Source organism: Pedobacter frigoris, from assembly GCF_032678645.1.
In the GTDB taxonomy this organism is placed as follows: Bacteria; Bacteroidota; Bacteroidia; order Sphingobacteriales; family Sphingobacteriaceae; genus Pedobacter; species Pedobacter frigoris_A.
The window spans coordinates 461,370-576,712 of record NZ_JAVTSP010000003.1; the positions used below are offsets into that span (position 1 = coordinate 461,370).

Annotated in this window: 106 protein-coding genes (2 of these 106 cut by a window edge); 58 read left to right on the forward strand and 48 right to left on the reverse strand. The window is 40.6% G+C overall.

Features of this window, described 5'->3' with window-relative positions; translation table 11 throughout:
* From R2Q78_RS12405 to R2Q78_RS12415, 3 genes are all read right to left on the reverse strand, one after another.
* A protein-coding gene (locus tag R2Q78_RS12405; RefSeq protein WP_316792322.1) for a CHAT domain-containing tetratricopeptide repeat protein crosses the window boundary here: on the reverse strand, positions 1-238 show its beginning. 2,468 nt of this gene lie to the left of the window's left edge; the window shows 238 of its 2,706 coding nt (coding positions 1-238); it begins with the start codon at positions 236-238; its stop codon lies off the left edge, out of view.
* Positions 226-2,259 carry a hypothetical protein gene (locus R2Q78_RS12410; protein WP_316792324.1) on the reverse strand — a complete coding sequence of 678 codons (2,034 nt, stop codon included), beginning with the start codon at positions 2,257-2,259 and terminating at the stop codon, positions 226-228. The genes R2Q78_RS12405 and R2Q78_RS12410 overlap by 13 nt, the downstream gene beginning before the upstream one ends.
* Before the next feature lie 97 nt (positions 2,260-2,356).
* The gene (locus R2Q78_RS12415; protein ID WP_316792326.1) at positions 2,357-3,340 is read right to left on the reverse strand and encodes a hypothetical protein; all 984 of its coding nucleotides are present in this window, start codon (positions 3,338-3,340) and stop codon (positions 2,357-2,359) included.
* A 178-nt stretch (positions 3,341-3,518) separates the two neighbouring features.
* Between R2Q78_RS12415 and R2Q78_RS12420 the strand changes: the two genes are divergently transcribed.
* The 4 genes from R2Q78_RS12420 (at position 3,519) to R2Q78_RS12435 (ending at position 8,413) form a co-directional block, all read left to right on the forward strand.
* Entirely contained in the window at positions 3,519-4,088 is a 570-nt protein-coding gene (locus R2Q78_RS12420; RefSeq protein ID WP_316792328.1) for a sigma-70 family RNA polymerase sigma factor, read from the forward strand.
* On the forward strand, positions 4,085-4,861 hold the full coding sequence (locus R2Q78_RS12425) for a tetratricopeptide repeat protein (protein ID WP_316792330.1): 777 nt from the start codon (positions 4,085-4,087) through the stop codon (positions 4,859-4,861). The genes R2Q78_RS12420 and R2Q78_RS12425 overlap by 4 nt, the downstream gene beginning before the upstream one ends.
* Positions 4,862-4,955: 94 nt before the next feature.
* Positions 4,956-7,652: a histidine kinase gene (locus R2Q78_RS12430; protein ID WP_316792332.1), complete on the forward strand. Its 2,697-nt coding sequence runs from the start codon at positions 4,956-4,958 to the stop codon at positions 7,650-7,652.
* Positions 7,652-8,413, forward strand: coding sequence for a LytTR family DNA-binding domain-containing protein (locus R2Q78_RS12435; RefSeq protein ID WP_316792334.1), 762 nt, complete (start codon positions 7,652-7,654; stop codon positions 8,411-8,413). The genes R2Q78_RS12430 and R2Q78_RS12435 overlap by 1 nt, the downstream gene beginning before the upstream one ends.
* Here R2Q78_RS12435 and R2Q78_RS12440 read toward each other — a convergent pair.
* From R2Q78_RS12440 to R2Q78_RS12475, 8 genes are all read right to left on the reverse strand, one after another.
* Positions 8,394-9,692 (reverse strand): sensor histidine kinase, encoded by a 1,299-nt coding sequence (locus R2Q78_RS12440; protein ID WP_316792336.1) that lies wholly within the window; start codon positions 9,690-9,692, stop codon positions 8,394-8,396. The two genes, R2Q78_RS12435 and R2Q78_RS12440, sit on opposite strands and share 20 nt — an antisense overlap.
* Complete coding sequence (locus R2Q78_RS12445; protein ID WP_316792339.1) at positions 9,676-11,058, reverse strand: sigma-54 dependent transcriptional regulator; 1,383 nt, start codon at positions 11,056-11,058, stop codon at positions 9,676-9,678. Before R2Q78_RS12445 ends, R2Q78_RS12440 begins: the two co-directional genes overlap by 17 nt.
* Positions 11,059-11,093: 35 nt before the next feature.
* Positions 11,094-12,230 carry an ABC transporter permease gene (locus R2Q78_RS12450; protein ID WP_316792341.1) on the reverse strand — a complete coding sequence of 379 codons (1,137 nt, stop codon included), beginning with the start codon at positions 12,228-12,230 and terminating at the stop codon, positions 11,094-11,096.
* On the reverse strand, positions 12,227-13,429 hold the full coding sequence (locus R2Q78_RS12455; RefSeq protein WP_316792343.1) for an ABC transporter permease: 1,203 nt from the start codon (positions 13,427-13,429) through the stop codon (positions 12,227-12,229). Before R2Q78_RS12455 ends, R2Q78_RS12450 begins: the two co-directional genes overlap by 4 nt.
* A 6-nt stretch (positions 13,430-13,435) precedes the next feature.
* A complete protein-coding gene (locus R2Q78_RS12460; RefSeq protein WP_316792345.1) occupies positions 13,436-14,101 on the reverse strand; it encodes an ABC transporter ATP-binding protein in 666 nt (221 codons plus the stop codon).
* 11 nt (positions 14,102-14,112) lie between these two features.
* Positions 14,113-15,573 (reverse strand): TolC family protein, encoded by a 1,461-nt coding sequence (locus tag R2Q78_RS12465; protein WP_316792348.1) that lies wholly within the window; start codon positions 15,571-15,573, stop codon positions 14,113-14,115.
* An 8-nt stretch (positions 15,574-15,581) separates the two neighbouring features.
* Positions 15,582-16,829, reverse strand: a complete 1,248-nt coding sequence (locus R2Q78_RS12470) for an efflux RND transporter periplasmic adaptor subunit (protein WP_316792350.1) — start codon at positions 16,827-16,829, stop codon at positions 15,582-15,584.
* 471 nt (positions 16,830-17,300) lie between these two features.
* A complete protein-coding gene (locus tag R2Q78_RS12475; protein WP_316792353.1) occupies positions 17,301-17,822 on the reverse strand; it encodes a hypothetical protein in 522 nt (173 codons plus the stop codon).
* 301 nt (positions 17,823-18,123) lie between these two features.
* Here R2Q78_RS12475 and R2Q78_RS12480 point away from each other — a divergent pair, with 301 nt between their 5' ends.
* Positions 18,124-18,978 carry a DapH/DapD/GlmU-related protein gene (locus tag R2Q78_RS12480; protein WP_316792355.1) on the forward strand — a complete coding sequence of 285 codons (855 nt, stop codon included), beginning with the start codon at positions 18,124-18,126 and terminating at the stop codon, positions 18,976-18,978.
* 94 nt (positions 18,979-19,072) lie between these two features.
* Here the strand turns inward: R2Q78_RS12480 and R2Q78_RS12485 are convergent, their stop codons facing one another.
* Positions 19,073-19,546: an FKBP-type peptidyl-prolyl cis-trans isomerase gene (locus tag R2Q78_RS12485; RefSeq protein ID WP_316792356.1), complete on the reverse strand. Its 474-nt coding sequence runs from the start codon at positions 19,544-19,546 to the stop codon at positions 19,073-19,075.
* A 128-nt stretch (positions 19,547-19,674) separates the two neighbouring features.
* Here R2Q78_RS12485 and R2Q78_RS12490 point away from each other — a divergent pair, with 128 nt between their 5' ends.
* The 7 genes from R2Q78_RS12490 to R2Q78_RS12520 all read left to right on the forward strand — a co-directional run bounded on the left by R2Q78_RS12490 (position 19,675) and on the right by R2Q78_RS12520 (position 30,350).
* Positions 19,675-20,496 (forward strand): DUF393 domain-containing protein, encoded by an 822-nt coding sequence (locus R2Q78_RS12490; protein WP_316792358.1) that lies wholly within the window; start codon positions 19,675-19,677, stop codon positions 20,494-20,496.
* Between the two features lie 9 nt (positions 20,497-20,505).
* On the forward strand, positions 20,506-21,429 hold the full coding sequence (locus R2Q78_RS12495; protein WP_316792360.1) for a TIGR01777 family oxidoreductase: 924 nt from the start codon (positions 20,506-20,508) through the stop codon (positions 21,427-21,429).
* A 21-nt stretch (positions 21,430-21,450) separates the two neighbouring features.
* Positions 21,451-22,077, forward strand: coding sequence for a class I SAM-dependent methyltransferase (locus R2Q78_RS12500; RefSeq protein ID WP_316792362.1), 627 nt, complete (start codon positions 21,451-21,453; stop codon positions 22,075-22,077).
* An 85-nt stretch (positions 22,078-22,162) separates the two neighbouring features.
* Positions 22,163-22,480, forward strand: a complete 318-nt coding sequence (locus R2Q78_RS12505; RefSeq protein ID WP_316792363.1) for a DUF6660 family protein — start codon at positions 22,163-22,165, stop codon at positions 22,478-22,480.
* Between the two features lie 229 nt (positions 22,481-22,709).
* Entirely contained in the window at positions 22,710-27,080 is a 4,371-nt protein-coding gene (locus R2Q78_RS12510; protein WP_316792364.1) for a CusA/CzcA family heavy metal efflux RND transporter, read from the forward strand.
* A gap of 13 nt (positions 27,081-27,093) precedes the next feature.
* The gene (locus R2Q78_RS12515) at positions 27,094-28,356 is read left to right on the forward strand and encodes an efflux RND transporter periplasmic adaptor subunit (protein ID WP_316792365.1); all 1,263 of its coding nucleotides are present in this window, start codon (positions 27,094-27,096) and stop codon (positions 28,354-28,356) included.
* Positions 28,357-28,364: 8 nt separating this feature from the next.
* Positions 28,365-30,350, forward strand: a complete 1,986-nt coding sequence (locus tag R2Q78_RS12520; RefSeq protein ID WP_410478488.1) for a heavy metal translocating P-type ATPase — start codon at positions 28,365-28,367, stop codon at positions 30,348-30,350.
* Between the two features lie 128 nt (positions 30,351-30,478).
* Here the strand turns inward: R2Q78_RS12520 and dcp are convergent, their stop codons facing one another.
* The 5 genes from dcp to pfkA all read right to left on the reverse strand — a co-directional run bounded on the left by dcp (position 30,479) and on the right by pfkA (position 36,439).
* Positions 30,479-32,620, reverse strand: a complete 2,142-nt coding sequence (gene dcp / locus R2Q78_RS12525; RefSeq protein WP_316792367.1) for a peptidyl-dipeptidase Dcp — start codon at positions 32,618-32,620, stop codon at positions 30,479-30,481.
* Positions 32,621-32,673: 53 nt separating this feature from the next.
* Positions 32,674-33,480 carry a hypothetical protein gene (locus R2Q78_RS12530; protein WP_316792369.1) on the reverse strand — a complete coding sequence of 269 codons (807 nt, stop codon included), beginning with the start codon at positions 33,478-33,480 and terminating at the stop codon, positions 32,674-32,676.
* Between the two features lie 123 nt (positions 33,481-33,603).
* Positions 33,604-34,602, reverse strand: a complete 999-nt coding sequence (gap, locus tag R2Q78_RS12535; RefSeq protein WP_316792371.1) for a type I glyceraldehyde-3-phosphate dehydrogenase — start codon at positions 34,600-34,602, stop codon at positions 33,604-33,606.
* Positions 34,603-34,606: 4 nt separating this feature from the next.
* Positions 34,607-35,449, reverse strand: coding sequence for a hypothetical protein (locus R2Q78_RS12540; RefSeq protein WP_316792373.1), 843 nt, complete (start codon positions 35,447-35,449; stop codon positions 34,607-34,609).
* 3 nt (positions 35,450-35,452) lie between these two features.
* Positions 35,453-36,439, reverse strand: coding sequence for a 6-phosphofructokinase (gene pfkA, locus R2Q78_RS12545; protein WP_316792376.1), 987 nt, complete (start codon positions 36,437-36,439; stop codon positions 35,453-35,455).
* A gap of 359 nt (positions 36,440-36,798) precedes the next feature.
* Here pfkA and R2Q78_RS12550 point away from each other — a divergent pair, with 359 nt between their 5' ends.
* Positions 36,799-37,488, forward strand: coding sequence for an NUDIX hydrolase (locus R2Q78_RS12550; protein WP_136834132.1), 690 nt, complete (start codon positions 36,799-36,801; stop codon positions 37,486-37,488).
* Between the two features lie 76 nt (positions 37,489-37,564).
* Here the strand turns inward: R2Q78_RS12550 and R2Q78_RS12555 are convergent, their stop codons facing one another.
* Entirely contained in the window at positions 37,565-38,422 is an 858-nt protein-coding gene (locus tag R2Q78_RS12555; protein WP_316792380.1) for an N-acetylglucosamine kinase, read from the reverse strand.
* A gap of 399 nt (positions 38,423-38,821) precedes the next feature.
* On the opposite strand from R2Q78_RS12555, the gene R2Q78_RS12560 reads away from it, so the two are divergent.
* From R2Q78_RS12560 to R2Q78_RS12570, 3 genes are read left to right on the forward strand one after another with little or no spacing between them, the layout of a single operon-like run.
* The gene (locus R2Q78_RS12560) at positions 38,822-39,862 is read left to right on the forward strand and encodes a GntG family PLP-dependent aldolase (RefSeq protein ID WP_316792381.1); all 1,041 of its coding nucleotides are present in this window, start codon (positions 38,822-38,824) and stop codon (positions 39,860-39,862) included.
* A gap of 14 nt (positions 39,863-39,876) precedes the next feature.
* On the forward strand, positions 39,877-41,367 hold the full coding sequence (gene accC, locus R2Q78_RS12565) for an acetyl-CoA carboxylase biotin carboxylase subunit (RefSeq protein WP_316792382.1): 1,491 nt from the start codon (positions 39,877-39,879) through the stop codon (positions 41,365-41,367).
* A gap of 2 nt (positions 41,368-41,369) precedes the next feature.
* Positions 41,370-41,954, forward strand: coding sequence for a riboflavin synthase (locus R2Q78_RS12570; RefSeq protein ID WP_316792383.1), 585 nt, complete (start codon positions 41,370-41,372; stop codon positions 41,952-41,954).
* Here the strand turns inward: R2Q78_RS12570 and R2Q78_RS12575 are convergent, their stop codons facing one another.
* Positions 41,955-43,103, reverse strand: coding sequence for a tetratricopeptide repeat protein (locus R2Q78_RS12575; protein ID WP_316792385.1), 1,149 nt, complete (start codon positions 43,101-43,103; stop codon positions 41,955-41,957).
* Between the two features lie 184 nt (positions 43,104-43,287).
* Between R2Q78_RS12575 and R2Q78_RS12580 the strand changes: the two genes are divergently transcribed.
* On the forward strand, positions 43,288-43,587 hold the full coding sequence (locus tag R2Q78_RS12580; protein ID WP_316792387.1) for a hypothetical protein: 300 nt from the start codon (positions 43,288-43,290) through the stop codon (positions 43,585-43,587).
* A gap of 24 nt (positions 43,588-43,611) precedes the next feature.
* Here R2Q78_RS12580 and R2Q78_RS12585 read toward each other — a convergent pair whose 3' ends face one another.
* Positions 43,612-45,387, reverse strand: a complete 1,776-nt coding sequence (locus R2Q78_RS12585) for a histidine kinase N-terminal 7TM domain-containing protein (RefSeq protein ID WP_316792389.1) — start codon at positions 45,385-45,387, stop codon at positions 43,612-43,614.
* Between the two features lie 147 nt (positions 45,388-45,534).
* Between R2Q78_RS12585 and R2Q78_RS12590 the strand changes: the two genes are divergently transcribed.
* On the forward strand, positions 45,535-46,125 hold the full coding sequence (locus R2Q78_RS12590) for a porin family protein (protein ID WP_316792391.1): 591 nt from the start codon (positions 45,535-45,537) through the stop codon (positions 46,123-46,125).
* Between the two features lie 112 nt (positions 46,126-46,237).
* Positions 46,238-46,519, forward strand: a complete 282-nt coding sequence (locus R2Q78_RS12595; RefSeq protein ID WP_136834141.1) for a hypothetical protein — start codon at positions 46,238-46,240, stop codon at positions 46,517-46,519.
* On the opposite strand, the gene R2Q78_RS12600 is transcribed toward R2Q78_RS12595, so the two are convergent.
* The 3 genes from R2Q78_RS12600 to R2Q78_RS12610 form a co-directional block, all read right to left on the reverse strand.
* Entirely contained in the window at positions 46,516-47,436 is a 921-nt protein-coding gene (locus R2Q78_RS12600; protein ID WP_316792394.1) for a YihY/virulence factor BrkB family protein, read from the reverse strand. The genes R2Q78_RS12595 and R2Q78_RS12600 overlap by 4 nt on opposite strands.
* A gap of 161 nt (positions 47,437-47,597) precedes the next feature.
* A complete protein-coding gene (gene hppD / locus R2Q78_RS12605) occupies positions 47,598-48,728 on the reverse strand; it encodes a 4-hydroxyphenylpyruvate dioxygenase (RefSeq protein ID WP_316792396.1) in 1,131 nt (376 codons plus the stop codon).
* Between the two features lie 48 nt (positions 48,729-48,776).
* The gene (locus R2Q78_RS12610; protein ID WP_316792398.1) at positions 48,777-49,943 is read right to left on the reverse strand and encodes a homogentisate 1,2-dioxygenase; all 1,167 of its coding nucleotides are present in this window, start codon (positions 49,941-49,943) and stop codon (positions 48,777-48,779) included.
* 414 nt (positions 49,944-50,357) lie between these two features.
* On the opposite strand from R2Q78_RS12610, the gene R2Q78_RS12615 reads away from it, so the two are divergent.
* Positions 50,358-51,353 (forward strand): fumarylacetoacetate hydrolase family protein, encoded by a 996-nt coding sequence (locus R2Q78_RS12615; protein WP_316792400.1) that lies wholly within the window; start codon positions 50,358-50,360, stop codon positions 51,351-51,353.
* A gap of 81 nt (positions 51,354-51,434) precedes the next feature.
* Positions 51,435-52,322, forward strand: coding sequence for a flavin reductase family protein (locus tag R2Q78_RS12620; protein ID WP_316792402.1), 888 nt, complete (start codon positions 51,435-51,437; stop codon positions 52,320-52,322).
* Between the two features lie 17 nt (positions 52,323-52,339).
* On the opposite strand, the gene R2Q78_RS12625 is transcribed toward R2Q78_RS12620, so the two are convergent.
* The 8 genes from R2Q78_RS12625 to R2Q78_RS12660 all read right to left on the reverse strand — a co-directional run bounded on the left by R2Q78_RS12625 (position 52,340) and on the right by R2Q78_RS12660 (position 60,136).
* The gene (locus R2Q78_RS12625) at positions 52,340-52,882 is read right to left on the reverse strand and encodes a C40 family peptidase (protein ID WP_316792404.1); all 543 of its coding nucleotides are present in this window, start codon (positions 52,880-52,882) and stop codon (positions 52,340-52,342) included.
* A gap of 62 nt (positions 52,883-52,944) precedes the next feature.
* Positions 52,945-53,646, reverse strand: coding sequence for an SDR family oxidoreductase (locus R2Q78_RS12630; RefSeq protein WP_316792405.1), 702 nt, complete (start codon positions 53,644-53,646; stop codon positions 52,945-52,947).
* Between the two features lie 124 nt (positions 53,647-53,770).
* A complete protein-coding gene (locus R2Q78_RS12635) occupies positions 53,771-55,555 on the reverse strand; it encodes an aromatic amino acid hydroxylase (RefSeq protein WP_316792407.1) in 1,785 nt (594 codons plus the stop codon).
* Between the two features lie 90 nt (positions 55,556-55,645).
* Entirely contained in the window at positions 55,646-56,137 is a 492-nt protein-coding gene (locus R2Q78_RS12640) for a GtrA family protein (RefSeq protein ID WP_316792408.1), read from the reverse strand.
* 5 nt (positions 56,138-56,142) lie between these two features.
* Positions 56,143-58,071, reverse strand: coding sequence for an LTA synthase family protein (locus tag R2Q78_RS12645; protein ID WP_316792409.1), 1,929 nt, complete (start codon positions 58,069-58,071; stop codon positions 56,143-56,145).
* A gap of 72 nt (positions 58,072-58,143) precedes the next feature.
* Complete coding sequence (locus R2Q78_RS12650) at positions 58,144-58,833, reverse strand: CAP domain-containing protein (RefSeq protein ID WP_316792411.1); 690 nt, start codon at positions 58,831-58,833, stop codon at positions 58,144-58,146.
* A gap of 32 nt (positions 58,834-58,865) precedes the next feature.
* Positions 58,866-59,756, reverse strand: coding sequence for an aldo/keto reductase family oxidoreductase (locus R2Q78_RS12655; protein ID WP_316792413.1), 891 nt, complete (start codon positions 59,754-59,756; stop codon positions 58,866-58,868).
* Between the two features lie 11 nt (positions 59,757-59,767).
* Positions 59,768-60,136 carry a hypothetical protein gene (locus tag R2Q78_RS12660; protein ID WP_316792415.1) on the reverse strand — a complete coding sequence of 123 codons (369 nt, stop codon included), beginning with the start codon at positions 60,134-60,136 and terminating at the stop codon, positions 59,768-59,770.
* 469 nt (positions 60,137-60,605) lie between these two features.
* Here R2Q78_RS12660 and R2Q78_RS12665 point away from each other — a divergent pair, with 469 nt between their 5' ends.
* From R2Q78_RS12665 to R2Q78_RS12720, 12 genes are all read left to right on the forward strand, one after another.
* Complete coding sequence (locus R2Q78_RS12665; RefSeq protein WP_316792418.1) at positions 60,606-61,916, forward strand: M12 family metallopeptidase; 1,311 nt, start codon at positions 60,606-60,608, stop codon at positions 61,914-61,916.
* Positions 61,917-61,981: 65 nt separating this feature from the next.
* Positions 61,982-62,866 carry a hypothetical protein gene (locus R2Q78_RS12670; RefSeq protein WP_316792420.1) on the forward strand — a complete coding sequence of 295 codons (885 nt, stop codon included), beginning with the start codon at positions 61,982-61,984 and terminating at the stop codon, positions 62,864-62,866.
* A gap of 59 nt (positions 62,867-62,925) precedes the next feature.
* Positions 62,926-63,618, forward strand: a complete 693-nt coding sequence (locus R2Q78_RS12675; RefSeq protein ID WP_316792422.1) for an RNA polymerase sigma factor — start codon at positions 62,926-62,928, stop codon at positions 63,616-63,618.
* Positions 63,619-63,673: 55 nt separating this feature from the next.
* On the forward strand, positions 63,674-64,582 hold the full coding sequence (locus R2Q78_RS12680) for a FecR family protein (RefSeq protein ID WP_316792424.1): 909 nt from the start codon (positions 63,674-63,676) through the stop codon (positions 64,580-64,582).
* Between the two features lie 128 nt (positions 64,583-64,710).
* Positions 64,711-68,148: a SusC/RagA family TonB-linked outer membrane protein gene (locus tag R2Q78_RS12685; RefSeq protein ID WP_316792425.1), complete on the forward strand. Its 3,438-nt coding sequence runs from the start codon at positions 64,711-64,713 to the stop codon at positions 68,146-68,148.
* 18 nt (positions 68,149-68,166) lie between these two features.
* Positions 68,167-69,960 carry a RagB/SusD family nutrient uptake outer membrane protein gene (locus tag R2Q78_RS12690; protein WP_316792427.1) on the forward strand — a complete coding sequence of 598 codons (1,794 nt, stop codon included), beginning with the start codon at positions 68,167-68,169 and terminating at the stop codon, positions 69,958-69,960.
* Between the two features lie 84 nt (positions 69,961-70,044).
* Complete coding sequence (locus R2Q78_RS12695) at positions 70,045-72,423, forward strand: PQQ-binding-like beta-propeller repeat protein (protein ID WP_316792429.1); 2,379 nt, start codon at positions 70,045-70,047, stop codon at positions 72,421-72,423.
* 187 nt (positions 72,424-72,610) lie between these two features.
* The gene (locus tag R2Q78_RS12700) at positions 72,611-73,729 is read left to right on the forward strand and encodes a porin (protein ID WP_316792430.1); all 1,119 of its coding nucleotides are present in this window, start codon (positions 72,611-72,613) and stop codon (positions 73,727-73,729) included.
* Between the two features lie 58 nt (positions 73,730-73,787).
* Complete coding sequence (locus tag R2Q78_RS12705) at positions 73,788-75,218, forward strand: anion permease (RefSeq protein WP_316792432.1); 1,431 nt, start codon at positions 73,788-73,790, stop codon at positions 75,216-75,218.
* A gap of 9 nt (positions 75,219-75,227) precedes the next feature.
* Positions 75,228-75,908 (forward strand): succinate dehydrogenase cytochrome b subunit, encoded by a 681-nt coding sequence (locus tag R2Q78_RS12710; RefSeq protein ID WP_316792434.1) that lies wholly within the window; start codon positions 75,228-75,230, stop codon positions 75,906-75,908.
* Entirely contained in the window at positions 75,899-77,815 is a 1,917-nt protein-coding gene (locus tag R2Q78_RS12715; RefSeq protein WP_316792436.1) for a fumarate reductase/succinate dehydrogenase flavoprotein subunit, read from the forward strand. Before R2Q78_RS12710 ends, R2Q78_RS12715 begins: the two co-directional genes overlap by 10 nt.
* A gap of 12 nt (positions 77,816-77,827) precedes the next feature.
* Positions 77,828-78,574: a succinate dehydrogenase/fumarate reductase iron-sulfur subunit gene (locus tag R2Q78_RS12720; protein WP_316792438.1), complete on the forward strand. Its 747-nt coding sequence runs from the start codon at positions 77,828-77,830 to the stop codon at positions 78,572-78,574.
* A 135-nt stretch (positions 78,575-78,709) separates the two neighbouring features.
* Here R2Q78_RS12720 and R2Q78_RS12725 read toward each other — a convergent pair whose 3' ends face one another.
* Complete coding sequence (locus R2Q78_RS12725) at positions 78,710-80,197, reverse strand: glycine--tRNA ligase (protein ID WP_316792440.1); 1,488 nt, start codon at positions 80,195-80,197, stop codon at positions 78,710-78,712.
* A gap of 105 nt (positions 80,198-80,302) precedes the next feature.
* On the opposite strand from R2Q78_RS12725, the gene R2Q78_RS12730 reads away from it, so the two are divergent.
* Positions 80,303-81,010 (forward strand): ATP-binding cassette domain-containing protein, encoded by a 708-nt coding sequence (locus R2Q78_RS12730; RefSeq protein WP_316792443.1) that lies wholly within the window; start codon positions 80,303-80,305, stop codon positions 81,008-81,010.
* 334 nt (positions 81,011-81,344) lie between these two features.
* Positions 81,345-81,860 (forward strand): hypothetical protein, encoded by a 516-nt coding sequence (locus R2Q78_RS12735; protein ID WP_316792445.1) that lies wholly within the window; start codon positions 81,345-81,347, stop codon positions 81,858-81,860.
* A gap of 69 nt (positions 81,861-81,929) precedes the next feature.
* Here the strand turns inward: R2Q78_RS12735 and R2Q78_RS12740 are convergent, their stop codons facing one another.
* Complete coding sequence (locus R2Q78_RS12740; protein WP_316792447.1) at positions 81,930-82,526, reverse strand: NAD(P)H-dependent oxidoreductase; 597 nt, start codon at positions 82,524-82,526, stop codon at positions 81,930-81,932.
* 218 nt (positions 82,527-82,744) lie between these two features.
* On the opposite strand from R2Q78_RS12740, the gene gldF reads away from it, so the two are divergent.
* The 5 genes from gldF (at position 82,745) to R2Q78_RS12765 (ending at position 87,855) form a co-directional block, all read left to right on the forward strand.
* Positions 82,745-83,473 carry a gliding motility-associated ABC transporter permease subunit GldF gene (gene gldF / locus R2Q78_RS12745; RefSeq protein ID WP_316792449.1) on the forward strand — a complete coding sequence of 243 codons (729 nt, stop codon included), beginning with the start codon at positions 82,745-82,747 and terminating at the stop codon, positions 83,471-83,473.
* Positions 83,467-85,143: a gliding motility-associated ABC transporter substrate-binding protein GldG gene (gldG, locus tag R2Q78_RS12750; RefSeq protein WP_316792452.1), complete on the forward strand. Its 1,677-nt coding sequence runs from the start codon at positions 83,467-83,469 to the stop codon at positions 85,141-85,143. Before gldF ends, gldG begins: the two co-directional genes overlap by 7 nt.
* A gap of 34 nt (positions 85,144-85,177) precedes the next feature.
* On the forward strand, positions 85,178-86,302 hold the full coding sequence (dnaN, locus tag R2Q78_RS12755; protein ID WP_316792455.1) for a DNA polymerase III subunit beta: 1,125 nt from the start codon (positions 85,178-85,180) through the stop codon (positions 86,300-86,302).
* Between the two features lie 90 nt (positions 86,303-86,392).
* Positions 86,393-87,094 carry a DUF4397 domain-containing protein gene (locus R2Q78_RS12760; protein WP_316792456.1) on the forward strand — a complete coding sequence of 234 codons (702 nt, stop codon included), beginning with the start codon at positions 86,393-86,395 and terminating at the stop codon, positions 87,092-87,094.
* Between the two features lie 74 nt (positions 87,095-87,168).
* Positions 87,169-87,855 (forward strand): DedA family protein, encoded by a 687-nt coding sequence (locus R2Q78_RS12765; protein ID WP_316792458.1) that lies wholly within the window; start codon positions 87,169-87,171, stop codon positions 87,853-87,855.
* Here the strand turns inward: R2Q78_RS12765 and R2Q78_RS12770 are convergent.
* Genes R2Q78_RS12770 through R2Q78_RS12785 form a run of 4 tightly spaced genes read right to left on the reverse strand, consistent with a single transcriptional unit; the run spans position 87,852 to position 93,160 of the window.
* On the reverse strand, positions 87,852-88,796 hold the full coding sequence (locus R2Q78_RS12770; RefSeq protein ID WP_316792460.1) for a zinc dependent phospholipase C family protein: 945 nt from the start codon (positions 88,794-88,796) through the stop codon (positions 87,852-87,854). The two genes, R2Q78_RS12765 and R2Q78_RS12770, sit on opposite strands and share 4 nt — an antisense overlap.
* Positions 88,797-88,829: 33 nt before the next feature.
* Positions 88,830-90,719: a molecular chaperone DnaK gene (dnaK, locus tag R2Q78_RS12775; RefSeq protein ID WP_316792462.1), complete on the reverse strand. Its 1,890-nt coding sequence runs from the start codon at positions 90,717-90,719 to the stop codon at positions 88,830-88,832.
* A gap of 33 nt (positions 90,720-90,752) precedes the next feature.
* Positions 90,753-91,826 (reverse strand): DUF3810 domain-containing protein, encoded by a 1,074-nt coding sequence (locus tag R2Q78_RS12780; RefSeq protein WP_316792464.1) that lies wholly within the window; start codon positions 91,824-91,826, stop codon positions 90,753-90,755.
* On the reverse strand, positions 91,826-93,160 hold the full coding sequence (locus tag R2Q78_RS12785) for a dihydroorotase (protein ID WP_316792466.1): 1,335 nt from the start codon (positions 93,158-93,160) through the stop codon (positions 91,826-91,828). The genes R2Q78_RS12780 and R2Q78_RS12785 overlap by 1 nt, the downstream gene beginning before the upstream one ends.
* Positions 93,161-93,407: 247 nt before the next feature.
* Here R2Q78_RS12785 and R2Q78_RS12790 point away from each other — a divergent pair, with 247 nt between their 5' ends.
* Genes R2Q78_RS12790 through R2Q78_RS12805 form a run of 4 tightly spaced genes read left to right on the forward strand, consistent with a single transcriptional unit; the run spans position 93,408 to position 95,743 of the window.
* Positions 93,408-94,736, forward strand: coding sequence for a DEAD/DEAH box helicase (locus R2Q78_RS12790; protein WP_316792468.1), 1,329 nt, complete (start codon positions 93,408-93,410; stop codon positions 94,734-94,736).
* A complete protein-coding gene (locus tag R2Q78_RS12795) occupies positions 94,737-95,003 on the forward strand; it encodes a hypothetical protein (protein WP_316792470.1) in 267 nt (88 codons plus the stop codon).
* Between the two features lie 4 nt (positions 95,004-95,007).
* A complete protein-coding gene (gene gldC, locus R2Q78_RS12800) occupies positions 95,008-95,343 on the forward strand; it encodes a gliding motility protein GldC (RefSeq protein ID WP_136834172.1) in 336 nt (111 codons plus the stop codon).
* 4 nt (positions 95,344-95,347) lie between these two features.
* Positions 95,348-95,743, forward strand: coding sequence for a hypothetical protein (locus R2Q78_RS12805; protein WP_316792474.1), 396 nt, complete (start codon positions 95,348-95,350; stop codon positions 95,741-95,743).
* Between the two features lie 17 nt (positions 95,744-95,760).
* Here the strand turns inward: R2Q78_RS12805 and R2Q78_RS12810 are convergent, their stop codons facing one another.
* Both R2Q78_RS12810 and R2Q78_RS12815 read right to left on the reverse strand, forming a co-directional pair.
* Positions 95,761-96,276 carry a DUF421 domain-containing protein gene (locus R2Q78_RS12810; protein ID WP_316792476.1) on the reverse strand — a complete coding sequence of 172 codons (516 nt, stop codon included), beginning with the start codon at positions 96,274-96,276 and terminating at the stop codon, positions 95,761-95,763.
* 3 nt (positions 96,277-96,279) lie between these two features.
* Positions 96,280-96,771, reverse strand: a complete 492-nt coding sequence (locus tag R2Q78_RS12815) for a methylated-DNA--[protein]-cysteine S-methyltransferase (RefSeq protein WP_316792478.1) — start codon at positions 96,769-96,771, stop codon at positions 96,280-96,282.
* Between the two features lie 84 nt (positions 96,772-96,855).
* On the opposite strand from R2Q78_RS12815, the gene R2Q78_RS12820 reads away from it, so the two are divergent.
* The 12 genes from R2Q78_RS12820 to R2Q78_RS12875 all read left to right on the forward strand — a co-directional run bounded on the left by R2Q78_RS12820 (position 96,856) and on the right by R2Q78_RS12875 (position 106,172).
* On the forward strand, positions 96,856-97,518 hold the full coding sequence (locus R2Q78_RS12820; RefSeq protein ID WP_316792480.1) for a heme exporter protein CcmB: 663 nt from the start codon (positions 96,856-96,858) through the stop codon (positions 97,516-97,518).
* Positions 97,519-97,530: 12 nt separating this feature from the next.
* The gene (locus tag R2Q78_RS12825; RefSeq protein ID WP_316792481.1) at positions 97,531-98,190 is read left to right on the forward strand and encodes a cytochrome c biogenesis protein; all 660 of its coding nucleotides are present in this window, start codon (positions 97,531-97,533) and stop codon (positions 98,188-98,190) included.
* Positions 98,191-98,192: 2 nt separating this feature from the next.
* The gene (locus R2Q78_RS12830) at positions 98,193-98,411 is read left to right on the forward strand and encodes a CcmD family protein (RefSeq protein ID WP_316792482.1); all 219 of its coding nucleotides are present in this window, start codon (positions 98,193-98,195) and stop codon (positions 98,409-98,411) included.
* Positions 98,412-98,563: 152 nt separating this feature from the next.
* Positions 98,564-99,985 carry a Glu/Leu/Phe/Val dehydrogenase gene (locus R2Q78_RS12835; RefSeq protein ID WP_316792484.1) on the forward strand — a complete coding sequence of 474 codons (1,422 nt, stop codon included), beginning with the start codon at positions 98,564-98,566 and terminating at the stop codon, positions 99,983-99,985.
* A gap of 203 nt (positions 99,986-100,188) precedes the next feature.
* Positions 100,189-100,599, forward strand: coding sequence for a cytochrome c maturation protein CcmE (locus R2Q78_RS12840; RefSeq protein ID WP_316792486.1), 411 nt, complete (start codon positions 100,189-100,191; stop codon positions 100,597-100,599).
* A 5-nt stretch (positions 100,600-100,604) separates the two neighbouring features.
* Positions 100,605-103,076 (forward strand): cytochrome c biogenesis protein CcsA, encoded by a 2,472-nt coding sequence (ccsA, locus tag R2Q78_RS12845; protein ID WP_316792488.1) that lies wholly within the window; start codon positions 100,605-100,607, stop codon positions 103,074-103,076.
* On the forward strand, positions 103,076-103,837 hold the full coding sequence (locus R2Q78_RS12850) for a Rossmann-like and DUF2520 domain-containing protein (RefSeq protein WP_316792491.1): 762 nt from the start codon (positions 103,076-103,078) through the stop codon (positions 103,835-103,837). Before ccsA ends, R2Q78_RS12850 begins: the two co-directional genes overlap by 1 nt.
* A 39-nt stretch (positions 103,838-103,876) precedes the next feature.
* The gene (locus tag R2Q78_RS12855; protein WP_136834182.1) at positions 103,877-104,209 is read left to right on the forward strand and encodes a 2Fe-2S iron-sulfur cluster-binding protein; all 333 of its coding nucleotides are present in this window, start codon (positions 103,877-103,879) and stop codon (positions 104,207-104,209) included.
* Between the two features lie 19 nt (positions 104,210-104,228).
* On the forward strand, positions 104,229-104,474 hold the full coding sequence (gene iscX, locus R2Q78_RS12860; RefSeq protein WP_136834183.1) for a Fe-S cluster assembly protein IscX: 246 nt from the start codon (positions 104,229-104,231) through the stop codon (positions 104,472-104,474).
* A gap of 5 nt (positions 104,475-104,479) precedes the next feature.
* Positions 104,480-105,007, forward strand: a complete 528-nt coding sequence (locus R2Q78_RS12865) for an HAD-IIIA family hydrolase (protein WP_316792494.1) — start codon at positions 104,480-104,482, stop codon at positions 105,005-105,007.
* 96 nt (positions 105,008-105,103) lie between these two features.
* On the forward strand, positions 105,104-105,529 hold the full coding sequence (locus tag R2Q78_RS12870) for a Spy/CpxP family protein refolding chaperone (RefSeq protein ID WP_316792496.1): 426 nt from the start codon (positions 105,104-105,106) through the stop codon (positions 105,527-105,529).
* A 73-nt stretch (positions 105,530-105,602) separates the two neighbouring features.
* Positions 105,603-106,172 carry a Maf family nucleotide pyrophosphatase gene (locus R2Q78_RS12875; RefSeq protein ID WP_316792498.1) on the forward strand — a complete coding sequence of 190 codons (570 nt, stop codon included), beginning with the start codon at positions 105,603-105,605 and terminating at the stop codon, positions 106,170-106,172.
* On the opposite strand, the gene R2Q78_RS12880 is transcribed toward R2Q78_RS12875, so the two are convergent.
* From R2Q78_RS12880 to R2Q78_RS12915, 8 genes are all read right to left on the reverse strand, one after another.
* Complete coding sequence (locus tag R2Q78_RS12880; protein ID WP_316792500.1) at positions 106,146-107,069, reverse strand: exopolyphosphatase; 924 nt, start codon at positions 107,067-107,069, stop codon at positions 106,146-106,148. The genes R2Q78_RS12875 and R2Q78_RS12880 overlap by 27 nt on opposite strands.
* 39 nt (positions 107,070-107,108) lie before the next feature.
* The gene (locus R2Q78_RS12885) at positions 107,109-107,834 is read right to left on the reverse strand and encodes a DUF72 domain-containing protein (protein WP_316792501.1); all 726 of its coding nucleotides are present in this window, start codon (positions 107,832-107,834) and stop codon (positions 107,109-107,111) included.
* A 100-nt stretch (positions 107,835-107,934) separates the two neighbouring features.
* The gene (gene dnaJ / locus R2Q78_RS12890) at positions 107,935-109,098 is read right to left on the reverse strand and encodes a molecular chaperone DnaJ (protein ID WP_316792503.1); all 1,164 of its coding nucleotides are present in this window, start codon (positions 109,096-109,098) and stop codon (positions 107,935-107,937) included.
* 5 nt (positions 109,099-109,103) lie between these two features.
* On the reverse strand, positions 109,104-109,676 hold the full coding sequence (locus R2Q78_RS12895) for a nucleotide exchange factor GrpE (RefSeq protein ID WP_316792505.1): 573 nt from the start codon (positions 109,674-109,676) through the stop codon (positions 109,104-109,106).
* Positions 109,677-109,804: 128 nt separating this feature from the next.
* Positions 109,805-110,488 (reverse strand): cell division ATP-binding protein FtsE, encoded by a 684-nt coding sequence (locus R2Q78_RS12900; protein WP_316792507.1) that lies wholly within the window; start codon positions 110,486-110,488, stop codon positions 109,805-109,807.
* Between the two features lie 2 nt (positions 110,489-110,490).
* Positions 110,491-110,694 carry a fructose-6-phosphate aldolase gene (locus tag R2Q78_RS12905; RefSeq protein WP_136834192.1) on the reverse strand — a complete coding sequence of 68 codons (204 nt, stop codon included), beginning with the start codon at positions 110,692-110,694 and terminating at the stop codon, positions 110,491-110,493.
* Between the two features lie 43 nt (positions 110,695-110,737).
* The gene (locus R2Q78_RS12910) at positions 110,738-112,636 is read right to left on the reverse strand and encodes a gliding motility-associated C-terminal domain-containing protein (protein WP_316792511.1); all 1,899 of its coding nucleotides are present in this window, start codon (positions 112,634-112,636) and stop codon (positions 110,738-110,740) included.
* Between the two features lie 86 nt (positions 112,637-112,722).
* Positions 112,723-113,742, reverse strand: coding sequence for an acyl-CoA reductase (locus tag R2Q78_RS12915; RefSeq protein ID WP_316792512.1), 1,020 nt, complete (start codon positions 113,740-113,742; stop codon positions 112,723-112,725).
* A gap of 77 nt (positions 113,743-113,819) precedes the next feature.
* Between R2Q78_RS12915 and R2Q78_RS12920 the strand changes: the two genes are divergently transcribed.
* Positions 113,820-114,170: a 4Fe-4S dicluster domain-containing protein gene (locus R2Q78_RS12920; protein ID WP_316792515.1), complete on the forward strand. Its 351-nt coding sequence runs from the start codon at positions 113,820-113,822 to the stop codon at positions 114,168-114,170.
* An 80-nt stretch (positions 114,171-114,250) separates the two neighbouring features.
* On the opposite strand, the gene R2Q78_RS12925 is transcribed toward R2Q78_RS12920, so the two are convergent.
* Positions 114,251-114,706 (reverse strand): universal stress protein, encoded by a 456-nt coding sequence (locus R2Q78_RS12925; protein WP_316792516.1) that lies wholly within the window; start codon positions 114,704-114,706, stop codon positions 114,251-114,253.
* A 79-nt stretch (positions 114,707-114,785) separates the two neighbouring features.
* On the opposite strand from R2Q78_RS12925, the gene R2Q78_RS12930 reads away from it, so the two are divergent.
* Positions 114,786-115,343: the 5' portion of a C40 family peptidase gene (locus R2Q78_RS12930; protein WP_316792518.1), read on the forward strand. It continues 222 nt past the right edge of the window; only the first 558 of its 780 coding nucleotides appear in the window; it begins with the start codon at positions 114,786-114,788; the stop codon falls past the right edge of the window.

Here is a 115,343-nt window from a genome sequence, read left to right on the forward strand (position 1 = left end):
GTTCATCTGGCGTTTTAGCTTTTCTCCAGGCATCCTGCTCAGTTTTCATTAAAAATGACAAGCTTTTGCGGCGGTTGATGTTGCTGTAATCTATTCTTGTGTACAGCCAGTCCGTTAAGTTATTGGCCTTTTTTAACAAATCTAAGGAGGTCTTAATATCTGGTTCAGGGTCCTGAGGAGTCTGGACCACAGTAAAGGTGAGTAGTGAAATTAATAAAAACCGGGTTAAAACTTCCACGTTAAATAAGTGATCAATCTGTTATTTGTATTTTGCAAGGTAAACAAATATCTGAAGCCTATAGATGGGCCCACATGTACTTTTCCAATTTGGACATCGGCAAATAAAGTATTCTGAAAATCACTGAAACTGCTGCTGATCTTATCAAAAGATTCTTTGACGGTCAACGGTGTTCCCACTCCATTCGCACTCAATACCTCGTATAGACTTTCTTTGCCGGGCTTAGACTGCTTGTCGATATTTAAAGAGACCAGCGTGCCTGCTCCCGCACCGAAATACTTATTGAAATTATACCTGAGCTGTAATGGAACTATATTGATGGTCATTACTTTTACTTTCGCGGTGCTGTCTGAGTATTTTAGTTTTCCCTCTACTCGTTTGCCATCGACAAGCACTGGTACGATCCGGTCATTCCCTTCTGTTCTTTGTATGAGGTATTCTTTTTCAGCAAAAGAACTGGCATACAGTTCTACCTGCCAGTAATACCTGTGCGGTGCATAAGGGGCTAATGTAGCGCCAAAGGTGATGTTCTTTTGTCCGGCAAAAGGCGTATTGCCGCTTTCAAACGGAAATCCGTAGCCGGCTATAATTCCGGGCGATAAACCCATTTTATACCTTCCCGCAGCTTTATTGGTATAAATAGGCTCATTTTTATCAAATACAATGGCTGCCCCACTTTTAAAAGGAAGTTTCTTTGGCTTTTCCTTAAAACCAATACTGTACTCAATATAACCCATGGTAGAGTCGGCATCCTTTACACCTTTCTGCTGCATGCCTGGCAGATAAATGTTTTTGAATACAAAATGCACACTGTCGGCAGTGTGAACGGTATCCATCGCACTTTGGTTGGCATAGGCCGAGTCGGCCATGATCAGTTTAGGTTTGGAGTCCAGAATTTTAATGCTGTTCATGTCCAGTACTTCAGCAATGGCAATGCCCACATCTACTTTTTTTGCAGGACCCTTTCCGGTATTTTGAAACCTTACTTTATAAGTGAGCTGTTTTTTCTTACCCGTGAATCTATAGTTCATGCGGCTGTTTTTCAGCATCATCTTATTTGGATCATGTGAAGCTACAATCTGCAATTCCATTGTAAAGAACTCGGTAGTGGCCAGCGGATTATCCGGAACAAACATCCCCGTCAGCTTTACTACAGCATTGGTATCCTTGATCATCTCAGGTGTAGTCTTGAATTGCATGAACAGGAATCTTTCTTCGCCCGTCTTAAGGTCATCAAATTTCCAGCTTTCGGTGGTTCTAAAGGCAGCCATCTTTTCGCGGATCAAGGCCGTGCCATCCGGATCCAGTACCGCTGCATCAAAATCAGAAATGCTAGGTCCTCCGGATGCATAAAAAGGTGCTGAAGTTGCCGGTTTCAAAGCCGCAAATGTGCCCTGCTTTTCAATGGTTGTCTTTTTCTCATTGTGGTAAGCCCTGGTCTCTACTAATGCGAAGTTGTCTTTGGTAAATTCCTTATCGTTGTACAGAACAGATAAAGTACCGTTTAAACTGGCAAGTCCACTTTCGGGTTTATTCTTGTAGCCCAGGATCAGCATCATGTCTTCTCCGGGTTTAGGCATGCAATTGGTCTTGATTTCTATTGATCCTCCGGATTTAAAAAATGAAGGTTCGGTGTGTTTTGAAGCCAACACTGGTCTGCTACTTCCGGGTTTTAAAGGTTTTGGTCTTGAGGGAGGTGGTTTTCCATCATCATAGCTGTTGGTGGCAAACAGGCGTACATTATAGAGCAACGAGTCAGGATATTGGTGTTCAGGTTCTTTTTCAAAAGAAAACTTGCCGTCTCCAAACTCCCAAAAATAGGTATAGAAGGGTTCGGGAGCACCGGCTATTGGTCTCAATGGCCTTAAAACAGAACTAAATTTAACTATGCCATTTTCGGTTTTGTGGTTGATGATGGCAGGCACAGTATCGGTAGCAACTATCTTAGGAGGGATAGACTGGGTTTGTGCTGCGGCGGTTCCGAAACACAAGAGAGAGATTGCGCAAAGTAAATTTTTCATCCTGAGTAATAAAATTAACAATATTATCTAGAATAACTAAAAAAAGATAAAGCCCTAATCAAAGGACTTTATCTTATGGTGTATTTATAAGCAAATGTTAGTAATTATCCAGACTATTTATGGCAGCTTGTACAGCAGCTTCTGTAGTCTCAGTTAAAGTAAGGGTGATGTTTTGATTCGCTGTAATTGTAGTCTCAACCGCAGCATAGTAGAATTTTCCATCTTTGATAGAGAAAGAGAACATGCGACCTTCAGAACCGATAGGCATCATGTTGTCATAACTTTTCACCTTATTAGCGCCATCAGGAGTATACAGTTGAGCTACTACATTGCTGCCTTTAGCGCAGAAGTATACATATGTTTCTCCGCTATAAGAATGGAAACTGGCCATTGATCCTGGGTTGTTTAAGACTTCAACCCTTACAGTAGTTTTAGGATTCGTGTAGTTATAAAATACGTCACAGTTGATCCATCCGAGGTTTCCGAAGCTAAAAGTAAAATTACTTGCAACTGCATTTACTTCTACATTCACGCCGTTAGCTTTGCGTGGTGCCTGCCATGCCATTTGAGCAGCATCACCGGCTACCAGAGGTTTGTCATTCTGGTCTACACCTTGCCAAAGCTGCGTAACACCATCACGTTTAGCAGGAATCGCAATCTGAATCGGCACAGCCAGGTTTTGGTCTACACTAGTACCGTTAGATTTTACATCGATAAAAACAAAGCCATCAGAAGCAAGAGGAGCGCCTGAAAAATGATTGGTATTTGCACCGGTTAATATGACTGCGCTTCTTTTCAATACTTCGTAAGCCTCTACAGTTACACTACCTGTTACAGGTATGCCTCCTTTAGTTAAGGAACCTGCAGGGAAAGTTACTTTAGTTCCGTCAAGGAAAGTTACTGTCTGCGGAAGTGCTGAAGCGTTAATTTCTTTAGTTTGTTTCTGAGCGCCAAATTTAGCGGTAAATTCCTTAGCTGAATTTACGGTGTTGCTTCTTACGCTGCCGTTTTCTTTTTTACAAGCCAGACCTAAAGAGATCAATGCGATAAATAATGCTGATGTTAAGTTGAACTTTTTCATGATTTCATATTTTAAAAATTGCTTACTCTTTTCAGGCTTTTCAGCGTCCGCCATTTATGTGATTCGAATAGATATCAATGGCATTTGAATTTTGTTACCCCCTGTTTCCATATTTTTTTACCGCACTATCAAAAGAAGTTATAAATTAGTGCCGGTATCCTTTATATAACCACCGCCAATGGCCAAAAACATACATTCAGATCAGCGTTATATTATCGGATTGGTAAACAATGATGCTGTGATCATCAATGAGATTTACAAACGTTGTGCTGCCAAAGTCAAATCCTGGATTACTTTTAATAATGGGAGTGAAGACGATGCTGCTGATATATTTCAGGAAGCACTGATGGATGTTTATCGGCAGGCGAAATACAAGTCATTGGAGCTAACCTGTCCGATCGAACCTTATATCTTACTGATATGCAAGCGCAAATGGCTGAATGAAATCAAAAAAAGATCAATTCTACCGGTAACAAATAGTGAGGAGGATTTATTACATATCGGAGAAGATACTTTTGCTAATGCAGATGAACTTGAAAACCAGGAGGCACAGTCCAAAATGTTTTTCAGGGCATTTGAGAAATTAGGAGATCGTTGCAGGGAGATCATAGAATGGAGCATGAAAGGAGAGGCACAGGAAAAAGTTGCCGAATCTTTGGGTGTGACCTATGGTTACCTGAGAAAAAAGAAATCTGAATGCATGGCTTCTCTGATAAAATTGGTTCAATCTTATAAAACGGAAGAATGATGAATGAGGAGAAATTATTAACTGTTGCCCGTTACCTTGAGGGTGATATGGAGCTTCAGGAAAAAGAAGGGTTTGAAGTACAACTGGAGTCTGATGCAGAACTGCAGCAGCTCGTAGCTGAATACAACCACATCCACCAGACCTTGAAAATGAAGATTGCACCTTCAGTAGAAGATAAAAATGTACAGGCAACACTGGAAACATTGAATAAGCAATATTTCAATTCGGCTGATTTAATTAAAGATTTGCCTGCTGAACAGCCAGCAGATGTGCCGGTAGTAAAGCTATCTGTAGCACCATATCTGAAATGGATGAGTATAGCCGCTGTTTTGGTGATCGGTCTACTGATCTGGGCACCATGGTCGGCCAGCCTTTACGAAAAATATGGCATCAGCAGAGAAATGTCCGTAGTAGAACGCGGTGCAGATCAGCCGAACACACTTGAAAAAGCTGCCGCTTTATACAACGCAAAAGACTATGCCGGAGCACGTAAAATATTGCAGCCAATGTATATGGAGACTCCCCAAAATACACTGTTGGCATATTACTTTGCCATCACTTTAGTGGAAACTGGCAAAGAAGCGGAGGCACGTACCGTGTTTTTAAAGCTTTACAATGGAGAATCGGTATTTAAATACGATGCTGCTTACTATACTGCCTTGAGCTTCTTAAAACAGGAAAATGAAAAGGATGCACGGATCTGGCTCGAGAAAATCCCTGAGGGAACAGCAAATTATACACAGGCACAGGAGCTGATGAGTAAGTTGAAATAGAATTTTGCTGAATAATAAGTCATACCCGTCATCTGCTCAATGAGGATAAAAGCAACGAATAGCTTTACGTTTTTTTGTTTCAAATCTTAAAAATATGAAACATAAAAAACTTTTGAGCATTATGATGCTTTTACTGATCTGGCTTCCTCAGCTGGTATTTTCACAGGAGAAAAATCTTTTATCAAGATTAAAAGCGGCAGAATGGTTTGAAGTTAGCGTTAAAATCCAGGAAAATGTTGCCAAGGTCGCTAGTGGTGATCCGGATCTAAAACGTTATGACCTTAAGTACAAACTAAAGAATCAGCACCCCGATGGTAGTAGAACTTATGATTTGATTGTAGAGCGGACTAGAATTAAGTGTTTTTATCCCGGCTCTATAATGGGATACGACTCTTATTACCCTGCATATTTACAAAGTAATAATGAGACGTCTGTTAAGCCGGCTTTTGAATTAAAGATTGGAAAAAGTGGCGAAATCGTATCGGTTAAGGCAGGTAACAAATTTACAAGGCCGATGATGAGTCCGGTACAAGTGCAAAAAGCGGTGAATGGCATTATTTTAAGTGCCGTTAAACCCATTGATGCCGAGTTGATTAAGCAGATTTCGGAATTGATTATTAGAAATACGCCTCACAACACTGAGTTTTTCTGGCAGTTGACCGCTGCGTCCTTTCCGATTCAGAAAAACACGCTGATTAAAGGGAAAATCAATAATATGAATGACAGCGTAAGGGAAAGGCTAATATTATATGCCACTGGTAAAGGGGAAGTCGTATTTGAAAAAGACGGAACTTTTAACATGCCTATGCTATTAGACGAGGGCTGCGATGTGAATTTACTCTATCAAATTGAGCCGAAGAGCTTAAATGTTTCTTTTTTTATCGAACCTGGAGATACATTGGTAATGAATGCAGATGGACAGGATTTAGAAAAAAGTATTCGGTTTTCTGGTAATTCTGCTAGAATGGCTGAACTTGCGATGGAATTAAATAAGGTTAAAAGTAAGTTTACTACTCCTGAACTGGAAGATGATGTTAAGGAATTTTCTGCCAGCAGCTTCATGTCGCAGCAGGTAAAGGACAAAGCATTATTTGATCAGGTAATGAGTAAATATAAGGGGCAGATTTCTAAAAATGGATGGGATTATTACTATTTCCAATTTGTCTATAGGCAAGCTGACGCTAAAACGGATTTTCTGCTAAAGACAAAGTATAGGAGCAGCCCTCAAGCTAAAGAGGTCTTTGAAGATTTTCCCAAAGATTTCTTCAAGAGTATTGACACGTTGCCGATACAAATGAATGAGTACAGAACCAATGAATGGTATACTACTTTTATCCATGATTTTGGTCTTTACCTGGGAGATAAAGTGGGCCGTGTTAGTGGCGGACAATATGGTTTCCTGTCAAGTTATGCGATGTCACTGACTTATTTGAAGCATTTCCCATTATACTTTTCATTATCTGAAGCTTTTGAACAGGAACTAGAGGAAAGCAACTGGAAAAAGGCCCAATTGCTAAAGCCATATTATGAAGACTTTATCAGGAATTGCGGAGATACTTCGCTAACCAATCACCTCAAGCTGAAGTGGAAGCGAATCAATGCCTGGGCTCCGGGGAAGGAGAGTCCATTAAAGTCAATAAAATTGGCCGATGGATCGGTTTTAGACCTCAGCAAGTTTAAAGGTAAAACATTAAGCCTCACTTTCAATTTTCACTACCCTGAAGAAGTTAAACATCTTTTAGAACGAATTAAAAAGCAGGATCCCAGTAAAGTCCAATTTGTGATCGTACAACTGGAAGAAGAAAACTATCCAAAAAGCAGAATAGATACTGCATTTAGAAAATTCCCCAATGTGACTTACGTGAAAATTTCCTTTAATGATCAGGAACTGGAAGAAAAGCTGATGATGAGTCATTTCGATATCAAAACATTTTTATTTGATCGGGACTTTAAAGTCGTAGAGGATAACATCGATGAGCAGCAGGGGGGAATGTCAGAGAAAAACTTTGAAGAGGCAGTAAAGAAAGCGCTGACTCCGAAGCAGATGGATAAGGAACAAAAGGCCGCATTGATAAAAACGATAGGATGGAGCGCAGGCTCTATCCTATTTACATTTCTTTTCATCTTTTTCATCAATAAAGGTAGAATCGCAGGTATAAGAAAAAAAGAGGCTTTAAAAAGACAGATTAAAGAACTGGAACTTAAAGCCATCCGTTCTCAGATGAACCCGCATTTCTTGTTCAACTCCATGAATTCCATTCAGTCTTTGATTAACGGGAAACAGTACCTGCAGGCAAATATATACCTTGAAAAGTTTTCGCTGCTGATGAGAAGGGTTTTGAACAATTCTGAGGCAAGTTTTGTAACCCTTTCAGATGAACTGGAAGCAATCAAGCTTTACTGCGAGTTAGAGCAACTGCGATTTGATTTTAAATTTGAAATAAATATTTCTCCGGACGTGAATACCCAGTTGACAGAGATTCCGGGAATGATCATTCAGCCGCTTGTTGAGAATTCAGTATTACACGGACTGGCTCAAAAAGGAGCAGAAGGAGAGTTGGTCATCAGCATTAATTATCAACAGCCTTACCTTAAAATTATAGTAACCGATAATGGCTCTGGTTTGAAGGAAAAAGCCTCCACGCATCATCAGAGTTTTGGACTCAAGCTGGTACGGGAAAGATTGAATTTGCTAAATACGGGTGGAATTGCCGGGGATTTAGAGTTAAGCAGTAATTTAGGTACCAATCAAAGTGGCGTTACCGCTATATTAACCATTCCAATAGATTAATGATGATCTTAAAAGCAATATTAATTGACGATGAATCGAAAAGCAGAGCAAATTTGCGTCAGCTGCTGCTGGAGTATTGCACGAATGTAGCGGTTATCGCAGAGGCCGGTTCTGCAACTGAGGCTCTAAAATTAATCAGGGAACTAAAGCCTGACTTGCTTTTTCTGGATATAGAAATGGGTGAGGTTTCAGGCTTTGATCTCCTAAAGCTATTAGACGGGCAACAAACATTTGAAGTGATATTCGTTACTGCGTTCGATAAGTATGGTATACAAGCTGTAAAAAGTTGCGCTATTGACTACCTTTTAAAGCCCATTAACATCCTGGAGTTGAGTAATGCTGTCGATAAAGCCATCAGGCAGATTAACCCAAAAAAGGAAAATGAAAGGCTAAAACAGCTCGTAGCCAATATAGACAGGGGAGATGATGAGCAACGGATCGCAATTCCTTTGTCAGATAAAATAGAATTTCTGACAGTCAACAAAATCATCAGACTTGAGGCGGAGGGTAACTACACGCATATTTATTTAGACAATCAGAAACAATACCTCGTATGTAAAACACTGAAGGAATATCAGGAGCTACTGGAAAATCATCAGTTTATCAGGACTCACCAGTCACACCTGATCAACTTCCGTAAGATATCAGCCTATGTAAAATCAGATGGCGGTTATATTGCCATGGAAGATGGAAGTCAGGTGCCGATTTCCAGACAAAAGAAAGAAGAGGTTTTATCAAGGTTTATGAAAGGAAAACCTTAAAAGTAGTCCAGCCTCCGTCAGTTTCCAAAGAAAAGCGGAAGTGATGGTTTAGCAGGATCTCTCTGGTTAGCGTAAGCCCTATACCTTGTCCGTTCTTTTTACTGCTGAAAAATGGCGTGAACAGATGTTGGCCAATCTCCTTTGAAATGCCGCTGCCATTATCCGCGACTGAAATACTCAATGGTGATAGCGAACTTTTCAATACAATAGTCCCATTTACTTCTACGGCCTCAAGTGCATTTTTCACGATGTTGATCAGTACCTGCTCCATTTGCTCTACATCCATGTCAACCGGAATTTCCTCCTCACAAAGATCCAGTTTCCAGTCTACCTGCTTTTGTCTGCCTTCAGCATCCATCAGAGATTGTACAGATCTGATCAATTTGTTGATGTCGTAGCGCTCGAAAATAGGCTCGGGTATTTTTACCACATCCGCAAAATTAGAGATCACACTGCTTAGCGCCTTATTCCTGTTGATGGCCACATTCAAAGCATTCTCATAATCTTCACGGTTTTCTACCAGTAACTGATCTTTGAAGTTGATGACAGTCGACAATATCGAATTGATTGCACCTATAGAATTGTTCGTCTCATGCGACATGATGCGAATCACCTTATCATAAGCATTTTTCTCTTTCTTATAGATCTCGTCGTTCAACTCTTCAATCATAATGAAATAATGAGAATAACCCAGGTCAACGAAATGAGCTTTCTGACATTTATATACTGCAGAGCCATTTAAGTTGATTACCTCCGCTTTTCCATTCTCCAGTTTGCCAATCTCATTTGCAAGCTGTCCGGGAATATCGCTTAGCAACATACCTATTAATGTTTCGGTATTGGTTCCCAGCATACGTACCGCTGCGGTGTTGACGGAGCTGATGCGGTTATCCTCCTCCAGCAATATGATCCCCGATGGAGATGCCTGGATCAACTTGTCGAGCGTGTAATGTTTTTCACTCTGTCGGATGCGCTCTTCTCTCAACTGGTCAATCATCTGGTTGTACACGCCAATTAATCGGTCCATTTCCTTATGTCCCGTTTTAGCCAGTCGGGTATTGAAATCCTGATCTTTTATCGCTTCAATGCCTGCAGAAATAAATTTGGCAGGCTGACTGATCCCTCTGTACAACCAAACTGACAGTATGATAGAAAGTAAGATCAGCACTTCCCCGATGATGATCACATAAGTTTTGCTGGTCGGCAAATTCATCAGCAGGAAGACGAAGGCCAGGTGTATGATTATGCTGAAGAAGATGAACTTATTTTTGAGTTTCATAAGGAATGTTGTATTTCTCCAGTTTTCTGTATAAAGTGCCACGGCTCAGTCCGAGAGAACGCGCTACTTTGCTGATGTTTTGCTGGTGGTACTCCATTGCTTTTCTGATCATAGAAAGTTCCATTTCATCAATGGTCATGCTTCCTACAGCAGGTATTTCAGCGCTGTCTTTTACAAACCCTGAAGCATCCAGTTGCTGTTCAAAATCCTTTATTTCCAATGTGTCCTTATCTGAAACAAGGACGGTGCGCTCTACGATGTTTTTCAGTTCCCTGATGTTGCCGGAAAGAAATAACTCCTTTAACCAGGACAAGGCCTTCTGACTGATCTTTAGTTTATCCCTGCGATATAAGGCTTTCAGGTTATTGATGAAATAATTGGCCAATAAAGGAATGTCGTCTTTGCGCTGACGGAGAGGGGGGAGTTGGATCAGGATTAGGTTGATGCGGTAATACAAATCTTCCCTAAACTTTTTATCAGCCACCATTTCCTTAAGGTTTCTGTTGGTGGCACAGATCACCCTGACATCTACTGTGCGGGTTTTACTGTCGCCCAATACCTCATAAGTCCTGTCCTGCAATACCCTCAATAACTTTACCTGGCTGTTCAAATCCAGATCACCGATCTCATCCAGAAAGATAGTGCCCTTGTTGGCCATCTCAAACCTGCCCATGCGGTCATTTCTTGCGTCAGTAAAAGAGCCGCGTTTGTGACCAAACATTTCACTTTCAAATAAGGAAGATGAAATTCCGCCAAGGTTTACCTTAACGAAGGGTTTATGTCTTCTTGAGCTGTTCTGGTGAATGGCCTCAGCGATTAATTCCTTACCCGTCCCACTTTCGCCGGTGATTAAAACGGCAGCTTCAGTGGCACTGATCCGGCCTATGGTTTTTAATACCGACTGCAGCTGCGGATCATCTCCAATGATGTTTTCAAATCCAAACTTGTCATTGAGCTGCTTGCGGGTAACTGATCCTGTTTTACCCTGGTCATCATCTCCTGATAATTTTATTGCGGTATGTATAGATTCAAGAAGGGCGGTATTGTCCCATGGCTTGTTGATGAAATCTGATGCGCCTATTTTCATGCCTTCCACTGCGATAGGGATAGAGCCCCAGCCGGTCATCAGTATCACAGGCAGCTCTGGCTTTATCTCCCTGATCTTTGAGAGCGCAATTAAACCCTCTTTTCCCGATGTTTCCATAGAAAAATTCATGTCGAGCAGCACACTTTTCAGTGGTTGCTGTTCAATGATCGGATAGGCCTCTTCCGGATTTTCCGCTGTAAAAACCACAAAACCTTCATGCTTTAAAAACAGGCTCAGGGAAGTCCTTACAGCTACATCGTCGTCAATTATCAGGATCATGGATCAATAATTTATAAAAAGCTAAAATAACACATTTAGTCATCATGTAAGGCTTCTGCAGGATGAATCTTTGAAGCCATTCTTGCAGGGTATAAAGCACAGATGATCACCAGTAAATAAATGGTGATGGCCCCAGATACCATCGCGCAGATGTAGCCGCCTGTAGTTGCATTCAATACATTGAAAGCCATAAACTGGTAACCAACAATGAGACAGGGGATCAGTGCAAGAGTCGCGAGTAAAAACATTTCCATCATGATCTGACGGTAAATATCTGCAGAAGTGGCGCCGGCAGCCCTTCTCAGTCCTATTTCAGAACGGCGGGTATTGATGTTTTGATAGAGGATGCTAAAGAGACCCAGGATGATGTTGATGACTAAAAATCCTGATAACAAAGAAAGTATGAGCAGAGGAATAAATTGTTCTTTTTCATGCTTTTCTTTGTATTGAGATACAGGCATGATATTTTCACCAAGCCAGAGCCGATCTGTTGTTTCCTTCACCTTCTTATAAAGATCCTCATTCATGGGAGTCTTTAGTTTCAGCAGGACGGAGGCAGCACCCTGAGTATCGTGTGTGAAAACATTCTGGTTGTAATGATTGCCGACGCTTGGATCGTTGAGGTTCTCTACCACACCAATAACCTGATGCTGTATACCATCTATGTTTATTATGCGCCCAATTGCCTCCAGGTCAGAAAATATTTTTTGTTTAGTGCTGGCATCGATAACAGCTACTTTAGTCGACGACTGATAATCTTTTTTCTCAATCCATCTCCCAGATTTTACCTTTAATCCCAATATCTTAAGATACTTATCATCGACATTCACCCCTGAAACATCAGTTTTTTTCTTCTTATAGGTCATGGACCTTGGATTTGCTATCTTACTATAAGGTATATAGCTTGCAATGCTAATTTGGTCGATCTCTTTAATTTGCTTGAGTTCTTCTGTTAAAGAAGAAAAAGTTGTGTCGCTGGTATACATAAACCTATAATCAATTGAAATCAGGTTTTCTATATCGAATGTCGGACGCTTTTGTTTTAAAGCACCAGTTTCATAGAGAAACAATGCAATAAAGCCAGTTGCAAGAAAGAAAAAGAACAGTTCCACAATTAAAAAGATATGCTTTTTCTTTTTGTTCCACGTGAGTTTAAATAGATGTCTGATCATGATGCACCCCCTTTCAATGCTTTAATCGCTTGTAGCCTCGACATGCGCCAGGCCGGAATTATCCCGGACAAAAATCCAAAGAACAGTATACATGTCATGGAATAACCAATGGTTTTCCAATTGAGCATGAAATTCCCTTTTGCAATAGCAGTCTCCGGGTTTTCATAATAGATGACTTCAAGAAGTATATCAGAAGCGGCGAAAGTAAGTAGGATGCCTAAAATTCCACCTATAAAAGTGATGATGATGTTCTCGGTAATAAACTGCCCGACTAAAGCAGATGAAGATGCACCAAAAGCCTTTCTGATTCCGATTTCCGAACTCCGTTCTGATATTCGCCCAACATTTAACCCCATCATATTGAGTGCAGGGATGGCCATGATGAAAAATAGAAATCCTCCAAGAAAAATAGATGCCTCGTCAAAATCCAGTTTTTCAAAAATGGTGTCTGCATTTATCATAAGTTTTCCTCCAATGGTTTTGTAAATTGTTGTCCTTTTAGCAATTCCTTCCAGGGCAGATTTAACGGCAGGAATCTCACTTTTTGATCGGGCCAGGATAGTTGCCCGCATGTCGGTATAACCGATGTAAATGCCAGAGGCGATCCATATTGAAGCAGCTTCGGTACCGGCTTTGAATATGCTGATCCCATCTTTGACTACGCCTATGACCTTGAGTTTTGGATGTTCGCCAATATATTGTCCCAAGGCTGGTTTATCACCAAAATAGTAGTGTTTAACAGATTCACTAATAACGGCATAGGCCTGTTTCTCCTGGACATCCTTTTGATTATATGGTCGTCCTTCTAAAAATGTAAAATCATAGATTTTCCAGTGTTCTGCATCTGTATAGGCGGTATTGAAAGTAACTACCCTGTCTTTTCTGAAAGAACTAAGTGTACCTTCTCTATACAGAGAGACATTCTGTACCTGTTTCAGTGATCTTATCTCATTATAAAAACTGCTGTCTGCAATTAAATAGGAGAAGTAATCGGGTTTTTTACTGGTCGACATTCCTTCAAAGTAAATGATACGATCGTGATTTACAGCCGGAGCATTGTTGCCATAAACGAAATCAAATAAACCCAGCAGAATAGAAAAAATCATGATGGTAAAGCTGATTCCAAACAGACTCACTGCGGTAAAGAATTTCTGCCGCATCATCACTTTAAAAGCGATTTTTATATAGTTTTTTAACATACCTTACTAGTTTACTTGTCTGCCATCAAAAAACCGGATGATCCTTTGCGTCTTGTTTGCCATCTGTTCATCGTGGGTAACCATCACGATTGTTGTCCCCTCTGCGTTTAACCTGAGCATGATGTTCATGATCTCCTGACCCATGATGCTGTCGAGGTTTCCTGTAGGTTCATCGGCCAGAATGATCTCTGGATTACCTATGATTGCACGGGCAATGGCCACCCTTTGCCGCTGTCCGCCCGAAAGCTGATTGGGGAAATGCTGGGTTCTGCTGCTCAGACCTACTTTTTCTAATGCTTCCAAAGCTTTTTTTCTTCTTTGTGTACCTGAAATCCCCTTGCGGTAAAGCAAGGGAATCTCTACATTATCCAGTACAGAGAGGTCACTAATGAGGTGATAGCTTTGAAATATAAAGCCTAGTTTTTCATTGCGCAGATGAGCCATAGCCTTGTCCGCATAATTGCTAATGATTTTGTCGTCGATCTCAATTTGACCTGAAGTAGGCTCGTCGAGTAATCCCATAATATTTAATAGCGTACTTTTTCCGCAACCCGACGGGCCCATTACAGACACAAATTCGCCTTTGTTTATCTTGATGTTTACCCTGTTTAAGGCCAGCGTTTCTATGCTGCTGGTACGGTATACTTTTTCTATAGCTGTTAATTTAATCATGCTGCTAGTTATTAATCTGAAGTTCCAATTCTGTTTCCTGTTTCAAAATCATATAAAGTCAATACGCGGATGTTGTAATACGCATCCCAAAAATTCTTGAGAGACATGATATAGTCCCTTTTTGCCTGATCCTTCTCCTGCAAAGCTATATTTAAATCGGTAATGCTCAGGTCGCCCAGCAAATACCTGTTTCTCGCGATCTCATACCTTTCCTGCGCAGTTACATCTGCCGCTACGTTGTTTTGCATTTGCTCGCGTATCAGTTTAAATTGCTTCACCTGGGTATAAATCTCCTGGTCAAAATTATTTTCCTGCATGGCAATGCTGTATTCGGCCAATTTCTGATTTGCCTGTGCGGTTTTAATCCGGGCTGCCGACCGCCCCCAATCCAGAATCGGCACCTGCACACCGATCCGCAAGGTTTGCTGGTCTTTAGGATTTGAATAAATGCCCAGGATGTCATTTGCTTTATTGCTGAGGCCAAAAGTAGCAAATAAGCTCGCGTTCAATCCATTGTCGCCATGCGCTCTGGCCACCTCTTTTTGCGCTTCCAGCAATGTCCTCCTAAACTCTACCGTCTGATGTTTATTCTTTCGGGCTTCGCTGATGGCTGTACTCATATCTATATCAAACTCCGCCAGTTTTTCTGGTAGCAGGAGTGCTATTGCAGCATCACTTTTATTGCCGATGTAAAACTTAAAGTTCAGCATGGCACTTTCCACGTATAAGTCGGCCTGCGACAATGCCTTTCCGGCATTTAAAGAAGCCAGTTTCAGCTGCATCAGTTCATCCCTGGATAGTTTCCCCATGCCTGCTTTTACTTCCCCGATTTTGTACAATGTATCATTGTTTTTTTTATTCTTAACCGCGATTTCATGATTGATTTGGGCAATGAGGAGGTCAAAGAAAAGTGTAGATGCCGTTTTACTAATGTATTCGAGGTCTTCTGTGTATTTCTTTTTAGACTCCTCATATTTTAAAGGTTCTATCTTTTTATCCCATTTGAACGAATTAAAAGAAAAGAGCGGCTGATTAAAACCGATGACCAGCGGACTACCCGAATACCGGGTCTGCTTACGGTCAAAATCACGAAAGCGGAGGAGGTTTGAACTCATGAATACTTGTCCACCGCTAAACCTCAATGGCTGTCTAATTCCAAGGTTCAGCTGAGAATTATCATTGGCCACCGGGCGAAACTCGACTGTTCCGTCGGGCTGGGTAACAGCAACATTATTCCTGGTAAAATCCGGGAGTGATGCATCCAGACTAACCTGGGGCAAATAATCAGCCTTGTAATTGCGGTATTGCCAATACCTGGTTTCTTTTAGTGTAGCTGCCTGAAGCGCTGCGATAGAGTTTTCCCTTGCGAGGCCAACTGCCTGCACTAAGCTTAATTTCAACTTAGTCTCTTTTGTTTGCGCCTGAATTAAGGTGGGGAAGAAGGCAAATGCTATAAAAATGTATGTTTTCATTTGCCCGCTTAGTTTTTGATGATGACTTTATCCATGTTCTTAAAATCATTCATTTCCGTAACGATGATCTGCTCACCGGGCTGTAGTCCCGAGCGGATTTCCACCTTGTCAAAATTGCTGATCCCTACACTGATATTTCTTGATACGGCTTCATTGCCCTTTAACACGAATACCTTTTGCTGATCGGAGCCATTGAATGCCGGGCCGTTCTTCATCCTTATCACGTTGTCTTTTACAGCAGTGACGACAAATACATCGACTTTAAGGTTTGAGCGGAGTATCGGGTCATTGTTCTTATTCAACCCCACAAAAAACTTAACCATACCATTGTCTACTTCAGGCATGATGCTGGTAATCTGTCCTCTTAAATCTGTCTTGCCTATCCTCACAATGACACTTCTTCCCGGCTTTAAATTAGCCGCATAATCATCAGAGATCTTAGCTTCTATTTTAAAGCTGCTCATATCCGCAATCCTTACCAGTTCAGCTCCTTCACCAACCTCAATTCCAATTTTATCACTTACCCAGGTGATCATTCCCTTTGCGGGCGAGCGGACCTCAGCGAGGTTCAGCTTTTTATTAGATTCGGCAATGTTTTTATTCTGTATGCTGATCTGAAAGCCCAGGCTTTTCATGTCATTCTGCATTGCTTTCTTTTGATTACTGATCTGGTTTTTTAGCTGTTTGAGTTCCAGTTTTGAGATTTGGAGGTTCAGACCGGATTGTTTTACCCTTTCCGCTGTGCTGCCACCTATATTCAGCAAAGAACGTTCATGGTCAAGCGCAGTCTCCAGGCTTTGAATATTCATTTCCTTAATGGTGTATTGAGTCTCCAGTTCACCTAAAGACCTTTCCAGACTCAATTTCAACTGATCAATCTTATTGTGGTTGGCTGCCTGTTCATCCAGCATCTTGGTATAATTACTCAATGTGGTTTCTTTATTGAGCGACAGTATAGATTCCCCGGCATTGATGAGTTCACCAGGAGCATGAAGTACCTTTTCAATTTTAGCATGAATAGGACTAGTGATCGTAAATTCATTTTGAGGTATTACAATACCAGATGCAGATACAGTGGCTTCTATGGTACCCTTATCGGCAGTCTCTACTTCTATTTCAGCGCGATTGACAGAAGGCCTGATGTTTCCCCTGAACGCCACAAAAGCTACAATGATAGCTGCCAGACTTAAGCTGGTAATGATAATGGTAGTTACAGTTCGTTTTCTTTTAAATGTTTGAGATAGTGCTCTGTCCATGAATGCGGTAATTATGATGTGCCCTTAATTCAATCCTAGTGCCATAGTTATCTATCTTTTTATCAGCAAGTTAGTTGTTTGGTGTCTGATGGAAGTTGTTCCAAAATGGACAGATTGTTTCATTTTGGACATCGTTATTGTGTTTTCCTCTAGGGTATAAAAAAACACATGATACATCATCGGATGGTATGCAGCGGGTGAAAAAAATACAATAATGACCCAGAACTCAATATCTGAAACAGAAAATCAATCAAATTAATTGCAATTGTCCATAAAATTTATGGAAATTGAAGGTGTCGTTGTCTCTATCAATAAGAATTCTGATTTTTACTGAATAAAATCACTATTGTATCAAGCTTACTGTTTTGGTGGATGCCGGTAAGTAAAATTTAGGAAAATAATAATTATCAAAGGCCGGTAAATTTACCGGCCTTTGTTATTTTCAATATTCAGGGTAATAGATAAAAGCAATTAGCCCTGATAAGCATATGTGATGTTTCTTTTTGCTTCCTGCTTATCAGAAATGCGCTTCAGGTGATCTTTAAAATTACTGTGATCACTTTGAGAAGCAGCGGCCAGCGCGGCAAGTTTGTACTGCTCTTTGGCTCCTGCAAAATCCTGTTGCTCTTCAGCATAAGAACCCAGTACCTCATAAATATCAGCTTTGCAAACCCCGGGTATTTTCAGGGCTGTTTCAGCAGTATGCTTTATAGATTTCTGCATTTTCAATGTCACCAGTAATTTCAGATAATGTACATAGACATCAGGAAATCCGGCTTCAAGATCTATACATTTCTTAAAATAGTAACCAGCAGTCTGATAGTTTTTGAACTGGTAGTAATAACAGCATCCCAGCTGATAATAAGCTCTCGCATAATCGGGATCTATGTTGATCACTTCATTAAAAAAGTGAAGTGCTTTCGGCAGTTCCCCATAATTGAGCTCTTCTATTGCCTGCAGGTATTTCTCGTCTACAGTGTATAAAATGTCCATAAGGATATATAATTGATTTGAGAGGGCAGTGGCCCAAGCAAAAGTGTTTTGATAATTAAAAATAAATGGATTTGAGAATTCAATCTCGTTTAATGTCTGGAATGCTCCCTAGTGTCCGGGAAGAAAACTAAAGTCCATACCCGCGCACTTTAACCAGGAAGGCTGGTTATTCCGCTTTATTTGGATATGTTTGAAACGTAGCATGACTTATATTTTTTACAAATATATAAAAATGTCTTTATAGAAGTACAAATGCCTGTCCGAATGTTTTTGTAATATTGCGTACCAACGAATCCATTTTATGAATATCATCATAGACGCCGCTGCCCAAACGCAAGATTGTTATCCCCTGACTGTCAATAAACCCAATGCACTTATGAGTGTATTTAACAAAACACTTTTAGAGCATGCGCTGTCTGTTGCCGCTAAGCGTTCACAGCACGTCATTATACAAATTCAGGAGATTCATGCCGGGTTATTTCAACAGATTGAGCTTCCTGACTCCTGTCAAATAGCTACAGATTATATCCTCCAGCCGGAAGATCTAGTGATAGATGCCAGACATTTTTATTGGAATGATGAAGTTTTCAATATTCAGTATGCCTGGGACCTCATCAAATGCCAGGAAAAATATGCGTCGGAAGTAGTGTATAGTATTGATCCGAAATCAACCATTGAACCGCTGGCTACCTTAAAAGGAAATGTATCAGTAGGGGCGGGTACCATCATAAAAAACGGAGTATATATAGAAGGGCCGGTAATGATCGGTGAGAACTGTACCATTGGACCAAATTGTTATATACGCGGGAATACCTCCATAGGCAGTAATTGCAGAATCGGTAATGCGGTAGAAGTAAAAAATGCGATTATTGGTAGCGGCACTAATATTTGTCACCTGAGCTATTTTGGTGATGGCATTGCAGGAGATCATGTGAATCTTGGAGCTGGATTTATCAATGCCAACCTGAGGCACGATGCACAAGAAATGACTACGATGCTCAATGGAAGCAAAGTGCCGACGGGCAGAAACAAATTAGGTGCAATTATAGGCGATGATGTACATACGGGTATCAATACATCAGTATATCCCGGAAGAAAGATCTGGCCTCATTTATCTACGAATCCGGGAGAAATTGTTTCAAAAGATCTCATCTGAGCTGATAAAGTGCAATTATAACAACGCCAGAAACACCGGCCGATAAAAATCAGTCGGCGTTGCAAATCTTTAAAGAAAATCTGAGGGTTTTGTCTTACTGAACGTTGATCAGGGTAATGTCGAAATCCAGGATTGCATTACCCGGGATAGGACCTGTACCGCTGGTTCCGTAACCATAGTAAGAAGGGATCAGCAACCTGATCTTTCCACCTTTTTGAATCAGAGGAATACCAATTTGCCAGCCCTGGATTACTCTGCCTAAAGAAAAATCGATCGGAGCACCTTTTGAATCGTCGAAAATTGCCCCGTTCATTATTTTTCCCTGATAGGCAGCAGAGATCTGGCTATTAGCTGTATACTTTACATCTCCTGTTCCGGGAGCAATGATCTGGTAAAAAACACCTGAAGAATGTTTGATAGCTGGGATATTATTTGATGTGATATAGTTTCTGATGGCAATGGTATCTGCTTTAAACTGTGTTTCTACATCCACAGTCTTACCTTTTTTACATGCTGTAATTCCTGCAGCAATGAAGACCAATAATAAAAGAGATTTGATGTTATTCATAGGAAGCAAATATACTGATATTTTGAGATTGTGTATCATATGATCTTACAAGGGATAAATATCTTTTTATTTGAATTAAAGTTTCAGTATTTATTGAAAGTTTAATTTGTTTGTCGTATATTTGATCTATGAAAAGCTTAAGAAACCACACGATCCTTTATGATGCAGAATGCCCGATGTGCAGGATGTATACTAAAGCATTTACAACGGTTGGTATGCTTGACAAGACCGGAGCGCAGCCTTATCAGCAAATGCCAACAGAATTTTGTCCTTTTGTAGATCAGAGAAGGGCGGTAAACGAAATTGCATTGGTAAACAATGATACAGGGGAGGTTAGCTATGGCATCCATAGCCTCTTCAAAGTACTGGGAAATTCAATTCCTTTATTTGCACCTTTGTTTGCATTTAAACCATTTATATGGCTGATGACCAAAGTTTATGCTTTTGTATCTTACAACAGAAAGGTCATTATTCCTGAAGGTAAACAAGCGGGTGGCTTTGCACTGCAGCCTGATTTTAAATTGCATTATAGAATTGCCTATCTCCTGTTTACCTGGTTTTTTACTGGTCTTATCCTCACCAAGTATGCGGTATTACTGAAAGACGCCATGCCTGTTGGCGGCCCCTATAGGGAATACCTGATTTGTGGCGGACAGGTTGTTTTTCAGGGACTGATCATCAGTTTGGTGAACAGCGCAAAAAGGTGGGAGTACCTTGGTAATATGATGACCATCTCTTTTGCCGGAGCATTATTGCTATTGCTGGTGGTCATATTGTCTGGTTTTTTTACCTTGCCGGTACTGTTCTATGTGCTCTATTTTTTGGGAGTAGCGGGCCTGATGTTTTTGGAGCACATTCGCAGGACAGGCCTGCTGGGCCTTGGGTATATCCTTACGATGAGTTGGGTATTGTACCGCATAGCACTCCTTTTATGGATTATTTACAAATAACAACGTCAAATGAAATACAATAGCATAGTGATCGCAGGTGGCAATGGGTATTTGGGAAAAGTACTTGCCCGTTATTATAGAGACCTGGCAGAAAAAGTCATCATCCTTAGCCGGAAACCCCAACCGGCTGATGGGAATGTGGAAACGGTGTTGTGGGACGGAAAAACAGCGGGGAGCTGGACGAACGTTTTGCAGGGTGCGGATTTACTGGTCAATTTGTGTGGCAAAAACGTGAATTGCAGGTATACGGATAAAAACAGGAAGGAGATCATCGCATCAAGAGTAATTCCCAGCCTGCTTTTAGGTCAGGTAATTGCAGGCTTGTCTAATCCACCAAAGTTATGGATCAACGTAACCTCAGCAACGATTTATCGCCATGCGGAAGATCACGCACAGAATGAAGAGACAGGTAATATCGGCTATGGATTTTCAATAGACGTATGTAAACAATGGGAAGAAGCCTTTTTTGCAGTACCGACACCTTTAACACGTAAAGTTGCCCTGAGGATGGGGATTGTGCTGGGCAGAAACGATAGCGTGTTCCCTAGATTGCTGAACCTGGTGAAGGTTGGTCTGGGAGGCAGGCAAGGGGATGGGGAGCAGTACATCTCATGGATCCATGAGCATGATGTGGCCAGGTGTACCGAATGGCTGATGGGAAATAAGGTGGATGGTGTGCTGAACTGCGTGGCACCGGAAGCGGTTAAAAATGTGACTTTTATGAAGCTGATGCGTGACGCTTATGGTGTGCCGTTTGGATTGCCTAGTCCGCAGTGGCTGCTTGAAATCGGTGTTTTAATGATCGGTACGGAGATGGAGCTCATCTTAAAAAGCCGGTGGGTAGCTCCAAAAAGATTACTGGATGCAGGCTTTAATTTCCAATTTTCTAATGCTAAGCATGCAATACATGATATTTTAAGTTTACGGGTTTAGTAATTTCCTTACTTTTGTACCATGAATACTAAACAGGCTTACAACATCTGGGCTGCCCAGTATGATACCAACAGCAATAAAACAAGGGACATGGAAGCGCTTGCGCTGAAAATATCTCTGGCCAGCATTCCTTTTAATAAGGTACTGGAGATTGGTTGCGGAACCGGTAAAAATACAGAGTGGCTGATGGAGAAAGCAGCTTTGATCACAGCAGTTGATTTTTCTGAGCAAATGCTGGCCAGGGCTAAGGATAAGATTGCATCGAACAGGGTGCAGTTTAAACAGGCAGATATTACCTCGCGCTGGAACTTTAGGGACGGTCTGTATGACCTGGTGACTTTTAGTTTGGTGCTGGAGCATATCGATAACCTTGACTATGTGTTCAATGAGGTTTCTAAATCCTTGAATTCGGGTGGCTATGCTTATATTGGCGAGCTGCACCCATTTAAACAATACAGTGGTACAAAGGCCAGGTTTGATACGGATGAGGGCCGTCAGGTGGTAGATTGTTTCAATCATAACGTATCTGATTTTATTCATGCAGGGAAAAAGCACGGCCTGGCACTGGTAAATCTGGATGAGTATTTTGATGACAATGACAGGAGCCAGATCCCGAGAGTACTGACGATTCTTCTGCAAAAGATCTAGTTGTAGTAAAGCTTTTTTAATTTTTTATTTCTAATAGTTGGTCGGCAGGGAATAAATAAAATATATTTGTATCAACGAATAAGAAATGAGAGCATTAGCGATATTTTGTGTAATTGTGGTCATGGTACTCAATATGGTGCCTTGTGCCGATGCGCATGATCATGCCGATACTCCTCCTGTTGCTTCGTCTTTTTCTTCAGCTGAAAAAAGCCATGAAGCTCCTTTGGAAGATGCTTGCACACCTTTTTGTCATTGTTCCTGCTGCGCAAGTTCAGTGGTCTTAAAGCTTGTAGTGGGCTTAACTCCTCCATTTTCAATACATCAAACTTCAATTGCTACGCATTTTGAAGGCAGGTCTATAGCGATCAGCCTTTCGGTCTGGCAGCCTCCTAAGTTAGTTTAATACATTTTATTTCTGTAGAAGTAGTCTTTAAGTCGGTCGTCATCCTGAATTTATTTCAGGATCCCGGAATAGAGTGGCCGCTTTGCAGGTGCGGGATCCTGAAATAAACCACGAAGTGCTCATGAAGACGAAGATCAATAAGCACGACTGAATAATTCAGGATGGCGAGCGGGATACATATGATATCCTGTCCATTTTTCCTTATCAACGCTTTGTAACTAACTAATTTATGTTTGATAAAATAATTCAATTTTCTATAAAGAATAAGCTCATTATCGGTTTGATGATGCTTGCCCTGATCATATGGGGAGCTTATTCCATTAAAAACCTACCTATTGATGCGGTGCCTGATATTACCAATAACCAGGTGCAGATCATTTCACAAGCACCAAGCCTTGGTGCCCAGGAGGTAGAGCAATTCATTACTGCTCCGATAGAGCTGGCCATGGCAAATATTCCTGAAGTGATCGAGAAAAGGTCGATTTCCAGGTCTGGTATCTCTGTAATTACGATCGTTTTTGAGGATGATACTGATATTTACTGGGCAAGGCAGCAGGTTTCTGCCCAGCTAAAAGAAGCGGAGAATAACATTCCTGATGGGCTGGCACAGCCGGCGCTGGCGCCAATTACAACTGGCCTTGGGGAGATTTATCAATATGTGCTTCATACCAAAAAGGGTTATGAAGGTAAGTATAGCGCAACCGATTTGCGCAGCCTGCAGGACTGGGTGGTTAGGACCCAACTTGCGGGTACTAAAGGAGTGGCCGAAGTGAGCGGATGGGGCGGTTATGTAAAACAATATGAGATTGCGCTCGACAATGAAAAGCTCAACTCCAATAATGTAACCATCTCCCAAATTTATGAGGCACTGGAAAACAACAATGAAAATACCGGGGGTTCTTATATAGAGCAGCAAAGTAACGCCTATACGATCCGTGGTATCGGACAGGTAAAATCACTGGATGACATCGAAAAGATTGTAGTGAAGAATGTGGGTGGAGTGCCTGTGCTGATCAGGGATGTGGGAACTGTCCAGTTTGGCAGTGCAACCAGGTATGGGGCTGTCACCCGAAATGGAACGGGTGAAGTAGTGGCCGGTATTACACTGATGCTGAAAGGCGAGAATTTTAATCAGGTCATAGAAAATGTAAAAGAACGCATTGTTCAGGTTCAGAAATCCTTGCCTGAAGGTGTGATTATTGAACCTTTCATAGACAGGACAGAACTGGTGGGACGTTCCATCAGTACGGTACAGAAGAACCTGATAGAAGGCGCGCTCATTGTGATTTTTGTATTACTGCTGTTGTTGGGCAACTGGAGGGCAGGTCTGATCGTGGCTTCTGTGATTCCATTGTCTATGCTCTTTGCATTTGCCATGATGCGGCTTTTTGGCGTATCTGGCAACCTGATGAGTTTAGGAGCCATAGATTTTGGTTTGATTGTAGATGGTGCGGTCATTATAGTAGAGGCCATTATCTTCAGGCTGACCGAAAGTAAATTGTTTAAAGAGAAACCGCTGTTGAGCCAGACTGAAATGGATCAGGAGGTATTTACTGCCTCTTCCAAGATCAGGGCCAGCGCTACTTTTGGCGAGATCATCATACTGATCGTTTATCTGCCGCTATTGTCGCTGGTAGGTATAGAGGGCAAGATGTTTAAACCAATGGCTCAGACAGTGGTATTTGCGATTATAGGCGCGTTTATCTTGTCGCTGACCTACGTGCCGATGATCAGTGCGCTGTTTCTTAGTAAAAGTACGGTGCATAAAAGAAACATCTCCGACAAAATCATGGACTTTTTTAAGCGTGTTTATCAGCCTATGCTGGAATGGGTGCTTAGGTTTAAAAAACTGGTGGTAAGTGCTGCGTTGGCATTGTTTGTATTTACAGTTTGGGTATTCAGTACAATGGGAGGCGAGTTTTTGCCGCAATTGGAAGAAGGGGATCTTGCCGTGGAAATTGCCATGTCACAGGGTACATCACTAACCCAGGTCGTGGAAACCTTTGGTAAAGCTGAAAAGATACTGAAAGACAAGTTTCCTGAGGTGAAGCAGGTGGTAACCCGGATAGGAAGTGCTGAAATCCCTACTGATCCCATGCCGGTAGAGCGTGGGGATATGATGGTTGCCATGTTGCCGAAAGAAGAGTGGACATCGGCAAAGACCAAAGAAGAAATGTCTGAAAAGATGGAAGAGGCTTTGTCTTTGCTACCAGGCGTAAGCATAGAGATCACACAGCCGATGCAGATGCGTTTCAATGAGCTGATGACAGGTGTACGGCAGGACGTGGCCATTAAGATTTACGGGGAAGACCTGGATGTGCTTGCGCAGCAGGCTGCAAAGGTTTCAGGACTCATCGCGCCTGTAGAAGGTGTGAGTGAGCCATTTATTGAGCAGGTAACAGGATTGCCGCAGGTGATTGTAAGTTACGACAGGGATAAGATCGCTCAGTATGGGTTGACGATAGGCGACATCAATACTTTGCTTCGGACGGCCTTTGCAGGTAATGTTGCGGGTGTGGTGTTTGAAGGAGAGAAGCGTTTTGATATGGTGGTGAGGCTGCAGCGTGACCTTCGGGAAAATATTTCGAGTATTGAGAACCTGTATATTCCTTTACCCTCTGGCAATAAAGTTCCCCTGAACCAGGTGGCAAAAGTAGAGCTGAAAGAAGCGCCCGCACAGATTTCGAGGGAAGACGGCAAAAGGCGTATTTATGTCGGTTTTAACGTAAAAGGAAGAGATGTGGAGCGTACCGTGGCGGAGATACAGCAGGTATTGGATAGTAAACTTAAACTGCCATCAGGATACTATATCACCTATGGTGGTCAGTTCCAAAACCTGAAAGAAGCAAAGAGCAGACTTTCTATCGCTGTGCCGGTAGCCATGCTACTGATCCTGGGCTTGCTTTATTTTACGTTCCGTTCGGTTACACAAACCATACTTATTTTTACTGCAGTACCGCTTTCTGCTATAGGGGGTGTTTTTGCATTGCTGCTGAGGGGGATGCCTTTCAGTATCTCTGCGGGTGTAGGTTTCATTGCACTTTTTGGTGTGGCCGTATTGAATGGCATCGTGCTGATTTCCTATTTTAATCAACTGAAAGAAGAGGGGGTGACGGATGTTTATAAGCGGGTGATGAAGGGAACGGCTGTAAGGCTGAGACCGGTGATCATGACTGCCGCAGTAGCTTCACTCGGCTTCCTGCCAATGGCTTTATCGGGTGGAGCCGGTGCTGAAGTGCAGAAGCCGCTGGCTACAGTGGTCATTGGTGGATTGCTTTCTGCCACATTGCTAACACTATTTGTACTGCCTAGTTTATATATTTTAGTGACAGACCGTAAAAACAAAATGACGATGAATGTTAAGCCTCTGGTGATTGTGCTGTTGATAATGACCGGAATATTAGGCTCAGGAAGTTTTAATTGTGCGAAGGCGCAGCAAAGGGTCATTTCTGTGGATTCCGCAATTGCCCTTGCACTAAAGAACAACCTGCAGCTAAAATCTTCAGCGCTTGCTGTGAGCCAGTCGAGGGCATTGGAGAAGTCGGCTTTTGATCCTGGAAAAACAGCTATTAATTTTTCGCAGGATCCGAGTAGTGGCGGAGGTAATGACAATTCTGTCGGTATTTCCCAGAGCTTTGCCTGGCCGGGTTTATATAAAAATCAGAAAAAACTGTTTGTAGCGCAGACCTCACTTGCGGAAAAGATAGGCGGTTATACTCAGTCTGAGGTGATCAGGGAAACCAGGTTGGCATATTATGAGTATTTGTTTGGCTTACAAACCCTGAAAGTGCTTGCCTTGCAGGACAGCATTTATAGTAATTTTATAAAGAAATCTGAACTGAGGTATAAGGTAGGGGAGACTTCTAATCTGGAACTGATTACCGCGAAGAACAAATACCAGGAGGTACAGGCAATGAGACAATCGGCAGCAGCCGAACTGGCTATCCAGCAGCTAAATCTTCAGCAGCTGCTGAATGTAAAGGAGGCTGTTGTTCCCGGCGAGCAGACCTTGATCGTATTGCCGCTAAATGATGGTGGCATTCCTGATCGCAATTTACTGAGCAGCGTTTATCAGCAGCAGATCGAAGTGGCAAAAGCTAAAATTGATGTAGAAACGGCGAAGTTTATGCCTGATTTTACTTTGGGATATGCGCAGCAACTGGTGATCAAATCATTTGATCCGGCGAATTTGAACAGGGGGTACACACCGGGGACGAGGATTGCCGGTGTACAGTTTGGCATAGGAATTCCGATATTTAATGGTGCTGGCAGGGCAAGGGTGAACAGTGAAAAGCTTGCTGTACAGATTGCAGAGACGGAGTATTTAAGGATGCAAAACCAACTGAACGTGAAGCAGCAACAGGAAATGCAGAATTACCTGAAGCATAAAAGTATGACCGATTATTTTACGTCGGGGGGACTGAAGCAGGCGGATGAACAGTTGCGCATTGCACAGGTTTCGTATGACCTGGGTGAGATAGGTTATATAGAGTTTATTCAGAATATGGCTTTGGCTGTGCAAAGTAAGCTCAATTACCTGGAGACAGTTCGCCAGCTCAACCAATCAGTTATTCAATTACAGTTTTTAAAAGGAAATTAATCTAATGAAAGTGATGTCATATATAAAAAAGGGTTTTGCCGGAACAGTAGTTTCGGTGATTTTTGTTGCGCTGTTGACTGCCTGTGGTGGCAAAAGTAATCCGCCAAAGGAAAGTACAGAAGAGGCCGGACATGAAGAGCATGGCGGACATGAGGGGGTGATTGAACTGAGTCAGGAACAACTGGATGCGGTAGGCATCATGATCGGTAGTGTAGAGCAAAAGAACCTGACAGCGGTTGTAAAATCGAGTGGTCAGCTTGCTGTCCCACCACAAAACGCAGCGCAAATCAATGTGTTGTCTGGAGGTATTATACGAAAAATCAATGTGATAGAGGGGCAGAAGGTAAGTAAAGGCCAGGTTTTGGTAACAGTGGAAAATCAGGAACTGGTTCAGTTGCAGCAGGAATACCTGAGTGCAAAAGGAGGCTTCAGTTTCGTAGATGCGGAATACAACAGGCAGATGCAGCTGAAGGCAGCGAACGCGGGAACCGGCAAAGCACACCAACTTGCAGAAGCCAATTACAATGCAGAACGCTCGAAGATCAAAGCTTTGGAACGCCAGTTACAGCAGTATGGAATATCAGCAAGTAAAGTTGCTGCGGGAAATATAGTAACCCAGGTACCTGTGACTGCACCAATCAATGGTACAATAAGCAAGATTACGGCAGAGACGGGATCTTATGCACAACCGGGTGTTTCGATCATGGATATAGTGGACAATTCAAAGATCCATGCAGACCTGATTGTGTTTGAGAAGGATTTGTCAAAAATTAAGATCGGGCAGAAGGTAGATTTTCAACTGACCAATCAGAAAAATGAACAGATTGAAGGGGAAATCTACGGAATCAATAAGTCTTTTGAGAATGACAGTAAAGGTGTGGTGGTGCATGCGGTGATCAAAAAGCCTGGTGCAAACCTGATACCGGGTATGTATGTGACAGGTTTGATAGGGATTGGTACAGCAGTTTCATCGGCAGTCCCTATTGATGCGGTGGTACGGGCGGAAGGAAAGGAATTTATCTTTATCGTTGATGACACTGCAGAAGAAGCACATAAAGAAGAGCATGAGGATGAAAATAAACATGAGGGCGCTCACGATCATAAAGAAGAAAAAACTGTACATTTCAAAAAAGTTGAGGTGAAAACAGGGGTTTCAGAATTGGGTTATATTCAGATCACCCCTTTGGAAAAATTACCTGCTGATGTTAAATTGGTAACAAAAGGGGCGTTTTATTTGCAGTCTAAGTCATCAGGTCCGGCAGAACATAGTCATTAATAACTATTATGAAATCAGGAAAGCAACATGAACATTGCTGTTCACATGAAGAAACAGTAAAACCAGCAGGTCAACATGATCATAATGGTCTCGAGGGGCATGATGAGGATGATGGACACAATCATGGTGAAGGGGAAGCAGAAGGCTGGATGGGGTATTGGCCTCTGCTGACTGCTTTATTTGCTGTGGTGATAATGATGGTTCTCGAATACGGCTTCGACAAGAAATTCAATGATATAATTCAGCTGATCATATTCATCCCGGCTTATTTGCTGGCTGGGTACAATGTGTTGAATCTCGCGTTCAGAAAAGCAATGAGGCTTGACTTTTTCAATGAGTTTTTTCTGATGAGTGTGGCGACAATCGGCGCCTTTGCTATTGGATCTTACAGTGAAGGAGTTGCCGTGATGGTGTTTTATTCCATTGGCGAATGGTTCCAGGACAGTGCAGTGAGCAACGCGAAACGAAGTATAAAGGCATTGCTTGACATTCGTCCTGATACGGTAGATGTGATCAGGGGTGGTAAAGTAGAGACCGTAAATCCGGTTGATGTGGAAATAGGTGAGGTGATACAGGTAAGGCCTGGAGAAAAAGTGGCATTAGATGGTGAATTACTGTCGGACAAGGCCACCTTCAATACCGCTGCGCTCACAGGAGAGAGCCGACCGGATAATAAAGCTAAGGGCGAGGCGGTTTTTGCGGGAATGATCAACTTGAATCAGCTTACGGAAATCAAGGTGAAAGCAGCGTTTAAAGACAGCAAACTGAGTAAAATTCTGGAAATGGTGCAGGATGCCACTGTGCGTAAATCGCAGACACAACTGTTTATTTCCAGGTTTGCAAAAGTATATACGCCAATAGTGTTTTTACTGGCTGTGTTGCTGGTTGCTCTGCCATACTTTTTTGTTTCGGATTATGTTTTCCAGGATTGGCTCTATAGAGGTTTGGTTTTTCTGGTGATCAGCTGCCCCTGCGCATTGGTGGTATCTATTCCTCTGGGTTATTTTGGAGGAATCGGACTGGCGTCCAAAAATGGGATTCTTTTTAAAGGTTCGAATTACCTGGATGTGATGACCAGGATCAATACCGTAGTGATGGATAAGACCGGTACGCTGACCAAGGGTGTGTTTGAAGTACAGAAGGTAGTTGCGGTGGGCATTAATGAAAAGGAACTGCTGCTTCTTGCCGCAGCAATAGAGAGTAAATCTACCCATCCGATTGCTGTTGCCGTGGTTAGTCATGCGGGGGATGTATTAGAAAGTGTGAAGATTGAAGATGTTGAAGAGGTGGCGGGACATGGCCTGACTGGTGTGGTCAATGGAAAAAAGGTGCTGGCAGGAAATGCGAAACTGCTGAAGAAGTTTGATGTTGACTATGATGCCGCGGTGGATGAGGAAGTGGATACAATTGTTGTCCTTGCGGTGGATGGCAAATACGCTGGCTACATTACCATTGCCGATGAGGTTAAGGAAGATGCGGGGCAGGCAATTGCCGCCATGCACGCCCTGGGTATTCAGACTGTAATGCTCAGTGGCGATAAACAAAGCACTGTTGATAAAGTGGCTTCATTGCTGGGTATCGATAAAGCGTTTGGCGACCTGCTGCCGGAACATAAGGTGGAGCAGGTAGAAGCCCTGAAAAAGGAGGGACGACGCCTGGCTTTTGTTGGGGATGGTGTAAACGACGCTCCGGTTGTTGCGCTTGCAGATGCAGGTATTGCGATGGGTGGATTGGGCAGTGATGCCACTATTGAAACTGCGGACATTGTGATCCAGAATGATCAGCCTTCAAAGATCGTGACGGCCATTAAGATAGGCAAGCTGACCAGAAGTATTGTGTGGCAGAATATTATACTCGCGATGGGCGTGAAGATTATTGTATTGATATTAGGCGCAGGTGGGGTTGCCACTTTATGGGAAGCAGTGATTGCCGATGTAGGTGTCGCGCTTCTGGCTATTTTGAATGCAGTGAGGATTCAAAGAAAGCAAGTTTAAACGAATGATATTTGTATTCTGATTACAGAAGCTAACGTCATCTCGACGATAGGAGAGATCCCTTGAGCTAGCTTGATCAAGAGATCCCTCGTATCGGGATGACGATTGTGTAACTTTCTGAGACTTTTTTATTTTGTAGGCAAGCCCCGGCTTTTTTGCATGGCCGTAATGCTTGGATCATGTCCGCGGAAATTGCGGAACATTATGCCATAATCTTCAGTATTTCCTTTTGACAGGATCATATCGCGGAAACGCTGACCATTGGCCCTTGTAAGTCCTCCATTTTCCTGGAACCACTGGAATGCATCATGATCGAGCATTTCAGTCCACAGGTATGCATAATAGCCGGCAGCATAACCATTTCCCCAGATGTGCAGGAAGTAGCTTGAACGGTAGCGTGATGGTACATAGGGTAGGTCAAGATGAGTTTTTTGCAATGCTGCAGTTTCAAACTTATTGGCATCCTGCAAAGGTTCAGCGGCAGAAAGTTTATGCCATTGCATATCCAGTGCTGCTGCTGCCAGCACTTCCGTCAGGGCATAGCCCTGATTAAAGGTTGATGCTTTCTTAATCTTATCTACTAATGCCTGAGGCATTGGCTCTCCTGTTTTATAATGTGTGGCGTATTTCTTAAAGATCGCCGGATCAAGCGCCCAGTTCTCATTGAATTGAGAAGGGAACTCTACAAAATCACGCGCTACATTGGTGCCGGAAAGACCAGGGTATTTCTGGTTGGCAAAGAAGCCGTGTAGTGCGTGTCCAAATTCATGGAACATGGTCGTCACATCGTCAAAGCTAATGAGTGCAGGTTGTCCGTCAACCGGTTTACTGAAGTTGCAGACATTGAAGATGACTGGTTTGGTACCAAGGAGTGTAGACTGACCCACCATATTGTCCATCCAGGCACCTCCGGATTTATTGTCTCTTTTGAAATAGTCACAATAAAAAAGGCCTATCGGCGATTTATCTTCATTAAACAATTCATATACTTTAACATCCTTATGGTAGACAGGGAGATCAGTTCTTTCCTTAAATGTAATTCCATAGAGTTGCGTTGCAGCATAGAATACCCCATTTTGAAGTACATTATTCAATTCGAAGTAAGGCTTGATCTGATTCTCATCAAGATCATACTTTGCTTTGCGTACCTTTTCTGCATAATGGTTCCAATCGTAAGCTTCCAGTTTGAAACCGCCCTTTTCTTTGTCGATCACAGACTGGATATCTGCTGCTTCTGTTCTTGCCTTTGCTGTGGCAGAGGGAACCAATTTGTCAAAGAAAGCATCAACAGCAGCAGGTGTTTTAGCCATTTGATCCTGAAGTTTCCAGGTCGCATAATTGGGGAAACCCATCAGTTTAGCCTTTTCTGCACGTATTTTAGCAATTTGGACAATGGTTTTCCGGGTATCATTGTCGTTATTTTGTTCAGCCCTGTTCCATGAAGCTTCAAAAAGGTTTTTACGGGTATTGCGGTTAGATAGTACCAGCAGGTCGGGTTGCTGTGTAGTGTTCTGTAGTTGTATGATCCATTTGCCTTCGAGCTGATTTGTTTTGGCTGTTTGAGCAGCGGCATCCAGTTCTGCATCTGAAAGCCCATCTAATTCCGCTTTGTCGGCCACAACCAATGCTCCTGCTTTTGAAGCGGCAAGCAATTGGTTAGAAAACTTAGCACTTAAAGATGCTTCCTGTTCATTTAGCTTTTTTAAATCTGTTTTCTGTTCGTCAGTAAGTTTGGCCCCGGCGAGTTCGAAATTCTGGTAATAATATTCAATCAGGCGGTTTGATTCAGCATCGAGTTTGAGCTGAGTCCTTTGATTGTGTATGGTTTCGATTCTTTTAAACAGTTTGGAGTTCAGGTAAATGGCATCCTGATGGGCAGCGAGTTTAGGGGCAACTTCCTCTTGAAGTTTTTGCAGTTTGTCATTAGTATTGGCTCCTGTTAAAAGCCCAAACACCCTGTTTACCCTGTTCAGTACTGAACCTGATTTCTCCATGGCCACTAATGTGTTCTCGAAAGTGGGGGCTTCAGCGTTGTTGGCTATTTTTTCTATTTCCGCGAGGTGTTGTTTCATTCCTTCCTCAAGGGCAGGTTTGAAATCGTCGTCGTTTATTTTGTCGAATGCAACAGCCTGATAAGGCAGCTTGCTTTCGCTAAGAAAAGGATTTGAAGTTGATAAAGCATTATCCTCAGTCGATTTTTTACCATCGTTGGAACAAGATGATAAAATCGCCAGCATAGCCACCAGCGGTACTTTGAAAGTTGTTTTCATGCAGTTATAAGTTTTTGATACCCTAAGGTACATAAATTATAACTGCATAATGCCTATTTGAACTCCGAGATGTCTACAATGCGATCATCATTGTTAAGTTTCAAAAAGGAGACTCCTCTTTTGGTTTTGGTCCAGCCAAAGTTTGTTTGCACATAGTTATAGATTCCTTCAATTGAAGGGCTGGTGCCCAGAGGTTCTGTATGAGTTTCGCCACTTGAGAAGTGAACCTGGTATAACTGACCTGCAGCCATTAGAAATACCAAGGTTTCTTTATCAGGGGACATTAAAAAGAACTGTCCGTTGATCCGCTCTTCAGGATTCTGCCTCTTCATCAGGTATACTTTGGCGTTTACATTGGTGACAAAGAAATCCTGATTGATTAGGAAGCCATCTCTACCAACACGATATAGTCCCATCAGTTTCTCATTTGGAGTACCTTTAGAAGCACGGTAAAGTTGTATAGCTTCCGTTTTTCCATCTTTCAGGGTAACCAGAAAAAATGGTGCTGTAAGGCCTGATTTGTCTTTAACCTGAGCAAGTATGGTTGTTTTTTGCGTATTTACATAAGTAGCCACAGCAAAACTGCCATTTGCAGAAGCCGTGTCATTGGGATTGGCTTGTATGCGGATAGTAGTATCTCCACGTTTTATGGTTAACCATTCTTTTGGATCTGCGGGAGTTCCTGCACGCTTTTCATCTACAACTCTAATGATTTTAAAAGCACTATCGGTAATATTTTGAGGTTCATTGAACTTCTCATTTGCGGTAAGTACGCGCGGGATATAGTTTTTTGTAATTTCTTTTTGCTGACAGCTAAACAGAATGATTGATAATGTGAGGGCGTAAAGTATTTTCTTCATAGGTTGATTTCGAAAGTTTTGACAAAAATAAACTTTGCAGTCGGAAATCCAAGAAAAAAGAAAGGGATGTCGCATCCACGCACATCCCTTTTCTAACCAAATATAAACCTGTATGAACGGGTTTTATTTTAAGTTTCCGTAATACTCTACGAATTTGGCCAATGCATTTGAATAGCCCCATTCGTTGTCATACCAAGAAACTACCTTAACAAAGTTGTCATTCAATGAAATACCAGCTTTTGCGTCAAAGATTGATGCGTGATCATCGCCGATAAAGTCAGAAGAAACTACTTCGTCTTCAGTATATGCCAATACGCCTTTCAACTCACCTTCAGAGGCAGCTTTCATGGCTTTTTTAACGTCTTCATAAGTAGCAGGTTTTTCCAAACGTACAGTAAGATCGACTACAGAAACGTCGGCTACAGGAACGCGGAAAGACATACCAGTTAATTTTCCTTTCAATTCAGGAAGTACTAAACCTACAGCTTTAGCAGCACCAGTTGATGAAGGGATAATGTTTGAGAAACCGCCGCGTCCGCCTCTCCAGTCTTTCGCTGAAGGACCATCAACAGTTTTTTGTGTTGCAGTTACTGCGTGAATTGTACTCATCAAACCTTCTACGATACCAAAGTTATCATTCAACACTTTAGCGATAGGTGCTAAACAGTTAGTTGTACATGAAGCGTTTGAAACGATAGTTTGATCAGCAGTCAATTTAGTGTGGTTAACACCCATTACATAAGTAGGGGTATCATCTTTTGCGGGAGCAGAGAATACTACTCTTTTTGCACCGGCAGTGATGTGTTTTTGTCCGTCTGCCTGAGTTAAGAAAAGTCCTGTAGATTCAATTACAGTTTCAACACCAACTTCATCCCATTTAAGGTTTGCAGGATCTCTTTCTGCAGTGATACGGATTGTTTTTCCATTTACTACCAGGTTTCCGTTTTCTACAGCGATTGTGCCGTCAAAACGACCATGGGTAGAATCATATTTTAACATGTAAGCCATGTAATCCGGCTCTACAAGATCATTGATCGCAACGATATCTAACCCTCTTTTCAATGCAGCTCTGAAAACCAGTCTGCCGATACGGCCAAAGCCGTTTATTCCAATTTTGCTCATCTTATTAATTTGAATAGTAGTTTAGTAAATTGTATATTGGTTCTTTAGTAATAGAAGTAATTTCAACGTTAAATTTTTTAGCAGTCTGTCGCAGCTCATCCTGAAAGCTTCCGGCCACGAGTCCGATAAAATGTATTTCCTTCCCGGGGTGCTGCTCAATTGTCGGCAACATATATGTCTTGAAATAAGTCTCAAAAGATTTGGTGACTACATCAAGTATATATTTGTGGTTGCGGTTTTCCAGGAAGAAATCGAAAAAGGAACTTAGAAACTGCTGCGCCATCGGTTTTTTGTACACCTTTTCCAGAATTTGAGGTTTGTCCAGATTGTATTTCGATTCGAATTGCTTTTGCAGGTCTGCAGGGAGTTTTTCCTGAATAAAGCTCTTTACGATGGTTTTACCAAGATGATTAGAAGATCCTTCGTCGCCGAGAATATAGCCTAAGCCAAAATTGTTCTTTTCCGGGGTTTTGCCATCAAAATAAGCACAATGTGCACCACTGCTCAATATGCCTATAATTCCTGTATTGTTGTAACAGGCAGATATTGCCGCGCCGGAAATGTCGTCCTTAACAGTAATCTTGCTGTGTTTAAAGAATAGTCCCAATGTTTCTGCGAGTTCGTTTCTTCTTTCAGGAGAAGAAGCGCCTGCGGCAAAAACATACATCTTTTTTATGCTTTCAGCATGATTGATCAGGGTAGTCTTTTTGTTCAGCGCCTGAAGGATCGATTTTTGATCGTTAAAGCATGGATTGATTCCAGGCATTGTACATTCGGCGATGGTTTTGCCGTCTCTGGCTATTTTCCAGAATGCCGTTTTTGATCCGCTATAAACTACTGCTATCATACGCTATATTGATAAAACTTTAGTCATCTCTAAAAGGTCACTTTCCAGCTTAAAGGAGTGCTTAGTGAGTGCTTCGTCAATATCAGTTGTTACGATGTCGTTGCCACGTAAACCGACCATTTGCATGGTATTTCCTTTCAAAAGTTCATTCACAGCAGCAAATCCCAATCTGCTTCCCAGTATTCTGTCAAAGCTGCTTGGACTGCCTCCCCGCTGAAGATGGCCTAAGATAGTTACTTTTGTATCATAGTGGTTAAATCTCTCCTTAACTTTTTTTGCAATGTCATAAGCACCACCCTGTTTATGGCCTTCAGATACGATTACGATACTTGAGGATTTTTTAGTTGAGGCACCCGCTTCAAGCTGACTGATCAGTTCATCCAGACTGGTTTCTTTTTCAGGTAATAAAACAGCTTCAGCACCGCTTGCAATTGAACTTCTCAATGCGATGCATCCGGAATCCCTGCCCATTACTTCTATGAAAAACAGGCGGTCGTGTGAATCTGCGGTATCTCTTATTTTGTCAATGGCTTCAATAACGGTATTGATCGCAGTGTCGTAACCTAAGGTAAAGTCGGATCCATATAAGTCATTGTCAATAGTACCGGGTACACCCATTACCCTGACTCCATATTTATGACCGAAGCGCTGTGCTCCTGTAAAAGTTCCGTCTCCTCCGATTACCACAAGACCATCAATATCTCTTGCTTTGAGGTTTTGAAAGGCAATCTCCATTCCTTCTTCGGTCTTGAATTCTAAACAGCGGGCTGTCTTTAGTACTGTACCTCCTAAGTGAATGATATTGCTTACCGATCTGGCATCCATGGGGTTGATGTTGTTATTGATCAGTCCCTGATAACCTTGCAAAACTCCAAACATATTTATACCATTGTATATTCCGGTTCTTATTACTGCCCTTATACAGGCATTCATTCCGGGAGCATCTCCTCCAGATGTTAATACAGCAATATTTTTGATATTTGGTTTCATGATTTATTTATACGAATATAGCGTGTATTTTTTACACTAAGTAATTTATTTTACATTTTTACATGTAATTAGGAAGCAAGTATATTTATTTGCTTTAATAATTAAAAATTTAATACCCGGGTATAAGTTGTGTTTAAATATCCGATTTTTAATCCTGAAAGGTATTAAAAATTTTGTTTTCATTGGATTACGCGAATTCAATATATATTTGCATTTTGCTAAAAAGATTTTAGCACTTACAAGGCCTTAAACCGGCTTAGAAAAGTAATAAAAACAAAAAAATAGGTTACGGCAGGGACGCTAGATTGACGGTCTGCTGTATTAGATAAAAAGGTTGCATCACTAAAAAGATAAATGTTTTGAAAGAAGTCTTGCCGCAATTTAATTCCACGTTCTCAATTGATTGTGTGGTTTTTGGATTTGATGAAGGAGAATTGAAGATTCTTTTGATTGAAAGAAATGAAGAGCCATTTAAGGATTGGTGGGCCTTGCCGGGTAATATTGTAGAAGAAAATGAAAGTCTGGACCAGTCTGCCTCAAGGATTTTACATGAGCTGACAGGCTTGAGCAACATTTATATGGAACAGTATTACACTTTTGGTGATGTAAACAGGCATCCTCAGGGGCGTGTTGTGAGTATTGCTTATTATGCACTGTTAAGATTAGGAGGAGATAAAGCCTTAAAGCCTATCAGTAGTTATGCAAAGAAGGCAAATTGGATTAATGTAAAGGATCTTCCGAAACTGGCATTTGATCATCAGAAGATCTTTGATAAGGGGCTTGAGAAAATCAAGAGGCGTATCAAACATCAGCCTATTGCCTTTGAATTGCTGCCTGAGAAATTTACCTTAACACAACTACAGAATGTGTATGAGGTTATTTTGAATAAAAAGCTGGATAAAAGAAACTTCAGAAAAAAGATGCTGAGTTTTGGCGTACTTAAAGATCTTGAAGAAAAACAACAAGGGGTTTCTTTCAGGGCTGCTACATTATATAAGTTTGATAAGAGGAGATACGCAAAATTATTCGGTAAGGAAATTTCCTTTTAACTGAAATGCATTTAATACAAAAAAAAGCTTCCTGAACATTGTTCAGGAAGCTTTTTTTTGTATGGTATACGCTGGACTATTTAGTCGCTATATGCAAGTGATAATCTACCAGGTCATCTATAGGCGAGCGGATGATTTTTCCGATGCCCATTTCATACCTGTCGGCAACAATGCTGAGGATATCCCTGAAGCTATATCCAACAGATCCTACGCAGTTTAAAGTGTAATCTTTATAATTAGGGTAGTGAACTACCAGATTTTCGAAGAAAGCGGTGAATGCATATTCAACAGTGGCAAATGTATAGTCTTCGTAATTGTCCTTGAAATCGTACAAGAACTTACTGAAGCTTGCACAAAAACGGTTTGGAAGGGGTTTGTTGTAAATGTGATCGAATATATCTTCGTTCGTCAATGCGAAATTATCATAGAAACTCTCCCTAAGGCCTTTCGGCATATATCCTTTCATATAATCAGAAAGAATTCTCTTGCCGATAAAGCATCCACTTCCTTCATCACCAAGGAAATATCCCAGAGAGTCGATATTCAATGAGATATCCTTTCCATCGTACAGGCATGAGTTTGTTCCGGTTCCTAAAATTGCAGCAAATCCTGGAGTGTCGCCAAGTAATGCACGGCAGGAAGCAAGTAAGTCGTGACCAATATTAATTTGTGCATTAGGGAAAACCTGTTGCATTGCATCGGCTACGATCTTGCGTTTAGCATCGGTTGAACAGCCTGCACCATAGTAATTTACTTCTGTCAGTTTTTCTCTTTCAAGGAAGTCAGGCAATGACTTGTTCAAAGATTCAACAATGTATTCTGTTGTTGAAAAATATGGATTATAGCCTTCAGTATTGAAAAGGATTTTTCTTCCGGCTTCGTTGATTAAACACCAATTGGTTTTGGTTGAACCACCATCTGCAATAACTATCATCTTAATTTGTTTTTTTCGGGCTAAAAGTAAATATTCCTAACACTTTTGTATGGTTTCTTCTCATAAATTTAATTTCTTTTATTTTGGTTCATTTTTGTTTTGCTGCCTTCAGGTAGTTGAAAACAGTGTTTTTTAAAATTTTGCTCGTGATTTTAAGGTTACCATATTGTTAAAAAAACACTAAGCTAAAATACGCTTGTTATTTTAAAATCCAAATTTTAAAAAAATCAGTCCGTCCACATACTATCTGGCCTTGTTTTCAGGATGATTTTAAACTAAAAAAATGCTCCTTATCACGGATTTTTTCCAATATAGGATAGTTTATTTTGTTTTATAAGAAAAATAGATTTGTAATATGGTATTTTGCAACATTTCCTCTTTTATAGATGTATTAAAAATATGTTAAGAAAAATAGATTTGCGAAGTGATACGGTTACAAAGCCTACTGCAGGCATGCTTGATGCCATGATGAATGCGAAGGTAGGTGATGATGTCTTTGGAGAAGATGAAACTGTAGATGCTTTAGAAAATAAGCTTTCCGAGCTTTTCGGTATGGAAGCCGGCTTGTTTTGTCCGTCAGGTACCATGACCAATCAGATTGCGATTAAGTGTTTTACACAGCCTTTGGATGAGGTAATATGCGACCAGGCGTCACATGTATACAGATATGAAGGAGGAGGCATAGCTTTTCATTCCGCGGCATCGGTAAGGCTGCTTCATGGTGAGCGGGGCATTCTGACGCCAGAACTTATAGAGCCGGAAATCAACGAGCCAAATATTCACTATCCAAATTCAAGTTTGGTTGTGTTGGAGAATACTGTGAATAAGGGGGGAGGCGCTTGTTATAGTTTGGCTCAAATAGAGCCAATCCATACATTATGTAATATAAAAGAACTGAAGCTTCATCTTGATGGGGCCAGGATATTTAACGCCCTCGCAGCTACAGGTGATAAACCTGGGAATTATGGTAAGTACTTCGACGGGATTTCGGTATGCTTATCTAAGGGACTTGGCGCACCTGTAGGTTCTGTATTGCTTGGTAGTAAAGATATGATTAAAAGAGCTGTTAAAGTGAGAAAGGCCTTTGGCGGAGGAATGCGACAGGCTGGATTCCTTGCTGCTGCTGGCATTTATGCCTTAGACCATCATGTAGAAAGACTGGCCATAGACCATACACATGCAGGTGCATTGGCGGCGACTTTAAGTCAGATGAAATACGTAGCTTCTGTAATGCCTGTTGAAACAAATATCGTGATCTTTAAAATAGCGGAAAACTTCAAAGCTGCATCTATTGTGCAGCAATTTTTGGAAAGAGGGATTTTATGCAGTACTACTGGTCCGGATACGATCAGGATGGTGACCCATCTGGATATTTCTTCCGAAATGATAGATAGTGCGATAGAAAATATAATACATTTGAATCCATCAGTTCATAAATAAAACTTTTTTTATCAATGAATAAAATTTTAATAGCCAACAGGGGAGAGATTGCATTACGCATTATGCGTTCTGCACGTGAAATGGGCATAAAAACTGTAGCCGTTTATTCTGAAGCAGATAGAACCGCACTTCATGTATTGTATGCAGATGAAGCCGTGTGTATTGGTCCGGCCCCTTCAAATCAATCCTATCTTCTGGGGGAGAAAATTATCGATGCCTGCAAACTTACAGGAGCAGAAGCCATACATCCTGGTTATGGTTTTCTTTCAGAGAATGCCGCTTTTGCCAGATTGGTAAAGGCTTCAGGACTGATTCTTATTGGTCCAACCCCCGAAGCAATGGAGGTTATGGGTAATAAATTGTCGGCTAAAGCAGCGGCTTTGAAGTACAATATCCCTATGGTTCCCGGTACTGAAGAAGCAATTACGGACATCGAAGAGGCAAAAATGCGTGCTGTTGAAGTTGGTTTTCCTATTCTGATTAAAGCCGCCGCCGGTGGAGGAGGGAAGGGCATGAGAATAGTAGAAATGGAAAGCGATTTCGAAGAGCAAATGCATCTGGCTGTAAGCGAGGCTACGTCGGCATTTGGTGATGGCTCTGTTTTTATTGAACGTTATGTTTCCTCACCACGCCACATAGAAATTCAGGTATTGGGGGATACGCATGGCAATATTGTTCACCTTTTTGAGCGGGAATGCTCCGTTCAGCGAAGGCACCAGAAGGTAATCGAAGAAGCTCCATCAAGTATATTGACAGAGGAAATACGCCAGCGCATGGGCACATGTGCCGTTGATGTAGCACGTTCTGTAAATTATGTTGGTGCGGGTACAGTTGAGTTTATATTGGATGAGAACCTGGATTTTTTCTTTTTGGAAATGAATACCCGCCTTCAGGTTGAGCATCCTGTGACGGAGATGATCACTGGCCTGGATCTGGTAAAAGAGCAAATTAAAGTTGCAAGAGGTGAGCAGCTTTCCTATCAGCAATCGGACTTAAAAATCAGTGGACATGCAATTGAATTGAGGGTTTATGCGGAAGATCCGGAAAATAACTTTCTTCCTGATATTGGTGTATTGCAGACGTATAAAACACCTAAGGGCTATGGCGTGAGGGTTGATGATGGTTTCGAACAGGGGATGGAAATTCCTATTTACTACGATCCCATGATTGCAAAGCTTATTACTTATGGAAGGAATAGAGAGGAAGCCATTGAACGAATGGTAAGGGCAATAGATGAATATGACATTACGGGTATAAAAACAACCCTAAACTTTGGGAAATTTGTGATGAATCACGAAGCATTTAAGACCGGTAATTTTGATACACATTTTGTAGCTAAGTATTTTAATGCTGACAGTCTTAAAAGTGAGGATGATAATGAAGCGTTGATGGCTGCAGTATTTGCTGCACAATCATTTAAAAAACAATCTATTGTAACTACAGAGCAAAATCAGGCTGAAAGTGTTAGTGCATGGAGGAAAAGTAGAACAATGTTTAATTCTTAAAAATGTTTACAGGAATAATAGAAACTTTGGGAGAGGTTATTGATGTCGTGAATGAAGGTACAAACCGCCATTATACCATTAAATCTGCCATTAGTAATGAATTGAAAATAGATCAGAGTGTGGCTCATAATGGTGTTTGCCTCACGGTAGTTGCGCTAACTGCGGATACACATACTGTTACAGCTATAGAAGAAACGCTTCAAAAAACGAACCTTAATGAACTTGAGAAAGGAAAACGGGTAAATCTAGAGCGCTGTATGCAAATGAACGGAAGGTTGGATGGACATATTGTGCAGGGACACGTAGATCAGACGGCTGTATGTGTAAAACGTGCAGTTTTGGATGGTAGCTGGGAATATCGTTTTAAATACGATGCAGAAAAGGGTAATGTAACTGTAGAAAAAGGATCGGTTTGTGTCAACGGGATTAGTCTAACTGTAGTCGGTTCTAAAGACGACGAGTTTTCTGTATTCATCATTCCTTATACTTTTGAGCATACCAATCTGCAGGAGGTGAATGTTGGTGATACCGTTAATATCGAATTTGATATTATCGGAAAATATGTGGCCAGACTAATTGGGAAATAATCACTTCTTCAGCTCATCTATTTTTCGTTTGATAAAGATGATCAGTTTTGGCTGTTGCTTTTCATCGATGGTTTTCAGATACTGTTCGTAATAATTAACTGCGCTTTTTTTGTCATTCAATTTAGTTTCGTATACCAGTGCTATATTATACAACAGGCTTCCATTGTTTTCAAACTGGAGGCCTTTTTTGTAGGCATTATTTGCGTCGTCATTTTTATTAACCATTTCAAAAGAATCACCTAATAGTCCATAATATGTGGCGATTTTTGGAGATATACCTTCCTTAATGGCATTTTGGAGATAAGGGATAGCATTTTTATAATCCTTTATGCCTCTATAGCTCATCCCGATATTATAAAGCAGGGTTTCATTATCAGCAGATTTATCGCTTATCAGTAAAAAATATTTAAGCGCATTCTGATAATCGAGAGAAAGAAAATGAGACTTACCAAGGTTGTTGAGGACGAAAGTAGAGCTGTCACCATAACTCAAAAGTTGTTCTCCGGTTTTTATGGCTTCAGGATAATCTTTTTCGGCTATATTCAACGGGATTTTCATTTTGAGCAGCCTTAAATTTGCACTGTCTGCTTTTAAAGCCGGTTCAAGTGTTTGTTTTAGTTTATGGATAGATTTCGTCTTGAAGTAGATCTCACACAGATCAAAGACGACGTCAGCGTCAACAGGATTGAGCCTGTTGGCTGTTAGCAGATAGGAGAATTTTTTATTGTTTATATCATCTTTCGTCAAATAAGCAAGCTTTTTATAAGCACTGAAGTTGGCACTGTCAATTTTAATCACCTCCTGATAATAGGATTTGGCTTTTAATTCATTGCCACGCCGGGTATTTATATCGGCCAGACTAAACAAAACAGACAGGTTCGTTGGGTTTTGAGTGTAAAGTTTCAGGTAGTACTTTTCTGCATCAGTATATTTGCCACCCATTAAATTGGCATAAGCAAGTTGTGTCAATGCCTTCGGATCTTCCGTGCCATCCTTATAAATACTTTGAAGATATTGCGCTGCTTCTGTGTAACGTTGAGACTGGTAGTATTCCAATACCTTTTCATTATCAATTACAGCAGTGTTTTGCGCATTCGAGATCTGATAGCAACTGGCAATAAAAAAAAGTAGTAGAAATAGCTTTTTCATAACGGTCTTCATTAATTGGTAACTAAAGTATTAGTTATTTGCTGATATTGCAAATGTCAATTCAATTTATAAACGACAAAAGAAGCAAAACAAATGCCTTGTTCAAATTGCTTAAAACATCTTGGCAAGGTAATTGGTTGACTATACATATAGAAACAGAATTTTTATCTTAATTAAATAGCATATGGATACGTTAAAAAAGTTCGAATTGATGGAAAAAATTGTGAGAGAATTAGAAGACCTACAACATTCTCAGCAGGCAATTATTCAGAAAATTGGAAAAATAGAGGTTGATAATATTGAATTGGGAGATAAGAAACTCGATAAAGACTTGCCTGATATGCATCAACGTGTTGCAGATAACCTGGACACCATAGTTAGTATTCTTGATTATTTTGCTGATAAAACCCAGAATTTTGGAAATAAAAATAATGTAGATGCTTTAAAAGAGCAGCAGGCAATCAACGATGCCACAGGTCAATAGATAATACCCAGAGCTTTCTGATGATCAATCAGAAAGCTCTTCTTTTTCAACTGGAATAGACACGTAAAAACTAGATCCTTTTCCAACTTCACTGGTTACCGTTAGCTTACCCCCATTTCTTTCCATAAATTCTTTGCATACCACAAGTCCCAATCCTGTACCCTTTTCATTCATGGTACCACGTGTAGATAAGTTTTCTCCGCTGAAAAGTTTGCTAATGATTTCTTGTGACATACCTATTCCATTGTCACTGATGCAAAGTTGAATAAAGTGATCTTTGTAGACTGCATTGAGTGTGATCTCACAATTTTCATTGCAGAATTTAATAGCATTGTTGAGGATGTTTCTGATCACAATTTGGATCATTAGCATATCTGCATAAACGAGAGCTCCCGGGAATACGTCCTGCACAATTCCGATTTTTTTAGAAACCGCTGAAGGAAGATGGTATGTTACTTCATTAACTACCAGTGTTTTCAGGTCGAAATACTCCTTGTTGATGCCGTAACCCTTCAATTGGCTTCTTGACCAGTGCAGGATATTTTCCAGTAGATCTGTGGTATATAAAATGTCTTTGCTTAGTGCGGGTGATAATGTTTTAAATTCCTCATTGGAGATCTGACCACTTGAAGTCATTTTAAGTACTTCTGATAGGTTAACCAGGGGGCCGCGTAAGTCGTGGGCGATGATCGAAAAAATTCTGTCCTTAAGATGATTAAGTCTTTGGAGTTCATCTGCCTGAGTTTTTGATCTTAAAGCTTCTTCTCTCAGCGCTGTTAAATCCTGGAGTTTTATAATGATCGCTTCGCTGCTCAGCTGATTTTCATTCAGGAACCTGATGTCTGCTTCGGTATCAAGAATGGTGTTCTGAAGCTGAATTCTCATCTCCATTTTCCCCGAGTGGTTGTTGTTTAAAAAATCAATTAATGATTGCTGATCCGGTAAGAGATTTGTAATGTGCTTTCCTATAATTTTGTTGTCGCCAACTGATGGAATATATTTTTTAAAAGCAAGGTTGTAATCTATAACCCGAAATCTCGAATCCAGCACAATGAATCCATCCTGCATCAATTCCAATACTTTTTCCCGGGCAACTGGCAATATATCGAATAACTTAAATCTGTAAATTGCTATTGAGATTAGACAAATTGTCGCGATAAAGGCAAAGGGCGTAAGGTCAAGATTTCCAAGCGGTCTAAACCCGAGTAGATAAGCAATGTTTGTTGCCCATGGAATCATTGCTGCAATGATGATGCTGTAATTTTGTTTTTTATAAATACGGTCTGCTTTTCGAAATTTAACAACGAGCAGGTAGCTCCCGATGGCCAGAAGAGTGTAAAAATATATGGTGAAAAGCTGATAAGAAATACCTGGAACGATATGAACCATGGGGAAATCCCCCGTCAGGTCCATATAATAATTCTTATAATGGAGGTGATGGTACTTATTTGTCCATACCAACAACACCGTGACTATTGGAAAAAAAAGAAGAAGTCCCAGATTATATTTGTTTTTATACCACTTTTCTTTTCCCGAAAGTTTAAGGCAGAACAAAAACCAGTTTAATGGCAGGGTAGCAATACCAATATACTCTATGTTGATGAAGAATTTTGCATGTTGCAAAACACTGGTTGCCAGTTCAAATCCATATGCCAACGCCCAAATGGCATTGGAAAGCATCAAAATGCCAAAAAAACGAACAGCACCACCCTCTTTTTTATATACATGATAGGATAAAAAAAGAGTTATAGCTCCACAAAAAGTCAATATGATGGAGTAAAAATTAAAGCTAAAATCCATTTAAAAAATTGGCCTAACAATCATTGCAAGTGGTTAAAAATAACATGAAGATTGTCATTAATTGTATGATAAAACTACGTAATTTAGTTTTGAATTAAAAATATTCTTATTTTTACATAGATATTAATGTCACATTAATCTTTTTTTATGAAAAAAATCATCTTATCAGCATTATTCGCTTGCATTAACCTTGTAGCCTTTAGTCAGGTTATTCCAAGCTTTCAGTTTGGTCTAAAGGGAGGGGCGAATCTCGCAAAACTAACTACTGAAAATACATTTAGCAGTGATAATAAAGCTGGCTATTATGCAGGTGTTTGGGCTCGTATTGGTGCCGCAGGTATTCATTTACAGCCTGAGTTGTATATTTCAGGTAAAAATACAACATTAAAAAGAACTGCAGATGGGGCAGAGAACGAAGTTAAATTTACAAGTGTTGATGTTCCTGTTTTAGTAGGAACTAAAATCGGTGCTGCAGGTGTGGGTATCCGTTTGAATACAGGCCCTGTTGTGTCATTTATCGTAGATGATAAACAAACTGTAAAAACTGCAGTGGGAAATGTTTTCTCGGGGAACTTTAAAGGTCAGGCTTTTGCATGGCAATTTGGTGCCGGTCTGGATGTAGGCAAATTAGGTGTGGATTTAAGGTATGAAACTGGTCTTTCGAAAATAGGGAAAGATGGTTATGATGATACTAAGTTAAGCCTGTTTACATTGGGAGTAGCTTATAGGTTATTCTAAGAAACAGTAAGTTATTAACATTTGACTTAAAAGGGTAAACATTAGCTGTTTGCCCTTTTTTTTGGCTTTAAAATTGATGATATCTTGATCCCTAACCCTAATCGCTACTATCATGAATATCAAAGAACTATTGCTAAATGGACAAAGCTTCTCAGAGCTATTAAAACAGTTTTCAATTGCAGCTGATGATGTCAAAATTCAGGACGAGGATGTTATTCTTACTGACCACAATTTAGAGCATAAAGAAATTGTAAAGGAAAGCATCTGTATAGAGGGTAAGAATAAAGATGGAATCATCAATTTCTTTGGTACCTTACATTACAATCTCCTAAATAAACTTGCGGTATTCGAGATGCAGGGATTTGAGAAAGTAGTAACGCCCCAGGCTTGCTAGGTGTCTTTTAGTACTTCTTTTATTTCATAATTGTATGCCCCTTTTATGGGACGTATAGGGGTTTCTCTGTCGTCACTTAAGACTTTCACGTAACAGGCTCCGAAATAGAAGATAAAAGAGGAATAAAATACAAACAGCATGATCAGTACTATAGATCCTGATGTTCCGTATACATTACCTATGCCGCTTAGCGGAAGCAATATCCTTAAAATATATTTACCGGCGGTGAACAATACAGCTGTAAGCAAACCGCCTCTCAATGACGTTATCCATGTTGGTCTTCCATTGGTTAGAAATCTAAACAATACGGTGAACCATACCATGACGATTCCTATAAATAATATTTGATTGAGTAATGATAAGAAAAACTTGCCAAAAGTTGGAGATGCAGTATTGATATAGGCTCCTATAAATGCCTGTATGCTATCCGTTAAAAAACCAACCATGAATAGCATGCCTGCCAGTAGAATAATCACCATAGAACGGGCTCTTAATTTCATGGTAAACATAAATCCAACATGTTCTTTTTTGCCAATAGACCAGATCTGGTCCATTGAGTTTTTAATCACCGTAAACAAGGTAGTAGCTACAAATAAAAAGAACACAAAGCTAATCAGCGTTGCATACCACTGATGGTCTATTCCCCTGATATTTCTTAATGTTTGTCTGACCTGGCCTGTACTATCATCATCTAAAATATTTCCCAGACGTTCAAACAGACGTGATGCAAGTATTTTCCGGTCCATAAAAAAGCCAAACAGTCTGATGAGTATCAGCAGGATTGGGGGTAATGCAAAATTGGTGAAAAAAGCGGTGGCACCAGCTAAACGAAGGGGATCATTTTTTTGAAACAGTTTAAAGGCTGTCTTAAAACGAATAAAAAATAGGGTTATTCTACTGATAATGTTAATTTCCATGCCCCGCTTGGTTGCCTTAAGCCTCGAAAATAACTATTTTTTTTAAAACAGTTCAAATAAAAAAGGGTGCACTGTTTTTCAGGCACCCTTTAATACCGGTCGCCCGGTGTATTTTATAATGTAATTATCCTATATCAAACCCCTTTGTTAGGATAACACAATTATAAATTTCCTCTCAATTCCTGTTCGCGTTCCAGAGATTCAAACAGGGCTTTAAAATTACCTGCCCCAAATGACTGAGCACCCTTACGCTGGATAATTTCAAAAAATAGAGTTGGCCTGTCTTCTACAGGTTTTGTGAAAATCTGCAATAAATAACCTTCTTCATCGCAGTCTACCAGGATTCCCAGTTCTTTTAACTGAGCAATTTCTTCGTCAATTTCACCCACGCGTTCCGGCATCATATTATAGTAGGCTTCAGGAGGTGCACTTAAAAACTCAACCCCTCTCGCTTTTAATGCCTTCACGGTAGATAAAATGTCTTTAGTTGCTACTGCAATGTGTTGCACCCCTTCGCCTTCATAAAATTCAAGATATTCTTCAATTTGTGATTTCTTTTTGCCTTCAGCAGGTTCATTGATGGGAAATTTAGAAAAACCGTTTCCATTACTCATCACCTTACTCATCAAAGCGGAATATTCGGTATTGATTTGTTTATCATCAAATGAAAGGATATTCACAAAACCCATCACCTCTTCGTACCATTTCACTGTTTCGTTCATCCTGTTCCAGCCCACATTTCCTACACAGTGATCGATATAAAGCAAGCCCGTCTCTTCCGGATTGTAATCACTCTTCAAATCCACATAGCCAGGTAGAAATGAACCATTGTAGTTTTTACGCTCAATAAACATGTGAACAGTCTCACCGTAAGTGTAGATCCCAGACATGCGTACTTCTCCGTGTTCGTCAGTATGTGTAACAGGCTCCAAATAAGGTTTTGCACCACGCTTGGTAGTTTCTTCAAAAGCGCTGTAAGCATCATCTACCCATAACGCAAGAACTTTAACACCATCGCCATGTTTTTTTACATGTTCTGATATTACATTGTCTGATTTCAAACCTGTTGTTAAAACCAATCTGATCTTTCCCTGCTGCAATACATATGAAGCACGGTCACGAACCCCGGTTTCAGGTCCGGCATAGGCTATCGACTGGAAACCAAAGGCTGTTTTATAATAATGTGCAGCCTGTTTAGCATTTCCTACATAAAACTCAACATAATCAGTCCCATTAATGGGAAGAAAATCCTGTGCCTTAGCTATTTTTTCTGCAAATGTTTGTGTTGACATTTTGTTTTTTATTTGAATAATAAGTTAGTTTTCTTTTTTGCTTTTGAGTTATTCTACGTTTTCCTGCCAGCTTTTGTGGTAGTTTTCATCCTCTATTGCTACTGCATCTTCTGTCAGCATTAAAGGACGGAATGGGTCAATCATAACTGCCAGTTCTTCTGTACTTTCCTTTCCTATAGATTTTTCCACGGTTCCTGGATGAGGACCATGTGGAATACCTCCAGGATGTAGGGTGATCTGTCCTTTTACCACGCTCTTTCTGCTCATGAAATCGCCGTCAACATAATACAACACCTCGTCGCTGTCTACATTACTGTGGTTGTATGGAGCAGGTATTGAAAGCGGGTGATAATCGTACTTGCGCGGTACGAAAGAACAGATTACGAAGTTATGCCCTTCAAAAGTCTGGTGTACCGGTGGTGGTTGGTGCAATCGGCCTGTGATGGGTTCAAAATCATGTATTGAAAATGCCCATGGATAGTGAAAACCATCCCAACCCACAAAATCGAAAGGATGTGTTCCGTATACATACGGATACATTACACCTTGTTTTTTGATGAGTACTTTAAAGTCTCCATATTCATCAATTGTTTCCAGATCCTGCGGTCTTTTGATGTCACGTTCGCAGAAAGGAGAATGCTCTTCCAGTTGTCCAAAAGCATTTCTGTAACGTTTAGGTGTCCGGATGGGGCTAAAGCTCTCAACGATGAACAACCTGTTTTTTTCATCGTTGAACTCCATCTGGTAAATGGTGCCACGGGGTACCACGAGGTAATCCCCGTATTCAAAACGGATCTTTCCAAACCCTGTTTTCAAGGTTCCGCTTCCTTCATGAATGAAAATCACCTCGTCTGCCTGACTATTCTTATAAAAATAATCAGTCATAGACTTTCTCGGAGCGGCTAGTGAAATGTGCAGGTCGTTGTTTACAAGTACAGGTTTACGGCTTTTCAGGTAATCATCTTCCGGTTTAATGTTGAATCCGATCAGACTGGTATGACGTAAATGTTTTTCCCTTGCAATTTTAGGCTCTACAGAGTACGGTTCACCTAATGATTTTACAATGGTAGGTGGGTGGCAATGATAAACCAAGGAGTACAAGCTTGAAAAACCTTCAGTCGAAACCAGTTCTTCCGCATACAATTTACCGTCAGGTTTACGAAAAACCGTATGTCGTTTAGCAGGTATGGTTCCTAACGTATGATAAATTGGCATAGCTAAGGTTATATATGGTTAAAATGATATAAATAATAACGATTAAAACGTCGAAAACGTTTTAAATAAGAGCATTGGACAAAGAGAAAGTCTATATGGAGTATTGAGCGAAGATAAGTTTGGAAAGCATAGCATACCTAAATGAGGCCAGTGCTTGTCTGGCTATTTGGTTTTGATATATGAAGCTGCTATGTGCCATGTTCTTTTACGCCTGCTAAAGTAATTATTAAATCTCGCAATAGCCAAACTATAACCTAAATATTATACTCAGAAATATTTTATAACCATGTTTGCTTTAATTTTATCTAGCTTTGGACAACTACTTAATATAACTGATCATTGGAGCCTGTTGCGATTTGATTATTCTAGTCAGCAAAAGGCCTCCATATATGACAACTAAAAAACGAAAAATAAATGAAACTGGTATCCTATAAAACAGAAGACAGAGAACACCTTGGTGTTTTTGTAAACGGACACATTTACAATCTAAATTCCTGTGACAAACAGCTTCCTGATGAAATGAATGCATTTTTGCAAGGTGGTGAGGTCTTAATGGAACGTGCAAAAAAGGTAGATGCCCAGATCAAGTCAAAAGAACTTGAGCCTAAAGAGGAAGTTTTTTTTGAACTGCTGGCACCTGTTCCGCACCCAACTTCATGTCGCGATGGGTATGCTTTTCGTCAGCATGTAGCTGCGGCGCGCAGAAATCGTAAGGTGGATATGATAGCTGAATTTGACCAGTATCCTATATTTTATTTCACCAACCATAATGCCATTCAGGGACCTGGAGAAATTGAGTGTATGCCTGATCATTTTCAGAAACTTGACTTTGAACTGGAAGTTGCAGTTGTAATTGGTAAAAAAGGCCGAAACATTAACGCAGCGGAAGCCGATAGCTATATTGCCGGTTATATGGTGATGAATGATATGAGCGCCAGGACACTTCAAATGGAAGAAATGTTATTGAACCTTGGTCCGGCGAAAGGTAAAGACTTTTCTACGGTGATTGGACCATGGCTTGTAACTCCTGATGAGCTAGAGCAATACAAAACAGCTGCGAAACCTGGTCATACAGGTAATTCTTATAACCTTAAGATGACCTGTACAGTAAATGGGGTAGAGGTATCAGCGGGAAATATGGCTGATATGGACTGGACATTCGCAGAAATTATAGAGCGTTGTGCTTACGGCGTAGATATACTTCCTGGTGATGTGATTGGATCTGGAACGGTAGGCACAGGATGCTTCCTCGAATTGAATGGCACAGGCTTGCTGAATAATCCTGATTTCAAACCTCAATGGTTACAGGACGGTGATGTAGTAGAGATGGAAATCACCGGACTTGGGCGATTGAGCAATACCATCAAGAAAGTAAATACAGATTTTTCTATTCTGGCATTGAAAAAATAGTTCACTCAAATCCCTCGTCATGCTGAAATAAATTCAGCATGACGAGTGCACTAATAACCTTGCTTAATTCTTAAAGAAGTCATGCTTACCTTAAATACTTCAGACTTGTCCCCGATGCAATTGCAGAATTACTTGCAGTATGCTATTGCACCGCGACCAATTTGTTTTGCCACTACCATTGATCAGGCCGGAAATATCAATTTAAGCCCGTTCAGTTTTTTCAATATGTTCAGTACCAATCCTCCATTGTGTATTTTTTCTCCTGCCAGAAGAGTGCGGGACAATACGACTAAACATACGCTGGAAAATGTACTTGAGGTAAAGGAATGCGTGATCAATATTGTCAACTATCCTATGGTACAACAAACCAGTCTGGCCAGTACCGAATATGCTAAAGGTATTAATGAGTTTGATAAAGCAGGTTTTACCATGCTTCCTTCGGATACCATTAAACCACCACGTGTAGCAGAGGCTCCTGTGCAGTTAGAATGCATAGTAAAGGAAGTTATTTCTCTTGGCGAGCATCCTGGTGCTGGAAACCTGGTAATGGCAGAGATAAAAGTCATCCATATCAAAGAAGAAATCCTGGATGCTGACGGAAAGATCGATCAGGCTAAGATAGACCTGGTGGCACGTTTGGGTGGCGACTGGTATTGTCGCGTTACTCCGGAGAGCTTATTTAAAGTAGCCAAGCCACTAACCACTTTAGGGATAGGGGTGGATGCATTGCCTAAGGCTGTGAGAAATTCTATGGTATTAACAGGTAATGACCTTGGTATGCTCGGAAACGTAGAGCATTTGCCAACAGATGAAGAAATAGATGCCGTCAGAAATTCTGCCGCTGTAAAAGACATTCTGGATGCGACTATCGGCGATGTAAACAACAGGGAAAGAGAACTGCATGAGCTTTCCAGAACATTACTTAAAGAAGGAAAAGTAGCTGAGGCGCTGAAGATCGTACTATTGTAGTACGGTCATTGACCATATTATAAAATACTTACAACCTTTAAGAAGCGTTTTTTATAGAATCCTTCATTCAGACTGGTGATGGTAACTCCTTTAGCACCTCCGGAGGAGGAATGAATGAATTTAATGTCATCGCCGTCAACTGAATAGATGATGCCAACATGACCTGGAGTGCGGGATCTGCTATTTGTACCTGTAAAAAGGATCACGTCGCCAATCTTAGCGTCTTCAAGTTTTTTTGCTTCTCCGCTTAATGCAAAATCCCTTGAAGATCGTGGTACTTTAAAACCAAAATTACTGAATACGTAATTTACAAAACCTGAACAATCAAATCCTCTTTTCGGACTGCTTGATGCTGTCCTGTACCTGATGCCGAGCATAGATTTAGCAAATTCAAGTAACTTATTTGGTGATGTTTCCGGGGTATTGGTTTTACTTTTCTCAGGCAATTGTTTGCTGAGCCGATTTACCAACTCTCTGTATTCGAGCGGTACAGTGGTTTGCGCTTTGCCTGCCAACACACTAAAAAAAGCTATACTGAATAGAATAATGGTTTTCTTCATATCAATTTGGTTAAAGGTATTAAAAATATCCTTTACCCCTAAAAATGTTGATAACTTGTTGGTTATGGCGTCGTTACCGCAACAGGAAGTGTTTTTCCATTGAAAAATTTGTGGCCTGTCCTTGCGAAATCAGCCACATATTTGCCCATTTCAAAAGCCATCACCGGCGATTCGTAACCGGGAAAAGCCTGTTCAAGCATTTCAGTCTGGGCAGATCCAAGTGCCAGACAATTGACTTTTATACCTGTGTCAGCCAGTTCAAAAGCCAGGCATTCAGTCATGGTATGCAGGGCTGCTTTACTCGAAGAATAAGCTGAAAGACCTGGAAATTTAACACTGCCCTGGAAACCACCCATGCTACCAATATTCACGATATGTCCGCCGCTTTTCATTAAAGGAACCACATTCCTGATCATGTTGAAATGCCCCATTACATTGCTCTCCAGCATTTGCCACATGTCTGATTCATTGGTTTCCATAAACGGTTTGTTGATGAGCGAACCTGCATTATTGATCAGGATATCGACCTGTCCGAGACGTTCTGTTAAAAATGGAACCAGTGCTGTATAATCATCTTTTACAATGTCAAACTCTACCGGTAGTAAAGTGCAGTCAGGATTAATACCTTTTGCTATTTCCAAAAGCTTACGCAACTTATCCGCCGAACGTGCAATACAAACTACGTTGTTCTCACTGCTTAATGTAAATTCCAACGCGGCTTCAAAACCAATTCCGCTGCTTGCACCTGTTAATATTATATTCATCAGTTTTTTAATTTTAAATAAACGCCACGTCATCCTGACCTGAAGCGCAGCGGAAAGCTAGAGAGTAATTTATTTTGCTTCGCAGCTTCATCTAGGTCAGGATGACGATCGCTTTAAATGTGCCTTAATCCTGTTCGGTAATCAGCTGGCTTACCGGGTTTTCGATAACATGTAATCCATCATTGATCAGTTTCTTATGATCAGGTTCTACTCCCGCTTTTAGTTCCAGGTAAATGTGTACCTCTTTTTCCAGTTCAGGATACAATTGTTTATGATGCAGTATTTCCAAAATCTCGAGTGCCGAAAGCCAGTCGTAGCGATGGTCTGCTTTTAAAGCGCTAAAAAGTACCGGCAACATTTCGTAACCAGTTTGATTTTCCCTGATCAGACGCACATTTCTATAAATATCATGAAGTTTCTGGGTCTTCTCATCATATGTGATCTTATGGGTCTGTTTGTCGCTAACATGAGTGATTTCCTCATAAGCATCTTTGTCTGCCGCACCATTATATACAGAAACGATCTTTTCTCCAACAGCCATGTCATATGTTCCCCATTCCGGCTGGAACAGCAGATTACCGTTGCTTTCCTTTACTGTGCAATCCTCAAACGTGATTAGGATAGTTTTTCCGTTATGCTGATGGATTTTGGTTGCCATACCTTTTACAGAGATTCCGCTTTCAAACTCCAGTTCTGCAATGTGCTGTAATTTAATGCCATAGGTCGCTAGCGCAGAGAAGTCCATGTCTTCAATTGCAGAGGCTACTCCCTTCAATTTGCCAACCGGAGATGAGAAACCATCTTTATGATATAATTTTCCATGCCCTTCCAGTTGTTTACCTTCTACAGCCAATGCAGATGGGCCGGTAGTTTTGATAAAAGTCAACTGATCCTGCTGATCAATGCCCATATCAGTGAAAGTACCGGTAACCTGTAAGCCCGAACTGTATACTGCAGTTGCAGGATTTTTACATTCGATTGCCTTAATGATACCTTCGGAGCCTCCGCGTCTGAAAGCCATGGTATCAGCAAATGCTTCCAGCACATCAATCAGGTTCTGAAAAGTTTCAGTAACGAATAACTGGGGCTGAGGCTTGGTAATGTCATAAGCATAGTTGACCGTATCCAGGTTATACCATAATTTTTCAACATCGGCTTTCATGCATGACGAGCTTTCACCTATAGAAGAAAGTAATCCGGCACCATAAATTTTGGGATCTTCCAACGTTCCGATTAACCCGTATTCTACAGTCCACCAATGCAGTCGTCCAAGTAATGCCATCTCAGATGGTTCACCCATATTTTCGGATATCTGCTGTAAATGCTTTTCAGCTTTTGCAATTTCCTGCTCAGGCGCATCAACGGCCTCTTTGAGAATAGAAAGGTGTCGAATTGCTTCATACAGTTCAAAATCCTTAGATGAAAACATGGCTTTAGCGCCAATAGATCCAAAATAACTCAGGTAATTGTTGTAATCTGTATCTGCAATAATAGGAGCATGGCCTGCCGATTCATGAATGATATCAGGAGCAGGTGTATATTCGATGTGGTTGATCTGCCTAATATCAGCAGCTATCACAAGGACTCTGTAAGCCTGATATTCCATAAACGCAGCAGGGGGGATAAATCCGTCAACTGTAACAGCACCCCAGCCAATTTTGCCAAGGTTGTCATTCATCGTTTGCAAATCAGGAATATATTCGATACTCAGACCCGCGCGCTGCAATCCTTTGATATAAGGATAATAAGCTACATGTTTTAAATAACTATAATTCTGGCGCATTACATATCTCCATACTGCCTGATCTACAGGAGTATATTTTTCATAATGCTGCTCTACAATAAATTGCCTTAAATGCCTTGGCAGTTTAGCTACCTGTGGATTATTAAAGTCATTAAAATCGCTCATCGTAAGTATCTCTTATTATTAGGCTAAGTTACCGCAAAACTCAGCTTTAAACAAATAAATGCACTGCGATGACCTTAAAATGAGATTTAGCTAGTTGTGTTTTTTGACCTTGAAAGTAAAGTGTTTTTGCAGGAAATAACTGCACAGAGACAATGTAATTGTAATAAAGGCCTGTGATATAGTAGGGTAGAAGTGCAAGCCTTCCACCATGTATTTCAGCATGGCAAAGTTAAGCCCCAGATTGACACCCATCACTGCAGCATATCTGAAAATCTGCACTCTTCCCTTTAAGTTCGACTTCGTAAAGATCAGGTATTTGTTTAACGTAAAACCCCATACAAAAGAAGCAAACGTACTGATCACCAAGGCTAAGGAGTGCGCGGTAATGAGCTTAGGCAGAAAAGGAAAATCTACCTGTACATTTCTCTGGTGCAAGATCCAGTTGTAGGCAATATAATAGAAAACGATGCCGCATAATGCAGTTGAACCACCTGAAACTATGTATCTGAAAGTGTGAATCGGAAGCCAGCGCGAAAACGGCGGATAAAAGAAATCTATAAATTTGATCAGGGATTTGCGCATTTACTTTATTCGGCTGTAAGTTTATTGTCGATCATCCGATTGTTGTATTGCTGCACAAATGCTTTTAAATACTTCTCCATCTTACCTGCAATTAACGGTTCTTTCTCTAATATGTTGTTTTTAGTCAAACGATCTGTTTTCAGATTATACAGTGCAATGTTTAGTTTGCCATCATTGACCAACAAGTAATCACCCTGATAAAAACTAAAATTCCCATCGTTGTTGTTTACCACAAAGTTATCATTCCCTTTTGCAAAAGCATCAAAACCCAAGGCAAAATAAGGCTTGTCGTAATGTAAATAATTCAGTACAGTAGGCATGATGTCTATCTGTTGGACATTTTTATCTGCCTTTCCTTTCAGGTTGCCTCCGGGATAATATAGTACTATTGGAATTGAGAAATAACCCGGCGTAGTCTGGTATTCCGGAAAATAAGACACCGTTGCGTGATCTGCACAAAGCACAAATAGTGTGTTTTTGTACCAAGGCATAGTTGATGCTTTTTTGAAGAACTTGCGTAGCGCCATATCCGTGTATCCCAGTACTTCCTGCACGGGTAGTGGACCTTTAGGGAATTTACCTACATACTCGTCTGGCAATCTGAAAGGGTGGTGTGAGGATAAAGAGAAAAAGCTGGAGAAAAATGGCTGCTTCAGTGTATTCATCGTTTCTGCCATGTACTGCATAAAAGGATCGTCCCATATACCCCATGTGCCATCGGAGTCGCCGCTTTTCTTATATTCATTCTGACCAAAATAATGTTTAATTCCTGCGAGATGGGTATACGAAGAAAATCCCATAGAACCATTTGGAGCACCATGGAAAAATGCGGTTTCATATCCTTCATCACTCAATAGCTTGGCTATACTGGTGGTTTTATTACCCGAGTAAACAGAAAGTACAAAAGGTTCCCTGATCGACGGAATCCCTGAAATGACAGAGGGAAGCGCATCAATCGACTTTCTGCCATTGGCATAAGTATGGGTAAATGTAAAACTCTGCGATACCAGGGAATCAATGAAAGGAGTATAGCCTTTATAGGTTCCCCCGGCAAGATCGGTATTTAAACTGCCAACATGCTCCTTGCCCAAACTTTCGATGATTAGAAATACCACATTCAGTTTCTTAAATTTGCCGGCATCTGCAGGCATGTGTATTGGGTTGTAAATCGCATTTAATTCCTGTTCATTATAATAATTGACAGGCTTTAATTTGGAAGCTTTTAATGTTCTAAAAATACAGAACGGCGTGTTGAGCACCAGGCTCATCTGATCCGGGGTATCTACAAATTCTCCCGCATTGCTCAGTGTGATCGGGCGGGTTCCAAAACCCCAGCCGCCTCTGATACCGGTAAGACAAGCAAGTGCAATTACGACCATCAAAACAGTATGCAATGCATATGCCGGCCATGTAAAGCGAACCGGCGGCTTAATTTTTACGAGATCATATAACTTGACAAAAGCCCAGATAAATACGATAAAAAGCAGCAGCAGGTACCAGTAGTCTCCTAAAAAATCAATAAAGAGTTTGAATTTGTTCTGTTCATTGCTAAACTGGCTGAAAACAGTAGCTGTCGTTCTTTTAAGTGTGTATTTAAAGTATGCGAAGTCAGCAAAATTCGCTAAAATCCCAAGGCTGTTTGAGATGATGAACAACCATTTACAAAAACGCTGATAACCCTCTTTATACCTGAAAGGAAAAGGTATAACATTCATCAAAATAAAGATCAGGTTGATATAAAGCAGCGCTGATACATCAAATTTCAATCCCCCGTACATCATGTACAGGTACTTAGGGAAGGTGATGTGTTGAAACAAACCGTGATTAAAGAAATAGAAACCTAAGCGACAAAAAGTATATAAAACCATTACGATCAGGAACCGATAAGCAAGCGCGACGTAAAGATTTACTGTTTTAGAGTGTTTTGTTTTCAACTGCAGTGATTTGATGCAGCGAATTTAAGGATTTGCAAATGATTTATTAAAGATATCTTAATATCAGCTATTTCATCTTGGAAGCGCAACAAAGTCAGTTACCGAGCAGTACCGATAGCCCTTATGTGGCTGAATGCTTACGCCTACAAAATTAAATTTTGAAGTGGAATTTAATATGATTTTTCGGTGTCCTAAGTCAGAAACACCTTTGTCCAGCAATAACATACATACATTTCCTAATCCGGTAGGATATCCAAAAGCAAGATTTTCTCCCAGAGATTTTTTAGGATACATACTGCTGATCCTGTCCTTTACGCTTCGCCCGTCTCTGGAAGTATGAGCAGCATAATTGTAAAGATTCATGTCCTTTGCATGCTGCCTCGAAACCCAGCTGAGCGCTTCGTCCGGATATAACATATCCAGGTTTTTAATATTTTTAAGGTCCCTTTCCAGGCTGATGTAATAATGGCTATTCCTGTCAATTCTCAGCTCCTTATAGTTGCTGTATTGAGTCATCTGCTTGTTGTATGAATTCGCAAACTCCTGGAAGTAGGTGTTGAAAAACTTCTCGCCATCCAGCCGTGCCAGGTTCATGTACATGACCAGATCCTTCTCCTCTCCACTAAGGTAGTCAGCGGTTTTGGCGGTATTGGCCATTCTCAATTCATCTCTGGACCAGGTATCTCCCTGCGCCTTTTTGTAGTTGGCAGCAGGGGTCAGTAAACCTGTAAACAGTAAAATCAGCAAAGCAAAGGGTCTCATGCTAACTCTTATGCAAAAGCGAGGCCATTTACTTAATGATTCGCTATAGAAACATTATAAAGTTCGTACCAGTCCTGATGATCAAGCGCTATGTTAAAAGCATTTACTGCATTTCTTATCCTTTGCTCATTGGTCGTTCCTATTAGTGGAAGTGCATCAAGTTTTACCAGCCAAGCCACTGCAAGCGATTCAATATCAGCGTTGTATTTTATGCTCAGTTCTTCAAGCTTAGCGCGTACTTTTGTTGCTTTTTCATCGTTTCCGGTAGCAATTCTTCCTTCAGCAAGTGGGGCATAAGCAAGCGGACGCATATAACGTTGTTTGATATAATCCAACTGACCATTGTCCAGCGCCTGGGTACTTAGTAAGTTGAGTTCAATATGATTGGTTACGATAGGTTTGCTTAGATAAGATGCAAGCAACTGGTGCTGGAAAACAGAAAAATTCGCCACACCGATACTCTTAATTTTTCCTGAGTCTTTCAGTTTTTCTAATGTCAACGCTGTTTCTTCCAGATTAGAGATGGGATCCAGCTTATCCAGCAAAAAGATATCCAGGTAATCAGTCCTTAGTTTTCTTAGAGATGATTCTACACTTTTAATGATGTGCTCAGCAGAGGTATTGTAGTGCTTTACCCTGATATCGGGGTTCTGAGGGTGAGGTACCCTTAGTCCGCATTTTGAAAACAATACCACGTCTTCTCTTTTGAAAGATCCTTCTTTAAGCAGTTCACCAAACAGTTCTTCACATTGGTAAGAACCATAACTATCACCATGTTCAAAGGTATTGATACCCAGCTCAAGACATAGATGAACAATCTTTTTTAAAACATTACCAGCATCTTTTACTTCATCCCATCTGTAAAAACCGTAAACTGCAGGAGAAACTTTCGGGCCTGCATCCCCCATATATATTTTTTGCATCTGCTTATAATTTATTTTCCATCTGAAATCAGTTTCCTTGGCCTTTTGCTTTTAAAGCCATTTTCTGTATTTTGATTTACCTGTCGCTCATGCGATGGAAAGTTGTTTGATTTGAACTGCTTAGGCTTTTTCTCCCGATCCTCGTCTGCAAGTTTTACAGTAAGTTTTCGTCCCTTCATCACCATTCCATTCAGGTTTGCAATAGCCCTGTCTGCGCCTGCCTGATCTACCATTTCGATAAAGCCATAGCCTTTATGCTTATGGGTTACTTTATCGGTCAATAAATGTATACTATGTATCATCCCCTGGATACTGAACAACTCGATCAGTTCGACATCCTCAATGTCTAACGGATATCCAACTACAAATAATTTTATCATGAAAATCTAATCTAATGACCAAATTTAATGTTTTAATTGGTCTTTTAGTAATGTTTATTGAATTGTGATTCGTTAGTTATGACACCGGCTTCCGGTTGGTTTATTTGTATTGTCTTTGTTGAGTGTTTGATGTGCATTCGTATAATTACAACCCAAATGCGATAGCAAATCAATCCCTGCGCAGTTGTCGAATGGGCTGTAGCCCTCCCAACCCTTGTTTAGTTCCTATGAAAGGGTTGAGAAGAACCTTTGAAGATGCGAATGCATGCCAAATGTGCAACAAACCGATGAGGAGGGAATTCTGAAAAGAAGCTAATCTCTGAAATGGGAAACTTGGGATAATTGGTGAGTAATTACGTTTTTTTATATAATTTTTATTGCTGATATAATTTTTGTTTATTTATATATTTTATCGAAATTTATTTTAAGTACCATTAATTTAACATCATCAATCCCTAATCCCTATTTAATGAAAAATTTAATCAAAATCTGCATGATGTTGCTGTTATCAGTAACATTTTATGCCTGTAAAAAAAATGTGGAAACTTCTGCCCCAATAGAAAATGGCGCAATTTCTTCAAGTAAAAAAGGTGATTCAATAATCCATAAGTTAACAATTGACGGAAAGCTGAATTATATCGTGGAAGTGGATGGCATCTATTACTTTGCCGAAGATATAATCATCAGCAAGGAGCAGTTTAACGTGCTGAAAAAACTTACAGCCGATTTATCCACGCAGGAAAGAAGTACGATTGTACAAGATTTTGCGGCCACCTGGCCAAATTCAAAGGCTTATTACCAATACCCAGATCCCGCTACCATGACTGCAGCCCAACACAGTTCATTTGTTAGTACGATTAATACAGCACTAGGTAATATTACCACAGCTACAGGAATTCAGTTCGAAGAGAGAACCACTCAAACTGAATATATGAAATTCGTGAAATCTACCGGCAACAATTCACCACTAGGTTGGCAAAAAAACAGGGTAAATACCGTGAATTTATACAATTACAACCACGTAGGCATTACAATGCATGAAGTGATGCATTCGTTGGGGATCATGCACGAGCAATGCAGGCCGGATAGAGACCAATATGTAATTGTGGACCTGACAAAAGTCCAGTCAGGATATGAGCATAATTATAACCTGTTTCTAAATTATGGCGGACATGGTGCTTTTGACTTTGGGTCGGTGATGCTTTATTCTTCTACCAGTTTTGCTATAGACAATAGCCAACCTCCTATGACTAAATTAGATGGTTCTACATTTGTCGGACAAAGAGCTGCTTTATCTGCCGGCGACATTGCCGGTTTAAAAAGCCTGTACTTTCCTATGGATGTAAGTGGTGTTTATAGGATTACACCCGTTAGTATTGCCTCAAAATCTCTTGATATTTTTGGCGGTAGTCCAGCTGATGGAACGAGGGTGATCATCTGGCCTTCTCATCAGGCAAATAACCAAAGATTTATTTTTACCAAAGTGGAACATGGTTATTATCAGATTAAATCGGTATTAGATCCTACGAAAGTGTTGACTGTACGCAATGCGGCTACCACTAGTGGAACGCAGGTGGAGCTGCGGACAAATGCAAATGCAAGTCACCAAAAATTCAAGCTTTATAATGCTGGAAATCTTGGGTTTAGTTTTGCTCCGCTAAATGCCAGCGGACTCAGGCTGGAGTTAAGTGGTCAGGCTACTGCCGATGGTACAAATATTGTCGTAAGTACATCCAACACCAGTTCTCAGGCACAAAAATTTAATTTAACTAAATTTTAAATCTATTTAAACCTCATGCAAGTTGGTACTTGTAGCATGGGGTTTATTTACTTAAAGACACCATCTTGAAAACTGTATTATTTTCAATCATTTTAATGTGTATTACGCCTGTCGCTTTTTCTCAGGAGCAGAAATTCACAGTTTCTTTAAATACAGGACTATTCAGAGAAGACTTTAATTGGTCTATCGCAGGGAATATGGAAGGAAAAAATCCAAATGTTTTATCTGAACTGATATGGAGAAATTTGGAGGGAATCCAGTACAATATCAATTCAAGCTATTTTTTGTCTTCAAAAATAGCTGTAAATGCCAATTTTACCTATGGCAGAATAAGTAAAGGCAGGGTTAACGACTCAGATTATTTAGAAGACAACAGAAAGCAATCTGTATTTGATGAATCCTTTTTAAGCAATAAAGGTTACCATCAAAATGCAAATTTTAATCTGCTTATAAAGCGCGATTTAACCCGGAAAATAGCGCTAAGTGCATTGATAGGTTATGATAATTTAGTTCAAAAACTATATTTACTGGAAGATCCTGATTACCCCACCGACGAAAATTTAAACTCTTATTACAAAAATTCCTGGAATGGTTTGCAGGTTGGCTTCGATTTGAAATATTCAATAGGAAAATTTTCAGCTCTGGGGAAAGCCAGGGCAGGATATTACAAGTATTACGCCAATGCAAACTGGAATTTGGTGCCAAACTTTAACAAACCCATAAGTTTTGAGCAGAAAGCAAATGCCTATAAATATGGAGGTAGTTTGCATGTGTCGTATTTAATAATCAAGCAATTGGAAATCAACAGTGGCTTAAGTTTTACTTACGGCGCAAGTTTAGCAGGAAAGGATTATGCATATTTTACTGATAACAGCATTGCTACTACAAAATTTAATGGTGCCGAGTTAAAAAGCAGCTTTCTTGAGTTGGGTTTGAGTTTGAATTTTTAAGCCAACACTGGAAGTTAGTTTACCTATTGTAAACTTTTAAACAATTTTTGTAAACTTCTTTGGGTGTAAAACCGGAGGTGCTTAGGTCTTTAGAGGCTAAATTTAATGAAAAGATAATATCTGCTTTGCATCTACACTTTTTTATAATTTTAGTTTTGCTAAAAATTTTAATACATTGTGTTGACCAAATTATTTATAACAAAACAGATTTGAAAGAGCTTACCGACTTAGCTTTGCTTTCTTTATTAAAAGAGGATAATAATGACGCATTTAATGAGATATATGCCCGTTATTGGGATGTGGTATACGCTGTCGCCTGTAAAAAACTCCTTGATAAAGAGGAAGCTAAAGACGTAGTACATGATATGTTCTTGCTGATTTGGCTAAAACGAAATTCTATTCAGATCACCACTACATTTGCAGGATATATCTATGTTATCCTCAAAAATAAACTTACTGATTTAAGCCGCAGGCGAATTCTCCAGTTAAAACATAGCAATGAAACCATAAAATCTGAATCTGGTACGGAAGAAAATGTTTTTGAACGATACGCATCAAAAGACATGGTTAGTCAGCTGCAGCTCGAAATTGAAAATATGCCTGTAGGTATGCGCAAAGTTTTTCTGATGAGCAGGGAGGAACAGCTTTCTGTTAATGAAATTGCAAATAAACTCTCCATTTCCTCACAAACGGTTAAAAATCAAATTACCAGTGCGCTAAAAAGACTAAGAGAAAAATACCCCAATAATTAATTTTTTCATTTAGCCATAGTACCTCTTTCATTCTCGTTCGTTATGTATTTAGTATATGGACGAAAAGAATAAAAAAGACCTTTATAAGGAATTCGGCGTTGAAGATCCTTCAGCATATTTTGAAGATGACCATGACCGGGAGAAGGTGCGTCTTGAAATTCTGGAACGAATTCAGGCGAGTAAAAATAACTTAAAGCCAACAGCTAAATTAAGGCCTTTGAGGAACCGAAGGCTATTAATGGCAGCTGCGGCTATCAGCTTCCTGTTGCTTTCCATAGGTTTGCTGTTTTATAATAATTTTAACAATGATGACCTGATCACCATCACAGTAGCAAAGGGTAAAACACAGGAGGTGACACTGCCAGACGGATCTAAGGTATGGCTGAATGCGGCAAGCACATTAAAGTATCCAAAGAAATTTGGTGCGAAAAGAATTGTCTATCTGGAAGACGGAGAAGGCTTCTTTAAAGTGGTACATGATGATAAAGTTCCATTTATAGTACAATCGGCAACGTTGAAAACATATGTATTGGGGACCTCCTTTGTGGTGAAAGCTTATAAAAGCTTGTCGACAGCAACTGTTTCAGTGGTGACAGGTAAAGTAGCGGTAAGCCACGACGATAAGCAGATTGGTTTATTGACCAGAAACCAGGAGGTTGTCTATAATAAGACCAATAAGCAATCAAAAATGATCAAGACAGTAGCTCAGGAAAAAACGGAATGGAATGATGGAAAAGTTATTTTAAATGCCGTTTACTTCGAGGATATGATGCTGGCTATAGAGAATGCTTACCAGGTAAATATCGAATACGACAGAACGCTCTTTAAGAATTGCCAGAACAGTATCCGTTTCAATACCAAACAAAGTCTGAAGGATGTTCTGGACCTTATAAAAGACATTCAGGGAATAAATTATGAATTAAAAGAAAAGGAGGTAATTATAACGGGCAGCGGATGTAATTAAGCTAAAAAAAAATCAGTACCTGTTGCAGCAGATACTGATCTAAAATGTACAGCATGCGGGGCTTTCGTCGAAAAAATTTCCGTATGGCTGTGTTGTGTTTCATTTAAACTATAAAACGAACTAAAAATATGAAAAAAAACATTACTACACTAATTCTGAAGATAATGAAGGTAGGATTAATGGTGTTTGCTGCTTTACTTACTTCTGCCGGAACTCTCGTGGCAGAAACGGTATTTAGCCAGAATCTAAAAGATGTTAAGGTAAGTATAAACCTTAAAGGAGAATCACTGGAAAGAGCAATCGAAAAAATCAGTAAAACAAGTAAACTAGACTTTTCTTATAACAATAATGAACTTAGAAAGGTTAAAGGCATCATACTGGAGGCTGAAGACAGGCCGCTGGATGAAATTTTAAATGAAATCCTGGATGATACCCCTTTCTCTTTTAGAGTAGCAGACAAAAATATTGTTATTTTCAAGAGAAGAGAAAATATTCTTGTTGGACAGGAAATAATTAAAGGTAAGGTTACAGATGATATGGGTGTTCCCTTAGCAGGTGTAACAGTGTCTGTAAAAGGTACAAGCAAAGCTGTGAAAACCGGGGCAGACGGCAGCTATCAGATAGAGACAACTTCTCCCGGAGATGTGCTTGTATTTACTTACATGGGACTAACTACAACGGAAGTTGTAGTAGGTACACAACAGCAGCTGAATGTAGTAATGAAGGATGATCAGAAGATTCTGAATGAGGTTGTAGTAGTGGGTTATGGTGTGCAAAAGAAAATTAATCTGAGTGGTGCCGTAGATGGAATTACCAGTAAAGACATCGAAAACCGCCCTTTTCCAAATATAGGAGCTGGTTTACAGGGACTAATTCCCAATCTGAATGTGACCATCACTAATGGGCAGGCCAATAGCGCACCTTCATTTAACATCAGAGGGTATACTTCTCTAAACGGAGGCGGTCCCTACATCCTGGTGGACAATGTTCCTTTCACTGCCGGTGAACTGATGGCCTTAAATCCGAATGATGTTGAAAGCGTGTCGGTGCTTAAAGATGCTGCATCTGCTGCAATTTATGGTGCAAGAGGAGCATTCGGTGTGATTTTGATCACTACCAAACGGGCAAAAAGTGATCAGCTAAAAGTTTCTGCGAATACCTATTACGCGATCAGAACACTGGGTAAGGTTCCGGAAATTGTTACCGATCCCCTTAAAACAATGGAATACAAGCATGATGCGGCTTACCCATTGTACAATTTGTTTCCGGAAAACGTGAGGGAATATGCGAAACAACGTTCTGAAAATCCTTCTTTGCCTGCTGTGATTATTTCTCCGACCGATCCTAATGCATGGATGTATTATGGTTCTACAAACTGGTTGGATGAAGTGTATAACAAGACTGCACCTACTTATAGTGCCAATATGAACATCTCAAAACGTGACGATAAACTGAGCTATTACGTTTCTTCTGAATACTATAGAAATGATGGAATGCTGCGTTATGGAAATGACATTTTAGACAGGTACAATATCAGAGCAAAGGCAGACTATCAGCTTAGGAAATGGCTTAATATCGGAAACAATACTTCATTTATGTCAAGTACTTATGATGCCCCGGCATTCTATAATTCTGACCTGTTCCACAACATCAACAGACAGAGTTCACTGGACGTTCCGTTTAATCCGGATGGTAGCTGGACTTCAGCAGGTGCAAATACATTGGGAAGATTGCAGAGCGGAGGACGCAGTGTATCGAGGATGAATAATTTTCAAACAACTTTCAATGCTGTTGCTGGTATCATCAATGGCGTGTGGGATTTTAAAGCAGATGCAACTTTCAGAAGGATAAACTCAACAGGTAAATCTTTTGATATTCCGGTTCCGTATAAAACAGGCCCGAATTCGACCATCAGTTATGCAGGTGCAAATCCTACATGGGCACAGAACGACAATGGAAGTGTAAGGCATAACATCTATAACGTCTATACTGATTTTCATAAAACATTCGGAGAAAAACATTACGTACAGGCATTGCTTGGTTTCAATCAGGAATACCGGTATGAAAACACCAATTGGGTGAACCGTAAGGGGTTAATCAGTAATACATTACCTTCTGTTTCTTTGGCAACAGGTGATGTAACTGGTGCTGAGTCTATCACAGACTGGGCAGTAAGAGGCTGGTTTTATCGTTTGAATTATATCTTTGATGATAAGTATATCCTGGAACTGAATGGCCGCTATGATGGTACTTCACGTTTCCCTGATGGTGACAGATGGGGTTTCTTCCCCTCGGCCTCAGCTGCCTGGGTAGTGAACAAAGAGCGCTTCTTTCAACCGCTTACAGAGTCTATTGGTATTGATCTGCTGAAACTTCGTGCATCTTATGGTGCTTTGGGTAACCAGGATGTTGGTGCATATGATTATATACCAACAATGGGATCGGGTCAAATTGGTCAAATTCTGGATGGCAAGCGCCCTGTTGAGGTAAGGCCTCCGGGAGCAGTGGCGCCAAGCCTGACCTGGGAAAAGGTGTCAACCATCAACTTTGGTGGTGATCTTGGATTCTTTAAAAACAGGCTGGAGATCAATTTCGATGCTTACACACGTTACACAGAAGGCATGCTTACCCTAGGTAAATCTTTACCGGGACCTTTCGGAACTGCGGAGCCAAGGTTAAATGCTGCTGATTTAAAGACCAAAGGATGGGAATTAAGAGTTGGATGGAATGACAGCTTTAATGCATCCGGCAGCCAGTTTTACTATGGTGTGAAATTGAGTGTGGCCGATAGCAGATCATACATCACTAAGTTTGATAATCCAACTAACTTGCTTTCGGCTAATTACGTTGGAAGAGAAATTGGAGAGATCTGGGGATTAGAAACAGAAGGTTTCTTCCAGTCGAAAGAAGAGCTAGCCAGTCACCCCGATCAAACGGCGGTGGGCGCTGATGATACCGGGTATAAATTCGACGTTGGTGATTTGAAATTCAGGGACCTTAACGGAGATGGCGTAATCAATAAAGGAAATAACACATTAGCTAATCCTGGTGATCAAAGGATCATCGGTAACAACAGAGCCCGCTACTTTTATAGTGCAGATCTGAATGCTGGCTGGAAAGGCTTTGATGTACGGTTCTTTTTCCAGGGAGTAGGGAAAAGGGATTGGTATCCAAATGCAGGTAACCACTACTTCTGGGGAGTATATGCGCAACCGTGGACAAACGTACAAGTTCATAATCTGGATAGCTGGACACCAGAGACACCAAATGCATACTTTCCAAGGGTAAAAGCTTACATCGCTGAGGACGCTACTGAATTGGGTAATCCTCAGACAAAATACCTTCAGGACGCGTCTTATCTGCGATTGAAAAATCTAACATTAGGTTATACGCTGCCAACTGCGATCACGAGTAAAATGAAGGTAGACAAATTGCGGTTTTACTTCAGTGCAGAAAACGTGTTTGGTACTTCGCACCTTAAAGCGAACCTTGATCCGGAAGGACTGGACGGAACGGTATATCCTTTCCAAAAAACCTTCTCGTTTGGTTTAAACCTTAATTTTTAACTTAAGCAGAACTGTATCATGAAATCAAAAATATATTATATCCTCATTTTAGGATTTATAACAACCGGAATGATCGCCTGCAAAAAAGACTTTTTGCAGAGAGACCCTCAGACTACAATTACCAGCAACGTTTTTTTTCAGTCTACCGCAGATTTACAGACGTATAGCAATGGGTTTTATTCACAGCTTTCGCCGTCTTATGATGACATCAATTCAGACAACATCGCCAACTACAATGCAAGCGGCACAGTAGATCTAATGGTGAGAGGCGGACTTTCTTCTGCAAATGCCGGTGGATGGAGTAAGTCTGACTGGGGCAACCTTCGCAAAATCAATTACATGCTGGACCATGTGAAACAGGTGAAGGGAGATGCTGCGGAAATCAGGCATTATGTAGGAATTGCACGCTTTTTCAGGGGCTTGTTTTACTTCAATATGATCAAGTCTTATCATAACGTGCCATGGTATAACACAGTGTTAAACTCTGAAGACGCTGCGCTTTATAAACCACAGGACCCTAGAGCAATGGTAGCTGATTCAGTGTTGAACGATCTGACTTATGCTGCAGCGAATATTCTGCCGGGTGGAACGAATACCAGAATCACCAAATGGGCTGCATTGACTTTGCTGGCACGCTATGCGCTTCATGAAGGTACATTCAGAAAATACCATGATGAGGTTGGCCTGACTAATGATTACCAGCGTTTTCTGGATGTAGCTATCTCTGCAAGTGCTCAGATCATGAAGGATGGTGGTTTCAGTATTGTAGGCAGTGGAGGTGAAGGTTACCGCGCTTTGTTCTCTAGTGGTAATCTTTCGGGAAATAAAGAAATGATTCTCTGGGCTGATTATGGTAAAGAACTTGGCGTAGGAAATAACACACATACTGTATTGGATTATACCTGGTCACTGAGTAAAAACCTGGCAGATACTTATCTGAAAACTGATGGTACGCCGTTTACAAATACGCCGGGTTACAACACCAAATTGTATACGGAGGTGTTTGCAGGAAGAGATCCAAGGATGAAGGAAACTATCGTGAATCCGGATTTCAGGGGGCCAAACAATACAACTGCTCCATTCCGTATCAAACCTACACTGGGTGGATACAACCAAATCAAATTTTATCCACGTTCGGCTGACCTGATGCTAGGTTGGGTGATGAACTATACAGACTTGCCTATCTTTAGGTACGCGGAAGTATTACTAATCAATGCTGAGGCTAAAGCAGAGTCAGGCAATATCACTCAAACTGATCTTGATCAAACGGTGAATTTGCTGAGGAATCGCGTGCAAATGCCTGCAATGACAATAGCAGTTGCACTTGATCCGGTGCTATCCGCAACTTATCCTAATGCAACAGCTACAAACAGGGCACTCTTGCTCGAAATCAGAAGAGAGAGAAGGGTAGAAATGGCTTGTGAAGGCTTGCGATACGACGATCTTGTACGCTGGAAATCAGGTAAATTATTGCAGGACAGTCAGCAGGGTATGTATGTGCCGGCTATGGGTGCACTGGATGTTACGGGTGATGGGGTTGCCGATATTGCTATCCTTGCTTCACCAAATGATGAATCTGCGATAGCGAATGTTCCTGAGGATATTAAGAAAAATCTTTCGAAATATTACCTGAAAGATAAAGATGGAAAAGACCAGAATTTTTACCTGACAGGCGGTACATCCGGATTCATTGCGTTTACCCGCGATAGGGATCAGCCAAGGAATTTTATTGAACCAAAATATTATTACAGACCGATTCCTATGGTTGAAACAGTTTTGAACCCCGCTTTGAAACAAGTATTCGGCTGGTAACAAAATTGATTGATTAATGCGCTCAGAACAGCAAGTATAAAATGCTTGCTGTTTTTTTTTAGATTTATCACTTACACTTTTATTATGAGATTGTTTACAATTGTTTTCGTTTGCCTGTGTTGGATAAGCTCGGCTAATGCCCAGTTTAAAGGGAAGGTTTTTTTAGATAAAAACAGTAACAAACAGGCAGATGCAGGCGAACAAGGGATAGCCGGTATCGCGGTTTCTGACGGACAGAATGTGCTGAAGACAGATCAGAATGGTAACTATACATTGCCGGGAACTTCAAAGACCAGGTTTATTTTCATAACCCTTCCAGCGGGGTATAAATTTGCCGACAAGCACTATATAAAGGCAGATGGCACTTCAAAGGATTATAACTTTGGACTGGTACCTGATCCTTCAAGCGCCGGAACTTCGATAAAAATGCTGCAGATCACCGATACGGAAACCTATACTTATAACGACTGGATCGTTAACGTTAGAGAGTATGCAAAGAAACAGGGCATTAGCTTTATCGTGCATACTGGAGATATTTGTTATGAGAAGGGACTGAATTTTCACGCCAGTCAGGTTACTTCTGAAGCATTGGGTAAACAAATCTATTATTGTATCGGAAATCATGATCTGGTAAAAGGAGCCTATGGAGAGGAGCTTTTTGAAGGTCTCTTTGGGCCCGTATATTATTCCTTTGATGCCGGTCCGGCTCACTTCATTGTAACTCCAATGCGTTCAGGAGATTATCAGCCATCTTATACAGTCGACGAGGTAATCAGCTGGATGAAAAAGGATCTTGCAGCTACAGATAAGAACAAACCGGTGATCATCTTTAACCATGACTTACTGACCTATAACGATCAATTTGTGCTGAAGGGTAAAAATGACTCTATCAATCTGAATGACAATAACCTGAAGGCTTGGGTGTATGGGCACTGGCATAATAATTTTGTAAGAAAAAGCGACAAGACAGGTATACACTACATTTCTACTGCATCGCCTGATAAGGGAGGAATCGATAATTCTGCGGGGCAATTCCTGTCTATAGAAATAGATCAGAATGGAATAAAGGAGGTGAAGCCACATTATAGTTATCTGCATAAACACCTTGTTGTAAATAGCCCGTCTGGCGCAGATATGGTACAGATCAGTAAGGGCAACCTGATGATCAACGCCAATGTATACGATAGCGAAACAACCGTGAAGCAGGTGAGGAGTATTATTTATAATTCCAAAGGAAACAAGGTTGCGGAAACGTCGCTTTCTGCAAATACAGACTGGAACTGGACAGGTAAAATACCTGTACTAAAGCTGGAAAAAGGAACTCCGCTCACCATCCAGACTGAAGTTTCTTTTGCTGATGGAGAGGAGCACATTCAAAAGCAATCATTTACCATTGCTGCTAAAACCACAGGTACACCACTAAAGTGGATCACCAGCTTGAAAGGGAATATCTGGAAAACCGCACCACTATTGGCCGAGGGGAAATTGTTTGCGGCCACTATAGATGACGGAAACAACATCAATTGTGGGGTTACTGCACTGGATCCAAATACAGGCGCTGTGCTGTGGAACTACAAAACACGCAATTCGATAAAACATGAACTGGCTTATGATGGCGGGTTGATACTTTGTACGGATATGGAAGGATTTACCTATGCGCTAAAGGCAAGTAGCGGAGCTTTGGTTTGGAAGAAAGATATAGGAATGAAAAATCTGCCAGGATATATATCAGGAGGAATTGCTGAAAATGGGATTTATTATACCGGTTCAGGAAATTATTTTCAGGCTTTAGAAGTAAAGACCGGTAATACTCTTTGGGTAAACAAGGACTGGAGAGGAGGAGAGGGAACACCTGAGAAAATGACGATTGCAGGTGATGTAATTGTGACGGGCAGCAACTGGCAAAGCCTTTTCGGACATGATAAGAAGACAGGGAAATTACTGTGGAAGAGAAGTGATGATGGACTGCGTTTCAGAAGCAGTACAGGCAAGTATGTAAATGGGAATATTTACATTACCGGCTTGAACTCAATCTTTATCATTGATCCCCTCACTGGAAAAACCCTCAAAAAGATTGATGCTGCCTATGAGTTTAAAGTAATGGCGACACCATTGGTGACCGAAAAATACATCATCATGCCAACGGCCAAAAACGGTGTGGTGGCTTATGACATCAATACCCTGAAGGAAGTTTGGAACAGACCGGTAGGTAATGCGCTGGTTTATTCGGCACCTTATACTGGCCCGGGATCAGGAACGGTAGAGAATTCCGTGGTGCTTCATCAAGGAAAACTTCTTTTCGGTGCTTCTGATGGTTATTTCTATGTATTGGAACAAAACTCGGGAAAGGTGCTGAAGAAAATCAATCTTGGTGCACCTGTATTTGCAGACATAACGATCGATAAGGGTATTGCCTACGTAGCGGATTTTGCCGGAAATGTGTATTCGATTGGTAGTCTTTAATTAGAAGTAAATTGTTAAAAGGTCTTATTGCAAATTGCAGTAAGGCCTTTTTTAATTCAAGGAATATGAGGTTTTAATTAGGAACTGATAAGCTACATTAATAAAAGTAACTTTGATCACTTTAGTTGATCAAATTTTTTTAGTAATTTGCTTTTATAGAAAACAGTACTTAAATCACCGCCCTATTATGAAGTGTCGTTCTCAAATCTTAAGCATCCTCTTATTCTGCTGTCCTGTTATTGTCATTGCCCAGGGCATCAATCTGCCGGTGTCTGAAAAGGCGAAGATCAATTTTTCGGGTATGATCCAAACGCAGTTTAATTATTCCTTAGATGATGACATCGATATCAATGGAATGCATCATTCCGGATCGGAGCAATTCTCTCACAATTCCTTTTCTGTAAAGCGGGCAAGGCTGCAACTAAATGCTACGATCAACGACAGAATCAACGCAGTGATACTGGTGAATTTCGGAGATTTCACAGGTAACCCTCAAAATAAGGTGCTCGAGAATGCTTTTATCAAGTATAGCATAAATGATTATGTAAACTTTCAATTTGGACAGTTCAGGCCACAATTTGGACAGGAAGATAATTATCCGGTAGACCTGGTAAGATCCATCGACTATTCCAATCAGTATTATTTGTTCGGTTCAAACAGCTGGCAGAGTTTCCAGATTGGGGCCAGTTATTTTGGCGAAATAAAAGACATTGCTATTCCAATTAAGTATTCCATCGGTGTTTTTAATGGCAATAATCGCAATCAGACCGGGGATAATGATGATGGAAAGATTTTTCCTGCCAGGCTGGTCTTTGGTCTGGGAAAAACAACCCTTTTGGGCTTTAGCGGTGGTGCGGGTAAGAATCTTGGTGAGAAGATCTGGGCCTACGGTGCAGATATAGACTATAAGCAGAAATTGAATGAAACCTGGGGTATAGAGCTTGTTTCTGAATACAAGCAGGGAATCAACAGCGCTTTGTTCTTTAGTCGGGCTACCCCCGCTGCTTCAATTAACAACTTTGCAATGCGGGGGATTTACTTTCAGCCAAATGTAAGCTACGCAGTAAAAAACAGCAGGTTAAAGAGCCTGGAACTTGCTTGCAGGTATGAATACCTGGATTCAGATTTTAAGCAGGCTGGCAATGCCAGACAGAGTTATATTCCTATGGCCAGCGCTTCATTTGCAGACGCTTATGCAATAAGGGTCCAGTTGGGCTACCTGATGGACCGCTATCAGGAAAACATTCCGAATACTACGCAATACAATACCAATAGGATCATTTGCCAGGTGCAGGCAAGATTTTAAAACAACAGTTCTTTAAAATTTCTCATTCTAATATTAATGCCCCTTAATTCATTTGATTATGAAAGAAATTAACTACAAAATGATTCTGGTTACCCTGGCATTCGGACTTTTGATCTGGTTCCTGCCAATCCCGGACGGCGTAAAACCTGAAGCCTGGCATTTGCTGGCAATTTTCCTTGCCACCATTCTGGGAATCATACTCAAGGCCGCTTCTATGGGGACCATGTCTATGATTGCAATAGCACTGGTAGCCGTGACAGGTGTACTTGCACCAGGCAATCCCGGGAAATCTATTTCTCTGGCTTTGAGTAGTTTTGGTGATAAGGTGATCTGGCTTATTGGTATTTCTTTTTTCATAGCCAGGGGATTTATTAAAACAGGTTTGGGCAGCAGAATTGCCTACCTTTTCATCCGCGTATTTGGGAAAAGCTCACTTGGATTAGGCTACGGATTGGGCTTAGCAGATTTGGTTTTAGCTCCCGCAATTCCAAGTAATACTGCCAGGGGCGGTGGAATCATTTATCCCATCATGAAATCTATGGCGATGAACTTTGGCTCTATTCCCGAAAAAGCAGAAACACACCGCAAGCTTGGAGCTTATTTGTCGCTCAACTGCTATAACGTCAACCTGATCACTTCTGCTATGTTCCTGACTGGAACAGCAAGTAATCCGATGTGTCAGAAATTTGCTGCGGACCTTGGTGTACATATCACCTGGATGTCCTGGATGTGGGCTGCAATAGTTCCGGGAATCATCTCACTAATCGCCGTGCCGTATATCCTCTATAAAATCTATCCGCCAGAACTAAAGAAAACAGATGGAGCTACCAAAATGGCTACTGAAAAGTTAAAGGAAATGGGCGCAGTAACACGTAACGAATGGTTGATGCTCATTGCCTTTTTTGTGCTGTTGTTCTTGTGGATCACCGGTGATCTCTTTAAAATAGATGCCACTACTACTGCTTTCATTGGTCTGGTATTTTTGCTGCTGTCGCAGGTGCTCACCTGGGAAGATGTGAAAAGCGAAAAAGGCGCATGGGATACTATAGTTTGGTTTTCAGCCCTCGTGATGATGGGCAGTGCATTGAACCAACTGGGATTGATTCCATGGTTTAGCGAACTGGTGAAGACGAAGATCGGAGGAATGAGCTGGACTATGGCTTTTCCGATTATCATCCTGGTTTATTATTACAGCCACTATATGTTTGCGAGTGCTACTGCACATGTGGCTTCCATGTATGCCGCATTACTGGGGGTTGGGATTAGCATAGGTATTCCGCCAATGCTGCTGGCTTTATCACTAGGCTTTTGCGGCGGTATTTTCGGCACACTTACACACTACGGACACGGGCCGGCCCCCGTGTTTTTTGGAAGTACATTCGTAGATGTAAAGGACTGGTGGTCCAGAGGCTTTATCCTCAGCATCTTCTTCATCCTGATATGGATAGGTATTGGTGGTTTATGGTGGAAAGCAATTGGTATTTATTAATTAAGCGTTATGGAAAAAAAGCAATTCCTATCCAGTTTAATGCGAAAAACGCTGATGGCAGTTACGGGTCTGTTTTTGTGCTTTTTCCTCGTCATTCACCTGTTGGGAAACCTGCAGTTGCTACTCCCTGAAGCGCAGGCAAGGGAGAGTTTTAACGGTTATTCACAGATTTTATCCGGTAATATATTTATCAAAATCATTTCTTATGTGTTGTATGCCTCGATTATCATACACGGGATTGATGCATTGATCATCACGCTAAAGAACAGGAAGACTTCAGGGAAATATGTCCACGATCAAAGGGGAGTCTCCAGTAAATGGTACTCCAGGAATATGGGCATATTGGGAACTTTGATACTGATCTTCCTGGTCTTTCATTTTAAAGACTTCTGGTATCAGTATAAGTTTGGCGCTTTGCCTGTAGATGATTCAGGACATAAAGACCTTTATGGAATTGTGATTGGGGTTTATCAGGACTGGTGGTACGTGCTTTTTTATGTGCTTTCGATGTTTGCTCTGGGCTTTCATCTGCTGCATGGATTCTTTAGCGCAGCTAGGAGCCTCGGTGTTTATCATCCTAAGTATGTAGGATGGATCAGGAATTTTGGTAAATGGTACAGTTATGTTATAACACTGGGCTTTGCCATCATACCTGTATACATTTATTTAACAAGATACGTATGGAACTAAATGCTAAAATCCCACCTGGCCCACTAAAGGATAAATGGAGTTATTATAAGGACCATGCAAAGCTGGTAAATCCGGCAAACCGTAAAAAACTGGATGTTATTGTTGTGGGCACCGGTCTTGCCGGTAGTTCTGCTGCCGCATCATTAGCCGAAATGGGTTATAATGTAAAGGCGTTTTGTTTTCAGGATTCAGCAAGAAGGGCACATTCGGTAGCAGCACAAGGTGGTGTGAATGCAGCAAAGAATTATAAAAATGATGGTGACAGCGTATACCGGATGTTTTACGATACGATAAAGGGTGGTGATTTTCGTTCGCGTGAAGCCAATGTATACCGTCTTGCAGAGTGTTCCGCACAACTGATCGACCAGGCGGTAGCGCAAGGTGTACCTTTTGGCAGAGAGTATGGTGGTTATCTGAACAACAGGTCATTTGGTGGCGTGCAGGTAAGCCGTACGTTTTATGCGAGGGGGCAGACCGGGCAACAATTGCTATTGGGTGCATACCAGGCTTTATTGCGACAGGTTTCACTAAAAACAGTGCAATTGTATACCAGGCATGAAATGCTTGATCTGGTGGTTATTGACGGAAAGGCAAGGGGTATTATTGTGAGAAATCTGGATACCGGTGAGATAGAAAGGCATGCCGCACATACTGTGGTACTGGCTACAGGAGGTTTTGGTAAGATTTATTATTTATCTACCCTGGCCATGGGCTGCAATGCCTCTGCGATCTGGCGTGCCCATAAAAAAGGCGCCCTGATGGCTTGCCCGAGCTGGACTCAGGTGCATCCCACTTCATTACCACAATCGGGTGAATACCAGTCGAAGCTGACCTTGATGTCTGAATCGCTCAGAAATGACGGACGGATCTGGGTGCCCTTGAAAAAAGACGACCAGAGAAAGCCCGTCGATATACCGGAGGCTGAGCGCGACTACTACCTCGAACGAAAATATCCAGCCTTTGGAAACCTTGCCCCGCGTGATATTTCATCAAGGGCAGCAAAGGAAAGAATTGATGCCGGTTATGGTATTGGTGCACAGAAGAATGCGGTTTACCTCGACTTCTCAAAAGCTATAAAAGAGCAGGGACAGGATAAAATAGCCCAGAAATATGGCAACTTGTTCAATATGTACCGGAAAATCACCGCTATTGATGCCTATACCGAACCGATGATGATCTCGCCTGCGGCGCATTTCTCCATGGGTGGCCTGTGGGTAGACTATGAACTGATGACGACTGTTCCGGGACTCTTTGCTCTGGGAGAAGCCAATTTTTCTGATCATGGAGCAAACCGTCTAGGCGCAAACTCCCTGTTGCAAGCCTGTGTGGATGGTTATTTTGTAGCACCGTATACCATCTCAAATTACCTTTCCGGTGAAATCAAAGAAGGACATATTGATACCAGCCGGCAAGAGTTTGTGGATGCCGAAATACAAGTGCGCGCACATTTGTCTGCCTTAATTGCCATAAATGGCACTAAAACAGCAGATCATTATCATAAGGTCTTAGGGAAATTATTGTACGACTACTGCGGTCTTTCCAGAAGCAGGGAAGGTTTGCTAAAGGCTATCGCAGAAATCAAAGTGTTGAGGGAAGATTTTTACAGAGACCTTAAGGTTTCCGGTGCGGAGGATGAAATGAACGGGGAATTAGAGAAGGCAGGAAGAGTGGGAGATTATCTGGAGGTAGCAGAGCTGATGTGTCAGGATGCACTGACCAGAGAGGAATCTTGCGGGGCTCATTTCAGGGAAGAATACCAGACCCCGGAAGGTGAAGCGCTGAGAAACGATGAGCAATTTTGCTTTGTATCTGCCTGGCAATGGCAGGGTGAAGGGAAAGAAGAAACATTGATCCCTGAACCTTTGAAATTTGAAAATGTGGAGTTGACGGTTAGAAGTTATAAATAATACAATTGACCTATGAAAATTTTTCTGAAGATCTGGAGACAAACTGATGCCGGAAGCCAGGGTAAGCTGGTTGATTATGAACTGGATAATGTGATTCCACACATGTCCTTTTTGGAGATGATGGATACGCTTAATGAAAAGCTGGTATTGGAGGGCGACAGACCCGTAGAGTTTGACCATGACTGCAGGGAAGGGATCTGTGGGCAGTGTGGCATGATGATCAATGGAAGGGCACATGGCCCGGTGGCACAGTTGACTACCTGTCAGCTGCACATGCGTGAATTTAAAGATGGGGATACCATTTATGTTGAACCGTTCAGGGCCGAAGCATTTCCGGTGAAAAGAGACCTGAGGGTAGACAGATCGGCCTTCGATAGGATCATCATGGCGGGTGGTTTTGTTTCAGTGAACACTGGACAGGCGCCGGAAGCCAATGGCATTCCGATTACACTTGAGCAGGTAGAATCGGCATTTGATTCGGCGGCATGTATCGGCTGCGGCGCTTGCGTGGCTACCTGTAAAAATTCCAGTGCTGCACTATTTACATCTGCTAAGATTAGTCATCTGGCAAAACTGCCGCAGGGAAAAATGGAATCCAGAAAAAGAGCACTTTCTATGGTCGCGAGAATGGATGAAGAGCAGTTTGGGCATTGCAGTAATACAGAAGCGTGTGAAGTAGAGTGCCCGCAGGGAATATCAGTATTGAATATAGCGAGGATGAACTGGGAATATACGTTGAGTCGTATTTTGAAAAAGTGATAAGTGGTATTTTGCATTTATCTTAAACACACCCGTCATCTCGAACGCATGTGAGAGATCTCTTGTTTATGTATAGTTCAAGAGATCTCTCCTGTCGTCGAGATGACGGGTGTATATAAGTTTCCTGATCAACTATTAATCTTTTCTCAATAGCGTCTTCCAGCTTGTTTTGTTGCTGATCAGGTCATAAAGATCTTTGATGTCGATGCGTTGCTGCTCCATCGTGTCGCGGTGACGGATGGTTACAGTATCATCTTCTAATGTCTGATGATCAATGGTTAAGCAGAACGGAGTACCGATGGCATCTTGCCTGCGGTAACGCTTGCCGATAGCATCTTTCTCTTCGTAAATACAATTGAAATCCAATTTCAGACTATCCATGACTTCTCTTGCTTTTTCTGGCAGGCCATCTTTTTTAGTAAGCGGGAATATCGCTACTTTGATAGGGGCAAGGCATGGGTGCAAACGAAGCAATGTTCTGCTGTCCTGTCTTTCTTCCGTACTCAGATCTTCCTCTTCCAGAGCGTTGATCAGTGTAAGCAGGAACATACGATCCAGACCAATTGAAGTCTCGATTACGTAAGGCACATAGTTTCCGTAAGGTTTTCCGTTTTCATCCAATTCAGCATCAAAATACTGCATTTTCTTACCTGAAAATTCCTGGTGCTGCGACAAATCGAAATCTGTACGGCTGTGGATACCTTCTACTTCTTTAAATCCGAATGGGAATTCAAATTCAATATCAGTAGCTGCGTTGGCATAATGAGCCAGTTTCACATGGTCATGGTAACGGTATTTTTCGGCCGGCGTACCCAAAGCTTTATGCCAGTTCAGACGTGCTTCTTTCCAGTATTCAAACCATTTTTTGTCCTCACCCGGACGCACAAAGAATTGCATTTCCATTTGTTCAAATTCACGCATACGCATGATGAACTGGCGTGCAATCACTTCATTTCTGAAAGCTTTGCCAATCTGTGCGATACCAAAAGGAATTTTCATTCTTCCGGATTTCTGTACATTCAGGAAGTTAACAAAGATACCCTGAGCAGTCTCCGGTCTCAAATATACTTCTTCAGAGCCTTCGGCCATGGCGCCAAACTGCGTGCTGAACATCAGGTTGAACTGACGTACATCTGTCCAGTTTTTAGTGCCGCTTACCGGGCAGGCAATCTCATGCTCCTCTATAAGAGTTTTTAACTGTTGAAGGTCTTCTGCCTTAAGGGCATTATCCATATCAGTTTGCAGCTTTGCAGCTTTATCAGTTTTGCCGTCTTTTTCATAACGGGCTATTTTATCTTCCAGTAACTGATCGGCACGGTAGCGTTTTTTAGAATCTTTATTGTCGATCATCGGATCATTGAACCCATCAACGTGGCCACTGGCTTTCCAGATTTTTGGATGCATAAAAATTGCAGAATCAATACCTACAATATTTTCATGCATTTGTACCATGGCTTTCCACCAATAAGTTTTGATGTTGTTCTTTAATTCAGCACCTAACTGCCCGTAATCGTATACAGCACTTAGTCCATCATATATTTCGCTGCTCTGAAATACAAAACCGTATTCCTTTGCATGTGATATTACATTTTTAAATTGCTCGTCGTTAGTGTTTTTAGCCATAATGGTGCAAACTTAGATAAAATATTTTAATGGTTTTCATGAATGCAAGCGTGATTTTTCTACTTTTGAAGGAGATCTCATCAGCAAACGTAAAATTTAATTCAATTGAGCATTAAGGTACAACATTTAAGTAAATATTACGACAAGCAAAAGGCTGTTGATGCGATCAGTTTTGAGGCCGGTCCGGGTAAGATACTTGGATTTCTGGGCCCGAATGGCGCGGGTAAGTCTACCACCATGAAAATGCTCACCGGTTACCTGCAGCCCAGTTCGGGCTCGGCTCAGCTCTGCGGATATGATACACAATCTCAAAGTATCGAAGTAAAACGTGTACTTGGATATCTGCCGGAACATACACCATTGTATGCCGACATGTATGTGAAGGAATTTCTGACTTTTGTAGCCAGTACTTACGGACTAAAAGACGTCAGCAAAAAAGTGCAGGATACGATCGAGTTGGTCGGACTGTCTGCTGAACAACACAAAAAAATCCAGATGTTGTCTAAAGGCTACAAACAGCGTGTTGGCCTTGCACAGGCAATCATCCACGATCCCGAGGTGCTGATCCTGGATGAGCCAACTTCAGGTCTTGATCCCAATCAGCTTACCGACATCAGGGAACTGATCAAGAAACTGGGCAGGAATAAGACGGTTATACTTTCCACGCATATCATGCAGGAAGTGGAGGCAATATGCGATGTAGTGATCATCATCAATAAAGGGCAGATTGTAGCGAACGCTACTGTCGCCGAACTCAAGGAAACACATCAGCTTCAATCATTAGAAGAAATATTCAGGAAGCTCACTGCTTGATCATTGTGTATTCGCAGTGCAAAATAAAATCATTCCCTGTATAGCTGTATACGGATAAGACATCATAGCAGTTGAGCTGCTATTTTCTCTTGCTTTTGTCTTGCTTTTCTCTTGCTCCTCTCTTGCTATTGTCTTGCTCAAGCAGGAAAAACCCAAGTTTTTGTCAATAGTCTAGCCAATGAAATTAAAGAGAAGAATATAACCCTTTCAGTAAGAGGTATAAAAGTAAAGACTAAGGATTGGGTTACACTTTTTAGAATTTTCTTTCGGGAAGTTTGTAACGATTGGCAGCATTTTTGCATCTAAGCCATAAATCAAATTAAATAATAATAACATGAAAAAATTATTACTACTAACAGCAGTTGCAGGTTTATTTGCATTTTCTAGTGTAAATGCACAAACTAAAGCTCCTAAATTAAGTGTAGGTGCTGAATTCGCTTTCCCAATGGGAGATTTTGGTGACGCTTATGATTTCGGTTACGGAGGTTCTTTACAGTATCAGCACCCTGTTGCTGCAAATTTATTGGTAACTGGTAGTGCTGGTTATACTAACTTTCAGTCAAAAGACCTACCTCTTGTTGGAAAAGTAAATTGGGGATCTATTCCGGTTAAAGCTGGTGCAAGATATTATTTCGGCGAGAACTTTTTTGGTGCTGCTGAATTAGGTGCTGCATTTGGTACTAAAAGCGGTAGCACTACTGCATTCGTTTATTCACCAGGTATTGGTGTTGACTTTGCTGTAGCTGATAAAGGATCTGTTGAATTGGGCGCACGTTATGAAGCCTGGTCGGCAAATTCTAATACCAGTGGTTTCATCGGTTTAAGATTAGCTTATAACATCGGTTTATAATTATCTACCTCTGATAATGAAAAAGGCTTCCATTTAGGAAGCCTTTTTCATTTTAAGGGAATTTCTTCTTTAATTTTTAACAAACAACTTGTCTAAATGCGCTTTATAGCGTTTGAGGTCTGTAGGGATATCCGCGTTTTTTTCGACATCATGAAAATGGATACTCTGAAGGGGTTCCATCCCGGTAAAAGCGTTCATCCTGTGGAAGCCAAACAGAGGCCCTTCATCTACACTTTTTTCATTGAAAAACTCTCCGGGTAGGGTAAAGGCTGTTGACGGTGCATTCCATGAGGTTGTAAGCAAGTATTGTTTGCCATGCAGCATACCGCCTGTGCCATAATTTATTTGCGGATTTGCTGCCGACCGGCCATCGCTTTTGTAGATCCCGTTTTCGTGACCTTCGGTAAATACGACATCGATGTACTGTTTAAATCCATGCGGCAACTGGAACCACCATATCGGGGTATGGTATATGATCACATCTGCCCATTTGTAGTTTTCTACTTCCTGCTTAGGATCATATTCGTCATTTACATCCGTAGCGCGGATGTCGAATTCTTCTTTTCCTGTAAAGTAACCTACTGTAGTATCTAATAAAGTCTTATTGAATTTTCCGCCGGAATGTCCAAAAACCTGACCTCCATTGATTACAAAAATCTTTTTCATCTGTATAAAATTTGTTCTGTTGTATTTCTTTGAATACGGGACAAAATTACGGCATTAGGTTGTGCCGTTAAAATAACTTAAATGATGATTTTGTATCAGAATAATGATACTTAAATGAACGGCTTTTTTTGGGTTTCATGGATTAATACAGTATTTAGGTATGGGTTTGTTGTAGAATGAAGCAATTTTTCTAACTTCGGCATCATTAATCAGAATGCATGTACGCAGTTTTTAAACGGGAATTATTTAGCTTGCTCAACTCGCTGATGGCGTATATTACCATTGGTGTCTTTTTGATGGCTACTGGTTTGTTGCTTTGGTTTTTTCCTGATACTTCCATTCTCGAATATGGGTATGCGGAGTTAAATGGTTTTTTTAGTCTGGCGCCGTTCCTTTTCATGTTTCTTATTCCTGCCATTACCATGCGTTCATTTGCAGAAGAACGCAGAGAAGGTACCTATGTTTTGCTGGCTACACGGCCGTTGACCGACTGGCAGATTATACTTGGTAAATATTTCGCCTGTTTTGCGCTGATTGTTTTTGCGCTGGTACCCACATTGATTTACTATTATTCAGTTTATAAGCTGGGATTTCCCGAAGGCAATATTGATAGTGGTGCTGCGGTAGGTTCCTATCTGGGCTTATTACTGCTGGGAGCAGCTTTTGTTTCAATTGGCATCTTTGCCTCTTCGATCACAAAAAATCAGGTCGTGGCTTTTGCTGTTTCCGTATTTATTTGTTTCATCACCTACAATGGGTTCGATGCAATGAGTCAAGTCTTCAGCCTTCAATATTTTGAAAGTATACTGCTCAATTTGAGTGTAAATGAACACTATCAGTCGATCAGCAGGGGTGTACTGGATAGCAGAGACCTGGTGTATTTCATTACTTTTATGTTGTTTTTTTTAGGACTGACAAGACTGGTGATAGGAGGTAGAAAATGGTAGGCTCTAAGCGGATTTCCGGTATTTTAATTTTTGTTGCTGCTTTGATTTGTTTGAATGTTCTGAGCCAGTATTTTTATACCAGAATTGATTTTACAAAAGAAAAGCGCTTTACATTAACAGAAAAATCAAGATCGATCTTAAAAGGAATTTCCAAACCTGTAACCATCAGGGTATATCTGGATGGTGATTTACCTGCTGCTTTTAAACGGTTGCGTAATGCGGCTAAGGATTTGCTGGCAGATTATAAAGCTTATTCAGGTGCAGATCTTAAGATCATATTTGTTGACCCTCTGTCTGGCTTGTCAGCCGGGGCAGAACAGGATACAGTAGTGAAGCAGTTGTATGAAGCCGGAATAGAGCCAACTACCCTGAATATTAAAAATGACAATGGTTTTGCTCAGAAGACCATTTTTCCGATGGCCATGGTAGAAGGTAACGGGAATGGAATGCCGGTAAAGTTGCTGCAGAACCTGGATGCTTCAGGTAATTATGAAGAACACATTAATAACTCCATACAGAATCTGGAATACATATTTACCTCGGCAATACAGAAAGTGCTGAGCGGAGTATACCCTCGGATCGGGTTTACAGAAGGTAATGGAGAATTGTCTGATTTGCAGGTAGATGATGCGATAAAAAGCTTGTCTGAAAGTTACGAGGTAGGCAGGGTAAACCTGAACCTGATCGATAAAGATGGACTGGATAAACTGAAAATGCTGGTGATCGCAAAGCCTCAAAAGGAATTTACCGAAGCTGAAAAATACAAGATCAATTATTTTGTGATGAAGGGAGGAAGTGTGGTCTGGTGTATAGATCAGGTGGGCGCCGACCTTGACAGTATGGGACGTTCGGGAGAGCAACTGGCTTTCAACAGGAAGCTAAATCTTGATGATATGTTGTTCATGTATGGCGCGAGAGTGAATTATAACTTGGTTGCAGATGCGAACTGTGCTGAAATCCCTTTGAGTATGGGTAGTCAGCAGCAGATTCAGATGGCTCCCTGGGTATATTATCCATTGCTCATGCCGGATACGTCAAATAACCTGGTGAAGAATATTGACGGGATCAGGACTGAATTTTTGAGTACGGTAGATACGATAGCTGTGCGGGGTATCCGGAAAACGGTGATTTTGCATACCTCGGCCTTTAATAAAGTTTTTAATACACCAAAATTGCTTTCGCTTCAAATGGTAGCAGAGCAGCCAAATCCAAAGGACTATGCAAGTGTACCACAGTCGGCCGGTGTACTGCTCGAAGGGATTTTTCCTTCTGTTTTTTTAAACAGGGCGCTGCCTGTGGGAATAACCCGAGATTATGGAGTGCCCGCTGAAAGTAAGTCTGCAAAGATGGTTGTTATCGGAGATGGAGATGTGTTTAAAAATCAGGTCAGCGCTAAGGATGGCTCAGTTTTTCCCCTGGGTTTTGACAGGTATACACAAACAAACTACGGGAATAAGGCATTGTTATTAAATATTGCAGATTACATGACCAATGATGAGAATTTAATCTCTTTACGCAATAAAGAGGTTAAGATCAGGTTATTGGATAAGGCCTTATTGCGTACTGAAAAGTTGAAATGGCAGGCGATAAATGTGGCTTTTCCATTGCTATTGTTAATATCATTCGCAATTTTTCAACATTATTACCGCAAGCGTAAGTATGCGAGGTAATTTTTATATTTTTGAGAACTGACTAGATCATACTATGAGATTTATTGTATCCACATCAACGTTATTAAAACATTTGCAAACGGTAAATGGTGCATCAAGCAGCAGTACTGTTTTGCCTATACTTGAAAACTTCCTTTTTGAAATTAAAGATGGAAGTTTGACCATATCTGCTACAGATTTGCAAACCAGCATGACTACATCTTTGGCTGTTGAATCTAAAGAAGGCGGAAAAGTAGCTGTGCCTGCAAGAATATTATTAGATACTTTAAAAACACTTCCGGATCAGCCAATCTCTTTTAATATTGATGACAGCACTTTCTCAATTGAGATCAGCGCGGGTGATGGTAAGTATAAACTGAGTGGTGAAAACGGAGATGATTTTCCAAAGATCCCGGTGGTTGAAAATGCTTCATCTGTAAACCTGCCTGCATCAGTACTGACTGAAGCAATTACCAAAACGATATTTGCCGTGAGTAATGATGAGCTTCGTCCGGCGATGACAGGTGTGTTTTGTCAATTGTCTGAGCAGCACATTACCTTTGTAGCTACTGATGCCCACAAATTGGTAAGGTACAGACGTATGGATAGTAAAGCAGATAAAACATCTTCTTTTATCCTTCCTAAAAAAGCATTGACTTTATTGAAAGCAGCTTTGCCTTCAACAGACGTGAATGTATCGGTTGACTATAACGCAACCAGTGCCTTCTTTAAATTCGAGAATATCAATTTGGTTTGTCGTTTGATCGATGAGCGTTACCCTGATTATGAAGCAGTTATTCCTGCAAATAATCCGAATAAATTGGTGATCGACAGGGCATTGTTTTTAAATACCTTGAGAAGGGTAGTGATTTTTGCTAATAAAACTACACATCAGGTACGTTTAAAAATCAACGGTAGCGAACTGAATATCTCTTCTGAAGATCTGGATTTTGCAAATGAAGCGCATGAGCGTCTGAGCTGCCAGTATGAAGGTGAAGATTTGGAGATCGGATTTAATGCCCGCTTTTTAATTGAAATGCTGAGTAATCTGAGTGGTGAGGAAGTTACATTAGAACTTTCTACTCCTAACCGTGCAGGGTTATTAATTCCTCAGACTAATAATGAGAATGAGGACGTTTTAATGCTGGTAATGCCGGTAATGTTAAATAATTATAATTAATTCATTACAACTGATACGGAGTGGCTTGGTTTTTGACCGAGCCATTGTTGTTTTAGCGTGTAAATATCTAATCATCAAAATATTATTGTTATGAAAAATTCATATTTCTTATCGAAGAAGGCAGGGACAGCGCTGTTGATGTCCTGCCTGAGCCTGGTCGTTCTTTTGACATCGTGTGTTAAAGAACCAAAACCGGAGCCAACTGGCGAAGCATCTGTAAGGTTTGTAAATGCTGTACAAGGATCAAGCGCGCAGGATGTGTATGTAAATGGAACTAAGAAAAGTGCTGTTCCGCTTGTTTATGGTGGTGCTACAAGTTCATTTACCATAACTTCGGGAACCAATCAGTTTGTATTTGCAAATGAAGGCGCTGCTACAGGAACTACAGGGACTGCTTTAAATGTACCAATTGGCGCAAATTTCCACGTATTCATGTTCAGGGATAAATCTACTGTTACCGTTCCTGGAGAAATAGTAGCAGGGCCGGTTTCTATTGACGCTACAGCTCCTGCAACGGGCAAAGCTAAAGTGAGATTTCTCCATTTGAACAGTTATTTGAACAATTCAATTGCTGTATCCGTAGTAGGTGGCGCATCATTAGTTACAGGAGTAGGATTCGGGGCTAGTTCTAATTACTTTGCGGTTGATCCCGGAGCTAAGTTAGCGCTTGCTGCTACTGGTGTTACTACAGGAGATATAGATCCAGGTTTTGTGGCTGGTAAAATTTATACCATCTGGTTTGATGGTTCATCAGCTACAGAATTAAATGGTCACGTAATTTTAGAAAATTAATATGACATTCTAAAGGTTAAAAATATCATGGTTATTGCCATGATATTTTTATTTTTGGGCTTAATTTATAGGACTTGGAATTTTTTTCGTTTTTAGTAGACTTCCTTTTGCATATCGACAAGCATCTGGAGGAAATCATCAGAGATTATCGCAATTGGACTTATGCCATTCTCTTCCTTATCATTTTTGCGGAAACAGGTTTTGTAGTTACGCCTTTTTTACCAGGTGACTCCTTGTTGTTTGCCATGGGTGCTTTAATTGCCGGAGGAAACACCGGTTTGAGTATCTGGGTAATGATGATGTTGCTGATCGCTGCGGCAATACTGGGGAATTCCCTGAATTATAAGCTGGGTAGTTTTTTTGGGGTGAAGGTATTCAAAGAGAGCAATAAGATACTCAAACTCGAATATTATAACCAGTCACATATGTTTTTTGAAAAGCATGGTGGTAAGGCAATTATATTTAGCCGTTTTCTGCCTATTTTCAGAACCATTGCACCCTTTGTTGCGGGGATTGCGAAAATGCCTTTTGGCAGGTTTACTCTTTTTAATGTCATTGGTGGAGTAGCATGGATTGCAAGTTTGTTGCTGGCTGGTTATCTGCTTGGACAAATTCCGATAGTTAAAAAGAACTTCGACCTTGTAATCGTTGTAATTGCTGTCGTGACATTCTTCCCGGCTATATTTGCAGCAGTAAAATCCAGAATGAACAAGAAAAAGGCAGTTCAGGAAACACCTGTACAGGAAGAAACAGAAGCTTAGTTTTCTCTTCCTATAATAGTTTCTTTTTGATAAAGCTGTTCAGTTTTTTTATCCTCAGGTTCAGCGCTATTCTTTTTGAAATGCTGCAGATCGGGCTGACCTGCATCGATCCAGGCAGCGTACCAGAATGAACCAATAGCAAGGATAGAGGCTTTCATTTGGCGTTCTACCATGTTGTTTAACAGTTGCTGGTATGCTGTGGCATACTCTTTACTGTATTGTTTGGTAACTGTGGCATTTCTTTCTGAAAAGCTATATTTCCTGTAGCTCGGAAAATTGTCGCTTAGCAAGGCTTCGCATTGAAGTACAGAATCTACAAGACTGTGCGTATGTGTAATGATTCTCCAGGCCTCTTTTAGCGGATTCTCGATATATCTGGCTTTACCAACCATGTAATTGTAATTTCCGTGAAATAGTTCCGGTAACCTGCTTTCCCAAAAGGCATGAATACCAGTCTGGCCCGTCAGTTGTCCATTGTGATTCTTGGTGGTGTGCAGGGGAACATGCGCATCGGCAATATAGTGCCCGAGATAGGCTGAATAGACAAGTATTTTAACGGAATCTCTGGTTTTAAATGCGTTTACCAGCTTATAATAGCTGACCTGGATTTGCCATGGGAGAATTCCATTCTCATTCAACGTGGTTAGTCCGTACCTTTTGACCGCATCTTCCCATTTCCGCGGGATGCTATCGATGTTTTTTTCATAAAGTTCTACATCCAGGTAATGCCTCGGAGCCTCAGCTGTATCTGCATACCTTCTTTTATCAGGATCGACGGCATGTTCAGAAAGGTATTTGATATTTGCCTTATAGAACCTGTTTATCCCGTTGGGCAGGGTAAATACCGCAAAGCGGTTGATTTTCATATGGGCAAAAAAGCCCCAGGATCCAAATAGGATAAGGGCAAGAATTAAAAAAGCGGATAAAACCAGTTGTTTCATCCGCTAAATTCGATAAAAGAAAGTATTGAGTGTTTATTTATCTATACTTTTTCCTTTCATAGCAGAAGAGACAGCCACATCCATTACTCTTTCGGCAAAAGGACGGGTAAATTCATTGAGTTCGTCAGCCTTTTTCAGGATTTCATCTTTTTCGGCTTTGGCTAACGCTTGTTTAAGTGCCTCGATGTAAGTTTTGGTATCGCTGATCTCCTCTTCTGTTAGGAATGATCCATGTTTTTCTATAAACCTTTCGGCGGTATATACCAATTGCTCACCTTCGCTTCTGGCCTCAATGAGCATTCTTTGTGCTACATCACTCTTTGCATGAGTGATGCTGTCGATCAGCATCTTTTCTACAGTTTCATCAGTAAGCCCGTAACTGGGAGTGATGTCTATTTCCTGTTTCACACCGGATCTCAGTTCTATAGCCTGAACTGTCAGTATTCCATCTGCGTTCAGCATGAAATTGATGTCTACTTTTGGAAGACCGGCAGGCATTGCAGGGATGCCCTTCAGGTCAAATTCTGCTAACTTCCGGTTTTCGCTTACAAGATCCCTTTCACCCTGGAAAACGGAAATCTTCATGTTGACTTGTCCATCCAGCGAAGTAGTATATTGTCTGCCTGCTTTTGTAGGCACTTTTGCATTTCTTGGAATGATCACATCCATTAGCCCACCCATTGTTTCGATTCCGAGAGAGAGGGGTGTTACATCTAATAAAAGAATGTCAGAACGGTTGCCCGCCAGTATATCGGCCTGAATGGCGGCACCAAGAGCAACTACCTCATCAGGATTGATCTGATCATGCGGCTGACGGTTGAAAAATGATGCAACCTGCTGTTTGACAAATGGAGTCCTCGTAGAGCCCCCGACTAACACCACTTCGTCAATCTGGTCAACAGTAAGTTTGGCATCGCTGAGTGCTTGTTGGCATGATGCTATTGTTTCTGTAACCTTTGATGCGATGAGCTCCTGAAAGGTCTGCTTATCTATGGTACACCAGATCTCTGCTGATTTGGCTTCATTATGACCGCTAAAAGCGAGTTTTTCGTTGTATAAGTTTTGTGTGCTTAATGCTTTCTTTGCTTCTTCAGCTTTTAACCTCAATGATTGCATTAAACTGGAATTGGCAGCAAGTTCTTCCTTATTGAGGTTATTTTTCTCGATCCAGTAATGAACAATAGCGCGGTCAAAATCGTCTCCGCCAAGGAAGGTGTTTCCATTGGTAGACAGTACTTCAAATATTCCGTTTTGAATGGATAAGATAGAGACATCAAAAGTACCACCACCTAAATCATACACCGCTATTGTTTTTTGTTGGGTAGGGTCGAGGCCAAGGCCGTAAGCCAAACTTGCTGCAGTGGGTTCGTTTACAATGCGCAATACATCCAGGCCTGCAAGTTTACCTGCGTCTCTGGTCGCCTGGCGTTGACTGTCGTTGAAATAGGCTGGCACTGTAATCACAGCCCGGTTTACCGGGGTTTTAAGTGCATGTTCTGCACGGGCTTTTAACTCTTTTAAAATCTGTGCAGAGAGTTCAATTGGGGTGTAAAATTTATCACCGGCTTTGATCTTTACCAGTGAGTCGTTTTCGTCATCAATTATTTTATAAGAGAAAGTATCCTGATGCGCAGCGACATCTTTATAAGACCGTCCAAGCAATCTTTTTACTGAAAAAATAGTGTTTGCAGGGTCAGTAATTAAAAATTCTTTGGCTTCATTTCCAACAAGGGCATCACCTTGTGCATTGAAATGTACTACAGATGGAACGAGCAGGCCTTTACCTGTATCATTTATCACTTGTGGGTTTTTATCAGGATTGATAAATGCGACAAGACTATTTGTAGTTCCTAAATCAATACCTACAATAATTTCTTCCTGCTGTAATGAACCTGTTGCCAGGTTAATGGATATTTTTGCCATAGTGGGGCAAATTTAGGAATGTTTTCTGACCTTTTATTTATTCGTTAAGTCATCTTTGTGGTAATTGTACAACCAAAGTACAATATCCTGGTAACTGTCCGTGCCTTTTCTTTGATTGTTCAACTTTAGAAACCTGTCAAACGCTACATCAAGATAGCCGAACATCTCGTTATTATACCTACGCCAGAAATTGCGGTCATTTTTGAAGTTTTGCAGGGTAGATGAATGTATGGTTTTGTATAGGCTTTCGTAGTCTTCCGGAGATTTTATCCTAATCTCATAGAGTATGCTTTTTAGCATGGCATAGGCTGCTGAATAACGAAAATAGGCATTATCGCTATGGCTGGCTACGAGATAACCGACCAGGTTTGCTTCATCTTCTCTTGCAATGCCAAGCTGGTGGGCAATTTCATGACAGGTTACAAAAGGCAGGGCAACAGCAGGTAGTCTCATATTTACATTGGCCTCACCTGAAAGTGGGCTGTAATAACCTTCAATTCCTATTTTGGTGATGATCCAGCTATTCAATACAGGCTTAAGGGCGGGAACGCGATACCTGAAAAGTGTATTAGATTGGGCCATTTTATCGTAACCCTTCTTAGCAATGGTCTGCAATTGACCAATGTCGAACCTTGTTTTTTTTACTGAATCCAGTTCATTGAGTTTTTCGATGAAGAACTCTCCTAAAGATACAAGTTGGGCAGTGGTGTATTTATCGTCGCGAATGTTTAGTTGTTTTGAAACTGAAGGTCTGGAATAATTGAGTCCCCAGAGTATTTTGAATACTAAATATAAGATCAACAAGAAGTTAACTGCTTGAAGGGGTATTTTGATCCTGTCATCTTTTGTCAATGTTTTGGCTTTTATTTTTTTGTAAAAAAGGTAAAAGCTTCTTAATGTGAAAAAAATAAGCAGCAGGTATAAAAAATCGCCCAGGGCGAAGGGGATTAACGTGCTGATGGAGCGCTGAATGACTGAAGTAAAATTATACAGGCCTTCAGAATACACACTTTCTATGAAGTTAGCATTAAAACCTGCAATAAAAATGATTATTGAAAGTAATGTCAGGATTACAAATCGTTTCAATTGCAGGTTTGAAGTACTCATTACCTATTGAAGGCTAATCTTTTACCTATTTCGTTGGTCATGAATTTGCCCTTTTGATAAGCGAGGTTGCCAGATATAAAAGTATGTGTGATCTCAGACTTAAAGGTTTGGCCTTCAAAAGGAGACCAACCACATTTATAGAGGATATTTGCACGGGTTACTTTCACAGGATCATTTAAGTTCACCAATACCAGGTCGGCCCAATACCCTTCACGGATAAACCCTCTTTTGTCTATGTTGAAACATGTAGCTACGTTGTGTGCTGTTTTTTCAGCGATCTGCTCAAGAGAGATTTTATTCTGATGGTACATTTCGAGCAGTGCGGATAGTGCATGTTGCACTAGTGGGCCACCTGAAGGCGCCTGCAGGTAAGGCTGTTCTTTTTCCTCAATGGTGTGCGGTGCGTGATCTGTTGCGATGATGTCAATATGGCCATCAAGCACACCTTTTAAAATACCTGAGCGATCATCCGCAGTTTTTACCGCAGGGTTCCACTTGATCCAGTTGCCTTTGGTCGCATAGTCCTGATCATCAAACCAAAGGTGATGTACGCAAGCTTCAGCAGTAATTCTCTTATCTTTAAGAAGTGTTGCATTGTCAAAAAGTGCAACCTCACGAGCTGTAGATATATGGAGTATGTGTAGTCTGGTATTGTATTTTTTTGCCAGTTCCACCGCCATAGATGATGATTTATAACAGGCTTCGGCACTACGAATGAGCGGATGCATATCAATGGTAATATTATCACCGTATTTTTCTTTATACAATGCCATGTTAGCACGTATGGTTTGTTCGTCTTCACAATGAGTGGCTACCAGCATGGGTGCTTCTTTGAAGATATTTTCCAATACCTTTTCATTGTCGACCAGCATATTCCCCGTTGATGAACCCATGAATACCTTTATTCCGCATACGTTGGAAGGATCTGTTTTTAGTACTTCTTCCAGGTTGTCATTAGATGCACCCATGAAGAACGAATAATTTGCCAGGGATACCTCAGATGCGATTTTGTATTTATCGTTGAGTAACTCCTGAGTCAGGGTATTGGGTACTGTATTGGGCATTTCCATGAAAGAAGTGATGCCTCCGGCTACAGCTGCCATGCTTTCTGAAAAAATATCTGCTTTGTGTGTCAGACCAGGTTCTCTGAAATGTACCTGATCATCGATCATGCCGGGAAAAAGATGTAAGCCCTCTGCATTGATTTCCTGATCAGCGGGTTGATTGATATTAGGAGCGATTTTCTCTATAAATCCATCTTTAATGAGGACATCGGCTATCACTATTTGGCCTTCATTTACAATTGAAGCAGCTTTTATCAGAATGGTGTTCATGTTGGCAAAATTAGAAAAAATAAATGATCGTTGGGCTGGTTTCAAACAGTTTTAGCTGCGTTTGTATTTTGTCGCTGTCGTCATCTCGACCCTAAGGGAGAGATCTCTTGTTCAGACATAGTTCAAGAGATCTCTACTATCGTGGAGATGACGAAATGTTGATGATAACCGGGCTGGAGCCCAAACGGTCCGGATGAAGGTTTTTAATTTAAAACCCCGCTAAATATATTTTGACTATTTTTGCAAAATGGCCAAAAAATTTGAAGAGTTCAACCTTAACCGGCAAATCTTAAACGCGGTAGAAGACGCCGGATTCACGGAAGCTACCCCGATACAAGAAAAAGCAATAGGACCAGTTTTGTCAGGACAAGATCTTTTTGGTATAGCGGAAACGGGGACAGGGAAAACAGCAGCCTATGTGCTGCCTATTTTGATGCAATTGAAATATGCTCAGGGAGATTCTGCCAGGGCATTAATCCTGGCTCCGACCAGAGAGCTGGCGATGCAGATTACGGAGCATGTGAAGCTGTTTTCAAAGTATACGGATCTGCGTACAGTGGTTGTATACGGAGGATTGGGGCCTAAAACACAGATAGAACAGATCAATGCAGGTGTAGATATTATTGTAGCTACTCCGGGTAGATTTTTAGATATCTATCTTGCCGGACACATCAATACACAATATTTAAAGTTTTTGGTGCTGGATGAGGCGGATAAAATGATGGATATGGGATTTATTGGCTCCATCCACAGGATATTGGAGATCGTTCCCCGGAGAAGACAAAACCTGTTGTTTTCGGCAACCATGAGTGATCTGGTTCAAAAGATAGCTGGTGATTTCCTGAAGCACCCTACGATTATTGAAGTAGGAGAGCAAGCTACGCCGGCACAAACAGTTACTCAGGGTATGTATGAGGTGCCGAACTTTAAAACCAAGATCAATTTGCTTCAACATCTGATGAAAGATGTAGAAGCCTTTAAAAGGCTAATCATTTTCTGCAAGACGAAGACTGTTGCGGACAACATCTTTAGTTTTATTGAACGCAGGTTTGGTGCTGATGCGGTGAGGGTGATTCACGCGAACAAAGGCCAGAATACGCGTATCAATTCAATAAATAGCTTTAAAGAAGGCAACATCAGGGTGCTGGTGGCTACTGATGTGGCTGCAAGGGGTATCGATGTGACGGATGTAAGTCATGTGATCAACTTTGATGTGCCGATTATCATTGAAGATTACGTGCACAGGATTGGTCGTACAGGTAGGGCTTATGCTACCGGAGATGCACTGACTTTCTGCACGCCGGGCGAAAAATATTACATTGAGAAAATACAAAAACTCATCAGACAGGAAATTCCTGTTGTACCTTTGCCGGCAGAAGTATTCGTGGATGAAACCCCTTACGAAGAGAAACAAGCAATAGCGCGTGCTATAGATGATCAGAAACGTAAAGAAGATCCGGATTTTAAAGGAGCCTTTCACGAGAAAAAACATGCAGCTGCAATAGCTGCGGCAGCGAGAAACAAAACGAACAAGCAGCCTGCCTGGAAGAAAAAGAAATTTAAAAAGAGTAAATAGTTGAAAGTAAAACTGACCCCATTAAACATCGTTTCGGCTCTTGCCCTGGTAACTGCTGTGCTGTATTTATGGTACAGGAAGCCACCTGAACATGTGGATGTATCGGGGATATTGGCATTTTTCTCTTTTTTGGTAGCTGTTATTGCTTTTGTCTCCGATCTTATTTTCAGGAAATTTATTCCAAGCCTTAAAAAGCTGTGGATCATTGAGGGCGTATTGATCGCTTTCATCATCATTTTAATATTTATTATAAAAGCTAGCGTATAATTTAATGAAACAAGCAGAAATTAAAATCACAGTAGAACTAGACGAAAAAAACGTACCTGAAAATATCCTTTGGGAATCTACGGATGCTGAAACTCAGGAAAAGGTTCCGGTTAAGTCTATGATGCTCGCATTATGGGATCATAATTATAAAAACTCTATGCGTATTGATCTTTGGACGAAAGATATGCCTGTGGATGAAATGAAAAGGTTCTTTTATGAGACTTTGCAAACCATGGGAGATAGTTTCCTGAAAGCTACTGGTGAAACATTGATTGTAGAAGATCTTCGTGACTACTGTGCGCATTTTGCTGATAAGATGGGAATCAACACACAGGGCTAATCACATGAGAACACAAGGTATTATTGGTTCAGTAATTATGGCTGCAGGCGGCATGTGCCCGTTGATGCATGTTCCTATTATAGGCAATTGGAATTACTTTGATATTGACCAAAGACTCGCGATAGCATTTTATGTGATGGTAGTACTTGGATTGATCGGTTCTTTTGCGCAAAAACTCGGTTTGATCCGTTTTGCGGGATGGGGAGCGGTAGCACTGGTGTTAATTACCCTTGCCGGTATTTATTTCAAAGCACATGATTCATTTAGCTTTCTTCATTTTAAAAAGCTGGTAAACCTGGCGGCAGGACTGGTAAAGTACAAATGGGGATGGTATGTGATAGCAGCTGGTGCCTTTATTCTGATCACTGTCAGAAAACCAAAGGTAATCAGGGTCAATTAAATTATTTTAGGGAGACGCTAATTCAGGTCGCCAAGTGATTTGTGTTTGCGTCTCCTTTTGTATTGTGATTGTTTTAGGTGTTCATCTCCACTGATGATGCTGATGTTGCCATCAACTTCTAAAATGGCAAGTTTTACATCCTTATATTTTTCTATCCCATGCTCTCTCATGGCCTCCTCAAGTTCTTCGTTGGTGATGTCCAGTTTGCTCAGTGCATCAAAGTTTAGTTTTCCATTGTGAATGAGAATCTCCGGGTGTTGAGAAATGAGATCCCTTACCTTTTTGCTTTTGTACATGAGCTTTTTTAAGGCAAAGTTTAGCGCAAACAATACGGCAGCAGCAATTAAACCGCCTGATAGAGAGGAATTTGTACCTACCATTGCGTTTTGCACGGCATTACTGATCAGCAGGATCAGCACCACATCGGTGGTATTTAGCTGAGACAATTCTTTTTTCCCTGTAAGGCGAATTGCAACCAGCATAAAGCTATATACGGCAAGGCTCCTCAGGACGATATCGAGATATTCATTCATTTTTTAGAAAATTAAGGTAGTTTGTCCTTTTCCGCTTATGGCTCTTTCATGTTCCAGAAGCCATTGTTTTCTCCATAAACCCCCAGCATAACCTACGAGTTTTCCATTGCTTCCGATTACGCGGTGACAAGGAACAACAATGGCAAGGTTGTTCTTTCCGTTTGCGGCTGCGATCGCTCTGATTGCCAGTGGATTATTCATTTGTTTTGAAAACTGCAGATAAGATATGGTGGATGCGTAATTTATCTTTATCAGGTTATCCCATACGTTTTGCTGAAACTCTGTTCCCGGTTGTGCCAGCGGTAAGCTAAACGTTTGAAGTTTGCCGGCAAAATAGTCCTGCAATTGGTGGGCAGCGAGTTTGCTGTGTTGGTTTTCAATAAGATCTGTGGTATCGCTCTCTTTAAAAGTGATCTTGGTAATGAACTGATCATCAGCGAAAATGCGGACCGGTCCAACAGGACTTTCTATAATTGTGCAGTATTCATTCATCATCACAATACAATATTATTGATATTTTGAATGATAACTGTGTGGTGTATAATAAAAATATCTGATTTAAATTATATTTGCCTCGGAATGCAGCTGATTAAACAGGTAAAATATTTAGTTAAAAAGGAATTGGTGCTGGAGTGGAGGTCTAAGTATGCTTTAAACGGTGTGCTCCTTTACGTGGTATCAACCATCTTTGTCTGCTTTTTATCTTTTGTCGGGCTGTCTCATCCTGTGACCTGGAATGCCCTGTTCTGGATCATTATGTTGTTTGCTTCTTTGAATGCTGTTGCCAAGAGCTTTTTACAGGAAAGCAGGGGCAGGCAGATCTACATTTATACGATAGCGAGTCCGCTTGCGCTGATCATTTCAAAAACGCTTTACAATATCCTGCTGATGGAGGTGCTGACCTTAATCGCTTTGTTTTTTTACATTGTGGTATTTGATTATGTGCCACAGGACCTGGGATTGTATATTGTCGCCACTATTTTAGGAAGTTTAAGCTTTTCTACCATATTTACGATGATTTCGGCCATAGCTTCAAAGGCTGGAAATGGTGGGATGCTCATGGCTATATTGAGCTTTCCGGTGATTATACCGGTGTTGATAGTCTTGATTAAATTGACAAAAAATGCGATTGACGGGCTTGACAGAAGTGTGAGCCTGGATGAGATTGGACTGCTTTTAGTGATTAATGTACTGGTAGGAGCGGTGAGTTTGTTGTTATTTCCTTACCTTTGGCGCGATTAAAAAATTGATATAATGTATAAAAACTGGTGGAAAATATTGGGTGCAGTATTGGTTGTTTATTCGACAATATGGGGTTTTTTATCGACCGTGCCTGCCCTGCCTATTTTGCATGAAAGTATCAGAAATCTGTATTTTCATGTGCCGATGTGGTTTGGGATGATTGTATTGTTCAGTATATCAGTTTTTTATAGCATTAAGTATTTAAGCAGCAATGACCCGGAACATGATATTAAAGCCGTCGAGAGCATCAATGTTGGCGTAATCTACGGTATACTGGGTATCGTTACAGGTGCGATCTGGGCGAGGTTTACATGGGGACAGGCATGGAGCTTTGATGTGAAGCAGAACTTTGCGGCCATCGCACTTTTGCTGTACTTTGCCTATTTGGTGTTGCGTAATGCCATTGATGAAGAACAAAAAAGAGCTAAGATTTCAGCAATATATAACATATTCGCATTTCCGATAATGGTGGTTTTACTTTTTGTATTGCCACGTCTTGCTGATTCTTTACATCCTGGAAATGGCGGTAATCCTGGTTTTAATGCCTATGATCTTGACAGCAGAATGAGGATGGTGTTTTATCCCGCGTGTCTTGGCTGGATATTGATCGGATGTTGGATTTACACCGTACGTTTCAGGATTCGCAAATTAGAAAAAAACAATACAATATAGCTATGAAGAAGATTTTAGTTACCTTTTTGATGTCAATGATCGCGGTGCAATTGTTTGCGCAAGATCAGGGTTCAACAATTTCTGACAGCCTATATGCATCAGGTAAAATATATGTGGTGGTAGCCTGTATTGTGTTAATTTTACTAGGCTTACTTTTCTTTCTATTCTCCATAGAAAAAAGATTAAAAAAGTTAGAAAAAAAATCCTCGGACAAAAACTAATTTTAAATCGTTTAATCCCTGTTTTTAGGCCTTTTCATGGGTAGTGTGTCACTTACACTAAGTGATTCTGCATTTGCATTAATCGTTTTTTTTACTGCAATTTTGCACCCATAACGAATAAGAACTTATTTCAAATTCATAAAAAACAAATAATGGCTAATACAGCAAATGAGACAAAATTTTTTGCAGACGTATGCAGTAATTTTGACAGTGCCGCAAAATTTACCTCCCATCCAGAAGGTTTATTAAATCAGATTAAAGCTTGTAACAGTGTGTACCGTTTTCAGTTTCCGATCCGTAGGGGAAATGGTTTTGAGGTTATCGACGCCTGGCGTGTAGAACACTCACACCACATGAGCCCAACTAAAGGTGGTATCCGTTACAGTGAGATGGTAAACGAGGATGAAGTGATGGCGTTAGCGGCTTTGATGACGTACAAATGTGCAATTGTTAACGTACCTTTTGGTGGTGCAAAAGGTGGTATTTGCATCAACCCAAAAAACTATTCTGTAGCTGAACTGGAGACGATTACGCGTCGTTATACTACAGAATTAATTAAGAAGAACTTTATTGGTCCTGGTATCGACGTTCCTGCTCCTGATTATGGGTCTGGTGAGCGTGAGATGAGCTGGATTGCAGATACTTATATGACCATGAATCCAGGTCAACTTGATGCATTGGGCTGTGTAACGGGTAAACCTATTGCGCTTCATGGTATTCGTGGACGTAAAGAAGCTACCGGCCGTGGTGTTGCATATGCTACACGCGAGTGTGTAAGTGTTGCTGAAGATATGGCAAAGCTTGGCCTTTCCGCTGGTTTGGGTGACAAACGTGTAATCGTACAGGGCTTAGGTAACGTGGGTTATCACTCTGCTAAATTCCTTGCAGAATTCGGAGCAACAATTGTTGGGCTTTGTGAGTACGAAGGAGCGATCTACAATGCAAATGGTTTGAATATTGATGAAGTTTTTGCCCATCGTAAAAATACAGGATCTATTTTAGGATTCCCCGGTGCTACTGACTTTAAAAACTCGATGGAAGGTTTGGAGCAACCATGTGATATATTGGTTCCTGCTGCTTTAGAAAATCAGATTACTGCAGAAAACATCAGAAACATTAAAGCTAAGATCATTGCTGAAGGTGCTAACGGACCTTGTACTCCGGAAGCTGAAGAGATTTTTACGGAAATGGGCGGTATCATCATCCCTGATATGTATTGCAACGCAGGTGGTGTAACTGTATCTTATTTTGAGTGGTTGAAAAACCTTTCTCACGTAGCCTTTGGACGTATGGAAAATCGTTATGCTGAGAACTCTAATGCTAATCTGATCAATACCTTAGAAAACCTGACAGGTAAGAAGATTCCTGCTGAAAATCGTTTGATGATCGTAAAAGGAGCTTCCGAGATGGAGTTGGTTAACTCAGGATTAGAAGATACCATGATTCATTCTTATCATGAAATCAGAGAAAATCTGGTTAACAGACCAGGTATTCAAACATTAAGAACAGCAGCTTTTGTTGGTTCAATTGATAAAATTGCAATTTCTTATATGAACCTTGGTATCTGGCCATAGGTTATCTGATCATCTTATATGAAGAAGGCGTCTGGCAAAAAACCAGACGCTTTTCTTTTATCAGCCAAAATGCGATCAAACTTTTTGATGAAACCGTTTGATGGTCAATAAACTGTCATCATACCGAATTGACGCGTTTCAAAAGCGTATAGGTACTTATATTTTTTATCTTTGTACCATTCTTTTTAATATTTAGTACCATTATGAGAAAAAGTGCAATTATTGGTTTAATTACAATAGCGTTATGTGTGGGGTTCTTAGTTAGTTTAAGTGCAGATACAAATACCTATTCTACATTTACTGAAGCTGCGAAGGATTCCAGAGAATTTCATGTAATGGGATATTGGGAAAAAGAAAAAGGTATGTATTACGATGCTCAAAAGGATGCCAATCACTTTGCTTTCTACATGAAAGATCAAAATGGAGCGGTAAATAAGGTAGTTTATAACGGAACAAAACCACAGGATTTTGAGCGCTCAGAAAAACTGGTATTGATAGGCGAAATGAAAAAAGGCACTTTTTATGCCTCTAAGATATTGATGAAATGTCCATCTAAATATAATAATGACCTTGTTGAGGTTAAGCAGGACGGCACAGTGAAAAAATACAACTAATCTTAATGGATATACAATTTATTGGAGAGAATCTCCTTCCGGGTAAAATCGGCCAATTCTTTATTGTTTTAGCGTTTGGAGCATCTTTATTATCAACCATCTCTTATTTTTTTGCTACACGTAATAAGGATCTTTCGGATCAATCCTGGACACGACTTGGTCGGATAGGCTTTCTTGTAAATTTCGCCAGTATCATAGGGATAGGTGCTACTTTGTTCTATCTGATCCTGAACCATTATAATGAATATTATTACGTTTGGTCTCATTCATCAAAAGCCCTTCCTGTATATTACATTGTTTCTGCTTTCTGGGAAGGTCAGGAGGGAAGTTTTTGGTTGTGGGCTTTCTGGCAATCTGTACTTGGAGCTATATTGATATGGAAAGCAAGGTCGTGGGAAAATGGAGTAATGACCACAGTGGCTCTTTCTCAGGCTTTTCTAACTTCCATGCTGTTAGGCGTGCAAATATTCGGTGAGCGTATAGGAAGTTCGCCTTTTATCTTGCTTAGGGATGCCATGAATCTTAAGGAGATGGCGCCAATATTTGCTGATCCTGAAAATTTCAAGAATTACCTTAAGTTTATTACCGACGGAAAAGGGCTAAATCCACTTCTTCAAAACTATTGGATGGTGATACATCCACCGACACTATTCCTTGGGTTTGCCAGTATGGTGGTACCTTTTGCTTATGGAATCGCTGGATTGTGGCAGAAGAAATATAAAGAATGGGTAAAACCTGCTATGCCATGGGCATTGTTTGCTGTAATGGTTTTAGGAACAGGTATTATCATGGGCTCTTTTTGGGCATATGAGGCACTGAATTTTGGCGGTTTTTGGGCCTGGGACCCGGTAGAAAATGCGTCTATCATTCCATGGCTAACTTTAATCGCAGGCGTACACGTAATGATTGCTTTTAAGAATACCGGGCATGCATTTTTTACTGCGATTATGCTGGTGTTTTTGAGTTTTGTATTGGTATTATATGCTTCATTCTTAACCAGAAGTGGCATTCTTGGAGAAACGTCGGTACACTCATTTACCGATCTCGGAATGTTTGGTCATCTGATATTATATAATATCGTGTTCCTTGTTCTTCCTGTTGTTCTGTTGATTGTAAGGTGGAAAGAACTTCCAATTACGAATAAAGATGAGGAGACTTACTCAAGGGAATTCTGGATGTTTATAGGGGCGCTGGTGGTTACAGTGGCTTGTATACAGGTTATATTTTCTACCTCAGTTCCTGTATTTAATGCAGCGTTCGGGACTAACTTTGCGCCACCAATTGATGCGGTTAAATATTATAATCAGTGGCAGGCACCTTTTGCCATTCTGGTAACTATCATTTCTGGATTTTCACAGTTCATGAAATACAAAAGGACTGATATCCGTAAATTCTATAGCAGCCTGATTGCTTCGGTGACATTCGCAGCTGTAATCACCGCCGGCTTTGTTTACATCACCGGGATATATGGTAACCTGATGTATATATTACTGACGTTTAGTTGTTTGTTTGCGATTCTGTCTAATGCAAGGGTTTTGGCTCAGGCATTTGGTGGTAAACGTAAGCTGATAGGTGCAGCAGTAGCACATATAGGTTTTGCTTTACTTTTGCTGGGCGCTTTAGTTGCGGCCGCAACGAATAAACCTATTTCTTTAAATGCTTCAAAGTTCATCCCTGTAGAGGGTTTTGAGAAAGCTGAAAAACCCGGTGAAAATATCGTGCTTTATAGAAATGAGCCTAAGAAAATGGGGCGCTTTACGGTAACTTATATTAGCGATACCACTATAGCTCCGAATACTTTCTTTAAATTGAATTTTAAAGTGGTAGATGAAAAAACAGGAAAAGTAAAAGAAGATTTTGAATTGAATCCTCATGTTCAGGCCAATGAAGCTATGGGACTTATCGCTTCTCCTGATACAAAACACTACCTGACTTACGATATATATACCCACATCACAAGTGCACCTGTGAAAGAGGCCGATCGTGATCATGCTGATCACGAAGGACACACTGAAGAAGAGAATTATAAAGCTCCGCGTATTGTGAATTTAGCGGTAGGAGATACTCTGCATACCAGTAGCGGTGTACTTACCATTAAGGCATTGAATAATAAACCAGTGGCTAAAAATTTGGTGCTTGCTCCAGGTGATCTGGCCGTGGGATTACCATTGGAGGTAAATGTTAGCGGAAAGATTTATAAAGCAGAACCTATATTTTTGATCAAAGGCAATAACGTTTTTGATTTTGCCCGCAACATAGATGAACTTGGATTACGGGTTAGGTTTACCAAAGTGCTTCCAGACCAGGGAAAAGTTGAGGTTCAGGTTTATGAAAAACCACAACAGGCGAAGGATTGGGTTGTTTTCAAATCAATAGAGTTTCCATATATCAACTTGTACTGGATTGGAACTATTGTAATGGTGATTGGGTTTCTGATCTCAATCTTTAGAAGACAGAAAGAGGTGAAAGCTGTTTAATGAATGTAGTTTGTATTGGTTCCGGTAATGTGGCAACACATATGGCTCATGCCCTAAAAAAGTCAGGAGCTAATCTGACTCAGATCTGGAGCAGAAGTCTGGACAACGCTGCTATCCTGGGGAATGAATTAGAAGCCAAATCAATATCAACGTTTCAAGAAATTGACAGGTCTGCGGATCTTTATGTTATAGCAGTTAAAGATGATGCTATAGCTGAAGTAGCCGTGGCACTTAAAGGTGTAGAGGGTTTAGTTGTCCATACCTCTGGAGCCACAGATATCAGCATATTATCTTCATTTAAAAATTACGGGGTACTGTATCCTTTGCAGACTTTTTCTAAAAAGAAACAACTGGATTTTGCAAACGTACCCTTGTGTATTGAATCTCTAGATGAATCTGTTTTAGACAAATTAAGATCTGTAGCTTTAGGCTTGACACCTATGGTTTATGAAGTAGATAGCGAGAAAAGAAAGATATTGCATCTTGCGGCAGTTTTTGGATGTAACTTCGTGAATCATATGTATGTGCTGAGTAATGAGCTTGTTAAACACCATGGTTTGGATTTTGAAATGCTCAAACCATTGATTATGGAGACGGCTGTTAAAGTACAAACTGAATTGCCAATAAATGTACAAACAGGGCCGGCCGTAAGAAACGACGAAAAAACCATATTGAAACATCTGGAATTGCTAGATCAAATGCCTGATTTGGCAAGGATATATCAAACTTTAAGTAAAAGCATTAAAAAAACACATTCATAGTATAATTGCCATTTTTGGTGCTTATTTTTGAACACAATTATGAGTATTTTTAAATTAAAGATAAATTTTGAAGAGCAGGGAAAAGAATCTATAGAACTGCCTATCGTAGGTGGGGAGTCCGTTTTGGATGCCTGTATGGATCATGGGATAGAATTACAGCACAATTGCGGTGGTGTTTGTGGTTGTAGTACCTGTCATGTATATGTACTTAAGGGAATGGATAACATTCAGGAGATATCTGATAAAGAAGAAGATTTTATTGACAGAGCCGTCCGTCCAAGGATTACATCAAGACTGGGTTGTCAATGTGTAGTTATAGATGGTGATATCGAAGTAACAATACCTGATCAATCAGAATTTTTAGGTCACTAATTAACAAATTAAGAAGATAATGATACAAGATAAATTTGCGCTGCCAATATACTGGAACGATCACGAGGATATTGCTCAGGAATTATATGAGAAATTCGGTGATGAGTTTAACGAAGCTAAAATATACCGCATCAGGTTTACCGAGTTGTTAGAATGGGTATTGGAATTGCCTAATTTCAAGGGAACCAGAGAAGAAAGTAACGAAGGTCACCTTGAACAGATCCAGTCTGCCTGGGTTTACGAATGGAGAGATAACCAAGACTAATTGGCATGTTTCTGCAAAAGCTAAAAGAGATTACCACATTTATATTTGATGTTGATGGCGTATTGACCAACGGTGACATCATCGCATCAGATAATGGTGAGTTTTTGCGAACATTCAATATTAAAGATGGTTATGCCCTGCAGCTTGCTGTTAAAAGAGGATATCTGATATGCGTGATTTCAGGTGGTAAGGGTATAGCCATGCAAAAGCGGTTTGAAGGACTGGGGATACAGGAGATTTATTTGGGAGTAGGAGATAAGGTAGCAATATATAAGAGCCTTCTGGCTAAATATAGCCTTAGTGCTGAAGAAATCTTATACATGGGAGATGATATCCCGGATTTAAAGGTAATGCAGCTAGTGGGGCTCCCAACATGTCCCTCTGACGCTGTGCCTGAGATCAAGGCCGTATCCGAATACATTTCTCCCTATACCGGCGGTAAAACAGCGGTAAGGGATATCATTGAAAAAGTACTTAGGGTGCAATCTAAGTGGTTCGACGAGAACCCATCTGCCGCCGATTCCGGCAAATAGCTTTAGTTTGTTTGTTGCAACAAGTATGTTACCTTGAGTGATTAAACCTCAGGTGCTGTTTATTCTCTAACTATCACAAAAACAGTAAACAGAATTATGAAAAAATTATTGATTATTTGCGGATTGTTATTCAGTGTGATAACATTTGCACAAGCGCAAGATGGACAAGGTCAAAGACAAGGTGGTCGCGGAATGGGAACTCCTGAAGAAAGGGCTAAGAGACAAGTTGACAATTTGACTGAAAAACTGAAGCTTACAGAAGATCAAAAGACTAAAGTTACTGCTATCTATGCTGAACAAGGTGCAAGTATGAAAAAATTGCGTGAAGAAGCAAACGGAGACAGAGATGCAATGATGGCTTCTATGACTAAACTTAATGATGCAACTGATGCGAAAATCAATGCTTTATTGACTGATGATCAGAAAAAAGCTTTCACTACCTTAAAAGAGGAAAGAAAAGAACAACAGAAAAAAAGAATGGAAGGCAGAGGCCAGGGTGGTCAGGGACAAGCGAAACAATAGTCAACAAGCCAGTTTAAATAATAAAAGCGACTTATGGTCGCTTTTATTATTTTTGTACAATTAAAGAATCTATATGTACAAGCAAAAACTACCAATCATACTGGCATCAAAATCGCCCCGCAGACAAGAACTGATGACATTGATGGGGCTGGATTTTCAGGTAGTTTTAAAAGAGGTAGATGAAAGCTATCCATCCGCGCTTTCTCCTTCAGAAATTGCGGTTTATATCGCTGAAAAAAAAGCTAATGCCTTTATTAAGGACCGCAGTTCGAATGTTGTAATTACAGCAGATACAATCGTTTCCTATAACAATGAAATACTTGGTAAGCCTAATGATGCACTTCATGCTGCTCAAATTCTAAGCAAACTTTCAGGAACAAATCATCAGGTTTATACCGGTGTCAGCATTGCTTATAGAGATCAGCTTAAGTCATTTTATGACATAACTGAAGTGTTTTTTAATGTGCTTACTAAGGAACAAATAGCTTATTACATTGAGAATTACAATCCACTGGACAAAGCTGGAGCTTATGGCATTCAGGACTGGATTGGGTTGGTCGCAGTTGAAAAAATTATTGGTTCTTATACAAATGTGATGGGCTTGCCAACAGAAAAGCTATACAAGGCCTTGTCTGAATTTTAAGCCACTCAATATTCCCATCTTTAAATCATAAGTGGAAAGCGTGATCTCCTTAATGGCGCAGGTCTCAATGACATAATCTGTTAAAATTGCTGCGATTACTATCATGTCAACTCTGAGTTTAACCAAGCCCGGCATTTGATCGCGCTCATGGTGTGTTGAAGCAATTAGTTGTTTTGACAGGGATTGGTATGATGTAAATGGTATCGCTACGGATTTTGTTGTTTTTATGTCGAGATCTTCTAAAATGAGTCCTGCAAAAGTTTCAAAAGCGCCTGCTGAACCAATCAGTTGCGTAGGTTTATAAATTGAACAAGCTATTTTTAAGTCCTCAAGTGTATCATTTAAGTGGGTTTTGATCTCAGCCTTATCATTTTCACTGATCGGGTCTGAATTGAAATATGCCTGCATTAATCTTGCCGCACCCACATTGTAACTTTTCTTCCAAACCAAAGCATGTTGGTTACAGATTATAAATTCAGTGCTTCCCCCTCCAATGTCCATGATCAGTGAAGTGCTTTTAATAGCACCTGTAGCTTTTACTCCCCTATAAATGTATTCGGCTTCCACCTCACCTGTAATGACCTCAATTTCTATGTCAGCCTGATCCCTGGCTGCATTTACGAATTCGCCACCATTCTCTGCGCTTCTCACAGCTGAAGTAGCTATCGCCCTTATCGTAGTTACCTGGTGCCTTTCAATTTCAGTTCTAAAGTCTTGCAATGTCTTAATTCCTCTTTCAAAAGCCTCGGGAATAATGATATTTTCATTAATCCTGCCTTCTCCAAGCCTTACTGGTACGTTAGTTTTGTAGATAATCTGAACCTGGTGGGAAGGAGATATTTCTGCGATGATAAGATGAAAAGTGTTGGTTCCAAGGTCTATAATAGCTGCTCTCATGTTGGTTTGGTTAGGGACGCAAAGCTATTAAAAATCTACTCATTTATTTTGTGTCAATCCGATCAATTGTTTAGAATTTATCAGTGCTGAATTTCCCCATGTGTTATTGAAATAGACAAATATTTTTTTGTTTATTGGTTTAATGCTTTTAGCAAATTCTATGATTTGTTCTTTTGGATATAGCGATTTATAAAGGACAGGTTTGCCGTGGAACCTATAATAAACAGGATCAACATTCTGAATCGTATCTTCAGGGATTTCTGGAGAAGGGTAGCTGATTCCGCTAAAAGTAATGGCATTTGTCCGAAACGCTTCGAAAACTTCATCTGTCCACCAGCTTTTGTGCCGGGGTTCTATTACATTGTTGAAGCCAGCCCGCATTTTACTTAGAATTAAATCAAGGTGATCTTTTGAAAATGTGAAACTTGGTGGAAGCTGGAATAAAATGCAGCCCAGTTTATCCTTCAGTCCATCCTTTGTGATATTGTAGAAATCATCGATAAGATCCGAAGAATCTTTAAACTTATTGTAGTGCGTAATGGTTCTCGGAGCTTTAATACTGAATAGAAAGTCATCCGGACTTGTATCATGCCATGTTGCAAAGCTTTTAGGAGAAGGCTGCCTGTAAAATGATGAGTTGATCTCAATGGTATTGAAATGCTGACAATAGTATTCAAACCATTCCTTTTGGGGTAAGCCGGTAGGATAGAAGATATCTTTCCATTCCTTGTAGTAAAATCCCGAACAACCTATTCTCCATTCCATTATTTAAAATCCAGTTACGGTTATAACAAAAATTTTTGTGCTAAAGTTTGCTGCATAAAAAAAGCCACCTTTTGGGTGGCTTCAAAAATTAATATATTATTTATTCAAAATATTCTTTCATTTTTTCGAAGAAACTCTTGTCATTCTTACCGGGTTGAGGCTTGAAATTAGGTGATTCTCTTAATTTTTCTAACATGCTTCTTTCTTCGGAGCTAAGTGCTTTAGGTGTCCAGATGTTCACATGGATGATCTCGTCACCTCGGTGGTAAGAATTTACTTCAGGAATACCCTTACCTTTTAAGCGTAATAATTTTCCGCTTTGGGTACCAGGTTCAATCTTTATTTTAGCTTTTCCATCTATGGTGGGTACTTCAACACTGTATCCTAATGCTGCATCGATAATAGAAACATGCAGGTCATAAACAACATTGTTGCCTTCTCTTTTTAAGGTTTCGTGAGGAATTTCTTCAATCAGGATGATTAAATCTCCAGGAATACCTCCGTTAGGTGCAGCATTACCTTTTCCACTCATGCTCAATTGCATTCCATCACTTACGCCTGCAGGAATGTTGATTGTGATAGTTTCTTCACCACGAACAACACCCTCGCCATGACATGAATTACATTTTGCAGTAATCTGTTGTCCGCTTCCATTACAGGTAGGGCAGGTAGAAGTGGTTTGCATCTGACCAAGGATGGTATTTGTAACTCTTCTTACCGCACCGCTTCCACCACATGTTTTACAAGTGCTTACCGAAGAACGATCTTTTGCTCCTGAGCCATCACATGTTTTACAGGTAATTTGCTTATTAACTTTTATTTTTTTCTCTGTGCCATTGGCAATTTCTTCAAGAGTGAGTTTTACTTTAATGCGCAGGTTTGTTCCTTTAGCAACTCTTCTTCCACCACGGGATTGCTGACCACCTCCTCCAAAGAAACTTTCGAAAGGACTGCCGCCACCGCCAAAGATATCGCCAAACTGACTGAAGATGTCATCCATATTCATACCGCCGCCGCCATATCCGCCACCAGCTGCACCACCAACGCCGGCATGACCATAATGATCATAACGTTGCTTTTTTTCCGGATTACTCAGGATTTCATAAGCTTCGGCAGCTTCTTTAAAGTTATCTTCGGCTTGTTTATCACCTGGATTTTTATCAGGATGATATTTAATGGCCATTTTGCGATATGCCTTTTTTATTTCCTCTGCAGATGCGCCTTTGGCTACACCAAGTACATCATAATAATCTCTCTTGCTCATATTTCTTAACTGCCCACTACAACTTTAGCAAAACGGATTACTTTATCATTTAAAGTATATCCCTTTTCAAGTTCATCAATTACCTTTCCTTTTAGTTCTTCATTTGGTGCAGGGATTTTAGTAATTGCTTCATGATTATCAGTGTCAAAAACGGTGTTAACGCTTTCCATTTCTTTTAATCCCTTTTGCCCTAAAACACTTTTTAGCTTGTTGTGAACCAATGAAATACCCTCTCGGATCGGATTAATATCGGTAGCACTTTCTATAGCTTTATTTGCACGGTCAAAATCATCTAATACAGGTAGCAATGAGATGATTACATCTTTTCCTGCAGTTTGTAAAAGCTCCTGACGTTCTTTTTGCGTACGACGTTTATAATTGTCAAATTCAGCAAATAAACGTAAATATTTATCATTTAATGCTGCATTTTCTTCTTTCAATTTCTCTTCAGCTGACAACTCAATGGTTTCCGTTTCAGCACTTGCAGTTTCATCAGTAGTCTGCTCAGTTAATTGCTCTTCAGTATTATTTTCCACAATCGGATCTTCGTTATTATCTTTTTTCTTCTTGCTAAACATGGTGTAGTAGAATTTTTGGTGGTAAACTCAAAAGTTTTGCCAATGAAATATATGCGCCATGCTGTCAGTTTTAATTACAATTGACTGACCAGAATGGCTGAAAAAGAATGTTTTGTCAGATAATCAGATTAAACTATCTGTGCATCTTCGTGAACAACACCACCTTCACATTTAATGATTCTTGATGGGAATGTACGAATGATATGATAATCATGTGTAGCCATTAAGACAGCTGTACCACCCTGACTGATCTGTTTTAATAGCAAAACAATTTCTTCAGAAGTATCAGGGTCAAGGTTTCCTGTAGGTTCATCAGCAAGAATGATCTCGGGGTTGTTTAACAAGGCCCTTGCAATAACAACACGTTGCTGCTCACCGCCAGAAAGCTCATGAGGCATTTTCCTGATTTTGGAACGCAAGCCTACTTTCTCCAAAACATCCTTTATGCGTTCATCAATCAACGCTTTGTCTTTCCATCCTGTAGCTTTCAATACAAATTCAAGGTTCTTTTCAATAGTTCTGTCAGTTAGCAGCTGAAAATCCTGAAATACGATACCCAGTTTTCTGCGCAGGAAAGGAACATCTTTAATTGCCAGATTCTTTAAATCAAAGCCTGCGATAAGACCATCACCATTACCAATATGAAGATCTCCATAGATGATCTTAAGCAAACTGCTTTTTCCTGAACCCGTTTGGCCGATTAAAAAAACAAATTCACCCTTGTCAACATTCAAATTTACACTCGATAATACCAGGTGTTTCTGTTGAAATACATCTACATTTCTTAAATTTATAACTGCGTTTCCTGTCATTTTTAAATATCTATTTTAGCGATTTGTCCAAATGGCAAATCATTTACAAAATCCATTATATAAGGCAATTTGTCACCCAGGCCTAATTTATCTAATGATTTGTCAGGTCTGTCAACCCTGAAATATGCCAGAAGAGTAAACTTATCGTCCCTCAATTGTACATAATCAGGAATTTTAGCAATGCCTTTTACTTTAATAACATACATCAGGTCAAAAATAGTATTTCAAAATGAGACCATCATGATTTATTTATCTAAGTATTGTAACTGATCCGGTCAATGGCTTTAGATCCGGGTCCAGATTAATGATATAATAATAGACCCCCATAGGAAGATCTTCATTTTTAAATTTACCATCCCATGGTTTTTCATAACCAGCGCTTTGAAAAACCAATTCACCATACCTGTTCATCACCTTAATCCCCGAGTTTTTATAGGTATCAACAGCCTCGAGTTTCCAGGTGTCATTTACGCCGTCCCCATTAGGACTAAAAGCATTTCTGATCTTTACAGTAGGGTATACCCTAACGAATACCTCATCAGTAGAAATGTTACAGTCGGAAATAGCAGTCAGTGTATACGTAATGTCTCTTTTAGGTGAAGCCACAGGATTTATTTTCGATGGGTCATCAAGCCCATCGCTGGGCGACCAGCTGTAGGTGACATGGTCTCCGCTTACATTTCCATTCAGGGTAGTGCTCTGGCCTTCGAGTATTTTTCTGTCTGTTCCTGCAGAAGCTTTCGGGTCTTCTAAAACAACGACTTTTACTTCGGAGAAACTTTCACATACGCCATTTGAAACGACCACTTTATAAGTAGTGGTCTTTTGCGGATTGGCAATAGGGGAAGAAATTTCCGTAGCTGATAAACCTTCAGAAGGAGACCACCTATATGTAGTACCACCGGAAGCCATCAGCTGGGTGCTGCTTCCTTTGCAGATTTCAATAACCGGACTAACCACCGTGGCTTGTGCCCTAGGTATTACGGCAATATTTGTTTGCGTGGAACTGACACATCCACTACCACTAGTGACCACAACTTTATACAGGCCACTCATTGAAGCGGTTGCATTTGGAATTATGGGTGATTTTTCAGAGGCGGTGTAACCGTTGGGTCCGGTCCACGCATAAGTTCCCCCCGTAGAAGTTAAATCCAGGGTAATCGGGTCTCCTAAGCAAACCAGTTTGTTGGGTACTATATTGAGGACAGGTAGGGGATTGACATTGATGGTCAGTACCTGAGAAACGGTCCTGCAGTTTACAGAACTGAAATTTCCTGGTTCAGCAGCAGTAAAACGGTACTGGTAAGTGCCTTCTAATGCATTGTTGAAAGTGACCTGCATGTTTTTTGTAGTCTCATTAGTAACATCATTCCAGCCGCCATTATTCAAGTTGAATTGCCACTGATACTGAAGGGAGGTTGAACCCTGCACATCTGCATTGAAAGAAAAACTGCCGCTTCCGCCTTCACATAGATTTTCAATACTGTTGTTTGTGCTGTTGAGCTTAGTCGTAATACTTGGGCCACAAGCTCTGAATGTGATATCATCGAGTGCCAGATCATTGCCGCTTCCTCCCGGTCCATTATTGATCATTCTTATTTTTACAGCACTTGTATTGGTCGTTTGAAAAAGAAACCCATACTGCTTCCATTCGGGATTACCATTGTCGATATCCCCGGTATTAAAGGTCTGAAGTACGTCGTCATTAAGTGTCAATATGGAAAAAGTAATGTTAGGCTTTTTGCCGTTCGCATTTCTTAAGATATTTACTATCCAGGCGGCAAACTCATAAGTTGTATTGGGACAAAGGTCTATGGCTACAGTTGATTCGTAAAACACACCCGGTGTTTCACTTGCATTTACCACCATCATGTAACCGTCAGGATCATTTGGTGTATGGTTCTGTACCGTATACCAGCCTGAGTTCATTCCGGCAGTAGTTTTTGCGATGGCATAGTCTCCGTCATGCGGATTGCCGGAGGCACTTGAAGAGTTAAAATTGTAAGAGGTATTGCTTCCTACGCCCTGGCCAAAAAAGGCAGACCCTCTCCCAAAGTCAATATTGATAACCGGATCGCCTAATGATCCGGTGCATACCTGAGATTTAACAGGAACGCTTGTCAATACCAGCATAAGTACAGGCAGCAATATGTTTACGGTTAATCTTTGGAAAATCACAATGAATCAATCGGTGGATTCATAAAGATAGTAGAATAAAATTAAGTTAACAGCCTCTAGATCTGCTTTAAAAACTCAATCGTATTTACATTGTCAGCATAATCCCAAAGCTTGGGCTCCTGACTCCTGCCAAATCCGATCAAACCTGTTTTTAGAGACAAAGGAGCTTTTGTCACGATACACTGAATGTTGTTTTCCAGCGTACTGAGCTCTTCATTAACCTCCTCAGTATCCTTATAAGTCTGATAGTATAGAACCGATAATGGTGAGGACATGCCTGTATCTTCTTTTAACAATAGGAAACCATTGTCATAGTGGGATGCGCTGTTTACCAGGTAAATGGACTTATTGTAGTCGTAGTTGTTGTTGTATTTAAAGTGGTTGATGATGTCCTTGTAGCCCTCAAGTGGCTCAAAGAAGTTCTTAATTTCGTATCCTTCAGGAATGTAGATCTTAGATACATTTCTGCAGCCCAATCCAAAATAATCAAAAATATCGTGGCCTAGTTCAGTGATTTCTTCTACAGTTTCTTCGCCTGTCAATACAGCTATACTGTTTCTGTTCTTACGTATGATGTTCGGAACATTGCCAAAATAATATTCGAAATATCTGGAGGTATTATTACTTCCGGTAGCTATAATAGTATCAAAATCTTTTAAACGATCTGCATAAACGATATGTGGAGCCAGTAGAGGTTCTATTTTAACCAGTTGAGCGAGTAGGGCAGGCAGTAATTTGTCGTCCGATGAAGAAAGTTTGATTAATGCAATATTTCCCGTGGCAATTACTGAAAGCACATCATGAAATCCGACCATCGGAATATTTCCAGCCAGAATTAAACCTACTTTTTTTGGATGATCACTAACCTCTATTTCTTCAAACCATTTGGCTAAATCCTGTTCATTAAGCATGCTGTGTAAAGAATTCAAGGCTTTTTCAACCTCCTCAACTGTAAACCATGCATTGCTGTTCTTTGCAGAAAAGATTAAATTTTTAAAGGCTTCATCAGGATTGATCATGAAGTCTCCGAGTTTTTTGAATGCAATAATTAGTTTTTCAGCATTAAGGATTGGCATAATTTCAACAATTTTAAAGTTTAAGTGTTATATTTGCGATGCAAAGGTAAACTTAGCAAATAGATTTAGACGAAGACATGGCTATTAAAATAACAGACGAATGTATTAACTGCGGAGCATGTGAGCCTGAATGCCCTAATAATGCAATTTATGATGCAGGCACTGCCTGGAGATTTTCTGATGGTACTAACTTACATGGTATCATTGATTTTGGTGATAAACAAATAGATTCAGAAGCTGCACAGGAAGCAGTATCTGATGAAGTTTACTATATCGTTTCTGACAAATGTACTGAATGTAAGGGGTTTCATGATGAGCCTCAATGTGCTGCGGTATGTCCGGTAGACTGCTGTGTTGATGATGAAGATATACGTGAAACAGAAGAAGAGCTGCTGGCTAAAAAGGCCTGGTTACATCAGGAAGGTTAAGCGCTGATTATAAACTAATTGAAAAGGACGTTCATTGAACGTCCTTTTTTTTGCTCATCATTATATATTTGATTGTTCTTTTAAGCCTTTTCCTCATATTTGTTAGGTACAATAAGTACCGGACATGCAGATTTTCTGGCCACATGCTCAGCTACACTACCCATTAAAAAGTGATATAATCCAGTTCTGCCATAAGTACCGATTACGATGAGGTCAGATCCGTATTCATCAGACTGTTTTATGATGCCGTGTGCAGCGCTATCGATTACACTCAAGTAAATTGTAGGAATACCATTGCTGTATTTCGATTCTATCTCTTTTAGCAACATATGGCTGTTTTCTTCGCTATTGTCATATGCTTCTAAAAAAACAGGGGCAAGTGTAAGGTCCGGATTCACATTTGCAGGTACTGGTTCTATAATGTTTACTAAAGCAACTTCAGCACCAAAGGTCTTTGCGACTTCATAGCCCACTCTAGCTGCTTTTTCGGAGCAGGTACTATTATCGACAGCGATAAGAATCTTCTTGAGGTTCATCTTTGTATAGATTAAGGTTTGTATATAAAAATAACAATTCCAGCGCATAAAAGTTTATTTTTATGCATTGATTTAAACTATGGAATTACAATACGGAATATGTAGAGTCGCGGTTGCACAACTAAGGGCCGAACCATCAGACCGCGCAGAGATCAGCACTCAGTTGCTTTTTGGCGATCATGTGCAAATCATTGAAAAGACAGAGAAATGGTGGAAGATAATCAGTGCATATGATGGCTATGAAGGCTGGATGGATTTTAAACAGTTAGCTAATGTAACAGCAGATGTCTGGGATAAACTTAATGATTATAAGCATTTGGCTCCTGCCTCCTTGAATAATACTGTGATTGGCCCGGATGGAAGCGCTTATTACCTGTCTCCCGGAAGTAACCTGCCCTTATATCGGGATGGATATTGCTACATAGGTGATGAAAAATTTAAAGTAGAATTTAATCCAGCCATAATTTATCCAATAACGGAAAAGAACCTGATTACTACAGCTACTTTTTTTCAGAATGTGCCATACTTATGGGGAGGAAGAAATCTGTTTGGAATTGATTGCTCTGGCTTTATGCAAATTGTATTTAAACTACATGGAATCAAACTAAAGCGTGATGCCTGGCAGCAGGCAGAACAA

Bases quoted from the DNA above. Each gene is read 5' to 3' on its own strand.
- R2Q78_RS12410 (WP_316792324.1), bottom strand. From the start codon at position 2,259: ATGAAAAATTTACTTTGCGCAATCTCTCTCTTGTGTTTCGGAACCGCC.
- R2Q78_RS12415 (WP_316792326.1), bottom strand. From the start codon at position 3,340: ATGAAAAAGTTCAACTTAACATCAGCATTATTTATCGCATTGATCTCT.
- R2Q78_RS12420 (WP_316792328.1), top strand. From the start codon at position 3,519: ATGGCCAAAAACATACATTCAGATCAGCGTTATATTATCGGATTGGTA.
- R2Q78_RS12425 (WP_316792330.1), top strand. From the start codon at position 4,085: ATGATGAATGAGGAGAAATTATTAACTGTTGCCCGTTACCTTGAGGGT.
- R2Q78_RS12430 (WP_316792332.1), top strand. From the start codon at position 4,956: ATGAAACATAAAAAACTTTTGAGCATTATGATGCTTTTACTGATCTGG.
- R2Q78_RS12435 (WP_316792334.1), top strand. From the start codon at position 7,652: ATGATGATCTTAAAAGCAATATTAATTGACGATGAATCGAAAAGCAGA.
- R2Q78_RS12440 (WP_316792336.1), bottom strand. From the start codon at position 9,692: ATGAAACTCAAAAATAAGTTCATCTTCTTCAGCATAATCATACACCTG.
- R2Q78_RS12445 (WP_316792339.1), bottom strand. From the start codon at position 11,058: ATGATCCTGATAATTGACGACGATGTAGCTGTAAGGACTTCCCTGAGC.
- R2Q78_RS12450 (WP_316792341.1), bottom strand. From the start codon at position 12,230: ATGATCAGACATCTATTTAAACTCACGTGGAACAAAAAGAAAAAGCAT.
- R2Q78_RS12455 (WP_316792343.1), bottom strand. From the start codon at position 13,429: ATGTTAAAAAACTATATAAAAATCGCTTTTAAAGTGATGATGCGGCAG.
- R2Q78_RS12460 (WP_316792345.1), bottom strand. From the start codon at position 14,101: ATGATTAAATTAACAGCTATAGAAAAAGTATACCGTACCAGCAGCATA.
- R2Q78_RS12465 (WP_316792348.1), bottom strand. From the start codon at position 15,573: ATGAAAACATACATTTTTATAGCATTTGCCTTCTTCCCCACCTTAATT.
- R2Q78_RS12470 (WP_316792350.1), bottom strand. From the start codon at position 16,829: ATGGACAGAGCACTATCTCAAACATTTAAAAGAAAACGAACTGTAACT.
- R2Q78_RS12475 (WP_316792353.1), bottom strand. From the start codon at position 17,822: ATGGACATTTTATACACTGTAGACGAGAAATACCTGCAGGCAATAGAA.
- R2Q78_RS12480 (WP_316792355.1), top strand. From the start codon at position 18,124: ATGAATATCATCATAGACGCCGCTGCCCAAACGCAAGATTGTTATCCC.
- R2Q78_RS12485 (WP_316792356.1), bottom strand. From the start codon at position 19,546: ATGAATAACATCAAATCTCTTTTATTATTGGTCTTCATTGCTGCAGGA.
- R2Q78_RS12490 (WP_316792358.1), top strand. From the start codon at position 19,675: ATGAAAAGCTTAAGAAACCACACGATCCTTTATGATGCAGAATGCCCG.
- R2Q78_RS12495 (WP_316792360.1), top strand. From the start codon at position 20,506: ATGAAATACAATAGCATAGTGATCGCAGGTGGCAATGGGTATTTGGGA.
- R2Q78_RS12500 (WP_316792362.1), top strand. From the start codon at position 21,451: ATGAATACTAAACAGGCTTACAACATCTGGGCTGCCCAGTATGATACC.
- R2Q78_RS12505 (WP_316792363.1), top strand. From the start codon at position 22,163: ATGAGAGCATTAGCGATATTTTGTGTAATTGTGGTCATGGTACTCAAT.
- R2Q78_RS12510 (WP_316792364.1), top strand. From the start codon at position 22,710: ATGTTTGATAAAATAATTCAATTTTCTATAAAGAATAAGCTCATTATC.
- R2Q78_RS12515 (WP_316792365.1), top strand. From the start codon at position 27,094: ATGTCATATATAAAAAAGGGTTTTGCCGGAACAGTAGTTTCGGTGATT.
- R2Q78_RS12520 (WP_410478488.1), top strand. From the start codon at position 28,365: ATGAAATCAGGAAAGCAACATGAACATTGCTGTTCACATGAAGAAACA.
- dcp (WP_316792367.1), bottom strand. From the start codon at position 32,620: ATGAAAACAACTTTCAAAGTACCGCTGGTGGCTATGCTGGCGATTTTA.
- R2Q78_RS12530 (WP_316792369.1), bottom strand. From the start codon at position 33,480: ATGAAGAAAATACTTTACGCCCTCACATTATCAATCATTCTGTTTAGC.
- gap (WP_316792371.1), bottom strand. From the start codon at position 34,602: ATGAGCAAAATTGGAATAAACGGCTTTGGCCGTATCGGCAGACTGGTT.
- R2Q78_RS12540 (WP_316792373.1), bottom strand. From the start codon at position 35,449: ATGATAGCAGTAGTTTATAGCGGATCAAAAACGGCATTCTGGAAAATA.
- pfkA (WP_316792376.1), bottom strand. From the start codon at position 36,439: ATGAAACCAAATATCAAAAATATTGCTGTATTAACATCTGGAGGAGAT.
- R2Q78_RS12555 (WP_316792380.1), bottom strand. From the start codon at position 38,422: ATGATAGTTATTGCAGATGGTGGTTCAACCAAAACCAATTGGTGTTTA.
- R2Q78_RS12560 (WP_316792381.1), top strand. From the start codon at position 38,822: ATGTTAAGAAAAATAGATTTGCGAAGTGATACGGTTACAAAGCCTACT.
- accC (WP_316792382.1), top strand. From the start codon at position 39,877: ATGAATAAAATTTTAATAGCCAACAGGGGAGAGATTGCATTACGCATT.
- R2Q78_RS12570 (WP_316792383.1), top strand. From the start codon at position 41,370: ATGTTTACAGGAATAATAGAAACTTTGGGAGAGGTTATTGATGTCGTG.
- R2Q78_RS12575 (WP_316792385.1), bottom strand. From the start codon at position 43,103: ATGAAAAAGCTATTTCTACTACTTTTTTTTATTGCCAGTTGCTATCAG.
- R2Q78_RS12580 (WP_316792387.1), top strand. From the start codon at position 43,288: ATGGATACGTTAAAAAAGTTCGAATTGATGGAAAAAATTGTGAGAGAA.
- R2Q78_RS12585 (WP_316792389.1), bottom strand. From the start codon at position 45,387: ATGGATTTTAGCTTTAATTTTTACTCCATCATATTGACTTTTTGTGGA.
- R2Q78_RS12590 (WP_316792391.1), top strand. From the start codon at position 45,535: ATGAAAAAAATCATCTTATCAGCATTATTCGCTTGCATTAACCTTGTA.
- R2Q78_RS12595 (WP_136834141.1), top strand. From the start codon at position 46,238: ATGAATATCAAAGAACTATTGCTAAATGGACAAAGCTTCTCAGAGCTA.
- R2Q78_RS12600 (WP_316792394.1), bottom strand. From the start codon at position 47,436: ATGGAAATTAACATTATCAGTAGAATAACCCTATTTTTTATTCGTTTT.
- hppD (WP_316792396.1), bottom strand. From the start codon at position 48,728: ATGTCAACACAAACATTTGCAGAAAAAATAGCTAAGGCACAGGATTTT.
- R2Q78_RS12610 (WP_316792398.1), bottom strand. From the start codon at position 49,943: ATGCCAATTTATCATACGTTAGGAACCATACCTGCTAAACGACATACG.
- R2Q78_RS12615 (WP_316792400.1), top strand. From the start codon at position 50,358: ATGAAACTGGTATCCTATAAAACAGAAGACAGAGAACACCTTGGTGTT.
- R2Q78_RS12620 (WP_316792402.1), top strand. From the start codon at position 51,435: ATGCTTACCTTAAATACTTCAGACTTGTCCCCGATGCAATTGCAGAAT.
- R2Q78_RS12625 (WP_316792404.1), bottom strand. From the start codon at position 52,882: ATGAAGAAAACCATTATTCTATTCAGTATAGCTTTTTTTAGTGTGTTG.
- R2Q78_RS12630 (WP_316792405.1), bottom strand. From the start codon at position 53,646: ATGAATATAATATTAACAGGTGCAAGCAGCGGAATTGGTTTTGAAGCC.
- R2Q78_RS12635 (WP_316792407.1), bottom strand. From the start codon at position 55,555: ATGAGCGATTTTAATGACTTTAATAATCCACAGGTAGCTAAACTGCCA.
- R2Q78_RS12640 (WP_316792408.1), bottom strand. From the start codon at position 56,137: ATGCGCAAATCCCTGATCAAATTTATAGATTTCTTTTATCCGCCGTTT.
- R2Q78_RS12650 (WP_316792411.1), bottom strand. From the start codon at position 58,833: ATGAGACCCTTTGCTTTGCTGATTTTACTGTTTACAGGTTTACTGACC.
- R2Q78_RS12655 (WP_316792413.1), bottom strand. From the start codon at position 59,756: ATGCAAAAAATATATATGGGGGATGCAGGCCCGAAAGTTTCTCCTGCA.
- R2Q78_RS12660 (WP_316792415.1), bottom strand. From the start codon at position 60,136: ATGATAAAATTATTTGTAGTTGGATATCCGTTAGACATTGAGGATGTC.
- R2Q78_RS12665 (WP_316792418.1), top strand. From the start codon at position 60,606: ATGAAAAATTTAATCAAAATCTGCATGATGTTGCTGTTATCAGTAACA.
- R2Q78_RS12680 (WP_316792424.1), top strand. From the start codon at position 63,674: ATGGACGAAAAGAATAAAAAAGACCTTTATAAGGAATTCGGCGTTGAA.
- R2Q78_RS12685 (WP_316792425.1), top strand. From the start codon at position 64,711: ATGAAAAAAAACATTACTACACTAATTCTGAAGATAATGAAGGTAGGA.
- R2Q78_RS12690 (WP_316792427.1), top strand. From the start codon at position 68,167: ATGAAATCAAAAATATATTATATCCTCATTTTAGGATTTATAACAACC.
- R2Q78_RS12695 (WP_316792429.1), top strand. From the start codon at position 70,045: ATGAGATTGTTTACAATTGTTTTCGTTTGCCTGTGTTGGATAAGCTCG.
- R2Q78_RS12700 (WP_316792430.1), top strand. From the start codon at position 72,611: ATGAAGTGTCGTTCTCAAATCTTAAGCATCCTCTTATTCTGCTGTCCT.
- R2Q78_RS12705 (WP_316792432.1), top strand. From the start codon at position 73,788: ATGAAAGAAATTAACTACAAAATGATTCTGGTTACCCTGGCATTCGGA.
- R2Q78_RS12710 (WP_316792434.1), top strand. From the start codon at position 75,228: ATGGAAAAAAAGCAATTCCTATCCAGTTTAATGCGAAAAACGCTGATG.
- R2Q78_RS12715 (WP_316792436.1), top strand. From the start codon at position 75,899: ATGGAACTAAATGCTAAAATCCCACCTGGCCCACTAAAGGATAAATGG.
- R2Q78_RS12720 (WP_316792438.1), top strand. From the start codon at position 77,828: ATGAAAATTTTTCTGAAGATCTGGAGACAAACTGATGCCGGAAGCCAG.
- R2Q78_RS12725 (WP_316792440.1), bottom strand. From the start codon at position 80,197: ATGGCTAAAAACACTAACGACGAGCAATTTAAAAATGTAATATCACAT.
- R2Q78_RS12735 (WP_316792445.1), top strand. From the start codon at position 81,345: ATGAAAAAATTATTACTACTAACAGCAGTTGCAGGTTTATTTGCATTT.
- R2Q78_RS12740 (WP_316792447.1), bottom strand. From the start codon at position 82,526: ATGAAAAAGATTTTTGTAATCAATGGAGGTCAGGTTTTTGGACATTCC.
- gldF (WP_316792449.1), top strand. From the start codon at position 82,745: ATGTACGCAGTTTTTAAACGGGAATTATTTAGCTTGCTCAACTCGCTG.
- gldG (WP_316792452.1), top strand. From the start codon at position 83,467: ATGGTAGGCTCTAAGCGGATTTCCGGTATTTTAATTTTTGTTGCTGCT.
- dnaN (WP_316792455.1), top strand. From the start codon at position 85,178: ATGAGATTTATTGTATCCACATCAACGTTATTAAAACATTTGCAAACG.
- R2Q78_RS12760 (WP_316792456.1), top strand. From the start codon at position 86,393: ATGAAAAATTCATATTTCTTATCGAAGAAGGCAGGGACAGCGCTGTTG.
- R2Q78_RS12770 (WP_316792460.1), bottom strand. From the start codon at position 88,796: ATGAAACAACTGGTTTTATCCGCTTTTTTAATTCTTGCCCTTATCCTA.
- dnaK (WP_316792462.1), bottom strand. From the start codon at position 90,719: ATGGCAAAAATATCCATTAACCTGGCAACAGGTTCATTACAGCAGGAA.
- R2Q78_RS12780 (WP_316792464.1), bottom strand. From the start codon at position 91,826: ATGAGTACTTCAAACCTGCAATTGAAACGATTTGTAATCCTGACATTA.
- R2Q78_RS12785 (WP_316792466.1), bottom strand. From the start codon at position 93,160: ATGAACACCATTCTGATAAAAGCTGCTTCAATTGTAAATGAAGGCCAA.
- R2Q78_RS12790 (WP_316792468.1), top strand. From the start codon at position 93,408: ATGGCCAAAAAATTTGAAGAGTTCAACCTTAACCGGCAAATCTTAAAC.
- gldC (WP_136834172.1), top strand. From the start codon at position 95,008: ATGAAACAAGCAGAAATTAAAATCACAGTAGAACTAGACGAAAAAAAC.
- R2Q78_RS12805 (WP_316792474.1), top strand. From the start codon at position 95,348: ATGAGAACACAAGGTATTATTGGTTCAGTAATTATGGCTGCAGGCGGC.
- R2Q78_RS12810 (WP_316792476.1), bottom strand. From the start codon at position 96,276: ATGAATGAATATCTCGATATCGTCCTGAGGAGCCTTGCCGTATATAGC.
- R2Q78_RS12815 (WP_316792478.1), bottom strand. From the start codon at position 96,771: ATGATGAATGAATACTGCACAATTATAGAAAGTCCTGTTGGACCGGTC.
- R2Q78_RS12820 (WP_316792480.1), top strand. From the start codon at position 96,856: ATGCAGCTGATTAAACAGGTAAAATATTTAGTTAAAAAGGAATTGGTG.
- R2Q78_RS12825 (WP_316792481.1), top strand. From the start codon at position 97,531: ATGTATAAAAACTGGTGGAAAATATTGGGTGCAGTATTGGTTGTTTAT.
- R2Q78_RS12830 (WP_316792482.1), top strand. From the start codon at position 98,193: ATGAAGAAGATTTTAGTTACCTTTTTGATGTCAATGATCGCGGTGCAA.
- R2Q78_RS12835 (WP_316792484.1), top strand. From the start codon at position 98,564: ATGGCTAATACAGCAAATGAGACAAAATTTTTTGCAGACGTATGCAGT.
- R2Q78_RS12840 (WP_316792486.1), top strand. From the start codon at position 100,189: ATGAGAAAAAGTGCAATTATTGGTTTAATTACAATAGCGTTATGTGTG.
- ccsA (WP_316792488.1), top strand. From the start codon at position 100,605: ATGGATATACAATTTATTGGAGAGAATCTCCTTCCGGGTAAAATCGGC.
- R2Q78_RS12850 (WP_316792491.1), top strand. From the start codon at position 103,076: ATGAATGTAGTTTGTATTGGTTCCGGTAATGTGGCAACACATATGGCT.
- R2Q78_RS12855 (WP_136834182.1), top strand. From the start codon at position 103,877: ATGAGTATTTTTAAATTAAAGATAAATTTTGAAGAGCAGGGAAAAGAA.
- iscX (WP_136834183.1), top strand. From the start codon at position 104,229: ATGATACAAGATAAATTTGCGCTGCCAATATACTGGAACGATCACGAG.
- R2Q78_RS12865 (WP_316792494.1), top strand. From the start codon at position 104,480: ATGTTTCTGCAAAAGCTAAAAGAGATTACCACATTTATATTTGATGTT.
- R2Q78_RS12870 (WP_316792496.1), top strand. From the start codon at position 105,104: ATGAAAAAATTATTGATTATTTGCGGATTGTTATTCAGTGTGATAACA.
- R2Q78_RS12875 (WP_316792498.1), top strand. From the start codon at position 105,603: ATGTACAAGCAAAAACTACCAATCATACTGGCATCAAAATCGCCCCGC.
- R2Q78_RS12880 (WP_316792500.1), bottom strand. From the start codon at position 107,069: ATGAGAGCAGCTATTATAGACCTTGGAACCAACACTTTTCATCTTATC.
- R2Q78_RS12885 (WP_316792501.1), bottom strand. From the start codon at position 107,834: ATGGAATGGAGAATAGGTTGTTCGGGATTTTACTACAAGGAATGGAAA.
- dnaJ (WP_316792503.1), bottom strand. From the start codon at position 109,098: ATGAGCAAGAGAGATTATTATGATGTACTTGGTGTAGCCAAAGGCGCA.
- R2Q78_RS12895 (WP_316792505.1), bottom strand. From the start codon at position 109,676: ATGTTTAGCAAGAAGAAAAAAGATAATAACGAAGATCCGATTGTGGAA.
- R2Q78_RS12900 (WP_316792507.1), bottom strand. From the start codon at position 110,488: ATGACAGGAAACGCAGTTATAAATTTAAGAAATGTAGATGTATTTCAA.
- R2Q78_RS12905 (WP_136834192.1), bottom strand. From the start codon at position 110,694: ATGTATGTTATTAAAGTAAAAGGCATTGCTAAAATTCCTGATTATGTA.
- R2Q78_RS12915 (WP_316792512.1), bottom strand. From the start codon at position 113,742: ATGCCAATCCTTAATGCTGAAAAACTAATTATTGCATTCAAAAAACTC.
- R2Q78_RS12920 (WP_316792515.1), top strand. From the start codon at position 113,820: ATGGCTATTAAAATAACAGACGAATGTATTAACTGCGGAGCATGTGAG.
- R2Q78_RS12925 (WP_316792516.1), bottom strand. From the start codon at position 114,706: ATGAACCTCAAGAAGATTCTTATCGCTGTCGATAATAGTACCTGCTCC.